Genomic DNA, 113,287 nt, shown 5'->3' with positions numbered 1-113,287 from the left:
AGTGGGAGTCGTGGTACTCCCAGCAGGGGATCGAACCGCTCGCGGGATTCGAAGAGTGGAAACTCGGGCTCTATCGGTCCTATCTCCCGCCGGTCGGTGGGCTCCTCGATTGCGAACCCCGCGAGTTCGATCTGCAGGGGATCCGATGGGGCAACTGCGACCGCTCCTTCCTCGCGGCGCTCAACGCGCCGTCGTTCGTTCCGGGCGACGCCGTCGACGCGGGCGAGGACGGAGTGTCCGCGGAGGCCGACAAGTCGGCGGCCATCGACAGCGCCGCTCCCGAGCGTTACCTGCAGGACGACCACGTCGTGTTCGGCTTCGAGATCGAGGGAACGGCCTACGCAGTACCGCGGTGGATCCTGTTCCCGCACGAACTGCTGAACGCCGAACTCGACGGCGTGCCGGTCAGTCTCACCTACTGTACGCTCTGTAACGCGCCAATTCTCTACGACCGACGGCTCGGCGACGGCGACAGCGACGTCCGTACCTTCGGCAGCACCGGGATGCTCGCCTCGGGGAACAAGGTGATGTACGACGAGGAGACCGAGACGCTGTGGGACCAACACGCCGGCACGCCGATCGGTGGCCCCACCCTGGCCGAGTCGCCGGAGCTCTTCTTGGACCAGTTCGCGGTCACGCAGACGGAGTGGGGTGACTGGAAGGCCGAGTATCCCGCGACGCTCGCGCTCGACATCGACACCGGGTACGGCTACGACTACTCGCATTACGACGGCAACATCGACTTCTTCGAGCACTACTGGAACCGCGAGGAGATCGTCCAACCGGGCGTCAGACGCGCCGAGGGCAAACTCCCCGAGAAGGCGTCGGTGTACGGGATCACCGGGAGCGACCCCGAAGCGGTGTGGGTCGTCCCGGTCGACGATCTCGGCGAAGAAGAGGTCTTCGTCGGCGAAATCGACGGTCGAGAGGTAATTGCGCTGCTGGATGCGACCGGCGACGTCGCCGTCTACGAGTCGCCGTCAACGCCAGTCGAACGCGTCGACGACACAGAGGGGATCGCGGTCGTCGGAGACGATGGGACCCGCTGGCGAGTGACGCGCAACGAACTCCGGGCCGACTCGGATGCGCGCGAGCGGATCCCGGGCCGTCACGGCCTCTGGTTCGCGTTCCGGACTCACTACGAGACTGCACACGTGCTGGCCTAACACTCGTCGATACGACGATTTCCGGGGCTTGTCTGTTTCCTGCCACAGTACCGTGGGTTCAGCACCACACAGTGGCCCCTGCCTTTGTCCGTGGGGCTCGCGCTGGTGCTCGTGGTGACACTCGCAGCGCTGCCGCCGAGCGGAGGGTGGACCGACGCCCACGAGGAACTTTTCGACGGTTCCCCCCGGTGAACAGGAGCTAGTTTCTTTCTTTTCTATATATCTTTAGAGAACCCATAGATAGTAATTTCCGGGAATTTAGATAAAAGTTTGAAACTGTGCGTTGGTTTTTCTTTCGTCAATCGCGGTCGGCCATATAGGACTCCAGGTCGTCGATCAGTTCCCGGTTCCCCACGTAGACGGGGGTCCGCGCGTGGAGTTCGTCCTTCTCGACGTCGAGCAGCGACTGGTGGCCGTCGGAGGATGCGCCGCCGGCAGTTTCGACGATGTAGCCGACGGGGTAGCCCTCGAACTGGACGCGGAGTTTTCCCTCCGGAGCGTTCCCAAGCGTCGGGTACCCGAAGATGCCGCCGTAGGTGAGCACCTGGTTCACGTCGCCGATCATCGCCCCGCCGTACCGGAGTTTCATCGACGGATCCGACTCGATGCTCTCGACAAACTCCCGGAACTCCTCGACCCAGTGGGGAACGCGGCCGCCGAATCCATAGACTGTCGGATCGTCGGGAAGCGAGAGCTCCTCGTGGACGACCTGGTAGTTGCCGTCGGGGTGGATGACGTACTCGGTGACGGTGTCCGTCTTTTCCCGGGCGGTGACCATCGTGGTCGTCGCGCCGTAGAGAACGTACGCCGCGGCGACGATGTCGCGGCCGGTCGCCGGCAGGTCGTCGTCGTAGATGGCGACGATGGTCCCCATCGCGGCGTTCGGCTTGAGGTTCGAGGAGCCATCGAGCGGGTCGACACAGACCGACAGGCCGTTGCCGACGTCGATGCCTTCCTCGCGTTCCTCGCTGGCGTAGACGCCGACGTTCTCGATTTCGCTGATCCGCTCACAGAGGAGTTCGTCGGCGAAGACGTCCGCGGCCATCTGGGTCTCCCCGGACGGGTTCTCCTCGCCGTGAGCGACCCTGCGGCCGGGGAGGCCTTCACGGATCTCCGGGGCACTGCGCGCGACGACGTCCAGGACGGCGTCGACGGTATCGCTCGTCTGTCCGGTCTCGTCCGGTGTCGGGTTTTCTCTGGTGACCATCGGATCACTCGTGTCAGGGACGACAGTGAGTTCGCTTCGAAATGCGATCACTCGGTAGATAAACTCTTTGTTGCCAGTTCATCCCGGAAATCCCGTCAAATTGCCGCAGAAGTACTACAGCAGTGCTTTTCGGTGGGTGCCACCCGGCCGGTGGGTCGGCTCGAACGCACGCCGGTGGCCAGTGACGTTCTCTCGTCCAGAGCTTAGCCAGTGACGTTCTCTCGTCCAGAGCTCACTACGAATCGTGCTCGCGCGCGAGGCGACACCACGCGGTGACGCGGTCGACGTCGACATCGAGGGCGTCGGCGACGCTCTCCGGACTCGCCGTCGCAAGCCGCCGGACTGATCCGATCCCGGCCTCCCTGAGAGCGGCGACGGTTTCCGTATCGAGGTTGTCGATGGCGGTCAGCGGCGTCGGTGCACTCCGTTGCCGCCACGCCGCCTCCGCGTCCGTCGCGGGAGCCTCCCCGGTATCGATTCCAGCGGACTCGTCGGAACCGCTCGCGTTCTCCTCTGCTCCTTCCGCAGTCCCACCCCTCGCGTGGGCAGTACGCTCGCGCCACGCTGCCTCCGCGTCCGCCGCGTCGCCGGAGCCGTCGGCCTCGGTTTCCCCGGATTCGGACCACCCCGACGAGTCGGCGATCCACGCCCGCTCGTCGTCGTCGAGGCCGCGCACCTGCGAGGAGCGACGGCCGAGGTCGGTCCCGCCCCCGTCGAGCGACCACGAAAGCGAGTGTTCGCGCCTGATCTTGGCCGCGACGCCGGGATTGACGCCTGCTTCCTTCAGATCTCGGTAGGCGACGCGTTTCTCCGTGAGGTCCTCGATCGTGAGCTCAGAGTCCCGGAGGACGGTGCCGGTCTTTGGCCCGACGAACCGCAGATCCTCGAAGGCATCCGGCGTCGCAGTCACGTCGGACTCTTCGCCGTCCCCATCCCGGTCTGATTGCTCGTCCGCGGCCTCCTCATCGTCGCTCTCGTTGGAGACTGTGTTCCACGGTAACGGGATGTCCAGATCGTCGGGGTCGGGGGCGGCCGCACGCGCCTCAGCATCGTCAGCGACCGCTTCGATCCCCCGTTCGACGGCCCCCTGGCTGTCGGTCGGTCGCTGGCGGCTGTCGTCCGAATCCCCCTCGTCAGTCACGCTTACCTCCGTCGGTTTGTACCTCCGCAGTCGGGAACTTGAGTATTTCCGTGCCTGTCATCTAGTTGTAAGGCGTCGGACGGGTGCACGACGCCGCCCTGCCGACGCCGCCGGCGGCCCGGCCGGAGATCTCTCAGACTGGGATTTTAGAGATCCGGCGGGACTCCGGACCGATATTCTAAAGATTCGGTGGAACTCCCGACGGCGGAGCCGTCGGGTTTATTTCGAGCGCCGCCGTCGCGCCGGTAATGGCGAAGATTCGCGTCGAGGGGCTTCGGAAGACCTACGGGGAGTTCCCCGCGGTCGTCGACAGCGACTTCGCCGTCGAACGGGGGGAGATCTTCGGTGTTGTGGGGCCGAACGGCGCGGGCAAGACGACGACGCTGAAGATGCTCGCTGGCCTGGTGGAGCCCACCGAGGGGGTCGCGCGGGTGGCCGGCTACGACGCCGGCGATCCGGAGATGCGCCGGAACCTGGGCTTTCTCCCCGAGGAGTCGCCGCTGTACGAGGATATGACGCCCCGCTCGTATCTCTCCTTTTTCGCCGACCTCTACGACGTCCCGCGCTCAGCCGCCCGGGAGCGGACCGAGAAGACGCTGGATCGGCTGGAACTCGAACATCGGGAGCGCCGCCTCGGCGATATGTCGAAGGGGATGAAGCGGAAGGTCGCGATCGCCCGCTCGCTGGTCAACGACCCCGACCTGCTCATCTACGACGAGCCCGCGTCCGGGCTGGATCCACTGACGACGAACTACGTCCTGGAGTTCACCCGGGAACTCGCCGACGAGGGCAAGACAGTCGTCTTCAGCGCGCACAACCTCTATCACGTCGAGAGCATCTGCGACCGGATCGTGATTATGAACCGCGGCGAGATCATCGCCCGCGGAACCGTCCCCGAGATCCGCGAGCAGTACGGCACGACTAGCTACCACGTCTTCACGACCGTCCCGGTGGAGGGCGCAGAGCGGGATCAGCGGTCCGAATCCGAGCGGTACCGGAGCGTGGTTGCCGATATGGACGCCGTCGAGCGGGTTCGCGAACGCGCGGTCGAGGCGGGCGGGGAAGTCGTCGATATCCGGACGAGAGAGCAGAGCCTGGAGGACATCTTCCTCGATCTCGCCGGAGAGACATCGCCCGCGACGACCGAAAGCGACGGGGGCGGCCGACAGTGAAACGGCCGCTCGGGGAGCATCTCGCGGCCATCCGGCGCATCGCCCGCTGGGAGATCGAGCGGTCCGTCGGGATCGTGGATCGTCGGACGGCGGTCCTCGGTGTCCTGGCGCTCCTCCTCGCCGGGACGATCCTCGGCGCCGGGGCGCTCGCCGGGAGCGTCGCGCTCGATCGCGACATCTACCGCGTCGGAGTCGCCGCCGACAGCCCCTACCGCGAACCGGTCGAACGGAGCGTCGCGCTCGATCCGCGGCCGCCCGAACCGGACGCGCTCGCCGACGGCGACGTCGAGGTCCTCATCCACAACGGCGAGTTCCGCGCCGCCGACACGCCGAAAGGTCGCGCGGCGCTCGCGGAACTCCGAACGTCGGTCCGCGAGTACAACACCGGGCGGATGCAGGCCGAGGAGAACGGTTCCGCGGCGTTCCCGGTCGTCGCCGTCCTGCAGTACGTCTCCCGCTCGGACGGCATCCCGGACAGCGCGCTTGCAGACGGCGACGGCGCCGGCGGCGGGACCAGCGCCGAGACCGACGGCGGTGGCGGCGGGGGCGGTGATGGCGGAACAGCCACCGCAGGGAGCGACGACAGCGGTAGTGACGGATCCGCAACGAACGGAGGTGGCGGACCCCTCGGCGTCCCCGCACTCGGCGGCATCAACCCGCTCGGCGGCGGATCGGGCGGCCCCGCCGATATTCAGCCGCCGTTCCCGTTCGGTTCGCTCGTCCTCGCCTTTGTCTTCTTGGTGCCGATGAACTTCGTCGTCCAGGCGTACGGGAGCACGATGCTCAACGAGCGGATCAACCGCCGCGGCGAACTCCTGCTTGTCGCGCCGGTCTCCCCGGGCGACATCGTGGCGGGGAAGACGCTGCCGTACCTCGGCGCGATGGTCGCTGTGACGGCGCTCATCGCCGTCGCCGTCGGCGGGAGCGTCGTCGCGGTCGCCGCAGTCCTCCCGATCGCGCTGGTCTTTCTCTCGGCGACGTTCGCCGGAGCGATGTTCGCCCGCTCGTTCAAGGAACTCACCTTCGTCACGGTCACCGTCTCGGTGTTCCTGACCGCGTACACGTTTGTGCCGGCGATCTTCACGAACGTGACGCCGATCGCGCTCATCTCGCCGCTGACGGTCGTGGTGCGTGACCTCCAGCCCTTCGCGTCGGTGACGCCCGGCGCATTCCTGTTTGCGACGGTTCCGTTCACCCTCTGTGCCGGCGTGTTGTTCCTGCTCGGGATCGGGATCTACCGGGAGGAGGATCTCTTCACCCAGCGGGCCGTCCCGCTGAAGTTCCTCGACGCCCTCGATGCGCGCGTCTCTCGGCCGCGCGACGTCGCCGTGCTCTCGGGGCTCTCGATCCCCTTCGTCTTCGTGGCGGAGTTGCTCGCGATCGCGATGCTGTTTGCGCTGCCGGTGTCGATCACCGTTCCCCTCCTCCTCTTTGTCGTCGCCGTCGTCGAGGAACTCGCGAAGAGCCTCCACGTCTTTGCGGCGTTCGAGAGCGGGACGTTCCCGCGAACCGGACGCGTCGCGCTCGTCCTCGGGGCGCTCTCGGGGCTGGGCTTTTTCGTGGGCGAGAAGTTCACCGCCGTCGCGCAGGTCGTAGGCCTTCCGGAGTTGGCGCTCGGCCAGGCCGCGTTCGCCCCCTCCGGGATCGGCATCTTCTCTGCCGCGGGGCTGCTTTTCGCACCGCTCGTCCTCCACACCGTCACTGCGGGACTGACCGCCCTCGGCGCGATGCGGGACCTGCGGTGGTACGCCGCTGCCTTCGTCGGCAGCGTCCTCGTGCACACGGCCTACAACCTCACGGTGGTGACCTACCTTGGCTGACCGCACGGACCCGCGGGTGACGATCGCCCGCCGCGAACTCGGGAGCCTGCGGAAGGAGAAGACGATCGTCCTCGCGCTGACGCTGCAGCTTTTCATCGCGGCGTTTTCGTCGTTTCTGGTCGTCGGCCTCGTCTCGCTGTACGATCCGGGACAGGTCGACGGCTACGACGTGGATGTCGCGGTAACCGGCGACGCAGCGGAGGACCTGATCCGCGCCTCGCGGGAGGTCCGCGGGGTCGATGCGGAGTTCTACCGCTCCGAGGAGACGGCAATGCGAGCGTTCCAGGAGTATCGCGCGACCGGAATCGACGCTGTGATCGTCGCCGAGACGCGCGACGAACGAGTGTTCGTCCGGGCCGTCGCGCCCGACTCGAACGTGCAGACGACGATCGTCGTCGTGCAGTTGCGCGACGTTGTCCGCTCCTTCGAGCGCGCAGAGCGGACCGACCGGGCGGCGTTCCTGTCGTCGACGCCGCTGGATCTGCCGCCGGAGGCATCGTCCAGCCCGTACTTCGGCTTCACCTACACGGTGTTGCTGCCGCTCCTGCTCTTTTTGCCGGTGTTCATCGCCGGGTCGGTCACCGTCGACTCCCTGACCGAGGAGATCGACCGCGGGACACTGGAGTTGCTCCGGGTCGCGCCCGTCTCGCTTTCGGACGTCGTCGACGGAAAGCTGCTCGCAGCGGCGGGACTCGCCCCGGCACAGGCCGCGCTGTGGGTGCTCCTGTTGGAACTCAACGGCACTGCCGTCGCAAACGTGTTCGCCTTGCTCGCCTTGGTCGCGGGACTCGCCCTCCTGATCTGCGGGCTCGGCGCTACGATCGCCCTGCTCACACCCGAACGGCGCGCCGCACAGTTCCTCTACTCCGTGGGGGTGTTGTTCGTCTTCGGGGGCACGACCCTGTTACCGCACGGCCCGGTCAACGCGGCCTCGCGGCTCGCCATCGACAGCGCCGGACGGGCGGAGTACGTCGCTGTCGCGGCCGTCGTCGTGGTCGCCGTCGCCATCTACGGCGGGCTTCGAAGGCTGATGGGTCGGATCGACGCAGACGATCTGTGACGGAACGACTGCGCGGACGCGACGGCGAGCGTCCCCTTTCGGTGACGACTGCCGCTCTTCTGCACCTGCGAGGCGGAACGCACTCAAACCCAGGGGTCGCAGTAGGAGTATGGGACTCGGAGGGACGGCAAAGAAGCTCCAGAAAGTGACGGATATGGCAGAGGACGTCTACACGCGATTGAACGACCTCCGCGATCAGGTCGTCGAGATGCGTGAGACGACCCAGGAGACCAGCGACCGCGTCGACCGCCTCGAAAAGGAGGCTGCGGAGATGCGTGCGCTTCTCGAAGCGCTCGCAGAGCGGGAAGACATCGACGTCGAGCGCGTCACTGCGGACGCACATATCTCCGAAGCCGAACGGTCGACCGCGGCCGACGCCCCAGGCGAGACCTCGGAGGCGGACGACGCATCCGAGTCGGACACGGTCGAAGAGACCGAGTCCGAGATCTGAACGGTAACGATCCTTCCGGACGTACTGCGTCCGCTCAGAAGCTGACGGATTGACAATTCCCCGTTGCTCGTCTCCTCCCCCCGAGCGCCGCCAGCGGCGGTGGCGCTCGGCGGTGAAAAGTGAGAGTAATCAGTGTCAGTCGACGAGCCGGGCGTGCTCCACTTTCATACATTTGTCCTGAACGAAGTCGAGCCCCGCGTCCGTGGCCCGCTGTCCAGCCTCGGCGTCGGTGATGTGCAACTGGAGCCACACGGCGTCGACGTCCCCGACCGATTCGTGGCGCTCGACGGCGGCATCGACGATGTCGCCCGCCTCCTCGCTGGGCCGGAACACGTCCACGACGTCAATCTCGATCGATTCGGGCACGTCCGCGATCGAATCGTAGGCCTGCTCGTCCAGCACCTCGTCGGCGAAGGGGTTGATCGGGACGACCCGGTATCCGTGTCGCTTGAGGTACGCGGGGATGTCGTGGGCAGCCTTCCCGGGAGTGGTCGAGCAGCCGACAACCGCAACTGTCTCCGAATCGAGAATCGATCGAAGTCCGTCGTCGCCGGTGACGTGCATACGATAATGGGCGTGTGCAGGCAGTAAAATACTGGCGCGTCGGTCAGGACAGGACGACTGGCGAGGGGTTGAGGGGACTGCTGCGATGCGATGTGCGGGGAGACGAATTACGGGAACAGCGTTTGGAACTCTTCGCTCACTCGATCGCACGACGTCGTACGATCCGATGAGCAATCAGTTGTAAACGTCACTACAAGAATGGCAACCGACTCGTCAGGTCCGACGACCCGCCAGCTATCCCGAATTGACGCCCACAGACTTAATTCACGAACAGTAAAATCCGAGACTATGAATTCGGGAGATCGACGACAAAAACTGACGCTTCTATTCATCGGCCTATTCGTTCTGTTTGCGCCCCTCCTCATTCTCGTGGCCACCATCGAAGCTTTGTTGTTATTCGGCGATATCGACTTCGCCGATCTGACTCCCGTAGAACTGCTGGAACTGTATCTCCTCGATCTCGTTTTACTCGGTCTGTTCGCACTCGTCGTGTATCGCCTGCTGCGCTATTTTCTCGATAAGCAACTTCCCGAGGTCATTGAGGCACTCGAGGCGGAAGACGACGACCAGGAGAATGAGTGATACGAGAAACGAGAGACGCACCGTGTATCCACCACGTGCGGGACCGCCAGTTCCGTAACTCGGGGAAATCGACTGCGAGAGAGGACGGGTGAAGTCGACGAAGAGTGGTCGTTCGGTTCCCTTTTATACCGACTGTCGTGAGTGATTGATCAGTCGTTCGCGAGCCGGACCGACGGCGGCCCGTCCTCTTGGGTCGTGATGATGCCGTCGAACAGCTGTTTCAGCGTGTTCATCGTCTGATCGTCGTGGGCGCTCGCGTCGATGGCGAAGACGCCCAGCCCGTCGACGCTCTGGATGCGACCGGTGAAGACGTGGAGAAAGCGGAACACCGTCTGCAGATCGGCGTACATCAGAAGTGTCGAAAGCGAGTGGAGCATCACGCGGTTTCGCTCGATGCCGCGATCCTGGTAGAACGACTGGAGGAACTCCGAGATTTTGATCCCGATTCCCGTCATATCGACCGGCGAGGAGGTGTACTTGATCCGGTCGTCGTCGCGGATCTCCACGACTCCCTGTTGCCGGGTGACGCAGTCGACGATCGCGACCGGCCGGTCTTCGAGAGAGACACGCGATCCAAAATCGTCCAGCACACGGTCTGCGCCGTCTTTGGTAGTGACGATGATCGCACCTTCACCTTGCTCCGTCCCGGATGCCAGGATGTCCAGACAGAGCGACCGCTTTCCGGAAAGCGGCGGGCCGCTCACTAGGACATTCGTTCCGGGTGGGACCTCTGCATCGAGGTCCGTGCCGAGGTCATACATCTGAACTCCTCGGCGCCGAACCGCCGGCTAAAGGGGAAATACTGATCGTCCGATGGATCGACTCGCCGGGAGTCATTAGACGAATAGACGATAGCGGGTACAGATAATATTCTTTTTGATTACTCCTAACGAAATGTGGCACGATCAGTCGACGGATCGGCGGTCCGCCAGTCGAATGTCGTAGTGTCTGCTGTACGTCTGCGAAGAATGTCGCGGCTCTCTTGCAATAGTTACAGCCGACAGTATCAGTATCCCGGGACTCCGCCGACAACTTCGACCGCCCGACCGACGACGAACGCCGCCGTCGCGAGAAACATCCCGCGTTTGAGTCGCTGCTGGGCGAGCGAGGCGTCAGAGAAGGAGCGTACGACCGCCGAGAGCATCACCCCGTCGGCAGGCACGACGAGCGCCAGATAGAGAACGCCGAAGGTTCCCATCAGATACGGAGTGACACTCGCCACGACGGCGACGGCCAGGATAGCGCCGGCGATCCGGAGGGCCGTCGATTCGCCGACGACGAGCGGGAGCGTCCGAAGCCCTTCTTCGCGGTCGCCCGCGAGATCCTCGACGTCTTTGACGATCTCTCGTGTCACCGTCGCCAATCCCGCAAGCGCGAACAGCACGAGCACGGCCGGCTGATCCAGTTGGCCGACTGCGGCAGCCCCGAACAGGAACGTCGAACCGGTCAGATAGCCGACGACGACGTTGCCGACTGCTGGCAGGCCTTTAAATATCTCCGTGTACGCCACGAGCGCGAGGAGGTTGATTACGGCGATGGCGATCGCGAGGGTCGGGAGCACGACCGCGGCGGCCACGGCACCGAAGAAGAGTGCAACGCTGAAACCGAGTGCTTCGCGTGCAGTAACGGCACCACGCGGTATCGGACGTTCCGGGCGATTGAGGCGGTCGATCTCGCGGTCGAAGTAGTCGTTTACCGCGTTCCCCGCCGCCGTCGCGAAGACGGTGGCGAGGACGGCGGCAACGACAGCGAGCGGTCCCGACGCCAGTCCCGCGGCTACGAACGCGCCGGTGAAGGTGAGTACGCCGGCGGCGATGGCGTTCCCCGGCCGTGTGAGTCCGAGGAGACCCCGGGCAGTTTCTGTCCCGATCGTTCCGCCGCTTTTCATAGGTCGTCCGTTCCGCGGCTTCGAGATAAAGGACGCGGACTCGTCCGGGGCGAATCCGTGGGTTTAAATTACCGTATCCCGGTATCTGCGAGCGAGGGCGCTTAGCTCAGTTTGGACAGAGTGCTTGGCTTCGGACCAAGTTGTCGCGGGTTCAAATCCTGCAGCGCCCATCATTCTGCGTAACGGGCCACATTTGGCAGACGGCGGTACGTCGCTCATAAAGGAACCCCTCTTCGGCCGTTTGGATTTCATCACGCTGCGGAACGGGGGTCGCCGGTGTTATGCGATTCGTTCGCATTTGAGTGACCCTGTGGGGACATAATACTTGGGTAGAGAGTGTAATCGGCGGCGCGCGCGAGAAACTTTGGTCGTCTTCCCGCCACTCAACTCAGCGATTCAGAGGGCCTGTCCGAACTGAAGTAAGCCAGAATCCCCTCCGGAATTAACTATCTGATGTTGATTGTCCGTCGTATATACTTCCCTACGATTGGTGTTGAGGTACTCAGGACGGCGTGAGTAGGTCGTCGATGTCCGCTACAGTAAACAAGGACCACGAGTCATCGAGTTGTGCTTCGAGACCGGCGACGAACCCGTTTTTCGAGAACAGGGCGAACTGCTCGTCTCGATCCGACGGTCCCCATCGGACGTTCTCCGCCTTTGCTCGTAGACTCTCGACGAGGTCTTCCCCAGCCGGATCCGTCGTCCACTTACATTCGGCGAGGAGGACTCGGTCGTCGTTCGGTGCCAGCCCGACGATATCGATTTCCTCTTCTCCGTACCACCAGCGACCGACTTCCGAGTACGGTTCGAATGCGCCGCGTCGAATCCCTTCCCAGACGGCTTCTTGGCATACGTCCTCGAACGTGGTTGCGACGTGCGTTGGGAGGTCCGGTTCAATCGTCCCGTCGTACACGATCTCCGGTGCTTCCTCGATACTGGACCGATGCGGCTCGACATACCGAAACCAGAACCGAAGGAACTCGTCCGCAACCCGGTACCGTGACCGCTTCGATTTCTTCCCCGAGGCCGTGACTGGCACATCTCGTTCGATGAGGCGGAGTCGGCGAAGTGTCTGTAGGTACTTCGAGAGCGGTCCCGGATCGATCCCCGTTGCGCCGGAGATCTCGTTCGGTGTCGTATGGCCCAGTGCGACTGCTTCGAGGATGCTCATGTACCGGGCTGGGTTTCGGAGCTCGGTGCGCAGGAGGAACTCGGGTTCGTTATACAGTACCGCAGACGGTGATAGGACGTGTGATCGAATGTTCGCCGCGAGCGACTGGTCGTAGTCGAACAGCGTGAGGTACATCGGGGTACCACCTGTGACGGCATACGAGCGAACCGCGTCCGTGATATTGTATGAGATGACCTCTCGTGCCTGTTGAAACGAGAACGGCGTTACGTCGAGTTGGGCCGTTCGTCGCCCGTACAGTGGGCTCTCGTGACTCAAGATCTCTGACTCCATCGTGCTCACGCTCGACCCACAGAGCACCAGCATCGAGTCCGTTCCATCGAGCTCCTGGTCAACGAATGCTTGCATGTACGATGGGAGTGAGTCGTTCTCTTCGACGAGGTACGGGAACTCGTCGATGACGACGACAAGGTCCTCCCGCTGGAGGTTTTCCCCGAGGTATTCGAACGCTTCGTCCCAACTGTCGATTCGAGGGACGCGCTCGTCGAAGTAGTCCGCAACTTGGTCGAGGAACTTCTCGCGCTGTCGATGCTCGGCTTCCTGCGCGGCAAGGAAGTAAATGTGGGGACGGTCAGCACAGAATTCTTTGAGGAGTTCCGTTTTCCCGACCCGACGCCGGCCATAGACGACAACGAAGTCCGAACCGGGGGACTCCACCGCACCCGTGAGTGTATCGAGTTCTTCCTCCCGGTCGAAGAAGGTCATACTTAGGATAATGATTACTGCGATAATGACTTAAGAATTCGGGTGGAATCCCACCGGAGTGTTTCTCGCACTGCGACCAAGACACCGAATCTGACGAGGGATGCAGGCGAGGTGGGAACTGGATGTACGGGAAACTGTTTTCGCTTGGTGTCGACTATTCACTCCTCGAACCCGGAACCGACGGTAAACGAGGCCGGTGCGCAGGGAAGTTGGTTGTGCTGACACCACCGGCAGTGCTCACCCGAAGTGTACTGACTGAACGAGAACTCAGCAATATGGTTCATCGACGACGTCACGTCATCTCTGACTGCTTCCAGATCACCATCGCTGAACGTTCGGGATTCGACTTTCGGCCCGATGTCACCGACATAAGCGTATCCCGCGCGTGCGACAGGCTCATCGTACAGGTCACGGCACGCTAACAGGTAGATCGGGAGTTGCTTATCGTCCTCCAAGTCGCGGTGACGTTCGGTCGCTTTGTAGTCGATGACGACCAGTTCGTCGTCAGGCGTCCGGTAGACGGCGTCAATATAGCCGACGAGTTCGTGCCCATCGATACTGAGTTCGAATTCTCGCTCCGCGTCGATGATCTCGTAACTGGGGAGATCTAACTCGAAGTACCGGTCGATGCATTGTTTTGCCGCCGAGAGCGCGTCCTCAGCGCGGCGCTGACTGGCGAGTCGCTCGCAGATCTCGTACCACTCCTCACGACGTTCCACCCCTTGATTCGCGGCTTGCTCAGCGGTGTCGTGGAACAGCAATCCGATCTCACGTTGCGATGCACCTCCCTTCGCATCGCTCGTGGCCGCGGTCTCCTGATAGTCGGGGAACGCATTGACCACGTAGTCCAGATAGTGACTCCGCGGGCATTCCTCATAGGTCGCCAGCGACGTGTAGCTGTGGGAGAGCGATGGCGACGGTGTCGACGGGCCAGTCAGCGACGCAACTTGGAGGATTTCCCGCTCGGCTCTCGGTGAGAGACTTCCATCCAGAGTGGCCGTTGCCAGGTTTAGCACACGGTCGAGCGCAACCCCAACCGCGAGTTCTTCCCCATCGTGTCTGACAGTACCGCCGACACTTCCGACGGTCTCGCTGGCCAGCGTGTTCGTCCAGTCTACTGCGTCGTCCGGGAGACACTCTTGGACATCAGTCCAGAGCGGGAGCTGTCCACGCTTCGGCTGCCACGGGATTCGAGATGGGAGAATCTCGCCGACCACTTCCGAAACCGAATCCTCGTCCGCAGCATCGTCGCCTTCCTCGCTGCCACCCTGCAGGACGAGGATGTCCTCGGCTCGCGTGATCCCGACGTGGAACACACGGCGGGTCTCACGAGCATCACGCTCGACGAAGTCCTGCGCGAACGCTGCCTCTGGGCCATCCGAGAGGCTGGTTTCGAGCGCGTCGTACGTGCGTGAACTTGGTGCCCACTCGTCGGCGGTGACTTGTGGGATGAGGACGACCGGGAAGTCCAGGCCCTTGCTTTTGTGGATGGTCATCACGTTGACCGCGTCGTCGGCGACATCCGGCTGACTCGTGGGTGTGGTGCCACTCTCGTCGAACAGGGAGTCGTAGTGTTCGAGCGAGTCGATGAACTCCGGGGTCAGCGGAGGTTGGACGGCACTGTCTCCGTACTGTTCGATGACGTTTTTCAGTTGGGTGAGATCCCGGCGCTCCTGCTCGCTGAGATACCACTCGATGTTCGTGCGGTCCGTGAGTTCGCGGTACAGGTGGCTGAGCGACGCCGAATCACGAATGTCGAGTAGTTCCGTGGCGTGCTCGCGGGCTTCTGCGACGCGGTCGGGCTCCTCGAACTCTTCGAGCGGCGTCTCACGGAGGGTGTCCACGAGTGAATCGTCGCCCGCGTTGAGCGTACGGAGGTCCGCATCGCAGAGCCGGTATCGCATCAGGAGGACGCGGTTCCAGCTCACCTCGTCTTCGGGGCGTGCGAGTGCCTTCAGGTAGGCGGTCACGGTGCCGACGCCGACTGATTCCGTGGCCAGATCCCCAGCAACCTGGTATGGGATGCCAGCGTCTTCGAATTCCTCGATGACGGGTGTTGCGTGGGCGTTCTTCCGGACGAGTAACGCGATGTCGCCAGGGTCGTACGCCTCGTCGAGGTTGTCTGCCGCGCCGCTCACCAGATTCTGGACGACGGTGCGAAGCTGGGTCGCACCGTCCGCATCGTCCTCGTCCGGCAGTTCGACGGTTGCGACGGTGTCGCCGTCGTACGCAGGTTCGTCGACGCGTATCAGTGTCTTGTATCGTTCGCGGTGATCGAGTTTCTGAATCGCTTCGTTCGCCAGGTTGAGGATCGGCTGTCGGGAGCGGAAGTTCTCCTCCAGCGGTTCGTCCGTGAGCGTTGCGAATGCGCGGTCGAGTTCGTCGGTAATGTTGGCGACGTTCGCGCCGCGCCATTCGTAGATCGCCTGATCGTCGTCGCCGACGACGAACAGATTATCGTCGGTGACGAGTGACGTGACGAGGTCGAACTGGAGGCGGTCCGTGTCCTGGAACTCGTCGCAGAATACGTAGTCCCACCGCTCGGCGATTTCCTCACCAACCGGCGAGTCCATCAGCGCAGCCGTCTCGACCACCAGGCCGTCGAAGTCAAGGAGATTGCGCTCGTCCAGTTCTCGCTCGTACGCAGCGTACCCGGCGGTGAGATCTCGGGCAGCAAGACAGTCGGAAACGAACGAGTCGAGGTGGTCCGTGAGTTCAAGATCCAGATCGTCCGGGATCCCTTTCGGAGCACCGCTTGCGTATCCTCCGAACAGGTACTTCGGGAGTTTGTACGCGTTGTCTGGCAGGTCACGCTCGCCATCTTCGTGGGCCTCGAACGCGGTTTCAAGCGCATCACACAGATCGACGAGCCGGTCGAGGAAATCCCGAGCACTGGCTTCGATCCCGTCCGTTCCCAATGCATCGCGTTCCACGGCGAGCTCATCGCGCACATCGGGAAGTGAATCCAGCACGCTCGACACGGACCGGCCGCCGAGATGATCGCTGGCAATCGTTTCGATGCGCTCCGGGAGGTCGGCGAGATCGTAGACGCGGTCGGCGGGCCCGAGGAACGCGTCGATGTCGTCTGGCGAGATACCGCTGCGCTTCATCGACCCGATAAAACTGAGCAGCTTCGACGCAGCGCCGGACGCGTACCCGTCGCTGCCGTACACGTTGGGTTTGACCGACCGGTACTCGATGTCGTCGAGAACATCCAGCACGATAGCGTACTTCTCGGCGTCCGTGGCGACCTCGAAGTCCGGGTCGATTCCGGCTTCGTACGCGTAGTCAGTGAGGATCTCGTTACAGATCGAGTGGTACGTGTACGCGTCGATGTCGTACCCCGCTGTCCCAAGTTTCGCGTTAAGCTTCTCCCGCATCGAGTCCGCCGCGTTGTTCGTGAACGTCAACGCGAGAATCCGGTCTGGCGAGACGTCTTCCTCGTCGATGAGGTGCTCGATCTTCCGCACCATCGTGAACGTCTTCCCCGTGCCTGCGCCGGCGAGGACACGCATCGGGTACGCATCGGAGTTGATGATTGTCCGCTGTTGAGGCTCTGGGGACACGTCTTCTTCCGGCACCGGGAACCAGGACGGGTACTCGGACTCGCCGCTCATCGTTGCACCTCCGTGGACAGTCGGTCAGCACACATCTCTCGATAGTCGCAGTCCGGGCACGCCTCCTCAGTAATAAGGTCGAGCGGTTCCGGCTCGTACGTCTCACCCGTGATGCCGTCGTGTGCGGCACGGATGAGCGCCCAAATCGTGTCGTAGTGGTTCTCGTAGATTTCCGTGGTTTCCCGAGGCCAGCCACGCGCGGACACGTCGTATCCGCTCGGGGTGCTCTCGAACGACGTGCTGTTGAGGATCCCGTAGAAACTGAACCGAACCTCCATCCCGTCCTCGTAGAACGGTTCGTTCTTCACGCCTTCGACGTATGTCGCCGTCTGGAACGCGTTCCGGACCCGCTTCGGTTCGTGGGCCTCTCCGTCGAAATGGTCGCCAAGGTACTCGGCCGTCCCCGACGAAAGAACCCCGTCCGTGTTCCGCTTGTAGTCGAAAATGTGCAGCCCGTCATCAGTCCGGACGACGTTGTCAGCTTTCCCGTGGAGTTCTCGACCATCCACTTCGCACTCCACCCAACATTCCGTGGTGATCGAGTAGCGAGCGTGCTCGATCCCGTCACCGCCGTCCGGATCGAAGAATGACGCGATGGCAGCGCGATTCTCAGCTCGTTGGTACTCCTGATGCGCAGCGGATTCGTAGTCATCCGGGGTACTGTGTTTGTCCCACTTTGCATCGAAGACCTGCATCGCCCGGTTGTGTATCGTCTCCGGGTCGTCATCGCGGTCAGTCGCATCACACACGTCCTCGATAGTCTCGTGGTAGATCGTTCCTTGGTTGAGATACAGTTCTGTACGGTCCGGCGCGTTCACGTCTTGCGCGTAGCGGTAGTCGTACAGCCGCGGACACGTCGCGTAGTTCGCTAACCGCGACGGGGAGAGCGATGAACTCATCGCCGCACCTCCCCGTTAGCGAATTCGACACGTGCACGCAACGCTTCTCGGAGCTCGTCTCCTCGGGAGCCGCTTTGTTCGAGCAGGTCCTGAATCTCTCCGAGTTCCGCTTCGACCTCGTCAAGCGACACCGTCACGTCCTGACTGTTCGCGCGGCGCACCTCCGCGAGCGCGTCGTCAACCCGCGACAGCAGGTACTGCTCCGCTGCTTGCTCACTCGTAATGTGTGGCTCATCGGCCTCGGTCACCCACGGAAGATCCTCATACGCTGCTGTGAGGAACCGCGACGCCTGCGTACGCTCTTCGAGCGCCGTGTCTTCGTACTCGTAGAGACAACAGTAGAGCCGGTCTGTCGCCGCGCCAGCACCGACAGCCAACCGTCGCCGCGCGTGCTCCGTGTGGTACTGCGCGAACGGTCGTCCTGACGCTGTCGACGTCGTCGGGAACGTCGCATCCACATCCGCTCCATCGAGTTCCGTTACACCCGGATAGTCCGGCATCGACGCGACTCGCTCGCTCGGGAACAACCGTGTCAGGAACGGGTCACCTGGGTACTCACTGTCGACGAGATTTACGAGAAAGACCGCGCGAAAGGACTCGTTCTTGATCGCTTGCAAGTGATCGACGCGGACGCCGCCGTCGAGGTCCGTCGCGCTCGTCTGATTCTGCTGCGGTGCGTATTCGTGAGCGCGTTCGAGCATCTCCCTGAAGGACTCCCACGTCGCTTCCACGAACTCGGTCTCTTCGAGGAACTCGGCCATGCGGAACGCCCGTCGGACGTTCCCGAACTGCGCCCGTGCATCCAACGGGGCCGCCCGTTCCGCGATCCGCTGTTTCAACCCAGCGTCTGTCGCCCACCAGTGAATCGCATCTTCGACACTCTCCGTCTCGCTGACTCGGTCCAAGCGGTCCGTATCGAGCTCCGGACCGTGGTCGGGTCCATCATCTTCATCGTCGGCGAGATACCGAACGGCCGCGAGGAGTTCCCGAATCGCAGGGTCGTCACCGAACCCGGTGACGGTTGTCGATTCCGTCGGAATCCCGGTGCCTTCGAGCGCTTCGATAGCGTCCGTCACCGCACTACCGCTTTGCTTCGTGGCGACAGCGATGTCGTCGTACCCCCAGTCCGGCTGCGCGACGAGGTCTTCGATCTCGTTCGCAATCTCGGCGAGCTGTTCGTCACTGGAGTCTGTAGCGAGGACGGACACCGACCCAACTCCCGGATCTTCTGGGACCGTTTCGTCGGCGAAATAGGCTGCCGTCGCAGCTGGTCGCGCCGACGGCGTCCCCGATGCCCCACGTCGGGATTCGCTGAACGAAACATAGTCCGTGACTGGCCCTGTCTCAACCCACGTCCGGCGCACACTCGCGTGCTCTTCGGCGACACAGACGAGCTCGCAGTCTCCCGCGAGGGCGTCGAGATACGCGCGATCAAGCGGGAAGAACTCCTCAAACTCGACTGCGAGCACCGCGTTGAAATCAACGACGTCGCCGCGGGCATCCCCGGTGAGGACATCGAGCGCTTCCGAGATGAGTTGCCCGCGCTCCATGTGCCCGTGCTCGGCGAGCCACTCGTGGAACGCGTCAAGCGCAGCCGTGATGTCACGGAGTTCCGGAGTATCGTCAGGCCTGACCGTCTGCCAGGAGATCGTGCCCATCACGGCATCCACATCCTCTATGAACGACGGTTGCGCAGACGCCCGTTGGAGGTACTCCGTTTCCCACTCGTAGTCTGCGAGGAACCGATACAGGAGTTCCCGCCGCAGGGCGTCGGAGAGAATGACGCGGTCATCGGTCTGGTTGAGGACATCGGTCGCGTGCACCACCGGCGACGTCACGTACGGCGTCGCCGCGCCCGGCAGTTCCTCACCTAACGCTTCACGGAACGTGTCCGCGCTCGTCGGCGCACCGGTGATGACGAGCACATCCTCAGAATCGTGCTCGTCGAGAAGCATCCGGTATTCGTTTCGCGCTATCCGTTCGACGTTTTCACCCCCGAACGGTACCGTGACTAACGTCCCGTCGAACCGCCGGTGAGATGAGTGATCAGACATATCTGTTACCCTCGGACGAGCCGCGTGACCCGAGACAGCATACCGGTGTCGTCAGCGGCTGTCTCGGTATCGCGTCGTGCATCTTCAATGACACTGGGCTCATCAATCCAATTCTGGAACCTGTTCGCACTTTCAAACTGAACCGCCGGCCCGTAAATACCTGCCCGGATATGGGCTGGCGTGGCCTTTCTGGAACTCCCAGCATTGCTGCTGGTCCAGATGTGCCGAGAAATCAGCGACAATCCGCCCGTCATCCTTGAAATCAAGTTCACACAGTCCGTCGGACAGCGCACTGATCCGCTTCCGACGCCCCGGATCGTGCTCCTGCTCGGCGGGTGTCTCCAGTGGCACGTACTCCGGCGGTTCCTTCTCGGCATACGCGTACAGCTCCGCGAACACGTCCCGAGCATCCGCGAGCCGATCCGACTGGTCCGGAAGCGAAATATCCCGCTGCAAGAACAGGTGGCACGACACCGATCGAAACCGAACCGCGCAGGCTCTGCGACGGTATTCGACAACGAGAGTCCCGCAAAGTGAAGTCGAATACCCGGCTTCATCGCCCATTCCGGTGTCACCTCTCGTTCCACAAAATCTCACTCGAAACAGCCGGTACTTCGCTTGAGGCGGTCGATTTCTGGCATAGATCAACAGCAAATCGTACCGCCTCACTCTTCGTCCTTATCTGAACAGTGCCACTCGCTCTACGAGAGACTCACGCAGGACAGGCTTGTACTCAAGCCGTTGTACGCCGCTCAGCATCCGCAGTTGGAGAAGACTTGTGTTTCCGCCTACCCTGCTGGGGAGTATGATCGTGGAGCCCTCTCGAATGTTTATCACAACCGAATCCAGCTGTCAGTGACGAAACTTCGGACGTAGTCGGAACGTACGACGGCCACGCTAATTCGGTCTAAGTTCAAATATCGCATAATTGAGTCCCGATTCATCTGTTTGTGTGAGTTGTACCGAATTGGCCTCTCACTGCGATGTGATCCCCGTGAACCCTCGACTTGTCCAAATTCTTAACATACTATAATTAGATATGTTCGATTATAAAATGCGGTACTGTGAAGGGTCACACACTATAGTAGCGTTTGCAACTGATTACACATCCGATCGAAGGCAGTCGTGCGATCGTGTGAGTGAAGATTCACTTTGGAATATACGTGTGGTATCCTACATAGCCTCGGAAAACAACCAGAATACCGTTATTCTACAGAACAAGCGATCAACAGCGGATCAGCTCACACGTCGAATCCGTTGCGCCTGAGTGCCTCCGCCAGTTCACCGTCAGGGTCAGCCGCGAACTCAACCAACGATGACTCCGGTCTCGTTGTCGTGTACAGTTCAGAGTCAATGTTGTCCGGGATCTCGTTCGCGTGCGTCTTATCGACAACTGCAACGGATATTTTTGGTCTCGTTGCCGTGTCTTTTGACTCGCTCATTACCTATTAGTAGAGGAGAGAGACGTTTGGCCTTTGCCATTCGAATATACAATGCTCTTTACGACAAGAGCGTTCGTGGGAGTGACTACCGACCCACGAAGGGACACCAGAACAGGTCGTGGGTTCTCGCCATAGTAGCGTTTGCAAGTCTTTTTTCACAGGATCGCACGACAGCGTGCGATCGGATGTGTAATCAGTTGCAAACACCACTATAATCGAGCTGTGGCGGTGGTTTCAACCGTGCCCACGAGCGCGGAGCGGCGTGGTGTCCAGCGCCTCGAAGAACGGCTGATCGGGGAGAAGATGCTGATACTGTCGGACGTAAGTTCGTGAAACATTTCGGCACCTCGTGGTGCCGAGAATTTCCGGATAGTTACGTCCGACAGTATGAGGTCAAGAACGTCGGTGGGGGGCATTTGTTTCCCATTTTACAATCATTCCATCCGGGAGTCACGCATTATCCGTCAGGCATTCAGAACGCTCTACAACAGTATGGTAACCGTTATTCCGACACGAGATAACACTGCTAAGTGGAAACAAAATCGGTACCGGTTCCACAGCGTGGTGAACCGGTGGAGGAAATCACATGACAGCCAATTCGACAGCCGACGACGTGGACTGGAATTTCAAAGAGCGGGACATCAAGATCCTGCAGGAGATCTCGGAGGATCCCCAGATCTCTTCTCGGGAGCTCGCCGACGTCCTCGCCGAAAAATACGATATCGACGTCTCGCACGTAACGATCAGCGAAACCATCCGACGGATGCGGGAGTCGGGAGTGTTTCGCGAAGCCATCCTCCCCAACGAGCAGTTCTTCAACTTCGCGCTGTTCGAGTTCAAGTTCGACCCGGACAACTTCGAGGAGGAGTGGCGCGCGGCGATGGAGGACATCATCGACGACCGCCACACGCTGATGTACTTCATCTCGAACGGCGAGTACCAGTGGAAGACGATTATGATGTTCCGCGACCGGGAAAGCGAGTCGAAGTGGATCCACGATTTCTACAAGGCACACGGGTCTGTGGTCTCGAACGTCCGCAACTCCGTCGTCCACAACCTACTGAAGTTCCAGACCGACTCCGAAATCTTCGAGCTGCTTCACGACGACGAGTGATCAGTACGAATCGCTGTCGCGACCCGAAAACGGTCTGAACCCACGCTCCCCAAAAGAGGCGGAGAGCCCACCCTCAACGAGCGAGCGAATCCATAGACTCCGAGCGAAGTAGGGAGGGGTAGTTCACGCAGTCTTCAAGATCAGTTCCTTTCCGAGCAGGACGTCGAGCAAAAGCGGGATACCGACGGTGATGAACATAAGGACCGTCGCCATCGCGTTGATCTTCGGCGTCAGGCTGGTCCGGACCATCGTATAGATCTCGATCGGCGCGGTGATCGTCTCCGGTTGGACCCAAAACTGCGTGGCGGTGAACTCGCCGAAGCTGATGACGAACGCGAGCAACATCCCCGCGCCGAGGCCGGGCGCGATGACGGGAAGCGTCACCTCCACGAAGGTTTCCAGTTCGTTGGCCCCCAACGTCAGTGCGGCTTCCTCGATCGAGCGGTCGAAGCCGAACAGCTGGGCCCGGACGGTGATGAAGACGTACGGGAGAACGAGCGTCGAATGGCCGAGGATCAAAAACAGGTAGTTCTTCTGCATCCCGATGTCTGTCAGAAACGCCGTGAGCGCCACGCCGATGACCACCGGACTGATTAGCATCGGTAAAAAGAGCACGCTCGAGAGGACGCTCTTGTACTCGAAGTCGCGACGGACGAAGCCGAGAGCCGAAACCAGTCCGACGACGCCGGCGACGATCGCACTGCCGCTCGCGACGATGAAACTGCTCCACAGGGCGCCCAGGAGCCGGTCGCTTTCGACGAACTCGCGATACCACGTCAGGCTGAACCCATCGGGCGGGAACGAGGGGTACTGCGTGGGGTTGAACGAGACGAGCACGACGACCAAAAGCGGGAGTAAAAGGAACAGAAACAGCAGTCCGGTCGCGCCCCTGACGACGTCCCACCGCAGCCGCTCGCCGAGCAGTGTCATTGATCGAACACCTCCTCAAGGCCGACGAACCGGTTGAAGACTGTGATCAGAACGAACAGGACGACCAGGTAGACCATCGCCATCGCGCTGGCGAGCGGCCAATCGAAGCTCTCGCCGAACGTCCGGCTGATGAGGTTTGCGACCATCAGATCCGAGGGGCCGCCGAGCAGTGCCGGCGCCATAAAGCTCCCGACCGCGAGGATGAAGACCAGTATCGAACCGGCACTGATTCCGGGCAGAGACAGCGGAAGCGTCACTTCGTAGAACGCGCGCAGTGGGGTCGCGCCCATCGTCTTCGCGCTCTCGACGTACTCGTCGTCGATCTTCGAGACGCTGTTGAAGATCGGGAGAATCATAAACGGAAGCAGGACCTGGACGAGACCGGTGATGACGGCGAGATCAGTGTACAGAAACCCATCCGAGGCGAGGCCGATCCAGCCGAGTATCGTCGTGAGCATCCCCTGGTTGCCCAACACGAGAATCCACGCGTAGTAGCGGATGATGAGCGGCACCCAAAACGGGAGGACCACCAGAAGAAGTAAAAGCGAGCGGTAGCGACTCTCCGTCCGCCCGAGGAAGTAGCCGGGAACGTAGCCCAAGACGAGCGTGACGATCGTGGTCAGGAAGCCGAACTTGAGCGACTGCCAGAGGATCAGGAGATAGACGTTTTTGATCTGCCAGCCGAGGAGGTTGACGCTCTCCAAGAGGAGCGCTTCGTAGTTCGCCAGGGTGAACTCCTGGACGACGACGCCGCCTGCACCCCGCTGCCAGAAGGAGAGCGCCAGAATGTACAAAAGCGGTGCAAGCAGGAACGCCACCATCCACACGATTCCGAGTCCGGCCTGCGTCACCGTGAGCAGCCGTTCGCGACGCTTGAACGCCTGGATCACGCGCAAAACCGGCGTCGCGCGGAGCACCGCCGTCCACAGTCGGAACCGGACCCGCTCGATGCCGGTGCGCGGTGGCTCCCCGGCCTCGGTACTGTATCGTTCGCTCATACGACGGACTCGTCGACCGCAGGTTGTTCAGCAGCGACATCGGCGTGAGCCACGACCAGATCCGATGGCGGGATCTTCACGTAGACCGTGTCACCCTGGTCGTGCCGATCGAGCGCGGTGAATCCCTGTTCGGCGACGACGAGTTCGGTACCGTCGTCGAGGGTACAGAAGAACTGGGTCTTCTCGCCGAGGTAGTTCGTCGTCGTGATCGTCGCCGGGAACTCGTTGACCGCGCCGGTCGGTTCCGCCGAGAGCGAAAGCTTCTCCGCCCGGAGATAGACGGTCAGTCGATCGCCGGCGGGTGGCACCGGTTCGGGGAGCGTGAGGGTGACCCCCGCATCCGTTTCCAGGACGCGTTGGCCCTCACGGTCGACGACCGGGCCGGAGAGCTTCGTCGACTCGCCGATGAAGCTCGCGACGAACTCGGAGGTCGGGTTCTCGTAGACGTCGAGGGGCCGTCCCTGCTGGGAGAGGTGGCCGTCGTCGAGGACGGCCACGCGGTCGGACATCGCGAACGCTTCGGCCTGATCGTGTGTCACGTAGATCGTCGTGATGTCGAACTCCCGCTGAATGCGCTGGACCTCGACCCGCATCTGCTCGCGGAGCACCCGATCGAGCGCCGACAGCGGCTCGTCCATGAGGAGGACGTCCGGTTCGAACACCAGCGCCCGTGCGAGCGCCACGCGCTGTTGCTGCCCGCCGGAGAGTTCCTCCGGAGACCGGTCCATCACGTCCGGAAGCCGAACCCGATCGAGGACCTCGGCGACGCGCTCCCGGCGCCGTTCCGCCGGAACGCCGCGCATCTTCAGCGGGAACCCGACGTTTTCGCCGACTGTCTTGTGGGGAAACAGGGCGTAGTGCTGGAACACCATCCCGATCTCTCGTTCGTAGGCCGGCTGATCGGTGACGTCCTCGCCGCCGATCCGGATCGTCCCCTCGGTCGGCATCTCGAGGCCGGCGATCATCCGCAGCGTGGTGGTCTTGCCGCAGCCGCTCGGGCCGAGTAGCGAGACGAACTCCCCCTCCGCTGCGGTAAACGACACGTCGTCGACTGCGACGACGTCGTCGAACCGCTTCGTTACGTGTTCTACTTCGACGTGGCTCATACGTGGGTGCTGGTTGTCATCGAATCGGTTGACGAATTTAGTGGTAGTGATCCGGGGCTCATAATGAGTACTCTCACTTTTTACCGGTGCTCGCCACCCCCATTGGCGACGAGCACCGGGAAGAGACGAGAGTACTCATTATCAGTACTGGCCGAGCTTGATCTGCTCGAACGTGGAGTTCCAGTCTTCCTGGTGGGTCTCCTTGAACTGCTGGTCCTGGAAGACCAGCCTGTCGCCGCCCGTCGGGTCGAAGTCGGGGAGTGCCTCGATGTCGCTCGACGTCGCGTCGGTCGCCGGGGGGTACCCGAGGGCGGGCGACAGCGCCTCCTGAACCTCCGGCCGGTAGGCGAACTCAAGGAATTTCTCCGCCGTGTACCGCCGCTCGGAGCCTTTCGCGATCGCGAAGGTGTCAGACCAGCCGTAGGCGCCCTCCTCCGGGATAGTGTAGTTGAGGTTGTCGTAGCCGTCCTCCTGCAGCGAGAGGATCCGACCGGACCATCCGTCGCCGAGGGCCGCCGTGCCGTTGGAGTACAGCGTCGTCTGTTCCTGGCCGCTCGTCCAGTACTTGGTGACGTACTCGTGCTGCTCGGCCATCGCGTCGTACACCTGCTTGATACCCTCCTCGTAGGAGCCGGCGTCGCCTTCCATCACGTTCGGGTCCATCCCCAGACGCAGTGCCGTCGTGAACACCCGGACGAACGCGAACCCTTCCAGCGTCAGAGCGCCGGCGTACTGATCGTCCCAGGTCAGGTCCCAGGAGAACGGCGGCGAGCCCGAAACCTCATCGGCGTTGTAGACCATTCCGACCGTCCCGTAGTACAGCGGTGCGACGTACCGCTCGTCGGCCGAGGCCACCACGTTGAAGTCCTGGAACGACGGCAGGACGTTCGACCACGTCTCGATGTTATCGAGCCGGAGGGGTTCGACGAGATCCTGCTTGACGGCGTTGTACGACCCCGAAAGCGACGGCATAATCACGTCGTAGGAGCCCTCGGGACTGGATCGGACGTTCGCCAGCATCTTGTCCTGGCTGGAGAAACTCGACTGCTCGACGGTGACGCCGTACTCCTCCTCGAACGGCTCGATGAGGTGCTCGGTCAGCGCCTCCTGCGTGGAGCCACCCCACGAGTAGAAACTGAGCGTGTCGGCCAACTCGTCGCCCGACGAGGTCGTCGTTCCGCCGGAGGCGTCCGTGCTATCGCCCGAGGAGTCTTCCCCGCCGGACGTCTCGGTCGAACCCTCGGACGAACCGCCGAGACAGCCGGCGAGTCCCGCGATCGCAGCGCCGGACGCCGCGAGTACCGTGCGCCGACTCGGCCGCCCCCACTGGTTTCCGCCCGTCGCCCCGTTTTGATCTGCATCGGAGTTACCGCTTGCCACGTCACGGATATCCATCATGTCTACTGGTGTCTTACCCCGCAAGTATAATAAGCTTTGGTAACAGTGGTTCCACATATCCTCAAAAACTCAAGCATTGGTAAAGGAACCTAATATAGTACAGTTTATGGTAGAGTAAAAGCCAAGTGAGAATAACGTTGTAAATAGAGTATGTCAATGAGCAAGCGAACCCGTCGCACGAACACGGGATCGATGAGAGACCGACGATGACCGGATCGGAATCGATCGATCCGGACGTCCGGCAGCGAGTACGCGAGGCCGCGGCCGCGGTTACGCCGGACGCAGCGGAGTTCACCGCGGCGCTCGTCCGGGAACGGAGTGTCCAGGGAGCCGAGACCGCCGCCCAAGAGCGCGTCCGCGAAGAGATGAGAGCCCTCGGACTCGACGTCGAGACTCTGACAGCGGCCGACGTCCCGGGAATCGAGGACCATCCGGAGTTCGCCGACACCGGGCAGTCGTACGAGGATCGGCCGAACCTGATCGCGACGCGGCAGGGAGACGGCGACGGCCGATCGCTCCTGTTCAACGGCCACATCGACGTCGTCCCGGAAGGGGACGAAGACCAGTGGGCGTTCGACCCGTTCGGCGGCGAGGTCGTCGACGGGGAGATCCGCGGGCGCGGCGCGTCCGATATGAAGGGTGGCCTCGCGGCGATGGTGTACGCCGTCGAGGTACTACAGCGCGCGGGGGTCACGCTCCGCGGTGATCTCTTACTCCAGTCCGTGATCGAAGAGGAGTCGGGCGGATTCGGGGGGTCGCTCGCGACGGCGCTGGCAGGTCCCGAAGCCGACGCCGTCGTCATCCCCGAGCCGACCGATTTCGACTGCTGGATCGCCAACGACGGCGTGTCGTACTTCCGTGTCACAGTCGAGGGACGCGGCGCACACGCCGCCAACACCGACAGCGGCGTCAACGCCGCGGCCAAACTGGTCCCGATCTTCGAGGCGCTGACCGACCTTCACGACGAGCGGAAGACCGCCGTCCACGACGAACTGTTCGAGCGAACCGCCGAAAACACCGTCTCGCTGAACGTCGGGACCGTCCGCGCCGGGGAGTGGCCCTCGAGCGTCCCCGACGAGGCCGTCCTCGAGGGACGGGTGTCGCACGCGCCCGCGGAAACCAGGGCGGACCTCCGCGAACAGGTCGAGACCACGGTCCGGGACGCGGCCGCGGGGGACCCCTGGCTCGAAGCCCACCCGCCGGAGATCGAGTGGTTCGGGTGGCGCGGGAGTTCCGCCCGGATCGACCCAACGGAGCCGATCGTCGAGACCGTTCAGTCGGTAGCACCGTCGGTCGTCGATCACGAGCCACAGGCGATCGGCTTCCCGGGCGGCATCGACACCCGCTTTTTCGTCAACTACGCGGACACGCCCGCGCTCTGTTTCGGCCCAGGTGCCCACGCGATCCACGGGACCGACGAATTCCTCCCGGTCCAGGAACTCGAACGGACGATCGCGGCGCTCGCACTGATCGCGATGGACTGGTGCGGCTACGACATCGCGGCGGACGCGACTGCGGCCAGAGAGGGGGCGTCGTCGTGAACAACCTCGACCACGAGGACCCCGTACGGGGCGATATGGGCGACGGCGTGAGACAGGCCACCCCGCCGTCGGGGACGGTCACCGGCGCACGGAGCCGACGCGACAAGACGACCGATCTCGCGACGGCGATCGACGAATACGTCGCCGACGGCGCGAGTGTCGCCTTCGGCGGGATGGGCGGCCGCGATCCGGAAGCCGCCGCGCGGGAGATCGTCCGCCAGGAGAAGACGGGGCTCACCGTCCTCGACGACGCGCGGACGACGCTTTTCGACATTATGGTCGGGGCGGGATGCGTCGACCGCTACACCGGGTCCTGGGTCGGCACGAGTCTCATCTCCCAGGGGTTCAACGTCCGCCGGGCCGTCGAGGAGGCGGTACCACACCACCTGGAGATGCGCGACCTCTCGAATTTCGGCTCCTCGCTGATGTTCCTTGCGGGGGCGATGGACGTCCCGTTCGTGCCGACGCGGTCGATGGTCGGGACCGACATCCCCAATCACAATCCCGACGTCGAAGTCGTAGCGGATCCGCTGGGTTCGGGCGACGACCTGGCGCTCGTACCGGCGGCACAGCCCGACGTGGCGATCATCCACGTCCAGCGTGCAGACCCGCTGGGGAACGCCCAGATCTGGGGCAACGTCGTCAACGACCACCTCAAGGCCCGCGCCGCAGACCACGTCGTGATCACCTGCGAGGAGGTCGTCCCGACGGAGACGATCCGGCGCCATCCCGAGGCGACGCGGATCCCGTGCTATGCGGTCGACGCCGTCGTCGAGGTGCCCTTCGGCTCGCATCCGTGGCACTGCTACGGGTACTACTACGCCGATCTACCGTTCTACCGCGAATACGGGCTCAAGTCGCAGGAACGGGAGGGATTCCTCGAGTGGACGGACGAATGGGTCGTTCCACACGAGGAGTATCTGGAGAAACTCGGCGCCGACCGACTCGCCACGCTCGAAGAGATGGAAGGAGAGCTCAACGACGTGCCGCCGGTCGTCGGCCGCGATGAGGGTGAACAGGAGGCGACAGAATGAGCCTCGACGAGCAGTCGGCGACGCTGACCGGCGACGACGTCTCCTACCCCGTCGACGTCGAGCGTCCCCACGAGACGAGCGAGGACTACTCGCTGACGGAACTGTTGGCGGTGACGGCCGCCCACGAGATCGAAAACGGCGAACTCGCGTTCATCGGCGTCGGAATGTCGCTCATCTCCGGCGTGCTCGCGAAGCACACGCGCGCACCCGAGTGCCAACTGGTCACCGAATCGGGCTACGTCGGCTCGCGTCCGCCCGGTGTGGTGCAGTCGATCTCCGACACCGTGCTGGGAGTGGACGCACTCGTCGCGACGAACCAGCTGCAGATCTTCACCGACAACCAGCGCGGGCTGTTCGACGTGGGCATCATCGGCGCCGGACAGATCGATCGGCACGGCAACACCAACTCGACGGTCGTGACCGGTGACGGGACGACGTACAGTCGACCGAAGGTCAGACTGCCCGGATCGGGCGGAAGCAACGACATTATGACGTCCTGCGGCCGCTCGATCGTGATGATGCGACAACAGGAGCGGGCGTTCACGACAGATATCGACTACGTCACGGCACCGGGGCATCTGGGCGGCGGGTCGGACCGTGACGACGCCGGATTCCGCGGCGACGGCCCCGACGCGGTCATCACCGATATGGCCGTGTTCCGGTTCGACGACGACGGGGAGATGGTCCTCACGTCGACCCACCCTGGAGTCGACGTGGCCGAGGTGCGCGACGAGGTTCAGTGGGATCTCCAGGTCGCAGAGGACGTGGTCACGACACCGGAGCCGACGCGGGGCGAGATCGCCGTCCTTCGGACGATCGATCCCACCGACACGGTGCTTCGCGGCAGCGACTACGTCTACGAAGTGGGGTTCGATGAGTGGAGCGAGCGGGTAATGGAACACTGGAAGGAGCTGGACGACAGATGACCGACCGAGAGATGTCACACGACGACGATACACCGGAGCGGACGACCATCCCGGGGACCGAACTGGGCGGGATGTTCCCGCGTGCGTTCCAGAAAGAGTACGTCACGATCACCCGCGGCGAGGGCCACTACGTCTGGGACGCCGACGGCACCCGCTACCTCGACGCCATCGCGGGCAACCAGAACGTCAACATCGGCCACGGTCGCAGTGAGGTGGCCGCGGCCGCCCGCGAGCAACTGGAGCGACTGGAGTACACCTCCAGTATGCTCTTTGCGAACGAACCGGCGATGACCTACACGGAGACGATCGCCGAATTCACGCCGCCGGAGTTCGAGACCGCCTGGCTCGTCTCCAGCGGCTCCGAGGCCAACGAGAGCGCCGTCAAGATGGCCCGTCAGTACCACTACGAGCGTGGGGACACGGAGAAGTACAAGGTGATCGCCCGGGAGCCGAGCTACCACGGCAACACCGGGATCGCGATGGCGCTCTCCGGCTTCCCGGCGCGGAAGACCAAGATGCAGCCGCTGTTCGACGATTGGCCGAAGATCAGCGCGGGAACCCCCTACCGGTGTGCGCACTGCGACGGGGACGGCGGCCGGGCCTGTGGGGTTCGCTGCGCTGAGGAACTCGAAGCGGCCATCCTCGAAGCGGGACCGGAGACGGTCGCGGCCTTCATCGCCGAACCCGTCACTGGTGCGGCCAACGCCGCGGCCGCGCCGCACGACGGGTATTTCGATCGGATCCGGGAGATCTGCGACGAGTACAATGTGCTATTTATCGTCGACGAGGTGATGGCGGGGTTCGGTCGCACCGGGGAGAACTTCGCCATCGAGCACTGGGACGTCACGCCGGACATCATCACCAGCGCGAAGGGGATGAGCGGCGGGTACTCGCCCATCGGCGGGACGATGCCCCACCGTCGGATCGCCGAGGTCTTCGAGGACGTCGAGGACGGATTCCAGCACGGCCACACCTACTGTTTCAACCCCGCCTCCGCCGCAATCGGGACGGCCGTCCTCGACTATATGCGCGACCGGGACCTCGTCGCGAACGCACGCGAGGTCGGAGAGTACCTCCGCGAGCGCTGCGAGGAGTTCTACGAGTACGACTTCGTCGGCGACGTCCGCGGCAAGGGGCTGATGCTCGGCGTCGAGTTCGTCGGCGACCGCGAGACGAAGGAACCGCTCGCATCGACCGGGAGCGAGTTCCAGTCGCTGCTCTTCGAGGCCGGCCTCGATGCGGGCGTGCTCACCTACCCGAGCGGCGGGCACGTGGCGGGCGACCGCGGCGACCACACCCTCATCACGCCGCCGCTCACTATCGATCGCGACGCCGCAGACGAGATTGTCGAGCGAATGCACACGACGTTCCAGCGCGTCGAATCCGAGATGTGAGACGCCGCCCGGGAAGGCCCGCGGCTAGCCGATCGACCGATCCTCGTCCGTCCAGTACCGCTCTCGAACCGCAGCCCGGTCGATCTTTCCGAGGGCCGTCTCCGGAAGCTCATCCACGACCGAGACCGATTTGGGTTTCTTGTAGCTGGCGAGTCGCTCGCCGACGAACTCCCTGATCTCCGCCGTGTCGACCGAATCGTCGGCGACGACTACTGCGTGGACTGCCTCGCCCCACTCCTCGTGCGGGACGCCGACGACGACCGCTTCTTCGACGGCCGGATGCTCCAGCACGACGCGTTCGACGGCTTTACTGTAGACGTTCATACCACCGGTGACGATGACGTCGCTCTCGCGATCGAGCAGCGTCAGGTAGCCGTCCTCGTCGACGACGCCGATGTCGCCGGTGTACACCCACCCGTCCCGGAGCGTCTCGCTCGTCGCCTCCGGGTCGTCGTGATAGCCGTCGAACGTGTACGGTGCTGTGACGACGATTTCCCCGACCTCTCCCGCCGGTAACTCCTCGTCAGTTTCCCGGTCGCGCACCGACACGGTTGTCCGCAGACACGGCGTCCCTGCGGACGCCAGGCGATCGACGTCGTCGGCTGTGAGCGCGTGTTGGTGTTCCTGCGGCGGGAACGACGTGATCAGGTTGGGGACCTCCGTCTGCCCGTAGAACTGATGGAAGATCGGGCCGAACAGCTCGATAGCTTCCTCGAGCCGGGCAGTCCGGATGGGCGCGGCCCCGTAGATGATTCGCTCCAGCGAGGCGAGGTCTACGGGTGCCGGCTCCGCATCGAGCAGCCGGTAGATCATCGTCGGGACGAGGAACGTCCAGGTCACCTCCCGGCGCGCGACCGCATCGACGAGTGCCGCCGGATCGAAGCCGTTCCTGAGGTGGACTTCCCCGCCCGCCAATAGCGCACCGTAGCAGAACGTCCCCGCAGAGTGCGACAGCGGTGGCGCCAAGAGTCCGACGTCGGTTCCGGAAAAGCCGAACTCCGTGACGACAGCCTGGAAGTTCTCGACGAGACACCGATGGGTGTAGTGGACGCCCTTCGGCCGCCCCGTCGTGCCGCCGGTGTAGAAGTGGCCGGCAACCCGTTCCGGCTCCGGGCGCGGGAAACGCGAGGGAGTCCCGTCGGGAGCGAGAAACTCGTCGTATCTGTACCACTCGACGTCGGCCGGTCGCGACCCCGGGAGGCCCCCGGCGACGACGACGGACACGTCCGGTTCCGGGAGAGCCTTCAACGCGTCCACGACGGCATCGACAGTATCGTCGGCACAGACCAGAAGCTCCGCGTCGGCGTCGTCGAGTAGATACGCGAGTTCGTCTCCCGTGTGCTGGGGGTTGAGCGGGAGACGCGTCGCTCCCGCCCTGAGGATGCCCAGATCGACCGCTGCGAAGCGAATCCCGTTGGGGAGTAACACGCCGACTCGATCCTCGATGCCGATTTCGGCGTTTCCCAGGGCCGTCGCAAAGCGCGCCGAACGATCGGCCAGTTCACCGAACGTCACTGATCGCTCCCGGTCGACCAGCGCCACCCGGTCTGCATACTTGGCGAACACCCGCTCGAAGAGCGCCGGCAGCGTCATCGGATACCGGGAGGGCATACGTGTCGTTCTCGCCGTCCAGACTATAAGATCTGGGACTGCGTCAGCGGGCTGTGTCTCAATCCGTTCGACAATCCCGACGGCAGCCACGTCACAGCGGTGACAGCATCCGAGAGACGATAGCTCGAAATGTTGATTATTTATATATCCTGGACATCGGGGCGCGCCTACCAATATATGACTCGATATACCCACAATTCTTGCAATTTACAGCAGCATTATTGTCCGGATACTGTATGCGGGTATCGTGACGATACGATGGTAGCAACACAGATTACGATCGGGGTAATGGTTGTAACACTCGCGGTATTCGTCGTGATCGGATACGTATACAGTGCCGATCGAATGGCCTCAGTCGAGGACTTCTTGTCTGCACGGCAGACAACGACCATTCCGCTTGGTCTTGCGACCTTCATCGCATACGCAGCAGGGTCGGGGATGCTTTTCAGTCCGCCCGAGTCGGGATTTCTCTTCGGTATGCCCGCAATCATCGGATACAGCGTCGCCTTGGCCGTGCCGTTCCTCCTGTATACCACCGTCGCGCCGACAATTCAAAAGCGGATGCCGACTGGCCACTCCGTCGTCGAGTACGCCCGCTTTCGGTACGGCGAGTTGATGTACTTTCTCGTGCTCGTCGTTGCCCTGTTTTATATGTTCATCCTGATGACCGCGAATCTCACCGGAATCGCACTCGCTTTGGAGGCGATTTCCGGCGTTCCACTCTGGGTCACCCTGGGGCTCGTCACCGGTGCCGTGATGATCTACACAGTACAGGGTGGCTTGGTTGCGAGCATCTTTACCGATCTCATCCAGACAGTACTGTTGATCCCCCTTTTGGTCATCACGGCAGCGGTCGCCGTTGTCAAGATTGGGGGCTTCGGTCCGCTTTTCACGCAGCTTCAAACCGGCGCACCCGAGCTAATGTCGCTTTCAAATCCGAGCGGGGTCCGGTTCGGCGTGTATATCGTGATCGCGTTGATCGGAGCGGAGATGCTGAATCAGTCCCTGTGGCAGCGTGCGCACGCGGGACGCGACAAACGGACGCTTCAGATCTCGCTCGTCGGTGCTATCGCGGCTGTCGTCCCGATGACGATCTTGGCCGGGAGTTACGGCGTCCTCGCGCAGGGGCTGGCTGGCGTCGAGGCGGCGAGTCCGTCAGCGGCCCTGCCCGCGGTGGTGCAGGCCGTATTCGGTCCGGTGATGCAGCTCGTGTTCGTCGTTCTCGCGCTTTTGGTCATCGCAAGCACACTGGATAACGCGCTCTCGGCGATCGTCAGCATCCTGTCCGTCGATATCGTCCCGCGGCTGGATCCGAACCGAACTGGCGACGAACTCCTTCGGACAGCGCGCCTCATCACTGTCGGTATCGCGGTCGTCGGCGTCGCAATCGCGTTATCCCGGCCGAGCGTCCTCTTCTTGTTGCTTCGTGCGGACTTGCTCGCGGCCGCGACGGTCGTCCCCGTGCTGTTGGGCCTCTACACTACGCGTCTGAGCGGGACTGCCGCCTTCACTGGTGCCGTCCTCGGAATCCTCGGCGGCGTCCCGTATTTCCTCCAGGAGAATTACCTCTTTTCGTTCAGTACTGCGCTCGTGGTGAGCACGATCGTCTGTCTCGTCTGGATGAGTATCAGACCGGCCGAATACGACTTCGCGGATCTCAAAGAAATTGAGAGTCTCGACCACTAACTGAGGTGTTCAAAATGAATCAACTGACGTTCACAGTACTCATCGGCGGTTCGATGGTTGTGACGATGATCGTGTGGATATATCTGGTTGCGATCACGATCCGCCAGTACAGACACGGGACCACAGAGAGCCCGCCGGCCACATAATCCGATCGAAAGAGAATCAAACAGAATTACACATATGAGCCGATATGACTGACCACGACGACGGAATCCGAAATGACGCCCGCGAACGCGTCTGGAAGGATCTGAGGGACGTTGCGTTGCCGGACTCGCGGTTCGGCTGGGACTTTTCGTCGTTTATTGCTGACTACGAGGGAAGTGATGCATGTGCGACCAAGATTCGCACCCGAGCTGCGCGTCGCGGCTACGACAGCTGGTTCGTAACGCCCGATAACAACCTCAACATCCTCCGTGAACAGCTCATAGAGGAACCGACCGAGTTCGTGATGCCAACCTACGGGATCCGCCGCGGCTTCCTCCGGTTGGTCCCGGAGGACGTCCCGGATGGACAGGCGGCCTTCGCATCGACGCTGGACGGGATGACTCGGTTCGCCTCACGGATCGAACTGGGAGCAATGGAACGTGAGCTACCGAAACTGGACTGTATGCTGACCGGTGCGAGCTTCGTAACCCACGACGGGTTACGAATGGGGAAGGGACACGGCTTTTTCGACCTGGAGTGGGCGATGATGCGCGAAGTCGGTCTGGCAGACGAGGAGACCGATATTGTCGCTGTCGTCCACGATGTACAGGTCGTTGACGAGCCCGCTGGACAGGAGTTAGCGGCGTCCCACGACACGATCGTTGACGCGATCGTGACGCCCGACCGGGTGATCGAGATCGACGACGCGCCACCGAAACCGGAAGGGATCCGGTGGCCGCTCCTCGAACGGGACGAAATTGACCAGATACCGCCGCTTCGGGAGCTCTGGGAACGCGCCGGGAGGCCGGCGCTCGGGGGCGAAAGCGACTATAGTAGCGTTTGCAACTGATTGCTCATCCGATCGCAGGCAGTCGTGCGATCGTGTGAGTGAAGACTTGCAAACGCTACTATAGCCGATCCAGTGTGTATCCGCGGCGGACGAATCTCTAATCGGGACCGTGACAAACTCGAAAATCCCCTGAGGCGGATCCCTTGAGTCGCGATTCTCCGGGAGCACGCGACAGAGGCCCTGATAGTCTCTCCCTCAGACGTCGGCGAGTTGGATACCACGAGCGATGACGTACATCAGCACGATCCCGGCACCGACAGCGAGGATGAACTGGCCGACGACGGTCAAGAACGCTCCGATAACGAAGCTTCCCCCGGCGAGGAACCCGAGGACGAACGGGAGGAGTGCCAGCGCGCCGAACAGTACGATGAGACCGGCGAGCGGGAACGCTTCCGCGCGGATCTGGCTGGTATCCAGTTCGCCAGTCACTGGATCGATGAACGGAGGTTCGGACGGCATAGGGAGATAATCACGATATGCGCTTGTCAATCATTCGATCGGAACTCGGCGCAGTCCTCCCTCGACCACGTCGATCTGCGGGATCGAGGGGCAGGATCCGTCTCCTGCGGTGACCGGTCGCAGTCGCTTTGAGCCCGGGTGAGTCTCCGGAAAGTATTTGATCCGGATTCTGCCATACACACACGGATGAACAGTCGAACTATCGACGTGGTGACCGATTGGGAGACGGTCCCCACGCCTGACGGATACGAGGGGCTCCACCAGCTCGCGGACACGGAGTTCAGCGGAGCCGTCTCCGCCGGGATGACGTGGGCGTTCTTCCTGAACGGCCGCGTCGTCGGCGTCTTCGAGGGCGACATCGACGCGTTCGAGGACGCCGAGCTGACCGCCTACCGTGCGGCGGATTCGAGCCTGCCGCTCCTGTTTGCGATGCAGGAACGGGACGGCGAAACGCAAGCGAGGTACTACACAAACGACACGTCGCTGTCGGACGCCGACCGGACGCTCTCGGAGGGGGGATTCACGGGCTACATCGAACTCTCGGAGAACGTCCTCTCGGGGGATTACTACGTCGTCTACCACGGCGGGAAGTCGATGAGCGCCGCCTTCGTCGGCAGCTCCGAGCGGCTCATCACCGGCGAGGAGGCCTTCGAGACGGCCGCCGACGAGGTCGGGATCTACGAAGTGATCGACGTCGACGTCGACATCGTGGATATCCCCGAACTGGAAACCCCCGACACCGAAACCGGGACGGACGCGTCCGCCGGAGCAGCGGCGGAGCAATCGACCGACCCCGAGGGGGAAGCCGATGCGCCCGCCGATACGGCGGTGTACGACGAGGCGTCACCGGAGAACGAGCAAGCGGACGAGGAAGAAACAGTCGACGACGAAACACCCGACGCCGCCGACGAGGCGGAGTCACCGAACCCAGAGCACGCGACCGATGCGGAGCCCGACCGCGGTCAGGCCCCGAACGAGCCACAGGAGGCGCACTCGGACGATCACGAGAGCGTCGACGACGAGGCCGCTGACCCGGCGGCCGAAGCGGAAGCCGCCGAAACCGCAGCCACTGAAGCTGCGCCACCGGCAGCGGCCACCTCCGAATCAAGCGACGACGACGCCGACGCCGACAGGTCGGATGCCGTCGGGGCCGACCCGGCAGCGGCCACCGAGGCGACTGTCTCCGCCGCGGACGAGACGGCCGCGACGGACGAAACGGCCACAACGGACGCGACGGACGATGAATCGGCCGCCGACGTCTTTTCAGACGAGGAGCGCTGGCGGGAGGCCCAGACCATCCCGTCTTTGGATCCCGACCGATCCACTGACGACGGGACGGCCGACGGCGACAACGGACGGACCGATCGGCAGTCGGCCCGCGAGCGAGTCGCCCAGATGCAACGACAGCGAACGGCGCGACGGGAGGCAGGGAAGCGATCCGCTCGGAACGCTGGCCCGTCACCGGAGCAGGAGCCCGACGAACCGAACACCGGCGGTGAGCGCCCGGAAGTGACACGGTTGAAACAGCGCCTCGCGCGGACGCAGGAGCGTATCGAGGCGCTGCAGTCCGAACGCGACGAACTGCAGTCCGAACACGAGGAGTTGCAGGCGGAACTCGAATCGCTCCGCACGGAACGCTCGGAGCACCGCGATCGGATCGCGGAACTGGAAGCCGAGCGGGACGAACTACAGGCGGAGGTCGAACGGCTGGAGGCAGAACTGACAGAGGTCGCCGGCTCAGCCGATCCCGATACTGCCGGGGAGTCGATGTCGCCGGAGCGCGCGCTGTCGGGGACGAATCTCTTCGTCCGCTACGATCGGAAGGGGGAGGCGACGCTGGAACACGCCCACGACGGCGAGGCGTCGCGGGAAGACGTCAGATCGAACCTCCGGCTGGAACATCACACGACCTTCGAGACCGACGGACTGGCCGTCGACGGACAACCGTACGACGAGTTCCTCCGTGCGAGCACCGAGTACTCGTTTGCGGACTGGGTCGTGACGGATCTCCTCTATGAGATCGGCGAAACGGGCAACCGCACGGGCCTCGGTGGCGTTTTCGATGCAATCCCGGAGATCGACCGCATCGAGCTGTACGGAACCGTCACGACGGCGGTCGAGGACGGCAGCGAGGAGCGTGACTTCGACGTGATCTTCAGAGATCAGATGGGTAATCCGCTGTTCGTCGCGGACCTCAACGATTCCCGCAACGCGACGACCGAAGCGATGGTCGGGTCACTCGTGGGGAACACCGGGACGGTCGCGACAGAAGCTGACTCTCTGGCGGCCGGCTTCTACGTCACCGAGTCGTTCTACGAGCCAGGTGCCTTAGAGACAGTCGCCGAGGAAACCGGCGGCGGGCTGTTGACACGCTCGAAGAAGCTCTCGTACGTGAAACTCTCCCGAAAGCGCGGCTATCACCTGTGTCTCGTCGAGGCGCGAGACGGCGAGTTCCACCTCAACGTCCCGGATCTGTAGCGCGGCAAACTCTCGACACCCTCGATCTAAAGGCGGAGAAATCTCGACGTCTTGAATTTGGAGAGCGGAGAAACGGCAGGAAAGGTAGGCGTGACAGCGCTCCGACGGGCCGCAGCGTCGACGATTTTGTTCGGGAGTCCGGACTCAGCCTTCGATCTCGACGGTCTCTTCGATCTTCATCTCGTCGAGTTTCGCGACGATCTCGTTGAGTTTCTCGTCGAGTTCGTCGACGAACTCCTCGGTCCGTTCAGTCGTGCGAGCACCCTGGCTCGACGGTTCGATGAGGTTCTCCTCTTCGAGGACGCGCAGGGAGTAGCGAACCTTGTGATGTGGGTAGCCGGTCTCGTTCGACATCTTCACGATCCCGATCGGTTCGCTGTCGATGACCATTCTCAGGACCTGTAAGTGGCGTTCGAGCATATCCACTTCCTTTTCGAGTCGGTCTATCATGTCATCTGTTAACTCGTCTGGGCAGGGTTTAAATGTTGCCCTCCGAACCGGCGGACCACAAGACAGCGGCTACCACGGTCTACGATGTGCTCCTAATTAACGATTCGGATCGGGGAGTCGGACGCTACCGTAATGGGTTTCACGAGGCGCGGAGTAGCGGCGTGTATGACCGTCACGATCGTCGGCTCCCAGCTGGGTGACGAGGGCAAGGGTGCACTTGTCGACCTGTGGGGAGGCGACGCCGACGTCGTTGCCCGGTATCAGGGCGGCGACAACGCAGGTCACACCGTCGTCGAGGACGGCGACGAGTACAAACTCTCTTTGGTGCCGAGCGGCGCCGTCCGCGGTAAGGTCGGCGTGCTCGGCAACGGCTGCGTCGTCAACCCGAAGACGCTGTTTTCGGAGATCGACGAACTCCGCGAGCGCGACCTCGATCCGGACGTCCGGGTGGCGCGGCGCGCCCACGTGATTCTGCCGTATCACCGCCGACTCGACGGGATCGAAGAGGAGGTCAAATCCGACTCCGATCTCGACGCGGGGACCACCGGCCGCGGGATCGGCCCGACGTACGAGGACAAGGCGGGCCGGCGCGGGATCCGGATCGGCGATCTGCTGGAGCCGGAGGTACTCCGCGATCGACTCGAGTACGTCGTCCCGCAGAAGCGGGCGCTGGCTGAAGACGTTTACGGCGTCGATACCGGGGAGGCGTTCGACGTAGAGGCGCTCTTCGAGGAGTACCGCGCGATCGGCGAGCGACTGGCCGAGGAGTCGATGACCGTGAACGCCGGGGAGTTCCTGGGATCGTACCTCGACGACGGCGCGGACGTCCTCTTCGAGGGCGCCCAGGGGACCTCGATCGACATCGACCACGGGATCTACCCGTACGTCACCTCCTCGAACCCGACCGCCGGCGGCGCCGCCACCGGCACGGGAATCGGCCCGACGGTGGTCGGCCGCGGGGAGGTCGTCGGCATCGTGAAGGCGTATCTCTCCCGCGTCGGTACCGGGCCGTTGCCCACCGAACTCACCGGAGACGACGAGGACCTCGCCGACTACATCCGCGAGAAGGGCGGCGAGTTCGGGACTGTCACTGGCCGGCCGCGACGGATCGGTTGGCTCGACGTCCCGATGCTCCGGCACGCTGCCCGGGCGAACGGCCTCACCGGCATCGCAGTGAACCACGTCGACGTCCTCGCGGGCCTCGAGGAGGTGAAGGTGGGGCACTCCTACGACCTCGACGGGGAAGAGCTGTTCACGATGCCGGCGACGACCGAACGCTGGGGGCGGTGTGAACCGAACCTCCGCGAGTTCGAGCCGTGGCCGGAGGTCGACTGGACGGCCGTCGCCGAGGAGGGCTACGACGCCATCCCGGAGAACGCACAGACGTACCTTGAGTACGTCTCCGCAGAAGTCGATGCGCCGATCTACGCCATCGGCGTCGGCCCCGACCGCGCGGAGACGATCGAGTTAGTGAATCCCTTCGACGAAGACGCGTAAATCGCGTTCCCCGCGGGCGTTTCAGAGACGTCCGGCTTCACCGACGACGGTTCGACTCTGCTCGCGCAGAAACTGCGGGAGATACCAGTAGCCGCCCGCAAATTTGCTCGTCGTTCCCGAGGACTTCCACCCGCCGAACGGCTGGGCCCCCACGAGCGCCCCCGTCGTCGCGCTCTGTTCTCGATTGACGTAACACATCCCCGATTCGATTCGCTCGAACCAGGTGTCGATCTCCTCGTCGTCCTCGGAGAAGAGGCCCGCACATAACCCGTATTCGCTGTCGTTTGCCTTCGTGATCGCCTCGTCGAGATCCGAGACCGGATGGATCGTCACGAAGGGGACGAAATGCTCCTCGCGGGCCAGTTCGTGGTCGTGTGGAATTCCCGTCGCGACGGTCGGCTCCACGAACCGCCCATCTTCGAGTTCGGCGCCCGAGGCGACGGCGCCTCCCGTCTCTATCTCGCCTTCCTCCCGGGCGGCGTCGCAAACGCGCCGGTACCGGTCGAGGGCGTCGTCGTCGATGAGCGGCGAGACGAACGCCGCTCTGTCTCGCGGATCGCGGACGGCGAGCTCCTCGGTCGCGGCCGTCAGTCGCTCGGTGAACGGATCGATCACGTCCCGGTGGACGTAGACGCGGGACGTCGCCGAACATTTCTGCCCGGCGTACCCGAACGCGCCGTTCCTGACGCCCGAGACGGCCTTCTCCAGGTCGGCCTTGGCCGTCACGATAACCGGGTTCTTGCCACCGAGTTCGGCGATCACCGGCCCCCGCTTGCCGAGTTCGACGAACCGTTTTTCGATACTGCGGCCGACGTCCCTGGAACCGGTGAAGACGACCCCGTCGACGTCTTCGTGCTCGACGAGCGGTCGGCCGACCGCGCTGCCGCTGCCGGTGACCAAGTTGACGACGCCGTCCGGCACACCGGCCGCAGAGAGCACCTCGACGACCTTGTGCGCGACGAGCGGCGTCGCGCTCGCGGGCTTTGCGACGACTGCGTTGCCGGTAATCGACGCCCCGGCTACCATCCCGGTGAAGATGGCCAGCGGGAAGTTGAACGGGCCGATCACGGCGAAGACGCCGAACGGTTCGAGCGCGTTCCGACAGTGCTGCCCCGGCGTCGGTTCGCCGGTGTCGAACTCGTAGCCCTCCGCGCGTTCGAGTTCCCGGCTGTAGAAACGGAGAAAGTCGATCGCCTCGTCGACGTCGGCCATCGCTTCGCTCCGGGTTTTTCCGTTCTCGAAGCTCAGTACCGCTGCGAACTCGAACTTCCGGTCGCGCAGTCGCCCGGCCGCCTGCCTGAATATTTCGACGCGGTCGCTCCACGGAGTCCGCCGCCAATCGCCGAACGCGCTCTCGGCGGCTTCGACGGCCCGGTCGACCGCGTCCGTGCCCGCCTCGGCGAACCGCCCGACTGTCCGCTCGCGGTCTCCGGGGCTCGTGACCTCGAAGTACGCTTCGGTCTCGTACTCCCGCCCGTCGATCCACAGCGGATGGGAGCCGCCCAACTCGGTTTCGACGGACGCGACCGCCTCCTCGAACGAGCGGTGGAACTCCTCGAGCGTGTCGTTTCGTCGGTGCGCGAGTTCTGTCAGCTCGTTGTCGAACGGTTCTGCTTGCATAGAGTCTAGAGGTTCGTTGTGTATTCGCATAAATTTGACCACATCCAGGGGGCGTTCTGCGGACACCGAAACAGAACGTGGTCACCACCCGATTCGACAGTGATACGCCGACCGGCGGCACGGCGCGCGACGGAATCGGCGGCTGTCCGTAGAGGCGTAGCCGTGGGTCCCATCCTCGCAAACCCGTAGCCTTTTCACTGCCGCTTGCCTCCCCTCACGTGATGAAAGAGTCACTGATGGACATCCTCTGTGACCCCCTCGACAAGAGCGACCTCGAACTCGAAGTCGACGAGCGCGACGGCGAGGAGATCATCGAGGGACGCCTGATCGGCACCGTCACGGGCGAGGTGTACCCAATCGAGGACGGGATCCCGAACCTGCTGCCGCCGGATATGCGCGACGACGACTGAGACTGGTTCCTCTCACTTTTTCCCGCCGAGCGCCGGCAACGAGGGTAGCACTCGGCGGGAAGCGACGAGAGTAATCAGTGTGAGCCTGTCGGGTACTCGCCTCTGCGTCGGGTCGGTATCTCCAATCAGCGACGCTCGCAACCCACCGAGGACGTACGAACCGGCGGAACAGCCAGCAACTACGACACAGGGGCGAAACGGTCGATTACCGTCGGATCGACGTGGGCAACCCACCTGAACGCTTTTACACGTTCGCTCCGTCGTCATCGACGTGTCAGAGTCGCTCCAGGTGGAACTGAACGACGGGGCGGTACACGCTATCGACGCGCCCGAGGAGTTCACCGCTCACGGCCCGTTTCACGTCGAACTCCGGAACGCGGGCGGCCCGGTGCACGTCCACCTTCGCCTCGCCGACGGGCTCTCGGAAGTGGCCCGTCTAGAGGGCGTCAACCACTACGTCGGGGACGAAACCACGAACGCGGTCCCGGTCGGCGTCGTTCCCGGGCGCGAGCCGGTCAGCGGCCGCATCGAGATCGTCTCGGGTTACGGCGCAGAAACTGCCAAAGTGGATGTGACTGTCGTTCCCGATACCGAGAGCGGGTCGAATCGGAGCGACGCCAGCGTCGAGCAGCCGCCGGAGCCGCCGAGGGGCAGCGGCGCGAGCGCCGAAACCGCCGAAACGAGGGCAGCCGACGCGGAGGGTGGCGGCGACACCCGAAGCGCCCGCGTCACCACGAAATCCTCCCGGCAGGCAGGAGTGACGAGCGGCCTCGGTTCCGGAACGCAGTCTCGGACCCGGCGCGCCGGTCGCAGTCACTCCGATCTCCGCTCGCGGCTCCTGTCGCTGATAGAGACTGCGTCCCCGGAGGAACTGGCGTTTCTGGGGCTGGCGGTCGTCGCGCTCGTGGTCGGGAGCGCCGTGATCCTCGCCGTCGGCGAACTCTTCTTGGGCCTCGTCGTCGCGGGAATCGTCGCCGCTGCCGTTGCGACGGCCGGGTGGCTCCTGCTTCAGTGAACGGGACCCGCGGTCACTGGAGGTACGAGGGCTCCTCCGCGTCACAGTGCTCCTCGTGGGCGTGTGCGTCGTCCTCGTCGTCCAACAACAGCCCGCACTCCTCACACTCGTACCACGTCTGTCCGTCGCGCGTGACGGTCGACACCATACCGTGAGAGACGGTACTATACGCTAAAACGCTTCCCCCCGAACAGTAGCGAGGGGCGGCCGCGGAAACGGCCGGCGATTGGGCCCACGACGGCGGTTCGCGACCGGGGAAGACAAAAGGCCCGTCGGAGCAAAGCGAGGGTATGAACGCGGACGAGGGCCTCGAACTCACCGTTCGCGGGGCCGAAAAGCGAGACGCCGGGCGGGGGATCGCCAGACTCCCGGAACCGGCACGGCGACGACTCGGGGTACTTAGCGGCGACACCGTCGTCGTTGCAGGTGGACAGGAGACCGTCGCGAAGGTGTGGCCGGCCGGCGGCGACGTGCCCGCCGATACGGTCCTGATCGACGCCGATACGCGAGCGAACGCCGGCGCGAAGATCGGCGAGACCGTCCGCGTGCGGCAGGTCGACGTCGAGGACGCACGGTCGGTGACGCTATCGATGCCCGACGGGGTCGCCTTCGAAGACGACGAGCGCGCGGTCGAACTCATCAAGCGGGCGATCCGCGATCGGCCGATCCAGCCCGGCGGGCAGATCCACTTCGAGTCACTCAGTGCCGAACCGTTCGTCGTCGCCGAGACGAGCCCGGACGGGATGGTCCGCGTGACGGACGACACGAAACTTAAGCTCTCCCGGGAGGGGCGGGTGAGCCGGGTGGTCTCCTCGATCGCCGGAAGCGGTGATTCCGGCGCCAGCGACGGCAGAGGCGGTGGTGGCGGCGGCCCCGGGGCGGACGCTGCCGGCACGGGTCCGATGGTCACGTACGAGGACATCGGGGGTCTCGACGAGGAACTCGACCTCGTCCGGGAGATGATCGAACTGCCGCTGTCGGAACCCGAGGTCTTCGCCCACCTTGGGATCGACCCGCCGAAGGGCGTACTCCTCCACGGCCCGCCCGGCACGGGCAAGACCCTCATCGCGAAAGCGGTCGCAAACGAGGTCGACGCGACGTTCATCACCGTCTCCGGGCCCGAGATTATGTCGAAGTACAAGGGCGAATCCGAGGAGAAACTCCGCGAGAAGTTCGCCGAGGCCCGGGAGAACGCCCCCGCGATCGTCTTCTTCGACGAGATCGACTCGATCGCGGGCAAGCGCGACGACGGCGGCGACGTCGAGAACCGCGTTGTCGGGCAGTTGCTCTCGCTGATGGACGGCCTCGATGCCCGCGGCGACGTCGTCGTCATCGGCGCGACGAACCGCGTCGACACGCTCGATCCCGCGCTTCGCCGCGGCGGCCGCTTCGACCGCGAGATCGAGATCGGCGTCCCGAACGAGCGGGGCCGACGCGAGATCCTCGACGTCCACACCCGGCGGATGCCGCTCGCCGACGACGTCGATCTCGATCGGCTCGCGGCCCGGACGCACGGCTTCGTCGGCGCCGACCTCGAAACGCTGACAACCGAGGCGGCGATGACCGCGCTCCGCCGCGGTCGTCGTGACGACGCCGACGCACCGATCACGAACCTGGCGGTCACGCGGGCGGACGTCGAAGCGGCGATGGCGGCGGTCGAACCGTCGGCGATGCGGGAGTACGTCGCGGAATCGCCGACGACGACGTTCGCGGACGTCGGCGGCCTCTCGGAAGCCAAGCGGACGCTGGAACGCGCCGTGACCTGGCCGCTGACGTACGGCCCGCTGTTTGACGCCGCCGGCACCGACCCGCCGACGGGCGTGCTGTTACACGGACCTCCCGGGACCGGCAAGACGATGCTCGCCCGCGCGATCGCAGGGGAGAGCGGCGTCAACTTCGTGCAGGTGGCCGGCCCGGAGCTTCTGGACCGCTACGTCGGCGAGTCCGAGAAGGCGGTCCGCGAGGTGTTCGAGCGTGCGCGGCAGGCCGCCCCGGCGATCGTCTTCTTCGACGAGATCGACGCCGTCGCGACCGACCGCGACGCTGCTGGGGGCGACTCCGGCGTCGGGGAGCGCGTCGTCTCCCAGCTTTTGACCGAACTCGACCGGATCGCAGACCACCCAAACCTCCTCGTTCTCGCGGCGACGAACCGGAAGACCGCGCTCGATCCCGCGCTGCTCCGTCCGGGACGGCTGGAGACACACGTCCTCGTTCCCTCGCCCGACGAGGCCGGCCGCCGGGAGATTTTCGACGTCCACCTCGACGGCAAACCACTCGGCGACGAGGTCGACCGCGACGAACTCGCGGCGGCGACGGAGGGGTACTCCGGCGCGGACATCGCGGCCGTGGTCCGCGAAGCGTCGATGCGGGCGATCGAAGCCGTGGCCGCCGCCTACGAGGGCGAGGCAGCGAACGACCACGCTGACGAGATCGTCATCGGTGCTGAGGATTTCGATGCGGCGCTAGAAGCGGTCGGGCCCTCGGAGTGAGAGCTATCGGAAAAGACGGGATCGCTCAGTCCCAGAAGGACTGCGTTCGGGCGTACTGCCGCTCCTGTTCGAGGATGTCGCGGTAGAAGTCGGCCTCGTCTTCTCGGAGTTTACCGATGATCCGCGCGGCCGTTTGCGGGCCGACGCCGCGCGCCGCCAGCGCGATCACGGCCTGCTTGCCGTGGCTCTGGACGAGGCTCGCCGAGCGGTAGGCGCGCTTCACCAGCCGCTCGGCCTCGTCGTCGCGGTCGTTCCCGTCGGACCGGACCGCGGCGGGGGTCTCCTCGTCCCAGGGGTTCAGGCAGGCGATCCGGGTCGCCCCGCAGTCGGGACACTCCGGCGGGTCGCGGACGCGGCGGACCTTCGTGGTGTGTTCCCACTCCCGGCAGTGCAGACAGAGGAGCCGGACTCGGTCGTTGCGGATCCGCTCTTTGACCGCCTCGATCACGCTGGCGTCGGCGTTCTCGGGGACCAGCAGTTCGCGCCCGCTGGATCGGCCGCCGGTCCCGATGGGCGTCCGCTCGCGGGCGGTGGCGAGTTCGAGGTCGTCCTCGGCGTGTAGCCGGGCGAGCAGATCCGCGGTCGCCTCGACCGCCAGGTCGACGTGAAACACCTCCCGGACGGCCTCGTCGTAGACGGGCGTGTCCTCTAGGGCCGCGAGCAACCGGTCCGCGCCGAAACGCTCTCGGCCCTGATACCGCTTGAGTGCCCCGAACTTCGCGGCGACCTGTGCGAGCGTGAACTTCAGCGCGTCTGAATTCTTCAGCGCGAGTTCGAGGACCGCTTCGACGTGGTCGGGTTCGGTCGTCTCCAGTACCTCGGTCACGTCGCGGATCGACGCCCGGGACGGGATTTCGAGTTCGATCCGGTAGGGACTGATCTCCATCCCGACTGACGAGCCCGTCCGCTGGCCGACCAGAGCAGCGAGCAGCCGACCGATCGTCTCGTTGACGCGGTGGCCATAACAGCTGTTCAGGACGACCGTTCGGGCCTGCCCCTCGACGACGAGTCGGTCGGCGGTCGGGACTGGGAGCCCGCTCTCGACCTGGCGTTCGATCGGATCCAGCGCCGCCGCGAGCGTGTCGGCGTCGGTCGGGTACCGCCGGCGGAGGTCCCGCGCGACGGCCTCGCGGGTCGCCCCGCGCTCGAACTGCTCGGCGGCGACCGCACGGATCTCGCCCACTTCGTTGGCGACGCGGGCGGGCACGGGGATCTCCGAGCCGGTCCAGGAGGGCACCTCGCCGCTGGGATCCTCGATCGGCGTGACGTTCACCCGCGCCTCGTCGTCGTCGATGTCGTTGATGCGCCACATCTCCCCGCGCTGGACGAACGCGGCGCCGGGTTCGGCGAAGTTGACGACGAACCGCTCGTCGAGCGTGCCGATCTGCCCGCGCGAGGAGATGTCGTGCACTTCGTAGGTCTCCTCGTCGGGGATCATCGAGAGGTTGGCGTAGAAGTACTGCCAGGTCCCGCTCGATTTCTCCAGCCGGTCGGCGTCTTCCTCCAGCCACAGCAGTCGGTTCTTCGAAAGCTCTCTGACCACCTCGCGGAACGTCGCCTCGTCGAGGTCGGCGAAGGGATACGCCGCGGTCACGAGCTCGTAGGCCCGCCGCGCCGACACCTCGCCCTCGTCCATCACGATGCCGACGATCTGGTTCGCGACGGTGTCGAGGCTGGCGTGGTGGATCCGCGCGGGTTCGACCTCCCCTGCCTCCGCGCGCCGGGCGATCGCGAGCGCTTCGAGCGTGTCGTCCGGCGAGGCGGTGACGAGCGTCCCCTTCGAGACCTGATTCCGGCGGTGGCCGGCGCGGCCGACGCGCTGGAGGAGCCGCGAGACCTCCCGCGGGCTGCCGTACTGGACGACGTGATCGACGCGGCCGACGTCGATCCCGAGTTCCATCGAGGAGGTACAGACGAGGGCGTCGAGGTCGCCGGACTTGAACCGGTCTTCGACGTCGATCCGGACGTCCTTCGAGAGCGACCCGTGGTGGACCTCGATCGGTTCGCCGAGCGCCTTGAACCGCGAGCCGAGCGCCTCCGCAGTCTGTCGCGTGTTCACGAACACCAGCGTCGACTCGTGGTCGCGAACGATATCCCGGACGACCCGGACGTGACTCGCGATCTCGGCGTCGGTGGCGAGTTGGCCCGCCAACTGCTCGTCTTCGGGCGTCACCTCGGGGTGCGTGACCGAAAAGGAGACGTCGCTCCCGACGTCGACCTCGACGATCTCGAAGTCGCGGTCGCCGGTCAGAAACCGGCCGACCTCCGCGGGCGACCCCACCGTCGCCGAGAGGCCGATCCGCTGGTAGGAGCCCGCAAGCGCCTGCAGTCGTTCCAGCGCAATCGTCAACTGCGCGCCGCGCTTCGCGGAGGCGAGTTCGTGGACCTCGTCGACGACGACGTGGCGGACGTCCGAGAGCGCCCGCCGGAGTTTTTTCCCGGTCAGCATCGCCTGCAGCGTCTCGGGCGTCGTCACCAGCACGTCCGGGGGATCGTCGGCCTGTTTCCCCCGCTGGTACTGCGTCGTGTCGCCGTGCCGGACGTCGATCTCGACGTCCAGCGTCTGCCCCCACCACTCCAGTCGCTCGCGCATATCCCGGTTCAGCGCCCGCAGCGGAGTGATGTAGAGCGCCGAAAGCCCCTCGCATTTCTCGGGGTCGGAACGGACGATCGCATCAAAGACCGGCAGCATCGCCGTCTCGGTCTTGCCGGTCCCGGTCGGCGCGAGGACGAGGGCGTTCTTCCCGGCGGCGAGCGGCGGGATCGCCCGGCGCTGTGGCTCCGTGGGCGTCTCGAAGCCGCGGTCGGACAGCGCCGCCCGCACCGGCTCCCCGAGCGCCGTGAAGGCGTCCATCCCCCGGGGAGACGTCGCGTCAGCCATCGCCATCTCTACCGGCGCGAGCGGATTAAGGGCAGCGTTCGCCCCTTGTCCTCCCGAAGCGACGACGACCACCCGCCCTACACCGATCGGAAGCGACGACCACCCGCCCTACACCGACCGGAACGGCCCGAGACGGGTGCCGTCGAGCAGGTACGCCTCGGTCTCGGCTTCGACGAGCGCGTCCGGCAGGAACGGGGACAGGAAGCCCTGGCCGTCGACGTTCACCCACGTGCCGCCCGATCGGCCGTTGAACGCCGGGAAGACGACAATCTCCGGCTTCCGCCAGTCGAGGTCGGCGACGTCGACGCCGAGGTGTGCCGCGAATGGCGCCGGCTGGAGCGGCCCGCGGAGCCACGCGCGCTCTTTCCGCCCGCCGCCGACGCTGTCGGCCAAGCGGACGGCTGGATGCTCGTGGCCGACGCAGATCACGTCGCTCTCGACGACCGCCCGGGACGGCCACGTGTGGCCGTGGACGAAGCCGACGCGTCCCAGCCTGACGCCGTCTGTCGGTTCCACTGTCACGCGTTCGTCGTCCTCGAAGCGGGCCGCCAGCCCTCCGTCGTGGTTGCCGGCGACGAGCGTGATCGGGACGCGCGGAAGCGAGGCGAGCAAGTCGTCGAGTTCCTCGGCCTCCGCGCCGTCGGGTTCGCCGATCCGGTGGATCAGATCGCCGAGGACGACGAGACGGTCGGGACCGACGCGGTCGAGGAGCCCCTGGAGTCGGGTCCGACGGACGGCCGCGTTGCTGTCGAGTTCGACGCCGCGCTCGTACCGGAGCCCGATTTCGATGCCCGCGTGGTAGTCGGCGACGACGAGCGCCGTCTCGCTGTCCAGTCGGGCGACTGCGGCGGGCGATCCCGGGACCGGCTCGACGAGCGAGTCGGACGTCACCGGTCCATCGCCGTCGGAAAACGACACAGTTAGATCGCCTTCAGCATTCCCTCGGCCGGCTCGTAGCACTTCCCGCCCATCAACGCCTCCTGGATAGCGTCTTCGACGTCGTCGGGATCCGCGCCGTACTCCTCGACGACGGCCGCGACGACGGCCTCGCGGTCGGCGCCGTCGCCGTCGTCGAGGTCCGCCATCACGGAGACCGCGGCGTCTTCGAGGTCGACGTCCTCCGCTGAGGTGCCTTCGGCTGCCGAGTCGCTGCTGTCGGCCGAGTCGTCCGCTCCGGCCGCCAGGGCGGCGTCGTCCTCGCCGGCCGTGTCGGTGCCAGCGGCAGATTCGGGAGTCGCGTCCGGTTGCGAGCCTTTCGCATCCGCCGCTTCCGGTTCGCCTGACTCGGGAGTCGCCTCCGGAGTCGTGCTGGTATCCGCCGGCTCGGCCGCGCCCGCGGTCTCTTCGGCCATCGATTCGAGTTCGTCGGGATCCGGGACGTCGATGTCCGCCTCGCCCGGTTCGTCGACCTCGTTGCCGGTCGAGAACTCGGTCCCGTACTCGGATTCGATCTCCTCGCGCTCCTCCTCGTCGAGTTCGTACATCCCTTCCTCGTCGAGCGGGGCGTCGAGCCCGTCGTCGGCAGTCTCGGTGGCTCCGTCGTCGACCTCCGCAGATCCGTCGTCGGACCCAGCCGAGGGTTCCGTCCCGAAGTCTCCGAGGTCGTCGGTGGCGGTGTCCGATTCCGGCGCGGAGGCGTCGATCTCGCCTTCGGCGTCGCCGGCCGCTCCGAGATCGGCGTCCGCACTGGTATCGGCGGATTCCGACTCGGGTTCTGCCTCCGGTTCCGTTTCGGGCGCTTCCGCACCGTCGTCGGCCACGGCTGCATCCGTCGGTTCCGCCGAAGCAGTGGCGTCCGACGGTGCGGGTGACGTGTCGGCGTCCGCTGTGGTCACATCGTCCGCGGACGGCGCTTCCTCACCTGACGACGACAGCGCCTCCTCACCTGACGACGACGCCGTCTCCTCACCCGCCCCCGCTACGTCAGTTTCGGGGGTCGATTCCGGCGACGGAGCGGTATCCGCCGATGGGGAGGGTTCTGATTCCGCCGGTGTCGGCGCCTCGGCGGTCGCAGCCGACGACGACGCCGGCACGGCTGGCAGCGGCCCGAGTTCGTCCGCTCCCGGCTCGTTCGGCCCGACGCTCGGCGCAGTGACGGCGTCGCGCTCGTCGGCGACGAGTTCCAGCGCCTCGACCGCCATCCGCCTGACAGCTTCGAGGTAGTGTTCGGTCGGCTCGTAGTGATCGACGGCGAGCGCAACCCCCGCTGCGAGCGCGCTATCGACGCCGCGGGATTCGAGCGTCGCACGGAGGTCCTCGCCGCGGACGTCCAGTTCCAGCGCCACAGCGGTCGTGGCGACCCGATGCAGCGTCGCCTCCGCCGCGGCGACGACCCAGCGGTCCCGGGTGTCGGCGTCGACCTCGTTGAGGCTTTCGGGGCGTACGGAGGTGAAGATCCGATCGGAGTCGTCCGGCTGATACGTCCGTGCCTTGCCGGTGAGCGAGACGAAACACGGTGGCGCGGCCCGTTCGAGGAACGCGGCCGCGTCCGGCTGGTACTGCCCCGCGTACGTGACGAACGCGCCGGTCGGATCGACGACCCGCCCCCGGAGGACGTCCTCGCTGACGGACTCGACCTCGGTGAGGGCGCCGACGGCGAAAAGCCGGTTCGTCCGCGCGCCCGTCGGCGTGACCACGTAGTTGGGTGCGCGTTCCTCCTCGCCCTCCGAGTACGAGAGCGTCGCGTCCTCGAATTCGGCTGCGAAGAGCCGGCGAGCCACCTCCCGACCCTGGGGAGCGTCGCTCACGAGCGCACCTCCCCGAGCAGTGCCGCGGCACGGGTCGCCGGATCGTCCGTCGAGCGCTCGAACTCGCTGGCTTCGACGTTCGCGCCGTAGTCGTCGACCGAGAGGTTCCCGCGGACGCGGTACTCGCGGCCGACGACCGCCTCGCGGATCTCGTCGGCGACGACCTCCTTGTTCATCGCCTCGCGGGCGGCAGCCATCGCTTCCTCCATCGTGCCCCCGTACAGTTCCTCCGTCAGGTCGCGGTCGAGGACGACCGTCACCGTCCCGGTCCCGTCGTCGAGGATCGCCTTCACGCGCATATCGTCCTCGCCGTCGACGTCGCCGTGGACGCGGCACTGGCCGTTCTGGAGGACGCGGCCGCAGTCGGGGCAGCGCTCGATGAGCCCGGAGCCATCGCGGACTTCGAGGACGTTCCCGACGAGTTCGACGTCGAAGAGGCCGCCGGAGCCGATCGCTTCGGCGACATCCATCCGCGGCGCCTCGTCGTCGACCTCGACGTCGCGGGCGAGCGGCGTGACGGTCGTGTACTCCGAGAGGTTCACCTGCGGGACGCCCCGGAACTCCCGGACGTACACCTCCTCGAAGCGGAAGTCGTGGCCCTCGCGGAGTTCCGAGCGCGCCTCCCAGTCGGTGAAGGGGAGCCGCCCGGTCTCGTCGGCGACGATCCCCGACCGGATCGTCGTCTCGCCGTCGCGGCCGTCGATGACGCGCTCTTCGGATTCGAGTACCTGGACCTCCACGTTCCGTCCCCGGTCGCCCGACCGGAGGTCGACGAGGTCTGTGTCGCCGCCGACCTCGTGGGGGACCTCCACGGGCGTCGTCTCGATGGCGACCGTCGAGGACTGGCCGATGTTCAGTTCTGGTTCGCCGTCCCACTCGCGGACGCCGGCGTTGCCGACGGTGATCGAGTCGCCGGGCTCGAAGCCGAAGTCCTCCCAGGCGGTGTAGGAGATCCGGCCCGTCTCGTCGGCGAACTCGCCCTCGTGGATCGTCTGCTCGTCGCCCTGATACCGGATCGAGCGCCGGCCGACGGTGAGCACTCGGACCGTCACGGTGACGTTCCCGTCTTCGGTAGTGACGTCCGCGACGTCTTTCGTCGTCGGGGTCGCGTCGCCGCCGCCGTCACCTCCGTACTTGCGGCGGATGCTCTGCTTTGCCTCGTCGATCGGGACGCTGTACGAGAGCAGGTTCTCAAGGTCCGATTCGACCTCCGATTTATCTACACCGAGGGTGGAGGCGAGCTCCTCGGCGTGGTCGTCTACGTCCATCGTCGGTGTGTCTACAGCCGCCTGGAATAAAAAGGGTCGCCGGCGGTGCCGCTCATAATGATTACTCTCACTGTTTCCCGCCGAGTCCCACCCCCGTCAGCGGCGCTCGGCGGTAAGAGACGAGAGTAATCATTATCACTCGTCGATGTTCCGCGAGACGTAGCTCACGAGCGCGAGCGGAATCCCGAGCACGAGCGCGATGGTCAGTCCCCCGTAGGCGGCGAAGCCCAGCGGCGACGCCGGGAAGGGAATCAGAAACAGAAACCGCGGCGACCGAAGCCCGTCGACGAACGTCCCGGTCAGCAGGCCCGCGGCGGTCGCGACGCCCACGAGCGCGACGTACAGGAAGAGCACGAACCGCTGCCCGCTGCGGCCCTCTGTCTCTCCTGCGACGTCGGAGTCAGACTCTCTCGTCCTCTCGCGTCCGTTCACGGATCGATTTCGGTGGTGCAGTCGGTTAAGCGACCCGCTTGCCAGCTGATTCCTTCGACCGCCGGGACCGACGCACCTTTGCTTGTCGGTTCCGAAGAACGGTTATGAGCGATAGAGACCTCCTCGGCGTCGTCCTCGGAACGGTCGCAACGCTGATGTTTCTCACCGGGATCGCCCTCGCTATCTGACGAAGTGGGCAGGACAGTCGTCGACAGAACAGCCGTCGAAAGAATAGCAGCGAAAATCCGGCCGCGACTCCCCTACTCCTCGTCGGGGGTGCCGCCATCGGGCAGGACGGCCTCCTCTTCCTCGCCGCCGTCCGTGATCGCCGTCTCGATTTTTCGTTCGTACCAGTCCCACTCACCCGTGTACAGGCCCGACTCCCGGAGGTCCCACGGATCGCCGTCGGTGACTTCCGGCCCCTCGAGCCACGAAGCGACGAAGTTCCAGACGAAGATGATCTGGCCGGCGAGCAGGATGACCGCGCCGACGGTCGCGAGCTGGTGGAGCGTCGCGAACTGCGGCAGGTACGTGGCGTACCGACGCGGCATCCCGCCGTAGCCCAGCAGGATCATCGCGAAGAAGGTCACGTTCGTCCCGACCATCGTGAGCCAGAAGTGGGCCTTGCCGAGGGTGCGCTGGTACATCCGGCCGGTGTATAGCGGGTACCAGTAGTACAGCCCCGAGAACACGGCGAAGCCGATCGCCCCCATAATCACGTAGTGGAAGTGCCCGACGACGTAGTAGGTGTCGTGGAGGATCAGGTCCACCGGGATGCTCGCGAGGAACACGCCCGTGACGCCGCCGATGATGAAGTTCGCGACGAAGCCGATACTGAAAAGCATCGGCGTGGTCAACCGGACCCGGCCGTTCCACATCGTCGTGATCCAGTTGAACGTCTTCACCGCGCTCGGGATCGCGATGGCGAGCGAGACGGCCATAAACGAGGCGCTGAGCCGGGGGTCCATCCCGGTCGCGAACATATGGTGCGCCCAGACGCCGAAGGAGAGCACGCCGATCGCGAGCGTGGAGTAGACGACGAACTTGAAGCCGAAGAGCCGCCGGCCCGAGAACCGCGGGATGACGTAGCTCACGATGCCCATCGGCGGCAACACCAGGATGTAGACCTCGGGATGCCCGAAGAACCAGAACAGATGCTGCCACAGCATCGCCCCGCCCTCCCCGGCGAAGAAGGTCGTACCGAAGTTCCGGTCGAAGAGCAACATCACGAGCGCGCTGCCCAGAAGCGGGAACGCAAAGAGGATCAGCCCCGACTGGGTGAGAATCGTCCACGAGAAGATGTCGAGGTTGGCCCAGGAGGTCTTCTCGTCGCGTTCGGTGAAGATGGTGGCGATGAAGTTGATCGATCCCATCGTCGCCGACACACCCGTGAGGTGGAGCCCGAGCAGCATCAGATCGACACCGGCGTTCGCCTGGTTACCGACGCCCCCACCCGCCGAAAGCGGCGTGTACATCGTCCAGGCCGTCTGTGCCGGGATGAGATCCGGAATCGGGAAGAAGCCCGCCCAGATGAGGAGCGCGCCCGGCGGCAAAAGCCAGAAGGCGATGGCGTTGATCCGCGGGAACGCCATATCGTCCGCGCCGATCAGAAGCGGCACGAGATAGTTCGCGAAGGCCGCGATGATCGGCGTCCCGAAGAGGAACAGCATCGTGATACCGTGGCTCGTCAGCAACGAGTTGTAGAACGTGTTCGAAAGCAGCGTCATCTCCGGGAAGAGCAACTCGATCCGCATCGCGACGACCATCAGGCCGCCGACGACGAACGCCGTGAGCGCGTACGCGCCGTAGAGGATCCCGATATCCTTGTGGTCGACTGTCGTCAGCCAGCGGATGATGCCGGATGGTTTCTCGGAGACGTAGCTTTCCCCCTGCCCGTAACCGCCGCCACCCGCAATCGGGGTGTACGACCGCCAGTTTTCCACCCGCGCGAGCCACGCGGCGACGGCCACGAGGAAGAGCCCCATAAGGACCGTCAGTGCTAACTGCCCGTTGACCTGCATATCCGTCCTTGAGGAACGGAAGGTAATGAATGGTTCGGGATGCCTCAACCGGCTCGCCACGAACCGGTAGACTGCCTCGTCACCAGCAGTGATCTGCCCGGTTGCGACCGCGAGGGAGTGGCGGGAAAATCAGGAGTCGGTCTCGTCGTCGCTGTCGGCGTCCGCACTGTCTCCGTCGTCGCCCTCACCGTCGTCCGCTGAACCCGCATCCGCCTCCGCGTCGGCTTCGTCTGCCCCGTCGAGTTCGGCGTCGCTTCCGTCGTCTTCGAGTTCGGCGTCGCCGCCCTCGTCGTCGACTGCGGCGTCGGTCTCGCCGTGTTCCTCCTCGATGGGCGTTGCCCCCTCGACGCTGGCCTGTCCCGGCAGGTAGACGTCTCCGGACTTCTCGCTGCCGGCGACCGCCCGCCCGGCGAAGTACGTCAGGACCGCGAGCAGGACGAAGGGAACCGCCAGCAGTCCGAACTGGACCGACGAGGTGAGCGGATCGATCCCGAACGGCGAGAACACGGCGAAGGCGACGACGAAGAAACCCATAATAAAAAGCGGGACCACGTTGACCGTGAGATCCAGCAGGGTATCCCGGTCGAAGATCTTGTTGGCCATAGGTGACCCTTCCGGTGGAGAATCAAATAGGTTGTTGATTCGTCTTCGACGACGCAGGTGACGTCGCCGCCGCTGTGCCGGGACTCATACTGATTACTCTCATCGATTCCTGCCGATCACCGTCAACGGGGGTGCCGCTCGGCGGGAAACAGTGAGAGTAACCAGTATCAGTACGCCGGCTCGCCGTCCGGTGTGAACAACGTTCCCGCGAGGCCCGCAGCCACGAGAATCACGCCCGCAGCGACGATCGCGAGTCCCCGGTCCGGGAGGTCGATGGCGGTGTACATAAACGCGGCCCCGAGGGCGAAAAGCGGCACCGACACCGCGAACAGGGCGCGCCAGGGCGTCCGCGCGTAGCTCGATTCGGTCACCAGGCCGGCGACGCTGCCGCCGAACAGGAGGAGGCCACCGACGGCCAGCGGGAACAGGCCGAAGAGGATTCCGAGTTCCGAGATCGGAATGCCGAGCGCGACGAAAAGCGGCCACGGACTCGCCGTGCGATACTGCTCCGAGAGCCCCGGTTCTGCATCCATTGTTCCCCAGTACGCGCCGGAGCGTACAAAGCGCTTCGATTCTGCCAACTGCGCCCCGGACGCGGACGGAAAGAACACCTTTTTCGACGCAGATGGTTGACTCATACCCGATGGGACTGGAGGAAGAGATCGAAGACCTCCGCGAGGAGATCGCGAACACGCCGTACAACAAGGCCACCGAACAGCACATCGGTCGGCTGAAGGCGAAACTCGCGGAGAAAAAAGAGAAACTCGAGAACCAGTCCGGCAGTGGCGGCGGCCACGGCTACGCGGTCGAGAAGACCGGCGACGCCACCGTCGCACTCGTGGGCTTTCCGAGCGTCGGCAAGTCGACGCTGATCAACGCCCTCACCAACGCCGACAGCGAGGTCGGCGAATACGAGTTCACGACGCTCGACGTCAACCCGGGAATGTTGAAGTACAACGGCGCGAACATCCAGATTCTCGACGTCCCGGGGCTCATCGAGGGCGCCGCCGGCGGCCGCGGCGACGGGAAGGCGGTCCTGTCGGTCGTCCGCACGGCGGATCTGGTGGTCTTTCTCCTCTCGGTCTTCGAGATCGAACGCTACGAGCGGCTCAAGCGGGAACTCTACAAGAACAAGATCCGCATCGACACGTCGCCGCCGAACATCACCATCTCGAAGCGTGGCAAGGGAGGCCTCCAGGTAACGACCTCCGACGACGTCTCCCTCGACGAGGACACCATCGCGAGCGTCCTCCGGGAACACGGCTACGTCAACGCCGACGTGACCGTCCGCGGCGACATCACGATCGACGAACTCATCGACGGGATCATGGACAACCGCGTCTACCTCCCCTCGATCGTCGCCGTCAACAAGGCCGACCTGATCGACCGCGAGTACCTGCCGACGGTCGAGGAGAACCTCCGGGAGGTCGGCGTCGACCCCGAGGAAGCGACGTTCATCAGCGCCGAGGCCGAGAAGGGCCTCGACGCGCTGAAAGAGCGGCTCTGGGAGAACCTCGGGCTCATCCGGATCTATATGGACAAACCGGGGCGCGGCGTCGACTACGAGGAGCCGCTGATTCTGATGGAGGGCGAAAACACCGTCGACGACGCGCTCCGAAAGCTCGGCGGCACCCTCGAAGAGCGGTTCCGCTTTGCCCGCGTCACCGGGCCGAGCGCGAAACACGACGAACAGCAGGTCGGCCGCGACCACGAACTGCAGGACGAGGATATCCTCCGGGTCGTCGCCCGGAAGTGACACGGGGCCGAAGACTGTGCCTTCCGCCCACGATAGTCCCGAAACGTCCTCCACCAGGCGGACCCTGCTGGCGCTGCTCTCGCTTCTGTTCCTCCCGTGGTCCCTGCAAGTGTTTGCCGCGGGCGACGCGACGTTCCTGTTCGCGTGGGGACTCGTCAACACGAACCCGCTCTCGGTGACCACGCTCTTCGACTTTCTCTTCGTGTACACGCGCGGCCTCCCGGAGTACATCCTGGCGTGGCCGCTTTCGGTCGCATTCTACGCCGCCGCGGTCGCAAGCGCCGTCGTCGGCTGGCGAGTCGACCGCGAGGATCCGCGGGTCACCGGCGGCCTTCTCGTCCTCGCCGGAATCGCCCAGCTCCGGCTCGCGTGGGGCTTTTCGCTCCAGCCCGGCCGGATCGCGTGGCCAATGGGGACCGTTGCGTTGCTGGCGGTGGCGTGGTGGTACTACTGGCCGCGTGTTCGCACGATGCGGCGATCATAGCGGGTCGGTCTCTCCCGACGACTGGGCCGTCCCTCGGTCAGCACCCTTTTTGATCGCGGCGCTCGTTCGGTCGCCTATGTCCGGAGTACTCGACCACGTGATGATGCGCGTCGAAGATCTCGATGCGTCGCTCGATTGGTACACGACCCACCTGAACTACGAGGAGAAGGGCCGCTGGGAGGCCGACACCTTCACCAACGTCTACCTCGGCCCCGCGGAGATGCACGAGGAGGGGGCGATGCTCGAACTGACGTACAACCACGACGACCGGACGTACGAGATGGGCGACGCGTGGGGACACATCGCCGTTCGCGTCCCCGAGGGCGAACTCGAAGCCCACTACGAGCAACTGATGGACGAGGGCGTCGAGGACTACCGCGACCCCGAATCCTGTGGCGGCCGCTACGCGTTCGTGAAAGACCCCGACGGCCACGAGGTCGAGATCGTCCAGCGGGATCCCGATCTGCCGACGTGGAGCCTGGATCACACGATGATCCGCGTCGAGGACGCCGACGAGGCACTCGGCTTCTGGACCCGAAAGTTCGAGTACGAACACACCCGCCGCTGGGAGTCGGACACCTTCGCGAACTACTTTATGAAGCCGGCGGGCGCCTCAGACGCCGCGATGACCGTCGAACTCACGTACAACTACGACGGCCGCTCGTACACGATGGGCGACGCGTGGGGCCATCTCTGCGTCCGTGCCGACGACCTCCACGACTACTGGGCGACGCTGATGGAACGGGAGGCCGAGGACTACCGCGACCCCGAATCCTGCGACAACCGGTACGCGTTCACGAAAGACCAGGACGGACACGAGATCGAGATTCTGGAGTCCTGAACGGCCGCAGCGACTGGGCCACCCGAATCGACGCCGACCGCGCTACTGGGTAGTGACTCGGAGCACCGCCGAACAGTGCGGACACCGCTCCTCGTGGTATTCTTTGCCGTCCATCCCGTCTGCGAAGCCCGAGAGAATCTGACTCGCCGCGCTTTCCTCGGTGACGGAGTCCTTCAGGGTGACGTCGACGATGGTTCCGGATACGAACACCTCGACGTCATCGCCGCAGGAAGGACACTGCACACGCTCTCTCATACGACGAGGGACAGAGTTCTGCGGGGTAAAAGTTGTGACAGGATCGACCCCGTCCGGCGTCCAAACGGAGGTTCAGTCCCGACCACGGTTCCGCGTTCCCGACACACGGAACGACAAGGGATTTATCCGTCAATCTCGTTCGGTCGGATATGCCAGGTGTCCTCTCCGATGCGCTCGCGTGGGCCGTGATCCTCACGTTCGTCGTCGGAGTGTTCTCGCTCCGCCGGAACGAGCGGGCCGCGCGGTATCTCACGGTCGCCGCGTGGGTCGGCTTCGCCGTCTTCTGGCTCCAGTTGGTCCCGCACTTCGCGTTTGTCCACAAGAGCTACGTCGAGGGGATCCTCGCCGTGGTCGCGGTGCCGGCGTCGCTGTACGTCGGCTATCTGCTCTTCGACGGCCGCGACTCCCTGTTCGTGCTCTCGCGGGCGGTCGCGGCGATGGGCGTGATCTACCTCCCCTTCGAGACGATTCCGGCGTTCACGCTTTTGGGCATCGCGGTCCCGGCCCCCCGCGGCGTCCTGATGGAGACCGTCGCCGCCCAGACCGGGTTTCTCGTGAACGCGTTCGGCTACCACCCGGAACTCATCGTCGGCGACCAGGGCTATCTCAACACGTTCCTCTTCTTCGACGGCGACCACCGGCTGACCGTCGAGGTCGTCCTCGCGTGTACGGGCCTCGGCAGCATCGCCATCTTCGCCGGCCTCATCAGCGCAGTGAAGGCTCCGCTCCGCCGCAAGCTCCGCGCGATGGCGATCGCGGTCCCGATCATCTACGCTTTGAACCTCCTGCGAACGACGTTCATCACCATCGCCTTCGGCAAGCAGTATATGCAGTGGTTCGTCGACGAGATCCTCTTTCTGTTCGGCGCCTCCGACCCGTATATGGTCTCGTTTTTCATCTCCGATCGGATCATCAGCCAGCTGCTCGCGGTCGTGGTCCTCGTCGGGATCACCTACCTCGTCGTCCGGGAGTTGCCCGAACTGCTGACGATCATCGAGGACGTCCTCTTCGTGGTGACCGGCGACGAGTACGACCTCGAATCCGAACTCGGGCTGAATCGACCGGGCGTGTGAGAGGGGAGACCGTCCACGGCGACACGCGGACTGCCGACACCTGATCGCCGAAGTGTTCATATCGACTGCCAGCGTCTACGCAGGGGATGATGAGAGGGCGGATCCGTCAGGCGCGCCGGCGGATTCGGGAAGAACTGGAGTCCGCGTTCATCGAGGACTACACGTCACAGGAGGTCGCGATCAGCTTCAGCATCGGACTCTTTATTACTGCCTTACCCACGCTCGGGACCGGCCTGCTGATGTTTGCTGTGCTGGTGTATCTATTTAAGCAGTTGAGCGAACTCGCGATGCTGGCCTCCGTTCTCGTGTTGAACCCGTTCGTGAAGTGGGGCGTGTACGCGAGCAGCTACTGGCTCGGCCAGCGGCTGCTCGGCCCGGTCCCGCTCGCCTTCGACGGCAACATCCTCGCGGCCGGCCCCGACGTGCTGATCCGACTGTGGGTCGGCAACCTCATCCTCGCGGTGGTGTTTGCAACTGCGGGATATCTCCTCGCACTGCGGTCGGTCGTCGAGTTCCGGCAGCGGAGAGAGTTCCTGTAGGGACGAAACTCGGAACCCGAACAGCGGCAGGATCCCGTCCACTTACCGCTCGTTCTCGGCCAGTAGCTCCGCGGAAGCCTCGCCGAGTGTCGCGAGTGCGTCGGACTCGATGTGGTGAAGGTCGCCGGGGACGACGAGCAGGTGCAGCGGGTCACCGAAGTCGCGCCCGGCGAGCGCAGAGAGCCGGTCGGCCGCGACGGTAGGCTCCGGACTTCCGGCCCGGGCGACGGCGACTGCGAGGACGTCCGCCCAGTCGTCGGCGAGCATCCCCGCGGCGGCGTCGGCGGTCATATACTCCCCGCGTTCGGCCTTGATGTCGAGGTAGACTACGGTGTGGAGACCCCGCTCGCGGTTCGCCTCGATGGATTCGATAACGCTCGCCGGGACGCCGTCGGCACCGTGCGCGTACGGGAACGGGAGCGTGACGGCCTTCCCGAACCGGTAGTTCTGCAGGCCGGTGAGCCCGCTGGCGGCGGTCTGGGCGGTCACGCCGTGGATCACGCGCGTGTCGATCCCGCGCTCGATCGCGCGGAGTCGCAGATCCACGTGGGTCGTCGAGATCATCGTGTCCCCGGCCGTGAGGAAGGCCACGTGCTCGTCCTCGGCGGCGTCGAGGATGTCGTCTGGATGCTGTTCGACGCCCGCGCGGTCCCGAACGTCGATGTCGATGTCGTGATATGTGGACAGTTTCTCGACGGAGGTTCCGATCAGGTGGCTCGTGTAGAACTCGGCGACGGCTCGGTCGGCGTCGGCGAGTGCCTCTCGGCCCTCGACGGTGATCGAGCGCTCGTCGTAGAGACCGAGCCCGATGAACGTGAGCATACGCGGGATGGACTGGCAGCGACTATAAAACGCGTGAAACGTGGTCCGTCGGGAGCGACGGGGTCCGACCGTTTCAATCCTCAGCCGTCGTCTTCGGCGTCGTAGAGCCCGAGATCATCCGCGACGGCGTCCGCCAGCGCGTCGGCTATGGCGGGGTCGACCTGGGCGATCTCCTCGCCGTCGTGTCGGTGTTCGTTGTGCGTCTCGAGCGTCTCCCGGAGCTCCGAGAGCGGTACCCGCGTGTCCGTCCCGCAGGCCTCACAGACGATCGGCACCGTCGGCTCGTCGGTCTCCTCGTCGGCCATACCCGACAGTCTCGCGACGAGTGTGAAAACTGGTCCGGTTTTCCGGAGTCGATCGGATGCCGGTCAGGTCGAAACCGGTGGGGCAAAAAAGAGGACCCAGCCGGCAAACAGGGCGACGCCACCCAGTTCCGGGAGCGCGAGTCCCGGTCCCGGACGGATCCCAACACCCCACAGGACCCAGCCGAGGAGGTGGACCGCGGCACCGGCGATCGCGAGTCGGCCGACGAGCACCGTCCGTCGCTGCCACCCGTCGAGGGCGACCGTCGCCGTCGAAAAGAGAAAGAAGGCGACAGCGACCGGAAAGTGCGGCGCCGTCCCGGACGGAAACACGCCGACGAAAATCATCGCGGCTATCGAGAGCGCGTACCCGACCGCGACCGATATGGACTGCCGGCGGAGGGCGGCCGCATAGCCGAGCGCGATCACGCCGCCGGCGACGAGGCCCCCGTTGAACAGAAGCGCGGTCTCGGCGGCGGTGCCGAGATCCGAGAGCGCGCTGGTCGTCCAGGAGAACGTCGGCGAACGAACGATCGCTGCAGCGACGCCGCCCAGAGCGACCGCGGCACCCGCCGGGCCGGCAAGTCGGTCAGGACGCATCGACTCGAACTGTGGAAAACAGGTTCCCGACGACGCCGATCAGGCGCCGACTTCCGCGCCGACGTAGAGCACGACGACGAGGAAGATCCAGACGACGTCGACGAAGTGCCAGTACATCGAGGCGGTGCTGACCGAGACGTGCCGCTCGGCGGAGTACTGGCCGAGCAGTCCGCGGACGAAGACGATACCGAGGAGGACTGCGCCGAGACTGACGTGGAGGCCGTGCAGGCCCGTCAGCCCGAAGAAGGCCGACGCGAAGACGCCGGAAGAGAGGGTGAAGCCCTCGTGGATGATGAACTCGTAGTACTCGTAGACCTGCCCGCCGATGAAGATCACGCCGAGCAGTAGCGTCACCGCGAGCCATCGGAGGAACTTCCGCCTGTCGTCGTCACGAATGGCGACGTGGCCGAAGTGAAGCGTGATCGAGGAGAGGACCAGAATCGCCGTGTTGATGATGACGAGCGAGCCCGTCAGCTTCGGAATACCGACGAAGATCGACTCCCAGTCACCCGCGCGGACGTAGAAGTAGTAGCCGAACAGGCCGCCGAACGTCGCCAGTTCCGATCCGAGGAACGCGAGCATCCCCCACCGGAGCTTGTTCGCGCTCTGGTGGTCCACATCCCGGGACCAGAACGTACTCACGAAGGCGTGATACACCCAGCCGTACAGCCCGACGAGGAAGATGCCGACCGTGGCGACGAGCGCCGCGGGGCCGGCTATCGGTGAGATGATCGCGCTGTCGCCCCGACCCAGAATGTACAGTGCAGCGGCGACGTACACGCCCGCCGCCCCGATTGCGGTGACGAACGGCCACCAGCTTGCCTCGCCGAACCCACGCGGCCAGTCCTCGACCGCCGGGAGGTGGTGTCCGTGGTCGTCGTGTGCTTCTTCGGTTCCCATACCAGCCCGTTTCGATCCGACGAGTAAAAACCCTCCCAAAACGAGCGGTGCCACAGCACCGACGCCGCTGGAGCCAACCGATCAGTTCGTCTGCGAAACAGTCCGGTGGTACGGCTCCGCGGCAATCTCACGGCGGAGTTCGCCGAGCGAATCCCGGTCTGCGCCCCCGCTCATCTCCGAGACGACGGCGAGCACCTCCTTTCGGGAGATCTTCACGCCCGTCGACGAGAGCGCGTCCTCGGGCCGTGAGAGCAGTTCCCTGAGCGTCCCGACCGCAAGCACAAAGGGGATCGCCCAGGCTTCGAGGGTGTTGCCGTCGTGGAGGGGAACTGCTTCGAGGTACGTCTGTGCGTCGTCGATAAAGGAGCCGGCGAACTCGGCGGTGCGGCGGACGACCGACGCCGCCTTCGCCTCGTGTTCGTCGGCGACGACTTCCTCCTGTGGGACGCCGGCGTCCTCGAGCCACTCCGCCGGGAGGTAGACGTTGTCCTCGGCGGTGTAGTCGTCGTAGACGTCCTTGGAGATGTTCACGAGTTGCAGCAGCAGGCCGAACTGCTCTGCGGTCTCGTACAGCCGGCGGCGGCGGTCTGCAGCGACGTCGTGCCGGGTCACGAGGTTCGTGATGAGGTTGCCGACAGTACCGGCAGCGTAGTAGCAGTACTCCTCCAGTTCGTTTCGCGTCTGGATCCGGAGACCGCCGTCGTCGCTGTACCGTTCGACGAATTCGGCCATCCCCTGGACCAGTTCCCGTGCCGGCGGGACGACCGCTCGCTGGACGTCGGCAGGGAGGCTGTCGAACGTCCGGAGCACGCGGGGGGAGTCGCGGACGACCGCCCAGTCGTCGGTCATCGACTCGTCGGCGGGGAGGTATGGTTCTACGGCGGTTGCAAACTCCTCGGCGTCGGTGTCGTCCTCGGGGTCGAGGACGGCGTCGTAGGTCCGGAGGAGCGCCGCTTGGTCGGCGGGAGGGATGTGCGAGGCGTCTTCGACAGTGTCTGCGATCCGGCAGACGAGATACCCGAGACAGATGTACGACGACATCGGTTCATCGAGCACGTCCACCGTGAGCGCAAAGGTACGAGAAACCCCCTGGACCGACTCGTGGCACCACTGGAGGTCGGCCCGGTCGACTCGGGGGCGGTCATCCTGCTGAGACATTCGGAATGTGAGTCACTACGATGGGCGGCATAAAAAGCTTCGTGGCACGAGGCGGCCGATGGTGGAGGAGCACGGCCGGTTGCTGCATAGCGTATCGGAATAGCGTTTCGTGGGATAGTCCCGCCGGGCATCCCACCTAACACCTGCGAGTCGCTCGGAACTGCACTTTACCCGGCGTCTACCCTCGCAGCCGACGGCGGTATGGTTCAAACTAACGTCGGGTCGAATCGTCCCCGCCCGTCTCGGATCCCCCGTCGGCTCCACCGTGTAAACGCTCCGCGAGCCACTGGTGGTACGCTTCGACGGCAGCGACGCCTTCATCGGTAAGGTGATAGACGTCGTGGATCCCCTCGGTATCACGGGCGACGAGGCCGCGGTCGACGAGCGCGTCGACGCTACCGGCGAACGATTGCGGCTCGATCCGCGTCTCGTAGTGGCGTTCGAGTGCCGTCTTGAGTTGCTGTCTCCGGAGCGACCCCGCCTCGTAGAGCAGCGCACACAGATCCCGCCGCCGACCGCTCTGAAGCCATCGCATCGTCGGGTCGTCGGGCGGGGGGCCTACGTCGGTTTCGCTTCCCGCGCCGAACCGGTAGGTTCGACTTTCCCAAGTTCCAACGAGGGGTATGGCTAACCGCGAGGCGACCGCAACCGGGATCACGGCGCGCTATCGAGAGACCGACACCGAGCGGCTGTTGACGTTCGAGGCTGACGGGCAAACGGCCGCGATCGCACAGAACACCGAGGGCTATGCGATGCTGAAAGTCCGCCCGAGTGCCGACGGCGACGAACTCGAACGCTACTACGGGTTCGATATGGCACTCGATCACGTCGCCGAACTGCTCGGCGTCTCGCCGAACGACCTCCCGGTTCCCGAGGCCGCCGCTGATATGGGGATGTAGGTCGACGTCAGCCACGGTGTCCGATCGCGAGGCCGCTCAGTCCCGCCGCCAGTAGAACCGCGGGCCGAAAAAGAGGTACGCGAGCGACAGAAACAGCAGGCCGAAGGCGAAACCCTCGCCGATCGCGCCGACGAGCCGCCGCCCCATCCGACCAGCGAGGAGGATCGCTGCGGCCTGCACGATACCCATCACAACCGCGTCCTGCGCGTGGAGGTCGGGGTAGGTGATCGGCGCGAGCATCAGCCCGGCGAGCAGGAATACCAGCGGGACGAGTACGATCGGACTCGTGAACCCTGCGAGGACGGCGGCGGCGAGGATCGTCGCCGCGAGCGTGGTCTGGACCCCCTCCGTCTCGGCGGCGTCGCTGTCGTAGGCGGTGTAGAGCCCGAGTCGCGTCACTGCCGCGGCGACGAACAGCGCACAGCCGGCGAGCGCAACGAGGCCGCGCGTGCCGCCGAGTCCCCACGCGTCGGCGACGGCCATCGCGACAAGGAGCGCTGGCGTCACCCCGAACGAAGCCACGTCGGCCAGCGAGTCGAGGTACGGGCCGACCGTTGTCCCGCCACGCCGACGCGCCACGACGCCGTCGAGCGCGTCAGCAATCGCCGCAAGCAGGAGGATCCGCGCCGCGAGTTCGACGTCGACGGTCGTGGCGACGGCAGCGACGAATCCGAGGGCGGCGTTCGAAATCGTCACCGCGTCGGCGAGGCCGAGTCGACCGACGAACCGCGGCTTCATACCACGGCCGACTCGGAGGATCGGTTTACCTCTTTACATCCCGGCCGGGCGCTCTCCGTCCGGACCGGGCCCTCGCTCCACTGGGACCGGGCCACATTTATCGCTCCCGTCCCGAGGTCGACGTATGGAATCAGAGCGGAGCGCGGCCACCCGGCGCCTCTCCCGTCGTCGCGTGCTCGTCGGCCTCGGCACGACGGCCGCCGCGGGGCTTGCGGGGTGTGCCGGCGTGGGCGCGGAAGACGACTACGACGTCGGGATGACCGCAGTGGCGTTCGATCCACCCACGGTGACCATCTCGGTCGGTGAGACGGTCGTCTGGAAGAACACGAGTTCGCGCGGCCACACCGTCACCGCCTACGACGATGCGATCCCCGAGGATGCGGCCTTCTTCGCCAGCGGCGGCTACGACTCCACGGAGGCCGCTCGGGAGGGATTCCGCTCGGAGTTCGGCGGCGCCATCGACAGCGGGGAGACGTGGTCGCACACGTTCGAGGTGCCCGGCGAGTACGGGTACTTCTGTATTCCCCACGAGCAGGCGGGGATGGTCGGGACGGTCGTCGTCGAAGAGTGAGGGCTGGTTTCAGTTTTTCACGTCTGTGGTACTGTACCAACCCTGCCGCTGTTGTGTCAGTAGCGGCGGCTCGACCGAGTCCGAAAGAAACGAGCAACTGAAAGTCGCGAAGATTCGAATCAGGCGTCCTCGACCGCGAAGATCCGAATCAGGCGTCGTCGACCGCGACGTCGCCTTCGTCGACGTCGACGGCGGCCTCTTCCTCGGCGGCGACCTCTTCGGGTCGCGCTTCGAGGGTGAGCTTCTGGACCTCGACCCGCCGGAGCGGGTAGATGGTCTTCGCCTCGCCGTAGATCGCCGAGGAGAGCCGTCCCTCGATGACGCTGTCGACGAGTTCGTCGAAGGTCCGCTCGGCGGCGGCGTCCTCGACGAGGTCGATCATCACGCGCCGGATCGCCTTCTCCTGGCTGCGGTCGGCCTTCTTGGTCGTGAAGGCCACGGGCTGCAGCTGGACGCGGTAATCGTCGGTCGTCCGCACCGTGATCGCGACGTCGACCTTCGAGGCGCCACGTCGGACGAGGCTGCGGACGTAGTCCCGCGCGAGTTCGTGTTTGATGAACTCGGTGTAGGCGGCGTCGCTGCCGACGTCTCGCACCTTGAAGGTGAGCTTCGTGTTGTTTTCACCCTGGTCGCCGGTGATGTCGCCGAGGGTGACCTCGACGGTTCGACCCTCGACCTTCTCGGGCTCGTCCGCGAAGGTCGAGCCGAGTTCGGTCCGGTCGAACTGCTCCGGCGCGATGAGGGTGTACCATCGCTTCCCGCTCTTCTGCTTCGAAACTGATCGTTCACTCATAGCTGTGTGTTCGTGTCGTGTCGACGATGGCGTCTGCCACCGTCAGGTTGACCACGGTGTCGTCCACCGTGGACTGCAGCCCGCCCGTCGTCGCGCGGGAGACCGTCGTCACGAGGGTGTTGCCCTCGACAACTGTCTCCATCGCGTCGGTGTTGTCCGGACGGAGCGCCGCCGCCACCGTCTCGGCGTCGGCGTGCTGCGTCCGCAGGCGGGCCGTTCGCGACGCGTCACGCGCCGCGTCCGTCTGTCGTTCGTCTACTGTCCTGTCGGTCGTCATTTCGGTACCTCCCTGCCGGAGTCGTCCGTGCTGTCTTGGAGCGCCTCCCTCACCGCGGCGATGACGTCGGCGTCGGCGGTTTCGGCGTCGAATCGAGCGAGCGCTGCCGTCGGACCGGCCGTCCAGGTCGCAGTCGTCGAATCGTCCGCGACGAACTCCGATGCGAGCGCCGATGCGGCGTCGGCGGCGCCACCGTCGACTGCCGCGAGCGCAGCAACCCCGTCTTCGAGCGCGAGGACGACAGGCTCGGGCGAGCGGAAGTCACGAACGAGTCGCGCGACGGTGGCCAGCCGACCCGGGACTACGGGGTCTTTGGCCCGTCCACTGGTGTCCGCATCGCGAACGTTCGGGCGGACGACGAACACGCCGTCGTAGCGCCCGGTGTGCGCCGATCGAACTGCGCGATGAACCGCTCGTCCGTGTGTCCGCCAGGCGTCCACCGCGGCGCCGTGGCCGCCGTGACCGAGCGCGACTGCGACGCCCGTTCCGGGTCGTTCCCGAGCGGTGGCGTTCAGCACATCGGCGAAGCCGCCCAGCGTCTCGAGCGGCGCTTGAGGCGTCGTATAGGGGCGCAATGCCCGCTCGACGGCGGTCGCCGCTCGGGGCGTCGCCTCCTCGTCGGCCGCGACGCTGAGCGCGAGATGCGACGCGATCGACCGCCGCCCGTCTGCGTCGCGCTCGTCGGAATCGGTGTCGGTGAACCCTGCGAGTTCTGTGGCCGCGGCATCTGTGTCGCCCGAGAAGGGCGCGTGGACGAGCGTCGAGTGGGCCAACCCGTCGACGACGTCGTCGACCGGGATCGCCACGCCGGGGCGGCGCTCGATCGATCCAGCGGCTTCTGCAGCCTCGAGGAGCGATCCGGCGGCCGAACCGGGGTGTGCGCCCGCGGCGACGACCCCGGCGAGCGCCAACACCGGATCGGGAGCCGCACCCCCGTGCCGCGCTGCGAGCGCCTCTGCGATCTCGTACGCGCGGAGACTCGACGGCGCTCCCGCGGCGGCGAGACTCACGTCTGCACCTGACGGCGCTACCCCGACCGCGACGGCGAGGCCGTCCTCAACCGGCGACACGTCGGCACCGAACGGAGCCACGCGCACCTGAAACGCGACGCCGACGTCCCGAAGTGCTCTGGCAATAAGTCCGCCAGCAGCGAGCGCGTCGCCGTCGGCGCAGGGGACGATCCGAACGAACCCGGCCGACGCGAGCGCGGCGGCGACGCTCTCGGAGGGGGCGTCCGCGTCCGCGCCGGCGTCGGATCGGGAGGCCATCGGGTGTTACTTGTCGAGGAGTTTGACCGCGAGGTCGTGGGTGTAGGTGAAGTCCTCGTCGAGTTCGTCGCCGCGGTAGTAGTTGACGAGGCGCCGGATCTTCGACTCGGTGTTCTGCAGCGCGCGCTTGTTCTGCATATCCTGCTGGTTCTCGTTGACGTGACGGCGGAGACGCACGGCGCGCTCCATCAGGTTCTTGAGGTCCTCCGGGAGTTCGGGCGCGGCGTCGTGCTCCTCGAGGATCGTGGTGACCTTCTTGCCCGTCGCGGCTTTGACGTCAGGGACCGGAACGCCCTTGACGCCCTCGTCGCGCAGTTTCAGGCCGATCTGGCTGGGCTCGTGGCCCTGTTCTGCCAGTTCGACGACGCGCTCTTCGATCTCGTCTGCGTCGACGTCGCTCCACTCCGGGGGGTCGTCTGCCACCGGCTTGTCCGAACCGGACGAGCCACGGCGGCGGGTGTGCATTCGTGCCATTGTTATCGATTGGAACGGCACAGACCGCAGAAGATGCGATATGACGAGTCCGACGGGTGTCGGCTCGTCGCACTTCCGCAATCCCAAGCCGCGCGAGGCGGCGAGTCGGACTTGCGGCCGTGCTGTTCCCATCTATCTCCACCAGCGACGGCGACAAAAGGATTGCGACCCGCAGCTGTCGTTTGCCAAGTCGAAGCCCTTAAGAGCGAAAACGGAATACGGAGGGATGCCGACGCGGGCTCGTAGATCAGAGGTAGATCACTCCCTTGGCATGGGAGAGGCCCCGGGTTCAAATCCCGGCGAGTCCATCAGTATTCTTCCGTCGTGATCAGGGTTTCAGACCGCAAGGTAGGAACCTTGAGGCGGACGTATTCGCCATTTTGGGCTGAGAAATACTCCCTCAGCTGAGAGAGTTCAACAGTATTTCGAACGCGGGTCGACGCAGTCACGCGATTGGACTCAGGGAAGGAGGTGGGTACAGTGATTCCTCATTTCGAGGGGTCAGATGCCACTACTCCCATCTGTGAGTTCTGTGGCTGCGAGATCGAGTACCCCGGACAGCGCTGCGCGGCGCCCACGGAGGGAAGATGTCGACCATAGCGCGAAACCGGACCGCGAGGGTCTTTCACTGTTCCAAGGCTCTGACCCTCAGCGGCGAGTGCTTCCGTGTCTACGGAGTCCAACAACCGACTTCCCAATCATTACGGGAAGTGGTTGGACGCCAACCGACTTCCCATTCAACAAAGGAGGTGGTTGGGCGTGTCTAACGTCTCGCCGCTGCGTTTGAGCGTTACGCTGACGCGAGACGGAACAGGGGTCGGTGGTTGCGATGACCGACCCGGACGATTTCTTTGACCATCTCGACGACGCCGAAGCCGTCACTGCTGATGACAGGGATTCGGTTCAATCGTCGGTCGAGCAATCAGAAGCCGACCGCGTCCGGGCGGAGAACGGAACTACCACCCAGACACCTACGCGTTCCCAGCGGCGTAGGCACCAACAGACTCGGAATCGATTCCGTGTCACTCAATCTCTAAAAGTGAACCGAGAATTGTCAATATATGATAGATTTTTGTACGGTGCGAAGATGATTCTATGTAATGCGTTACCAGGTTGGCTGTAGCTTCTGTGATACGATAACGGAGTCGGCAGAGCCACATCTGTACGATCTTCCGATAGATCATCCGAAGCGAAGGTGGGCGAATTTGGCTACCTGCATAGAGTGCAGCAACGCCTATGGTCCGCCAGCGTTCCTCGAGGAATGGGACACGGTACGACTCGACAGAACTTCTTGTCACTTCTGCAACACCGGGAATGTTATGTGGGTTGGTACAGCTGAGTGGGCGAATCCGAAAGTGTTGCTACAGCGCTGCGATGAATTGATGAACGAGTCCGACGAAGCAGTCAACTTCCCAGCCGACTTGCTCAAACAGGTCACTAGAGTGACGTCAGTCTGCCGAAAGTGCGCTCAGTCCAAGTCCGAGACGGAACTGTACCAAGTAATCGAACAGGAAGCAGAACAGGCCACACTGGAGTAGCCCTATGTCTGCATAGCCTCTCCGATACGTGCCTCGGTCGGCTCTGCCAGGTAGGGCTCGATAGCAGAGTAGTCGGACCACCCTCCGATACTCATCACCGTCCGGACGTCGACCTGGCGCTCAACGAGGTGATACGTCGCCCAAGACCGGCGGAGATCGTGAGATGATACGGAGTCCCACCGTGAAGTCTCTGAGTCCGTAGCAATCCTGTCAGCGGCTTCTTTCACCCACCGACGGACAGAGGGTGTACTCGCGTCGACCCACGAATCTGACGGGGCGAGATCACGCTCCCGACTGAATTTGTGGATGTCATCGGCGACGTCGTCAGACATCCACGCGTCACGGATTTTCTTCGAGCCCCCTTTCGTATTCTTCCCGCGGATCTCGAAGAGCCACACGTCTGCTTCATAATCGGGTCATCTCATAACTCGATTATAGTGCTCTGTTGAATAGGGGTGATTGAGTACGGAGGCAGAAATTGAATCGGGACGTGAGTGGGTATGGGTCGTGATCTCAAAACTGGTCTCGGTTCGTTTCGGCTCGGAGGTCGCTATTCACCTATGGAAACGCTGCTACCCGGACAAACCACCGCTGGCGACAAAATGGTTACGCCGTATTGGAATCTGCTATTCCCACAGCCGACAGGCGGTCCTGCTCGTGATGCGGTGCGGTCGCTGTCTAGCGATAGCTGACGCTACGGAGGGCCTCGGCCGGCCACTGAGGGCCGCCCACTTGGCGGCCCTCAGTTCCCTCGTCTATGCGCTCACACCAGGTGGATCGTATACGTCTCCCCGATCAAGCATATGGTAGATCGACACCAGCATCTTCCGAGCTGCCGCTACGATTGCTTTCTGTGAGTTCTTCCGGCTTGCTAACCGGTCATAGAACCGACTCAGATACTCGTCGTTACACGTATGGACTGCAGTATTAGCTGCTTGGACGAGCAGCCATCTTACACGACCTGATCCACGTTTCGAGATGCTCCCTTCGATCCGCGAGTCGCCTGACTCGCGGATCACCGGATTCAATCCGACGTAACTAACCACCTCCTTGTCTCCGTCAAACCGGTCGATGTCGCCTAACTCCGCATAGATCGTCAACGCCGTATAGTAACTCACGCCAGGAATCGTCATCAGCAGCTGGGTCTCCTTCAGAGACCCAGCGCGTTCTTCAATCGTCTTCTCGAGCTTCTGAATCTCGTCGGTGAGCGACTCGATCAGGTCGAGATACGACTCAAGCAACGCGTCGAACGGCGTCGGGAGCGAGAGTTCCCGCAGGAACTCTCGTCCCCTCGCAGTCAGTGGTTTCACGTCTTCAGTGATACCGTGATCGGAGAGGAGTCCGTGGACTTTGTTGGCGTACTTGGTACGATTTTCGACCAACGTTTGTCGCCCGCGCACGAGTGCGCGGGCTTCCCTCACTTCCTCGGTCGGAACATAGCTCTCAGGCACCGAATTCAGCCGCAACATTCGCGCGAGTTCTTTGGCGTCGACGCGGTCAGTTTTCTTGTCGGTGTCTGCGATCTGGTTGATTTTTTTGGGATGAGCAACGGTCACATCCAAGTGCTCCGACAGCGTATCGTGGATGTGGTAGTAGTTGGAGGTCGCCTCAAGCACAGCTTGTGCGCCGGCGTACCGCTGGGCGAGGTCGTCGAGGTTCGCGTTCTTGACGCGAACCTCTTCGACAATCTTCCCAGCCTCATCCATCACTGCCACCTGTGCGTACCGTTTGTGGACATCAATTCCGAGGTACATAGTCTGTTCACCCGGGACGCCAGTGCGTGAAGCAGAGATTCACCTATTCGGGCTTTCCCGGATGCCGCGCCGCGCGGCATCCGGGCTGTCACGCCCATGACTCGGCTTCTTTCGCACACGGACCAGTCAACACGACGTGCTCTGTAGCACGGAATAGCGGTCGGTCTCTTGCGCCCCATATCTTGTTTCACGCTCTCCTAGGGTAGCAGCGTTTCCATCAAGTCAACAGAGGACAAATGAGCTAATTGAGGAGGTCCTCCACAAAACGAAATCCATCCACGTACGTAACTGACTCGTAGCCTTCGCTAGCCAGAATCTTCTCAGCTCCCTGTCCAGCAAGCACATCAGTCGTGTAAATATAAGCTTGATCTGCGGTTCCATCGACAAATGACTGTGCTGCGATACCAGCGAGTGCCGGATCAGCACGTTCGATATCATCAGCAGGGCGATTGTCGGCATTCGCGATGTACCGTTGCACCCCATCCATCGTTCGCGATACCAACGGTTCCGAGTGATCTATAGTAGCGTTTGCAACTGATTGCACATCCGATCGCACGACGCGTGCGATCGTGTGAGTGAAGACTTGCAAACGCTACTATAGCGTCTCTGCAATTCGCACCCATCCCTCCTCAATCGCACTGTCAACGGGAATTGCTTCTACCTCCGACGCCGCGTCTGTTAGCTCGTCATAGACCTGCTCCGGGACTACAAACGTGATCCCGTTTTGACGGGCGTGTCGGCGGACAGCACGATATCGGTCCTTCGATGGCTGTCCCATCGCGACGAACAGTCCGGTATCCGCGATATGGACTGCAGTCACGTGTCGATGCTCTCACTACCTTCGGTGAGATCGGCAAGCGAGGCCCCGGAATCGTCAATATCGAAGTGTTCATAGACGACAGGTCGAAGCGCTTGCAGGATGATCTCGGCGGCAAGCGGTGAGATGTCGAGATCGTCAGCCATCATTCGATGCGTCACTTCGCCCTGTTCCCGAGAAACTGCGTATGTGAGTGCTGCCGCGAGTCCGGCAATTCCGTGCCGGTCGATGAAAATATCAATATCTTCGTCTGTCGTACGGCGGGCGACAGCGTCGATCAGTGCAGGCGTGATGGTATACTCCCCCTCGCCTCCGGTGACCGTGAGGTCGATATCACGAGCGACGTATGAATGCGGTTGCTTGCCCGTCTTTGCCTCCAACACACCCGCATCGACCAGCCGGTTCACGTACGTGTATGCGGTCCCCTGTGGGAGGTCAAGAGCCTCCATCAGCTCCTGGACAGTCGCCTCTCCTTCTCGGGCGAGGTGTGCGTACAACCGAGCAAGCTGTGGTTCTTCGAGTAAATCTGCGACCGAAAGGAGATCCCGGACAACATCGCCCCCGGCCTGGTGTGACGTGCGTGACATCGGATGTGTTGTAATTACAGTTTACAGCGAATCAATAAAGAATTTGGGATCGGGATGGACTCTCACAACCTGATGCTATTCAGGGAGAAAACACGGGGAGACAAAGGGACCGTCAGAAAGATTCTACAGATAAACAAGGCGAGTGCCTCGGGGCTTGACCCCGAGGCGGTTCACGCCCTCCCGCCGGAGGCAGATCAGGTATTTGCCGAGGCTGAAGCGGGAGAGACAGTGATTCATAATGATTACTCTCACTTTTTACCGCCGAGCGCCGCCACCGGGAGTGGCGCTCAGCGGTAAGAGACGAGAGTAATCATTATCAGGCACCGAGTACAGCACTCGCTGAGGTTCTGTATTCGGTTTCCCGCGACAAGGACGTCCGGGGTGTTTCCCTCACTGGCACGCCCGAGGATGCGCGTCAGGCGCTCGTTGGGAACGGGCCAATCTCTGTCGCACCGGCGGATGATGCCGAGCTGGTCGAGTACGCACAGGTGGCCGAGGAGTTCAGTATTCAAAGCGCCCTGATTGTTGCCAGTCACACGGCGCAGACTACAGAGGCAATCATCACTACTGACGGCGAGATGGGTGACGCGGACTACCAGACCGTCTGAGAGTAGAGTATATTGAAACTACCCCGCCGCCGGGGAGACTATCCCGGACCCGATCCGATCCGGACTGGTAGTGTGTCCCCCTGATAGGTCCTCGATCGAGACTTTCACGACCATATTCTGTTGCCAGCGTTCGCAACCGCCGAAGCTACCGATTTCTAACTTCGTCCTAGTGCAGCAGATTCTCCCGTATTTCGGGCTCTGCTTATCAAACCTGATACGCAGAGGCGATATTTTATATAATAGTATATGGGAACGTCGGAGTAGGCTACCAGCGCCACTAGGGGGGACCCAGAGGTTGGGCTGGTGTCGCATCCAAAACTATGCAACTACGAGAACTCTTCACAGACGATTCGGCAGTGTCACCGGTCATCGGCGTGATACTGATGGTCGCAATAACCGTTATTCTGGCCGCTGTCATCGGTTCCTTCGTGCTGAACCTCGGTGGCAGTCTGCAGAATACGGCGCCACAGGCGACGATTGACTTCAATTACAACGAGAGCGCTCCATCAGCCGGCGACGGAAACGTGACGCTCGTTCACGCCTCGGGCGACCAGCTCGAAAACAGTTCAATTAGGGTCACTACCTCAGACTCCGCGTCCAGTTTCAGTGGGGCAAATTACAGTGACGAGAACTCTCCGTACACTGCCGGCGACCAGATCGCAAAGGGACCGTACGACGCGGGCGAGACAGTCCGCCTGGTCTGGCAGGACCCCGAGGGTGGATCCTCGTCGACGATCGCTGAAAGCAGCGCGCCGAACTGAATAGCGGATTCCTTCTATTTTTTCAGATCGATAGCGACGGGTGTCGGTATCGACGAACGAGGGATCGAACGAGGCCCACCGGCGAAGACAGGCGCCTCGCAGACAACGTAGAAATGCGCTGTCGGTGCCGCCGAGACTTCGCTGACCCGAAGTCTCTTAAGAAGTCCCACCTTACGAACAGTGATGACTGATACTGTGGACGACGTCGAACTCCCGTACGACGAGTCGGCGTCGCAGCAGGAGAAGATCCGGGCGCTCAGAGAGCGTCTGGACGTTCTCGAGTCCCAAAACGAAGAGATGCGGGACAAGCTGCTGGACGCGAACGCGGAGAACAACAAGTACCAGCAGAAGCTCGAACGGCTGACCCACGAAAACAAGAAGCTCAAGCAGTCGCCGCTGTTCGTCGCGACCGTCCAGGAGATCGGCGAGGACGGCGTCGTGATCAAACAGCACGGCAACAACCAGGAGGCGCTCACCGAGGTCACCGAGGAGATGCGCGAGGACCTCGAACCGGACGCGCGCGTGGCCGTCAACAACTCCCTGTCGATCGTCAAGCGCCTCGACAACGAGACCGACGTCCGCGCCCGGGTGATGCAGGTCGACCACAGCCCCGACGTCACCTACGAGGATATCGGCGGGCTCGAAGACCAGATGCAGGAGGTTCGGGAGACCGTCGAGATGCCGCTGGAGTCACCTGAGATGTTCGAGAAGGTCGGCATCCAGCCCCCCTCGGGCGTGCTCCTGTACGGGCCGCCCGGGACGGGGAAGACGATGCTCGCGAAGGCCGTCGCGAACCAGACCGACGCCACCTTCATCAAGATGGCCGGGTCGGAACTGGTCCACAAGTTCATCGGCGAGGGCGCGAAGCTGGTTCGCGACCTCTTCGAGGTCGCCCGCGAGAACGAGCCGGCGGTGCTGTTCATCGACGAGATCGACGCCATCGCCTCGAAGCGGACGGACTCGAAGACCTCCGGCGACGCGGAGGTCCAGCGGACGATGATGCAGCTGCTCTCGGAGATGGACGGCTTCGACGAGCGCGGCGAGGTGCGCATCATCGCCGCGACGAACCGCTTCGATATGCTCGACGAGGCGATCCTCCGCCCCGGCCGCTTCGACCGCCTCATCGAGGTGCCGAAGCCCGGCCGAGAGGGGCGTGCGATCATCTTCAAGATCCACACCCGGGATATGAACGTCGCCGACGACGTCGACTTCGAGCACCTCGCTGACCTGGCCGACGACGCCTCTGGCGCGGACATCAAAGCGATGTGCACGGAGGCAGGGATGTTCGCCATCCGCGAGGACCGGACGGAGATCACGATGGCAGACTTCCTCTCGGCGTGGGAGAAGATCCGGGCGGACGCTGCGACGGACGGCGAAGCCAGCAGGGCGTTCGCCTGAAAAAGACCGTCGCCTCGTTTCGGCCGGCCTGGCTAACGGCACCGCCCCGTTTCGGTCGACCGCTTGTCGGCTGTTTTCGGCCTACTCGCTTTCCCTGAGCGACGCCACCGCGCGTCGTGTCACGTCGGTGGCGTCGTAGCCGCGCTCGCCGTGGACGGTCGCCTCGGCGAGGAGCCCCGCAGCGCGAAACTCCGCGAGGAGGCCCTGAAGGTCGGACTCACAGAGGTCGTAGGCGTCGAGCAGTTCGACGACCGAAAGCGGTCCACGGTCGGCAAGTTCCACGAGCAGCCCCAGCGAGCGGTCGTCGTGGGCAGCGCTCACGACGCGGCGCACGGGCTCTGAGACCGCCATCGCGGCGACCGAAAGCGGCGCCTCGTCGTTATCATCGAATGTCAACTCCGCGTTCGGCAGATACTGCTCATCGCCGGTCCTCGGGTCACGTACCCGGCTCGATTCCCCCGAGCGTTTGACCAGGAGATATCGGTCGCCGGACGCGTCGTGAACGGTCCGCATAGTCGCCAGGAGGACCGGCGGTTGCATAGGGATTGCGCCGGCGGACCCACAGTCGGGGAGAAACTGCGCCCGCGGACCCATACTCATACTGGCGGACAAGTTCGTGGAACATTTCAGTACCTCGGGGTGCCGAGAATTTCCGGATAGTTACGTCCGACAGTATCAGGGAGTGCTCGTACCAACAGGTCCAGCGGACGTCTCACTCTTCGGCGTCTTCGCCGCTAGTCTCCGCCTCGGGGCTCCCGTCGGACGCGGCTGCGTCGTTCTCGTCGGCGGCGACTTCTCGCTGGTACGTCCGATAGAGATCGTACGTGCGGTAGAGTGCAAACATCCCGACGGCGATGGCGCCACCGCCCCAGGCCCACTGCTCCCGGAAACCGACGAGTAGCAGCCCGATGCTGATCCCGGCGATGGCGACGTTGGCGTAGACGACGGTCGCCCAGAAGAACTTCGCCAGGTCGCCGTCGATCTCGACGCCGAGGTCCTCGGCCTCGTCGCCGTCGCCGGGAATCTCGACCGACGGGACCGAGACGAGATCCTCCTCGGGCGCGTCCCAGCGTCCCTCGGGATCGGGTTCGTCAGGTTCGTCGGGCCACTTGTCGAAATCCGACGGCACACGTCTGTGGAGGGCCGGCGTTCGCAAAAGCAGTTCGTTCTCGGGCGGTCGCGACGAGAGAGGATGAGCTGTCGACGAGCAGTCCGCCGCGCGGTCAGGAATGAGCCGTCGACGAACAGTCTATCGCCGATCAGCAGTGCTCGGTGAGCATCACCGTCTCCGACGTTTCGACCCACGCGAGCGGGTTCTGCGGGTCGTAGAAGACGATCCCGCCGTCGACCTCGTAGGATTCCACGTCCTCGAGAGCGCTCGCTTCACCCAGCCGCGTCGGCGCGGCTGACGACCGATTCGTCCGCTCTGTGTCAGCTCGGTCGGTCATCGTGAGATTTGGTAAGAAGTAACACACTATAGGTCTTGCGTCCGTCCCAACGTTCGCCTCGTCGGTGGCAAACAGTTTTCCTCAGCGGCTGCGGCACTTCGGCCACACCGGTCCACCGGAATGCCGAACCTTTTACTCGGGACCGCCGAACGCGTTGCTATGAAACAGGCAGGGCTCACAGACGATTGGGGTGGCGGTGGGGACAACACCGCCGCTGATGCCCGGCCCGACGCGGAGGCGATCGCGGTGGCGGGCAACGGTAGCCAGCACGTCTCGGAGGTCGTCGACGCCGAGGACATCCGCTTTCCCGACGCCGACGGCACGGTCGAACTGATGGTCACGCAGGTGAACTACACCATCGAGGGCAGCGGCCGCCGGGAGTACCCCGTCCTCCACGTCTTCGGACGGACCGCCGACAACGAGACCGAACACGTCCGCGTCCTCGGGTTCGAGCCGTACTTCTACGCGCCGACCGACTCCCTGGACGACGAGAAACTCGACAAGGACGTCATCACGCGCACCGACGAGGGGTATCAGAGCATCCGCGGGGACGAACTGACGAAGATCTGTACCCGCACGCCCCGCGACGTGGGACAGATCCGCGACGAGTTCGACCACTACGAGGCGGATATCCTCTTCCCGAACCGGCTGCTCATCGACAAGGACATCAAGAGCGGCATTCGCGTGCCCGCCCGGCGGCTCGGGAACGGCGAGGATGACGAGGTCGACGGGGAAGCAAACGACACGATCCAGATCCCCCACGACGAGATCGAACCGGTCGAGGTCGAGGCCGACCTCCGCGTGAACACCTTCGACATCGAGGTCGACGACCGCTCGGGCTTCCCCGAGGACGGCGAGGAACCGATCGTCTGCCTCACGAGTCACGACTCCTACCGCGACGAGTACGTCGCGTGGCTCTACGACGCCCCCGAGGCCGGCGACGGCGTCGACAGCCCCGACGCGCTCGACGACTACGAGACGCTTCGCGAGGACACCGAGATCGACGTCCGCACCTTCGCGGAGGAGGGTGAGATGCTCGATGCGTTCGTGTCGTACATCGAAAAAACCGACGCAGATCTCCTGACGGGCTGGAATTTCGAGGACTTCGATATGCCGTATCTCCTCGACCGGATGGACGTCCTGGATCCTACTTCCGACTACGACCTCGATCCGGAGCGGCTCTCCCGCATCGGCGAGGTCTGGCGCAGCGGGTGGGGCGGCCCGAACGTGAAGGGTCGCGTCGTCTTCGACCTGCTCTACGCGTACAAGCGCACGCAGTTCACCGAACTGGAGTCCTACCGCCTCGACGCCGTCGGCGAACTCGAACTCGACGTCGGCAAGGAGCGCTACGCCGGCGACATCGGCGACCTCTGGGAGCAGGATCCCGAGCGCCTGCTCGAATACAACGTCCGCGACGTGGAACTCTGCGTCGAGATCGACCGCAAGCAGGACGTGATCGCCTTCTGGGACGAAGTGCGGACGTTCGTCGGGTGCAAACTCGAAGACGCGACCACGCCGGGCGACACCGTCGACCTCTACATCCTCCACGAAGCCCACGGCCGCTTTGCGCTCCCGTCGAAGGGCCAGGCCGACGCCGAGGACTACGAGGGCGGGGCCGTCTTCGATCCGATCACGGGGGTGAAAGAAAACGTCACCGTACTGGACTTAAAATCGCTCTACCCGATGTGTATGGTAACGATCAACGCATCCCCGGAGACGAAGGTCGATCCCGACGAGTACGACGACGACACCTTCCGGGCGCCGAACGGGACGCACTTCCGCCGGGACCCAGACGGTATCATCCGCGAGATGATCGACGACCTCCTCGCGGAGCGCGAGGAGAAGAAATCTTTGCGGAACGACCACCAACCCGACACCGCCACCTACGAGCAGTACGACCGACAGCAGGCAGCTGTCAAGGTCATAATGAACTGTTTCACGCCGGACACCGACGTGCTCACGCCCGACGGCGTCCGGAACATCCGCGATCTCGACGTCGGCGACGAGGTCTACTCCTTAGATCCGGACACGAATCAGATGGAGGTAAAGCCCGTCGAGGAGACCCACGAGTACCCCGACTATCGCGGGGAACTCGTCGACATCCAGACCAGCAAGACCGACTTCCGGGTGACCCCGAACCACCGAATGCTGGTCCGGAAGAACGCGACAAACGGCGCGACGTGGGAGGATTTTCGGTTCGTCGAAGCCGGCGATCTGGACGACTACTCCCACTACGAACTGCCGCACGACTGGTCGGTCGAGGAGGGTGAAGAGATCGACGAGGTCGACCTGACGGAGCTGATCGACGGCGACTACGAGGTGTGGGTTCGACCCGCGGTCCACGGCCACACCTTCACCGCCGAACTCGGCTGGACGCCGCGGCGCGTCCCGAAGGCAGACGTCGGGGAGACCGGATACGTCTTCACCGCCGAGGAGTTCGAAGCGCACCGCGAGTACATCGAATCGGTCTGCGAGCGGAGTTTCGTCCACCGCGAGTCGGGCCGAAAGTGGATCCCGCGAACGTACGACGCCGACGACTTCCTCGAACTTCTCGCGTGGTACATCACTGAGGGGAACGTCTACACCTCCGAGGATCGGGAGTTCGGCGAAAACTTCCGCGGATCTGCAACGAAGATACAGATCGCACAGGACGCCGTCACAGACGGAGGGACGTCAACGCGGACGGATTCACACACCCGCATCGGGGAGCTGCTTGACGACCTCGACGTGGATTACTACGTCGACGACCGGTCCTATCAGTTCACCTCGAAGCTTCTCGGAGACCTGCTCGGCCGTCTCTGCGGCGACGGCAGTTTCGAGAAACGGATTCCCGACCTCGTCTTCGAGGCCACGGAAGAACAGAAACGTCAGTTCCTCGATACGCTCGTCGCGGGCGACGGCGACCGACAGCCGAACTCCTGGCGGTACACGACGTCGAGTGAGCAGCTCCGCGACGACGTGCTCCGACTCTGCGCACACCTCGGTAAGACGGCGAGTTACAACCGCGATAGCGGGTCGTGGCGGATCTACTGCACCGAGGACGCGAAGAACTCGATTCGGATGCATCGCAGTGGCAGCCGGAGTACGGCCGACGACGGCGTCTACTGCGTGACGGTCGCTGACAATCACACGCTCCTCGCTGGTCGGAACGGAAATTACCAGTGGACTGGGAACTCGTTGTACGGCGTTCTTGGCTGGGATCGCTTCCGCCTGTACGACAAGGAAATGGGCGCTGCCGTCACTGCAACGGGACGTGAGGTGATCGAACACACGGCCGAGGCCGCGAACGAACTTGGCAACGAAGTGATATATGGTGACACGGACAGCGTCATGTTGGAACTCGGACAGGATGTGTCCAAAGAGGAGGCCATCGAGCAGTCCTTCGAGTTAGAGGAGTACATCAACGACTCCTACGACGAGTTCGCGCTCCGGGAACTGGACGCCGCCCACCACCGCTTCCAGATCGAGTTCGAGAAGCTCTACCGCCGGTTCTTCCAGGCGGGCAAAAAGAAGCGCTACGCGGGCCACATCGTCTGGAAGGAGGGCAAAGACGTCGACGACATCGACATCACGGGCTTCGAGTACAAGCGCTCGGACATCGCGCCGATCACGAAGGAGGTTCAAAAGCGCGTGATCGAGATGATCGTCCACGGCGAGGCGACAGACGAGATCAAAGAGTACCTCCACGAGGTCATCTCCGACTTCGAGTCCGGCGAGGTCCCCGTCGAGGACATCGGCATTCCCGGCGGGATCGGCAAGCGACTCGACGCCTACGACACCGACACCGCGCAGGTCCGCGGCGCGAAGTACGCAAACGAGTTCCTCGGGACGAACTTCGGCCGCGGGTCGAAACCGAAGCGCCTCTACCTCCGGAAGGTCCACCCCTCGTGGTTCCGCCGGATGGAAAGCGAGGAGGGCTTCGATCCGCAGCGCGATCAGCTGTACGGCGAGTTCAAGCGCGACCCGGACGTGATCTGCATCGAGTACGACGACCAGCTCCCGGAGGCGTTCGAGGTCGACTGGGAGAAGATGCTCGAAAAGACACTGAAGGGACCGATCGCACGGATCATCGAGGCGCTGGGGATGTCCTGGGAGGAAGTGAAATCCGGACAGGAACAGACGGGGCTCGGAAGCTTCACATAGGCCGCTTCGACCGGCGTCGGGTCCGGCGGGGTTTTGCGAAACGAAAATAAATTTTCCATACAATAAAGCGTCTACTGGTAAATGCGTAACCATTATGGGTGTCACGGCCTACTTGGCAGGTACGAGGCAACGAAACAGATGGCTACACTTGAAATCAACAACCTTCACGCGAGCGTGGCAGAAGACGGTGGCGAACAGATCCTTCGTGGCGTCGATCTAGAGGTCAACTCCGGCGAAATTCACGCCCTGATGGGTCCGAACGGGTCAGGGAAATCGACGACGGCGAAGATCATCGCTGGACACCCGGCCTACGAAGTAACTGAGGGCGAGGTACTGCTCCACCTCGAGGAAGGGGAGTTCGGCGACGAAATCGACATCCCGGCCGACAAGCGCACCTGGGACCTCCTCGATCTGGAACCGAACGAGCGAGCGGCGCTCGGTATCTTCCTCGGTTTCCAGTATCCGGCCGAGATCGAGGGCGTCACGATGACGAACTTCCTCCGAACGGCGCTGAACGCCAAACTCGAAGAGCGCGAGGAACTCTTCGAGGACGAGGAGGCTGAGACCGACGAGGACGACGATGACGACGCGGGCTACGAGACCTCCCCGATGGAGGGGCCGGCCGACGACGACGAGATCGGCGTCGCGGAGTTCCAGTCGCTCCTCAAAGAGAAGATGGATCTCCTGGATATGGACGAGAAGTTTATGCAGCGGTACCTCAACGCGGGCTTCTCCGGCGGCGAGAAGAAGCAAAACGAGGTGCTGCAGGCAGCCATCCTCGAACCGTCGATCGCCGTCCTCGACGAGATAGACTCCGGGCTGGACATCGACCGACTGCAGGACGTCGCTGACGGCATCAACGCCCTCCGCGACGAACAGGGAACGGGCGTTCTCCAGATTACGCACTACCAGCGGATCCTCGATTACGTCGAACCCGATCACGTCCACGTGATGCTCGACGGCAAGATCGCAAAGAGCGGCGACGCATCGCTCGCCGAAGCGCTCGAGGACGAGGGATACGACTGGGTCCGAGAGGAAGCCTACGAGACGGCGTAACTATGTTTAGTTACGCACAGACTGATAAGCAACGAATCGTAAATACACACTACACACTATGAGTTCAGAACAAGATCACCTCAAAGACACGGACACCGAAGCGCGCTTCGACTTCAAGAAGGAGGAAGCCTCGGCGTTCCAGACCGAAAAGGGCCTGACGGAGGAGACCGTCCGGGTCATCTCCGAGGACAAAGACGAGCCCGAGTGGATGCTGAACCGCCGTCTCCGGGCTCTCGAACAGTTCCAGGCGATGCCGATGCCGACCGACTGGCCCGGCCAGCCCGACCTCTCGGAGGTCGACATCGCCGAGATCGTCCCGTACATCCGGCCCGACGTCGACGTCCGCGCGGGCGTCGACGACTGGACGGAACTCCCCGACGAGATCAAAGACACCTTCGACAAACTGGGTATCCCCGAAGCCGAGAAGAACGCCCTCTCGGGCGTCGGCGCCCAGTACGAGTCGGAGGTCGTCTACCAGAATATGCAGGAACGCTGGGAGGAGAAGGGAGTCATCTTCTGCAACATGGACAAGGCCGTCCAGGAGCACGGAGAGATCGTCAAAGAGCACTTCATGACGAAGTGCGTCCCCCCGAGCGACAACAAGTTCGCCGCCCTGCACGGTGCCGTCTGGTCCGGCGGCTCGTTCGTCTACGTCCCCGAGGACGTCACCGTCGAGATGCCCGTCCAAGCGTACTTCCGGATGAACTCCGAAGGGATGGGCCAGTTCGAGCACACGCTCATCGTCGCCGAGGAGGGTTCGGAGGTCCACTACATCGAGGGCTGTTCGGCCCCGAAGTACTCCGCCTTCAACCTCCACTCCGGCGGTGTCGAAGTGTTCGTCGGCGAAGACGCTCACGTCCAGTACTCCACGGTGCAGAACTGGTCGAAGAACACCTACAACCTCAACACCAAGCGCGCCTTGGTCGAAGCGGGCGGCCGGATGGAGTGGATCTCCGGCTCGATGGGGTCGAAGGCGACGATGCTGTACCCCTCGACGGTCCTGAAGGGTCGCGGCGCCTCCGACAACCACATCACCATCGCCTTCGCGGGCGAGGGGCAGAACATCGACACCGGCGCGAAGGTCTACCACAACGCCCCCGACACGAAATCGACGATCGAGTCGAAGTCGATCTCGAAGGACGGCGGCCGCACCAACTACCGGGGACTGGTCCACATCGCCGACGGCGCCGAGAACTCCTCGACGTCCGTCGAGTGTGACGCGCTGATGTTCGACAACGAGTCGACGTCGGACACGATGCCGTATATGGAGATCAACGAGTCGAAGGTCGACGTCGCCCACGAGGCGACGGTGGGGAAGATCGGCGACGAGGACGTCTTCTACCTCCAGTCGCGCGGCCTCGACGACGACGACGCAAAGCAGATGATCGTCTCGGGCTTCATCGAGCCGATCACGGAAGAACTGCCCATCGAGTACGCGGTCGAACTCAACCGCCTCGTCGAACTCGAGATGGAGGGAAGCCTCGGATAGTATGAGCGGCACACAACTACCCGCGAACCTCTCTCCGGAGACGGTCGAGGAGATCTCCGAGCGGCGAGAGGAACCCGAGTGGCTCCGCGAGGCCCGCCTCGACGCCCTGGAGGCGCTCGAGACGCTCGATCTGCCGGACGTCATCCAGACGCCCGGCCGTCGGTGGACGAACCTGGAAGCGCTCGACTTCGAGGCGCTGGTCGATCCGCTCGACCAGGCCGACGAGACCGAGCGGACGTCCGACGAGGGCATCGAGGTGCTCACGTTCACCGAAGCGCTGGAGGAACATCCGGATCTCGTCGAATCCGCCTTCGGGTCGACGATCGACCCCCAGGAGAACTACCTCACCGCGCTGTCGGCGGCGCTTTTCACCACCGGCACAGTCGTCTACGTCCCCGAGGGCGTCGACGCCGAGGACGTGACGATCCGCGCGGAGATGAACTCCCGCTCGCTGTTCAGCCACACGCTCGTCGTCACCGAAAAGTCCTCGTCGGTCACGATCTTAGAGAGCATCGAGTCCGGGGAGGGGGAGGCGCGAAGCGCCTCCGAATCGTCGAGCGGGCAGAGCCCGCGAGACGCCGTCGACGCCGAATCGCGGTACTTCTCGAACCTCGTCGAGATCGACGCGGGCGAGAACTCCTACGTCCAGTACGGCTCGCTGCAGGACCTCGACGAGGACACCTACAGCTACACGCTCAAGCGTGCGGACATCGACACCTACGGAACGGTCAACTGGATCGAGGGCAACCTCGGCTCGCGGCTGACCAGAAGCGACGTCGAGTCGGAACTCAACGGCGACTCCGCGGAGACGAAGATCGTCGGCGCGTTCTTCGGCCACGGCGGCCAGCACTTCGACGTCAACGCCCGCGTCTGGCACCAGGCCGAGAACACGACCGCGGATCTGGTCACCCGCGGCGTCCTCGACGACCAGGCCCGGTCGGTCTACGAGGGCGTCCAGGACGTCGGCCGCGACGCCTGGAACACCAGTTCCTACCAGCGTGAGAACACGCTGATGCTCTCAGACGAGAGCGAGGCCGACGCCTCGCCGAAGCTGATCATCAACAACCACGACACCGAGGCCTCCCACTCCGCGACGGTCGGCCAGGTCGACCAGGAGGACCTCTTCTATATGACCTCCCGGTCGGTTCCGCCGGAGCAGGCCCGGAATATGCTCGTCGAGGGCTTCTTCGTGCCCGTCCTCGAGGAGATCGAGGTCGAGGAGTTCCGCGACGACCTCGAAGGCCTCATCGCCGATCGACTGCGGTAGCAGCGCTTTCTCCTCCGCTTCCTTCTCGGCTTTTCCTTTTCTCACTCCCGCGAACAGCGTCCAGTCGGCGTGACGCACCGTGGTCCGGGCTCGGGATCGCGCCAGGCCACCGACCGCTCGTCGACGTTGCCGTCTCTGTCGCCGACGCCGAGTCCGCCGGCGGGAACGGCCACGACCGCGACCGTCCGGACGCGGAAATCGATTCGCTCGTTTCGTCCAAGCAGCTCCGCGCTCCCGTCGTCGTCGACATCGAGCGAGACCGCCGTGCCGTCGCGAACGTACGTCGTCTCGCCGGCCGCCGTCGTCACCGCAAAGCGGCCGTAGGCGCCTCGTGACTCGATTATCCAGACGTTCGTGGTCGCGATCCAGGGGCTGAGCGTCGGCGAGATCGGTAACCCGGCCGGGATACCGCCGACGCGGCCGTCGGTCGCGCGGTCGATCCCTTTCTCAGTCGCGCGCTTTGCTGTCTCCTCTGCTTGCTTCTCGGCGGCTTTGCGGGTCGCGGACACAGCTTCCTCGACCGCCGCCTGCGAGACACGAACCGACTCGGAGGTCGCTACACGCCGGAGATCGACACGAAGCGCCGTTCGGATGCGATCCTCGGCGACCGAGTCGTCCGTTCGACCACTCGCTGCCGACTCGGCGACGGCGAGCGACGCCGTCGTCCGCGCCAGCGACCCGTTCGCGGCCGCGACCGCCTGCGGTCCGGGGCCGCCCCATCGCGCCAACGCCCGCTCGACGACCGACTTGCGTTCGGCCCGCGAAAGCGACGTTTCAGTTGCCAGGGTTCGCTTCGCTCGCCGTCGAACCGGGCCAAGCGAGTCGGCGACTTTCGTTTGCAGGTGATTTCTGCGGGCCCGGAGCGTCGCGTTCGACGACGACGCAAGCGCTCGACCGGCGGCGATGAGCGACTGGCCAGCGGCGCGCAGCGAGACCCGTCCCGGATCTCCCAGGAGCGTCCGGGTGACGATGTCGGCGGTGTCGCCGTAGGGAACGGCGAAGAGGTTCACGTTCCGGACCGCAAGCCCGACGTACTGCTCGTCGTCCGCGATGCCATCGACGAGCGCGCCGTCGACCGGTTCAGATGAGAGGTACGCAGGATCGCCGTCCGGGACCAGCGTGGTCTCCCCGCGCACGCCCGATCGACTGCCGAACTCTTTTTCCGGTGATGGCGGATCGGGCGTGAGATCCGCGAGCTTATTTGCACGCGAGGCGGCGATCCCCTTCGCGTCGAACGCGCGACCGATGCCGGCGTTCTGCTCGCGGGTCTGTTCCGCACGGGCGTCGAGACGAGCGATGACCCGATCGAGATACGCCGCCCGGGCAGCCACGCGGGTCCGATCGGCCACGCCGTCGTACCGGGATGGCGCATCGATCAGTTCCGCACGCCGCTCGCGAACGAGCGCGGCGAGCCGGGCTGCACCGTTGACGCGACCGGTAGCGGCGTCGCTGGCGGGCACCTCGACGGAGAGTTCTCTGACGCGGTCGCGGAGATCTGTGAGGTCCTCGTAGACCCACGGCTTGAGATCCCGCGGTCGATCCCCAGTGACTGTCGTCGACGCACTCGTTCGCCCACCGGTCACTGCCCGCCGGGCGATGGCGTCGGCACCGCCGAGGTCCGACACCAGACGGCGACTCGCTGCATCCCCCTCTCTGAGGTTGGGGCCGGAAAGCGGACCGGCAGACTCGAAAACCGGGCGGACAGGTTCAGACGGGCCCGGAACGTCACTGAGGCGACCCTGGACAGTCACCCGGACGCGGGAGATGTCGCGCCAGGATGCAGTCGTCGTCCGCGGCGTCTCGTTGACCTTCACCCACGTCCGTTCGATGGTGTGACGCTCGACGACCCGTCGGGTTGCGGTGTAAAGGCGTCTCTCTCCGAGCCCAGCCCGGACGACGTCGGTTCGGCGCCCGCTACCCTCGACCGAGACGTCAATCGAGGTGTGAGAGTAGACGAGCGTCCAGTTCTCGCCGGGTGCGCGCGGCGACGGTGGGTGGTCGTTTCGGACGGTCGAAACGTCGGCGCCGACGGAGACAGTCGCGGTGTAGCCGTCGCGCTTGATCGATTCGAGGCTCTGGTCTCCGTTCTCACCGCGGAGCAGTCCCAGAAACGCCTGGTCAGCGGTCCCGTTGACGCCCACCGAAATCGTCCGCGTCGCCGGGAGCGCTCCGCTGTCTGCGTCGTCGCGCCGCTCGGGCGCGTTCGGATCGGGCAGTTGTCCCGTCGCTGCGGACACGACCTGGGAGTTCGTCCGCGGGTCGAACACGTCCGTGACGCCCGTCTGAAGCGTCGCCCTGCGCACGCCGGCCGCCGCGTCGGGGTCGCTTCGGCCGAACGCGGCCCGCTGGGCGTCGAGGAGTCCCGCGTTCGTCGAGAGCGCGACGTGTCGGTTGGCGAGGACGTTCTCGATCGGAAGCCCGCCGTACTGTCCGAGTCCTCGCGCCTGTGCGATTGCGGTCACGCCGACCGTCAGTCGACGCGCGAGCCCGGGCGACTCGATCGGATCGGCGTCGAGCCGGGACTGGAACCGCTGGGTGCGGTCGTGCAGCGCCAGCACGGGCACACCGACGGTGACGGTCCGATTCACGCGTTCTCTGTCGACCACCCGGCCATTCTCCTCGATTGTCATCGTCAGATTGCGGATCGTCACGCGGAGCGCCGTCCCGTCGTCGACGCCCGATATCGAAACGTGACGGAGCGCCTCCGGGACGGTGTCGACGGATTCCCCGAGGGAGACGCGCGCCCGGGCCGTCCCGCGCCGGTGTTCGACGGTCGCCATCGCGTCCCGCGCGGCGAGGAAAATTCGGAGCCGGAGATATCGACGAAAGGTGTTTGCTCCCGCCAACGCCCCTCCCGCCTCACTTTCCGCGGCGGCAGTGACCGGTTCGCGGGCGGCGGCTCGGGCAGCGTCACGGACTGCCGTTCTGAGTGCCGCCGTCGCCTCGGCGTCCACGCGATCGGCCGTGACGTCGGCCGATCGATCGACCGGAGCGGGGCCTGTCGTCGCAAGCGAGGCTGCGAAGGTCGAACTGCCGACCAGGAGCAACACGCCGATCAGCGCGAACGGGACCCGCGCGCGGTCGTCGTCAGCGAGACGCATCAGCGGGCCTCCTCACCGGCGTCCCACGTTTGGACGACGATCCGGACCGACGAGACGGAGACGTTCTCGGCCGCCGCCGTTGGGCCGTCGTACCGATTCCGAAGGTCCGCGGCCATCCGCGGCGCAAGCGCGTCTGCGAGCCGAGCGTTCGCCGCGTCCGTGTCTTCAGTCGCAAGCGGCGTCGAGAGCGAGGTGTTCGTCACGGCTGCAAGTCGGTCGTATCGATGTCGAACCAGGGCAGCGGTCGGGTCGTCACCACGGAGCGTGATCCGCGCGGGACCGGGCGGCACGAGGACGGCAACGGTCCGGTTTGCGACCGCGGCCCCGAGCGCATCGAAATCGGTCGTCGCCGACTCGGAGACCGGATCGGCGCGAGTGGGAACCGTGAGCGTCGCGGCGTCCACCCCGGTGGACGGGGGCTCGGGGCCGACGGTGGCTCTGCCGCCGATCGGGGCTCCAGGATACGGTCGCCAGATCGCATCGATGCGGATCCGCGCGCCGGTTCGGGCTCGTACCGCGTCGCGAACAGCGCGACGGAAGTCGATCCGGGTTCGCGTGAGTGGCGTCCGTTCCGACACAGCGGACGTTCCGTTCGCATCTGTGATCCCACTCCCGGCGAGACCGCTGTTTGCGGTCGCGGCGCGCGCGAGGAGTCCGCCGAGGCTACCGTGTGCCGTCCGATCGAGTTCGGGCGAATCAGCCGCACCGGTCCGTGAGCCACTCCTCGCTGCGCTGCTCCGGTTGCCCGGTGTCCTCTCGGAGTCCCGTGCGGCTTCGAGTCCGGGCGCGAGTGAGTAGTTGACCTGCGCAGTCGTGGTCGCAAGCGTCGCCGCGACGGCGTCGGCCCGTCCGGGGTCTTCCGTCGACGGGCTGTCGACCCCGACGAGTCCGACGACGGCCGCCGAGATGAGTAGCAGGCACAGCACCGCATCGATCGCCGCGTTCATCGCCACACGTAAACGCGGAGCCGACCCCAGACGACGCTGCCGTCGCCGAGCGCGACACTCACCGGGCGATCGGCGGTATCGACAGCCGTCTCGGGAGAACCTGCTCCTGCGGGAGACATCCGTCCGTTCGTCCAGCGACCATCGGGCGTCGTGACCACGACTGCGAGATGATGCCCATCGGGCGCGACGGTCTCGGCACGAGAGAGGCCGACCGGCGAGACCACCCCGCCCTCACTCACAGCATCGTACACGCGATCGAGCGTCGGCTCGGCGAGCGCGTTGTCGGTCCCCGTGGGCACCACAGCCCCGAGTGAGGTAGCATACAGCGAGACGCCGGTACAGACCGCAAGGAGAGCGATCAGTGCCACGACCGGCGTCGTCTGTGCTCGGGAGCGGGTGGAGAATGCGCGAGAGGACCTGCAGGGTTCCCGCGGAGATGCCTCACGCATCGACGAGGACGACATCCACTCCCTCCCAGGTGACGCGTCGGACGATCAGCGTTCGATCGACCTCTCGCCAGGTGGCGTCCTGACCATCGGCCCGCGCCCCGACGATCGCTTCCCGGAACGCCTGTGGCGAATCAAAGACCCGGCTCGGGGACGTGCCATACAGGACGTCTCGGAGCGGCGAGTCGCCGACGGGGACGGGCGTGACGGGGCCGAACGCCAGCGTCGCGTGCGCCGTGCCAGCGTCCGAGCGGAGCCCGATTCGACGGACCCCGAGCCGAATCTCGTCGGCTTCGAGCGGATGCTCCCCGGTCGCGGTGTACTCGGCGGCCGCGACGCGGTCGACCGTCCCGGCGACGGCTTCGGCGTCCGGCGGCGGTGCTGTCGGGAGCCCGGCTGCCGCGCCGACGAGCGCGACGCCCGCCAGTGACAGCCCGATCCAGCCGTACCACGCTTCGAGCGGCAGGTCGAACATAGGGCGGTTGGCCGCGTCCCCGTATATAAACGCTCGGACGATACTGGCGCCGGAGTGAGAGCTCAGTCATACTATTACTCTCACTTTTCCCCGCCGAGCTCCATCCCCGTTGGCGGCGCTCGGCGGTCAGAGATGAGAGTAATCAGTATCAGAACAGCATCGACGCACCCAGGAAAGCCACGAGATACGCCGCCGTCGCCGAACACATCGCCAGCCCGATGCGATACCCGACGAGCGAGCGATCGAGACCGCGATCGAGGCCCGTCGCCACCGCGGTGAGGATCACCGCGAGCGCGAGCACGTAGACGCCGACGGCAATCCCGAGCGTCGACGGCGCGAGCGTTGCGGCTCCCGGTGCAGCAGTGCCACCCAGCGAGGCGCTCTCGACGGCTGTCGGTTCCGTCGCGGCCATCTGAGTCGCCATCGCGACGGTCGCACCGCCGACGAGCGGCCCGAACAGCGCCGCCGTATGGGCGAGTGTACCAGTAATCGCCGCAAGCTCCCGGCGTGCATCGGCCTGGACTCGCCGGAGCTCTGTCAGGTGATCCGCCAGCGTAACGAGTGTCGGCCCGGACGGACGGCCCTCCCTGGCAGCGACAGAAAAGAGTTCGGCGGTCGCACGGGCCCTGGGGCTCGGTACCTCGCTGAGCGCGCCGTGATCGCCGAGGAACGCCCGGGAGATGGGGACACGCAGCCGACGCTGGACGCCAGCCGCGGATTCGAAGAGTTCCGCAGTCCGTCCCGTCGTGGCCTCGGCGGCTGCTCCGATGGCCGTCTCGACTGATTCTCCGGCGCCCACGCGGCGACCGACCACCGCCGTCGAGTCAGCGAGTCCGGATTCGATCTCCCGGACTTCCCGACGTACCGCCCGCATCGGACGGTAATGAACCGCGAGCGCGGCGCCAGTCCCAAGGCCCGCAGCGGCGACCGGCGTGGCCCAAGTCGCGACCAGCGAGCCAGCTATGGCCCCGACGCCGAGCCCACAGATCCCGGCGCCGATGCCGCGCGCCACTCCCGATGGAACGTCGGGATGCGCCCTCGTCACCCGCGGCGGGGGCACGGCAATCGGACGGCGCAGGAGGAGCCACACGCCAGCAACCACGAGTGCGACCGGCAGGACGACGTCGTAGAGTACGATGAACACTGTCGCAGGGACGACCACGCCAGCGGCACGGGCCGCGGGCAACACGCCGACGAGCGCGAGGGGCAGGAGAACCCCGAACGCATAGATCCCACTCGCCGGTCCGCGGACGTTGCCGGCGAAGTCGGCCATCTCGCTCCGGGCGCCGTCGAGGATCGTCTCCAGTGCGCGATCGAGTGCGCTCTCCCGCTCGCCGGTCGGCGCCTCGACGGCGGCAGAAAGCAGCGAAACCGAGCGTTCGAGCGCGGGGAACCACGGCTGCCACTCGTCGGCGAAGGCCTCGAACCCGGCTGCCGGGCCGAGGCGAGTTCGATCCGCGTGCGCTGCGAGGCTGCGGGCAAGCGGGCCGTCGCCGGTCCTGGCGGCGAATATCGCTGCGCGCTCGGGGGTCGCATCGAGTCTGAGCCGGAGCGCAGCGCGGGCGACGAGTCCGGGGGCGTCACCGAGCGCCCGGGTCCGCCGGAGTGTCGCAGCCGCGACCGGAAGTCGGTGCAGGGCGTGCGTCGTCCCGAGGCCGATTCCGGCGGCTGCCGGGAGCGTGGCCGCGAGCGGAAGCGAGGGGACGGCGACCGACAGGGCGCAGATAACCAGTAGCGCGCTCGGGAGGGCGGCTACGTAGCCCGCGCGGACGACAGTCTCCGCTCGGAGGTCGCTTTCGAGAAAGGAAAGCGAGCGGCGAAGCTCCGTCGTCGGCTCGACTGATCTCGGATACCACTTCGCCAGCCCGCGTGCGAGCCTGTGGATGCGGGCGTGCGATCCAGTCATCGGCTCTCGCTGTGCGAGCGATCGAGATCCCCGGGAGCGGTCAGCCCGACGCTCGCGAGCCGCTCGAAACGCCTTCGTTGCCCTTCCAGTAGCGAGAGGAGGTCGCCGTATGATTCCCCGCTCGCACGGAGCCGTTCCAGGACCGCGCTGTCTCCGCGAGCCACGACGCCTGTCGGGTGTAGCTTCGCGTTCTCGCGTTCGTACAGCGGGACGAAGGTCGTCCCGTCGTCGGTCGAACGGACCTCCTCGATTGCAGCGACGTGGCGGGAGTCCCCGTCGTGGGCGCAGGTGACGACGATGTCCGTCGCAGCGAAGGAGGCTGGCGGCACGCCGAGATCCGAGACGACCCGCTCCCGGACCGCGGCCGCGGAGTCGCCGTGGATTGTCCCGAGGACGGCGTGGCCGTGGGCACCGATCCGCATCGCCTCGTAGAGGGCGGCGGCCTCTTCGCCCCTGACTTCGCCGATTGCGAGCGCGCCGTCTCCGAGTCTGAGTGCTGTCCGGAGGGCATCGGTCGGCGAAAACGCACGCCCGTCTCCGGCCGCGCTGTCAGCCGCTTCGATTCCCTCCCCGACATCAGTATGAAGCGCCTGAACGTCACGCCCGTGCTCGCGGAGTGCCTCGATCGGGAGTTCCGGCGTGTCCTCGATGCTCACCAGGCGCGTCGACTCGGGGAGTTCCCAGAGGAGCGCTCCCAGGAGGGTCGTCTTGCCGGCGCCGCGCGTGCCGGCGACGATCGTCGCCGCACCGCGCTGGACGACGAGAGAGAGGAACCCCGCCGCCGCGGGCGATAGCGACCCGACAGCCACGAGTCTCGCGAGCGTGAAGGCCGTCTCGTCGCGGACGCGAAACGCGAATCCGACACCGTCACTGGCTGGCGCCGTCACGCTCGCGACGCGGATCTGTCGACCGGTCTCGGCGACGACCGCGGCATCGAGCGTCGGGGAACTGCGGGAGAAGGCGCGGCCGCTCTCCCGTCGAAAGCGCGAGGCGAGGGACGCGGCGCCGTCGGGCGTCAGCCGGACGTTCGTCGGAACGCGGTCGCCGTCGATAACGACTCTGACTGGCGAGTCCGTTACCGGCGCCGAGACCACGACCTCAGAGACGCGTGCATCGGCGAAGAGGTGCTCGAGGACGCCCAACCCGCGGGTGTGCCGTTCGAGGACCGCAGTTAGCGTCTCCATCGGATCATCCGTGTCAGCAACGCGCCTGATCGCCCGTCCCGCGGCCCGGTCACCGCCGCCGACGGAGCCGTTCGCGAGGACATCGTAGGCGGCCGCGAGTGTCGCCGTCGCGTCGGCGTCGAGCTCGTGGGCGACGGGAGCAAGGTGATATCGGGGCCCATCCGTCGCTTCGACGATCCGGACCGTCGCGCCGGTTTCGAGATCGCGGGTCTCACGGATCGGGGCGTCCGGTGGCCGGCGGGATACCCGACATCGGGATAGCGTCGGTCCGACGTAGGCGCGCAGGACATCGTCGTAATCGACGGAGGCGTCGCTGTCCTTCGACGACAGGTGGCTGACGGAGGCGTCTTCGTTTCTCGGCGACGGGCGGCCGACCGAGGCGTCTTCGTTTCCCGGCGGCAGGTGGTCGACGGAGGCGTCGCCGCCGGTCGGCGTAGAGTCGGTCTTCCCGGTCGCCGTCGCCTCTCCGACGACGCGGGCGGCACCCTCCGTGAGGCCGGTTTCGGCCGCGATGCGAGCGACTGCTCCTGCTCGCCCGGTTGCTCTGTGCGCTGCGGCGACGGGATCTCGGCGCGCCCGCTCGGCCAGCGAGTCGTCGTGAAACCCGACACGCTCGACGAAGCGACCCGCGGCGAGGAGGAGCCCCATCGACTCCTCGGCGTACGTCCGCTCCCGGCCGTCGCTCCGCGTCCGAACGACGTCCGCGTCACGGTCTGCGAGCGCCGATATCACGGTCGATCGACAGGCGGGGGCGGCTGCGAGGTCGCCGTCGCCTGGGCAAGCAGTCGCGTCGACAACGAGTTCCCGGCGATCCGTGATCCCGGTTCCCTGCGGCCGCTCGATGGAGGACTGACACTTACAGGCGTCGGCCGGGACGCCGCCGTCCGGGGATGGATTCCCTGCTTTCCGGTCCGGACTGCCAAACACGGAGTCGACGCCCGCGAGCGACGATGTGACGGCTGCCAGAGCGCCCCGTACATCCGAAATTTTCGCCGTTCCCTCGTCGTTCGAAGGACCATCGCTGTTCGGAAGCATACCGCGGCTGGCCGCGTACTCGTATATAAACCTCCGGCGGGTTCGGCCCCCTGCGATCCGTGCCGACCCCACGGAGCTACGGTGATTCCGAACGCGAGACGACGAGCGTCGGGCGACCCGCCTCGGCGACGAGCGCGATCGAGACCGAATAGCGTCCGTCGTCCCGGAAGACCACGGGCCCGTCCGGGGTCCGGATCGGCACCGGAAACGAGAGCGTCCGGCGGCGCGTCGGCGATGACTCCAGAGCGTAGGCGACGACTGAGCGGTTCCCCGGTCCTCCGGGTCGGCCCCCGACAGCGAGAAAGGCCGGTCTCGCGGCCGTCAGCGACTCCGAGGGGTATCGAACGCTGACGCGCCGGACCGCAGCCCGTCGCCGGGTCGGTATCGCGTCCGAGCCGGCGGCGAGACGCGCTCCCGCCCGTTCGAGCCGATCGACAGTCCCCTCGATCATCGTATCGGTGCGAGTGGCCCGCGCGTGATCGACTGCCGGTGTCGCGGCAGCGACCGTCGCCAGCGTCAGGACCGCGGCGATAACCAGCCGGATCACTGGAAGGCGCTGCGCAGCCGCGACGCGAGGGAGTCGCTCTCGCTATCTTCCTGTAGTTGGGAATCGGATCCCCCACCGACCGACGCTCCGCTGCTGTGACTGGTACTGTCTCTCACCCGAGGATATCCGCCCGCAGACACTCCTCGGCCGCGATCCGCACCTGCGGCGTGTTCCTCATCAGTATCCGGTGCTGGCTGTCGCCCGCCGGAATCCGGCGGTCGTGTGTCCTCCCGCTCTGTCCGGCGTGTTTGCTCACTCGGGGCGGATCCGTCGCGTTGGGTGGCTGCAGTTGCGGATCGCGGGTCGCCTTTTCGCCCGTCGTCGAACGCCCGTTCGAGCGTCTCGACCTTCGCAAGAGCGACCGACGCTCGCCGCTCGACGGCTTCGTCGATGGCGTTGACGCCGTCCAGCATCCCGCGCACTGATTCGAGTTCGGCTTCGATGGCGGTCACGCGACGTTCGAGTTCCGAGAGCCGCTCCTCGTGAGCCCTGGTGTCGTCTTTGGTTTGGTCTGTCTGGGCGTCGTCCATCTGGGAGTCAGCAGCCGACGCCTGCTGGCTCGAGTTCATCTGATCACCAGCAGTCGACAGCTGTTGCCCCGAGTTCATCTGATCACCGGCAGTCGACTGCTGGGCTGTCTCGGTCGGCGACGACGGCTCCCTCTCGGGAGTCCGGGCGTCGTCGACTGCGCGTTCGACCGGATCGAGACTGGCTGCGAATGCGTCCGTGCCCGTGGGATCGGTCGGCATACCGGCCGTGGCCGCGGCTTTAGTTATAAACCTCCGGCGGCACCAACGTTGAAGGTGCGTCTCGTTCTCTCACAAGATATGAAGTCCGTCCTGATCGGCGTCGGCCAGGCCGGCGGGAAACTCGCCCGCGAACTGGTCGAGTACGACGAGCGGATGGGATTCGACGCCGTCCGCGGCGCCGTCGCGGTCAACACCGCGAAAAACGACCTCCGTGAGCTGCCGTTCGAGACCGTCCTGATCGGACAGGACCGCGTAAAGGGCCAGGGCGTCGGCGGCGACAACGAACTCGGTGCCGAAGTGATGCAGTCCGACAGCCGCGAGGTGCTCTCAGCACTCGAGGGCGATATCACGGCCGGCACCGAATCGATCTTCGTGGTCGCCGGACTCGGCGGCGGCACCGGCAGCGGTGGCGCTCCCGTCCTCACGAAGGAACTGAAGCGGATCTACGACGTCCCAGTTTACGGCCTCGGGATCCTCCCCGGCCGCGACGAAGGCGCATTGTACCAGGTCAACGCGGGGCGGTCTTTGAAGACGTTCGCCCGCGAGGCCGACGCCCTCCTGCTTGTCGACAACGACGCGTTCCGCTCGACGGGCGAGAGTCTCACCGAGGGCTTCGACGCGATCAACGAGGAAATCGCCAAGCGAGTCGGCCTGCTGCTCGCAGCTGGCGAAGTCGTCGACGGCGTCGCCGAGAGCGTCGTCGACTCCTCGGAGATCATCAACACTCTCCGGGACGGCGGCATCGCGGCCATCGGCTACGCCTCCGCGGAAGCGGCTTCTGATCCGGAGGAGAACATCAACACCGTGATGAGCAACGCCAGACGTGCCCTCCTGACTGGATCGAGCCTGCCCGACGCCACCGATGCGGACGCGGCTCTGCTGATCGTGGCCGGCGACAACGACAGCATCCCGCGGAAGGGGGTCGAGCGGGCCAGACGCTGGGTCGAAGAGGAGACCGGGAGCCTCCAGGTCCGTGGCGGCGACTTTCCGCTGTCGAGCGATCGGCTGGCGACGCTGGTCCTGCTCGGCGGGGTCGAGCGCTCGGATCGACTGGAGACGTTTATGGAGCGTGCACAGGAGGCCCAAGCGGCTGAGACGGACCTCAGCGGCGACGACCCCGCCGACCAGTGGACCAACGACGACCTCGACAGTCTACTGTAGCGCTGTCGGCCTGTCGCCGAGGAGAAAAAGCGGTCTATCCTTTGAGAAGACTCGCGCCGTCGAACTCCGCACGGGAGTAGTCGACGTCCATCAGATCGAGGACCGTCGGCGCGATGTCGTAGAGGTCGGGCGTGACGCCCTCGATGTCGACGTCCGGATCGTCGACGTACAGCGAGGCGTTGTCGAAGCTGTGCATTCCGTTGCGCGGGCCGGAGCCGAACACGTCGTCGTGGCCCTTGAACCCGGATTTGAGGTCGAACCCGTGGTTCGGGACGACCACCAGATCCGGTGCGATGTCGTCGTGGTCGCCGCGGAACGCCTCCTCTTTCTCGACGACGCGGTCCGCCACCTTCCGACCCTCGGGACCTTCGAGCGCTTCGAGTTCGGCTTTGAGTTCCGCGCGCGTCTTTTCGTACTCATCCTGTGAGACGCTGCCGCGCGGCTCGCGCCCTTCGAGGTTGATGTAGAACCGCCCGGGAATCAGCGAGTACGCGCGGGTGTCGTCGGCGATGTCGCCGAGTTCATCGTGGTCGTCGTCCTCGTAGGAGAGCCACCCCTGCTCTTCGAGCCAGGCGTTGCAGTGGACCTCGTGATCCAAGGAGGTAAAGCCGTGGTCGGAGGCGACGACGAGCGTCACGTCCTCGGGAAGCGACTCGCGGAGTTTGCCGACGTACTCGTCGACCGCCTCGTAGAACTCGAAGAACGCCTCTCTGTTTTCACCGTCCTCCTCGTAGTCCTTGAACAGGAAGTGATTCACCCGGTCGGTGGTCATAAAGACGCCGAAAAAGAGGTCCCAGTCGTCGCGGCCGATCACGTCCGAGAAGGCCTCGTAGCGCCGGTCGAGCGTCTCGTGGGCGTTCTCGATGAACTCGCTTTTGTCGTCGTCGTGGCCGAGTTTGGCGTTGACGTCGATGCGGTAGTTCAGCGCCTTGAGTTCGTCCCGGAACTTCTCGGGGTGGGCCGCCTTCTTCACGCCCGGCGAGAGGAAGCCGGAGACCATCCGCTGGACGTTCCGCTGTGGCGGGAAGGTCACGGGGACGTTCAGCACGCTTGCCTTCCGGCCCGCGTCGGTCACGCGGTCCCACAGGCGGGTCGCCTGGACGTCCCGACCCATCGGCACGTACGTATCGTAGGAACCGTTTTCGCGGTCCTGGAAGCCGTAGACGCCGGTCTCCCCCGGGTTCACGCCGGTCGTCAGTGAAGGCCAGCACGCCGACGACTCCGGCGGGACGATGCTCTCGATCGGGCCCGCGCTGCCCTCCTCGGCGATGGCCGCGAAGTTAGGGAACCGGTCGGGGTGCTCGGCGAGGAGGCTGTAGGGGACGCCGTCGATACCGATGAAAGCGACGCGCGGCTGATCCGAGCCGCGCAGTCGGTCGAACAATCCCATACCGTCCGTTTCCGGGGCAGCGGCATAAGAAGTTTCGTCTCCGCGCCATCTGCCGGCGTCTCGGACGACTCGGCTCTTCGAGGCGGGGAGACGTCCTCGAGGGGAGAGAGCCCCCCGTTCGCTCCGGAACGCACGGCGAAGGAGCGAAGTAGGCGCCGGCCCAAGAAGTGACGAAGCCGTGAAGGAGTTCGAGAGAAAGCAGCTGCTGGAGCGCGTCAACCGCGAGGCCGCGACGGTCGGCGCGGAGATCCCCGACGCGATCGAGGTACAGGGCGAGGAGGTCGAACTCCGCGAGTTCGTCTTCGAGATCAAACGGCGCGACACCATCCCAGCGGGCGAACGCGACCGGGTCGACCGCGCGAAGAAGAACCTCCGCCGCGAGCGACTGGAGCGCCTCGGACGGATCGAGGACGGCGAGGTGTCCTACGAGGAGGGCGAACGCCTCGCCGAGAGTATCATCGGTATCGACCGCGCCCTGAACGCGCTCGAACAGCTCCGACCCGTCGATCTCGAACAGGAGTCAGCGGTGCAAGAGACTGCAGACCGCAAGCGCTGGATGAACTTCCTCCAGCAGGCGCTGGGCCACGAGGACGTCAACAGCACGGCGGGCGGAGGTCAGCTGTGAGCCGCAACGCCGAGGTCGCGCGGCAGCTCGAAGCGTTCGCGGATCTGCTGGAAGCCGACGGCGTCGAGTACAAGCCGAACGTCTACCGGCGGGCCGCCGAGAACGTCCGCGAGCATCCAGAACCGATCGAAGGCCTGGCCGCAGAGGGCGCCGAAGCAGTCGAGCGGATCGACGGCGTCGGCGACGCGATCTCCGGGAAGATCGTCGAGTACGTCGAAACCGGGGAGATCGAGGAACTGGAAGCGCTCCGCGAGGACCTGCCGGTCGATATGGCGGCGCTGACGCGCGTCGAGGGGGTCGGTCCGAAGACGGTCGGGAAACTCTACGACGCACTCGGAATCACGACCCTCGACGAACTGGCCGAGGCAGCCGAGAACGAGGAGATCCGCGAGGTCAGGGGCTTCGGCGCGAAGACGGAGGACAACATCCGAGAGAACGTCGAATTCGCTCGGGAAGCGGGGGAGCGGGAACGGCTGGGCGACGCACGGCCGCTCGCGGACGACCTCCTCGCGTACCTCCGAGACGTCGACGCCGTCGCGGAGGCGTCGGTTGCCGGCTCGATCCGTCGCTGGCGCGATACCATCGGCGACGTGGACGTCCTCGTGGCTTCCGAGGCCAGCGAGCGCGTCGTCGACGCCTTCGTCGAATGGCCGGCCGCGACAGACACCATCGAGGCCGGGGAGCACAAAGCGAGCGTCCGCGCCGACAGCATTCGCGTGGACCTCCGCGTGGTCGTGCCCGAGGAGTTCGGCGCGGCGCTGCAGTATTTCACCGGCAGCAAAGACCACAACGTGGAACTCCGAAACGTCGCGATCGAACGGGACCTCAAGATGAACGAGTACGGCGTCTTCGACGTGTCCGACGTCGATGATCCGGACGCCGGCCAGCGCGTCGGCGAACGAATCGCCGGCGAGACGGAGGCATCGATGTACGCGGCGCTCGATCTCCCGCTAATTCCGTCGGAACTCCGCGAGGGGAATGGCGAAATCGAGGCCGCCCGCGAGGGAACGCTTCCGGACCTGATCGAACCGGGCGGCCTCCGCGGCGACCTCCACACGCATACGGACTGGTCCGACGGCCGTGCCGAACTGGCCGAGATGGTCACCGCCGCCGAAGCGCGTGGGTACGACTACTACGCGGTGACAGACCACGCTACGGGCCCGGGGATGGTCGGCGACGTCGGTCTGGACGACGAGGACCTACGGGAGCAGATGGACGCGATCGACGAGGTTCGCCGGGAGGTCGACCCGGATCTGACGCTGCTGCACGGCGTCGAGACGAACATCGGCGCCGGGGGGGACCTCTCGACGGACGACGACCTCCTCGCGGAACTCGACGTCGTGGTCGCGTCGCCGCACGCCGCGCTGCGGCAGGACCGCGAAACAGCGACGAAGCGGCTGATTCGGGCCGCCGAACATCCGAGCGTCGACATTCTCGGCCACCCTACCGGCCGGCGGATCAACGAGCGCGAGGGAATGGAACTCGACATCGAGCGACTCGCTGCGGCCGCCGCGGACGCGGGAACCGCCCTGGAGATCAACGCCGATCCCGCGCGCCTGGACCTCCACGGGGACCCCGTCCGCGTCGCCACCGAGGCCGGCGCGGTGATCGCCGTCGACACCGACGCACACGCGCCAGATTCTCTCGATTACGCACGGTACGGTGTTCACACGGCCCGTCGCGGATGGTGCGAGGCCGACGACGTGCTGAACGCGTGGGACACCGAGGCGCTCCGCTCGTTCCTCCATTGACCCGTGTCCGACACCGATCGGCTCCTTCTCGATGCGATGCTCGGCAAACTGGCGACGTATCTCCGGATGTGCGGCTACGACGCGGCGTACGTCTTGGATGCACGGGAAGGGGGACGTGAGGAGGCGACTCCGCCGCCTCAAGACGACCCGAACGACGACGAAATCCTGCAGTGGGCGCGGGAATCCGGCCGAACGGTTTTCACCCGCGACGTCGACCTCGCGGGCCGCGCCGCAGACGCTGTCCTCCTGTCGTCACGCGACCTCCGCGAGCAACTCCGGGAGGTCCGCGAGGCCGGCTACGATCTCTCGCTGGCTGACCCGCCGGTCAGATGCGGCGCCTGCAACGGTGAACTCCGCGCAGTCGACCCCGAGGAGTCGCTGCCACAGTACGCGCCCGACCCGGCCGAGACCGACTGCTGGCGCTGTCGAGCGTGCGGACAGGTATTCTGGCAGGGGAGTCACTGGGACGACGTGGCGGCGACGCTCGCGGAGATTTAGGGTGAACCGACGATCAGCGACGATAACGGCGAAATGGGAGGGGACCAGCGGGAAGAGGAAACCGACGATCAGCGACGGTTCTTCCGCCGCGAAGCCCAGTCTTCGCAGGGATCCATATCGTCCATCAGTTCCTCGTGCGCACCACAGTACGGCTGGATTCCTGCGTCCGTGCGGACGTACTCGAAGTGTGCGCAGTTGCCGCAGTAGGTGTCGCCGGGAGAGGGTGCCCCCGCGGAGTCGCGGGCCCCGTCACCGGCCGCAGCGTGCGATTCGGAGGCGTCGGTGGTGGTCGAAGCGCTGGCCGACGAGCGCGAGGAACGGGGCGACCGCGTACCGCCGTTCGCTGTTGCCGGTGCGCCACCGTTCGCGGCAGTACTCGACCCGTCGAGCGGCGACGTGATGGATTCGGCGTCGGTGCCGCCGTCGGAGGCCCGACTGGACGCACCTGTTGGCTTCGAGCCACCGCCGGTCTGGGTTTCGACCTCGCCGTCCGGCGTCCCGCCGAAGAAGCCGATGCCGCCGAATCCGCCGCGGGAGCGCTCGACGGGGACGTACTTCGTCTCGTGTTTTCGCGTGACGTTCACTTTCGCGGTGCCGCCGGGGTCGTTTCGCGTTTTGAAGTTCGCAACCCCGACGAACAGCACCCAGAAGGTGAGCATCGCGCCGAGGAAGTAGATGCCGACGGTCAAAAGCGTCAGATCCGGCTTGCCGGCACCGCAGAGCGATCCCGACCAACGGCACGGGTACGCGTAGGTGAAGAGCGCGACGCCCATCACGGCGATGCCAGCGCCGACGACCCCAGCCGCCTTGGTGAGTCGCCCCGAGGGGAGGACGGCGAAGATGCCCAGGAATACCGCGGGGACGCCGACGCCAGCGAGGACGCCGCCGAGCTGTCGTTTGGCCGTCAGCGCCGCCAGTTCGCTCCCGTAGAGGACGTCGGTCGTGGCGACGACTATCCCGGCGACGACCAGTATCGCCCCGGCGAGAAACAGCGCCAACCCGAAGAGCAGTCGCCGGAGGCTCGGCCCCCTTTGTTTCCCCTCGTAGACCTCCGAGAGACTGGTCATACGGGCCCTTCGGACCCGCGACACAAAACGGTACGTCAGACAGATGCACGACGAATAGCCGCGTTTGCAACTGATTGGCCATCCGATCGCTTGCTTTCGTGCGATCGTGTGAACGAAGACGTGCAACCGCTACGATAGCCGGGTCGAAGGGATTATTGGCCGGGATTGCCAACCCGCGGGTATGACAGACGAGGAAGAAGCCGAGGGACCGGTCGTCGAACTCGGCGAGGAGACATCCGTCGAGGGACAACCGCTCGCGCGCGTCGCCGCTCGGCTGACCTGGCCCCACGAAGTGAGCCGGATCGAAGAACAGGAAGGCGACAGTGTGATCCGGACGCCGTCCGGCCCGCAGACGCTCGCGGACGTCCTCGACGAGATCGACGAGACGTACATCGACTCCCGGCAGTCGTTCGTCGATCTCCTCGAAGACGTCGTCGGCGACGGCCCCGTCAAGACGGAGTAAGGGGCCGCTGAGGACGGTGTCCGCCCACACCCGGATCCGCGACCTCGCAGTCGGTACGAGTTGGCTCCAGCGGTCGCTTATCGTCGGCCTCGTTCTCTCGGCGTTGTGGAGCACGTGGACGGTCCCGCCGACCGACCTCACTGCTCGTGTCGTCCGCGACGTAGTGCTGTTTCTGGTCGTTCCCGGTGGGCTCGCAGTCACGCACGGCCGTGATCTGGGCTTCCACGTCGATCGGGCGGCGCTCCGCGATACGCTCGTCCTCGCCGCGTTCGTCGTCCCCTTCTACCTTGTCGGGTCGTCGCTACCGAGCATCCGGGCGTACTATCCGATGTGGGAGACGTCGACGGCGCTGACCGCGTTTCTCCCGCATACGATCCAGCAACTTATCGTCGTGATCGCCGCCGAAACGTACTACCGGGGCCTCTTGTGTGTCGGTGTCAGCGAGGAACTCGGCTTCAAGAGCGTCTTCATCAGTCCGGCGGTCTACGCCCTCCACCACGTCGGGAAGCCGCCGATCGAACTGCTGCTTTCGTCCCCGACGGACGTGCTCTTCGGGGCCTTCGATTACCACAGCCAGTCGTTGCTGCCGTCGATCGTGGCCCACGGACTCGGCCTGACGCTGCTCGATTGGCTCGTCCTCCACGATCCGGTTGTGCCGCCGGAGCGGGTCCTCGCCGCGCTGCGCTGGCTGCCGGTTCCGCTCTGAGGTTCTCCTCTCCGTTCCTCTCTTTCCGGCCCCCGCGGGTTTTCATAGATGGAGAGCGAAGGGGGCCACGATGACACTACCCATCGATCCGGAGGCAGTTGCTGCGGGAGATATCGGCGAGGAGCGCGCGACGCTCGATATGGAGCACGAGGCGGCAGTCGAACACGTCCGCGAGGCGTTCACGGACGCCGGATTCGGCGTCGCGACCGAGTTTTCGGCGTCGGAGATGCTCAACGAGAAGGTCGACGCCGGCCGCGACCCGTACTACGTCCTCGGCGCGTGCAACCCCACGATGGCGGACCGCGCCCTCGACGCGAGCGAAAAGCGGATCGGCGCACTGTTCCCGTGTAACGTCGTGATCTGGCAGGAGGAGCCGGGCGTCCAGACCGTCTATCACGTGAGCATTATGCGCATCGCACGACTTGCCGGGATGGCGCCGGACGACGAGACGATGGCAGAAATTATCGCTGACACCGGCGAGTTAGTCGACCAGGCGTTCGGGAACCTCGACGCCGAGTAGGGGGGCGAGGCACCATCAACTCAGGCGGAATCGGCGGTTGATCCGGGGCGCCACGAACTGCACTGCCGCATCGCGGCATCCATCTGTGAGAACGTGGCGGTTTCCCTGTTATGGGATGACATAGCAATTTATCGGAGAGTGCTCCGATATAAATATCTTCTGTGGAAGGACGTCACGTTCCTAGGCCGAATTTCCTGCCTTTGGTCGTCTCAGTACTCATTATATGTGTATATATCCAGTCTTCGCACGAGAGATTCACGATCAGCGACCGGGGGAGACCCCTCGAATGACCGCTGCAGCCTTCTCCGGAACACTTAGTCCCCGGCCGGCCGCACCCGAACCTATGACGCAGAGCGACTGGAGCGACTGGCTGCCGCGTGCGGTCGAATCGGCGGATCCGGACACCGTGGCGATCTGGTATCTCGGCTGTAACGGATTCATCCTGAAGGGTCGCGACGGAACGACGGTTGCGATTGACCCCTACATCGGGACGGGCGATCCGCCGCGGACGGTCCGGATGATCCCGGTCCCATTTACCCCGGAAGACATCACGGAGATGGACGCCGTCTTCGCCACCCACGAGCACACCGACCACACCCACGGCCCGAGTCAGGCGCCGATTTTAGAGAACACCGGGGCGACCTTCTACGCCCCCGACGACTCCCTGTCCGTGGCGCTCGACGAGGAGGCGTGGATCGGCGAGTATGACGTCGACGAATCTCAGTTCCACGAGGTCGCCGAGGGCGAAACAGTCGATGTCGGGGAGTTCACCGTCCACGTCGAGATCTCGAACGACCCGGATTCGACGCATCCGGTCTCGTACGTTTTCGAGCACGACACGGGCACGTTCTTCCACGGCGGCGACACGAAGCCCCACGAGGAGTTCGACGCCGTCGGCGAGCGCTACGACATCGACCTGGGCGTGCTCGCATTCGGCGCAGTCGGCAACATCGACGACAAGGAGACGGGCGAACCGAAGCGAACCCGCTGGTATGCGACCGAGAACGAGGCGATCGAGATGGCGTCGGATCTGCAGTTCGATCGCTACCTCCCGAGCCACTGGGATATGTGGAAGGGGCTGACCGCCGATCCGAAGGTCCTGCACCACCACGCACGGAGCTACGCGTACCCGGAGACGCTCGAAATCGTCGAGATCGGCGACCGCGTGGATCTGTAGTCGGAACGGCCGTCGCTCAGGAGATGGACTGGCGTGAGAGAAAGCCCGCGAGCGGAGGGAGCGAGCAGTTGTCGGGGAAGTGAGCGGGGCGGACGACCGTCACGGAATTCGAACCACGGTCGGACGTGCTCGCTCCGCTGCGCGCGACCTCCCTGCTTCGAATCCCGCAGTGTCGTTTTCACGCCTCGCTGTCGCGCGGCGGAAAACGGACGTGACGGGATTCGAACCCGCGCTCTAGGGGTTAGGAACCCCTCGCCCTGATCCACTAGGCCACACGTCCCACCGTGGGGTAGCGAAGTCAGCGGTTAAACAGATACGGTTCCCGGAAAACCGCCGAGCAGGGGAAAACGAGGCGGGCGGGAGAACAGCTCAGTTGGATTCAGTCGACGTCGTGGTCTCGGTTTCGGCCTCGGTCTCGGTCTCCTCGGCTTCCTCGTCGTCCTCCAGTTCGCTGAGCTCCTCTTCGATCTCCTCGCGGCCGCGCTTGAACTCGCCCATCGCCTGACCTGTCGACCGGGCGAGTTTCGGGATCTTGTTTGCGCCGAACAGCAACACCAGTATGAGCAGCACGACGAGTACTTCCGGCCCGCCCGGCAGCCCCGGGAACAGTGGGGTGGTGGTTCCGAACATCACTACCAGCACCTAACTCAGTCGCAATTATAGGCTTTTTGCTCCGCACACTCGCGTGAAATTGGGCGTCGCAGACATATGGGGGACCAGAAACAACAACACTGAACCCGGATGCCCCCGAAGCGGGAGTATGGTTTCAGTCGGCGACGACGCACCTGATTTCACGGCACCGCTCGCAGACGGCTCAGTCGACTCGTTCACCCTCTCGGAACACCTCGACGAGGCACCGCTCGTGGTCGCGTTCTTCCCGGCGGCGTTCACCGGCACCTGCACGACGGAGATGTGCACCTTCCGCGACCGGATGACCAACTTCGAGGACGTCGGCGCGACAGTCTACGGCATCAGCATCGACACGCCGTTTACGCTCAACGAGTTCCGCGACCAGAACGACCTGAACTTCGGCCTGATCAGCGACACCAACCGCGAACTCGTCGACGCCTACGACGTTTCGATGGATTTCGCGGACCTCGGCGTCCGCAACGTCGCAAAGCGGGCGGTCTTCGTCGTCGACGGTGACGGCACGGTCACCTACGAATGGGTGAGCGACGACCCCGGCGTCGAACCCGACTACGGGGCCGTCGCCGAGGCGGCCGAAGACGCTCGGAAATAGACGCTATCTCTTCGCTCGTGTCGTGCGACGGGGAGTGAGGGCGGATCCCGGGGTTCGCGAAGCCGCCGGATCACGGCGGCACCCTCTTTGCCGTCGCCGGGGTAGCCGGGGGTATGACCGACGCAGACCAAACCGGCGGCCGGGAGTACGAGCCGGCGGCAGCGCACAACTTCCCGGACGAACGCCTCAACGCGATTCTCCCGGACCTTCTCTCGGATCCCGAGATCACGACCTACCTGGAGGCACAGAACGTCAACGCTGTCACCAGAAAGGGCTACAACGACCACGGCACGAAGCACGTCGAGATCGTCCGCAACCGCGCGCTGAACCTGTACGACCTGCTGAAAGGCGGCGAAGTCGGGTTCAACGGCGCGAGGGACCAGGATCTCGACGAGGCGGACGAACCGGTGATCATCGCACTGGCGGCGACGCTGCACGACATCGGCCACGTGGTTCACCGCGACGAGCACGTCTACTACTCGATTCCATTGGCAGCGGACCTGCTGGACCGGCTGCTCCCGGAGTTCGGGTTCTACGACGCGAGCGAGGCCGTCCGGATGAAGGCGGAGGTGCTTCACGCGATCCTCTGTCACCACACCGAGGAGGACCCGCTGACGACCGAGGCCGGCGTCATCCGGGTCGCCGACGCCCTCGATATGGAGCGGGGCCGTTCGCGCATCCCCTACGAGAAGGGTGGTCGCGGCATCAACACCCTGTCGAGTCAGGCGATCGAGAGCGTCTCACTCAGACCTGGCGACGGCAGCCCAGTCCTCGTCGAGATCGAGATGGTGAACGCCGCAGGCGTCTATCAGGTCGACAATCTGCTGAAGGCGAAACTCGACGGCTCCGGGCTCGAAAACCACATTCGAATCGTCGCGGTCAATACGAAGGCCGAGGATCGGCTGGTCGAGCGGATCGAACTCTGAGCCGCCCGGAGAGTACGGCCCGTCTCGCGACAGTCAGTATCAGTCGTCGTCGGGCGAAATCTCCTCGAACCCAGCGACGGTGAGTTCCCCCCCGAGCGTCCGGTTGGGGTACGGGATGTCGATCCCCTCCTCGTCGAACCGCTGTTTGACGTTTTGGACGTACTCCGCGCGCGTCTTCACGAAGTCAGACCGGTTGGGGTCCGCAATCCAGACGCGCGAGGTGAGCGTCACCGACGAGTCGCCCAGTTCGGTAAGCCGCACCGTCGGCGCGGGATCCTCCAAGATCTCTTCGTGGGCCTCTGCCTCCTCGACGATGATCTCCGTGGCCTTCTCGGTGTCGTCGTCGTAGCCGATCCCGAAGGGGACCTGCAGGCGGAGTTTGTCCTTCGCGACCGGGTTCTTGATCACGCCGTCGGTGAGCTGTGAGTTCGGGACTGTCAGCAGTTCGTTGTCGAAGGTCCGGACGCGCGTGACGCGGAAGCTGATGTCCTCGACGACGCCCGAGTTGCCGTCCCACTGGATCCAGTCGCCGATCTTGAACGGCTTGTCGGTGTAGATGAAGATGCCCGCGACGAAGTTCTGCAGGACGTCCTGCATCGCAAAGCCGATTGCCAGCGTCGCAGCGGCGGCGATCGTCGCCAAAGAGCGCAGGAAGTCGGGAAAGCCCGCCGCGCCGAAGGCAGCGGTGATCCCGACGAAGACGACGACGACAAGGAGGATCCGCCGGAGGGGTCGCCGGGCGTGCGCCTCCAGTCCCCGGGAGTTCATCATCCGATTCACGACCGGGATCAGTACGCTCCGGCCGACCACGTACACGACGATGAAGACGACGAGGAACGCCAGCACCTGGCCGAGCAACCCGGCGATCGTGTCGGGGATCCCGATACTGGTGAGGATGCGGGCGATCGATCCGCTCAGGCCGGTGCCGACCTGCAGAGTTGCGCCCCCGATCATCGGTAGAGAACCCCCGTGTTACCCCGTGTCTCGATCACGCTTGCGTCGGTGCGATCGGCCAGTTCGTCGGCCAGTTCCTCGACGGTCGTCCCCCCGCGGGCCGCCCGGAGGAACTTCACCTTGATCAGGTCGCGGTCGGCGAGTTGATCGGACGCCTCCTCGACGACCGGATCGATTCCCCCCTTGCCCACCCAGACGGTAACGTCCAGGTCGTGGGCCTGCTTCCGCAACTCCTCTTCGTCCATACGAACCCGCTACGGAGGCATACGGTTTGAAACTTAAGACTGCCGACGGATCGGAATCGGTCTCTTGCCTCGTCTTCGTTACGGAAAACCGAGGAGACAGCCCTGCGCTTCAGCGCGGGGAGCAAATCAAGCGTCGTAGGGGTACCGCTTCGTCGCGCCACACTCCAGACACCTGACGACGACGTGCCCGGACTGGAGACGGACGCGGGCGGTCGCTCCCGGCCTGAGGTACGCGTCGCAGTCGTCGCAGGCGAACCGGCGGAACCGACGCGGGAGGCCGGATCGGTTTCGCTCGGCGATCCGGCGCGCGAGGCGGACGTACTCCCGACCGCGGTCGACGTCGCCATCGGCCGTCGCGGCCCGAGCGAGTGCGTGCAGTCGCTCGATGCGTTCGGCCGGGATGTCCATACCGGGAGACCACCACGGGCGAGTAAAGACGTTCCGGATCTTTTGCTGTCTCATATTATTGGGATTACCGCACAATATTAAACTGTCGAGCACGAAGCGGACGTATGCGCGTTGTATTCGCCACTGACCTTTCGGACGCGAACGAGGCAGCAATCCGGTCGCGGACCTGTCTCGACTGTCTCGACAACATCGGCGTCACCAAGGTCCACCTGGTGACAGTCGTCCCGGACAACGTCTCCAGCGGTCTCCCGGGGATGGACACCGCGGCGGACGCTCGGACGGCGCTGAAACCACAGCGTGAGGTCTTCGAATCCGCCGGGTTCGCCGTCGAGACGCACGTCGCCCGCGGGACGCCACACCGACGGATCACCGGATTCGCCGACCGGCTTGACGCGGATATGGTGATCGTCGGCTCCCGCGGCGAGAGTGCACTCTCGAACCGACTCGTCGGCAGCACGACGCGGAACATCGCCCGAACAACGAGGCGGCCGCTGCTCGTCGAGCGCATCGCGCCGCCGGAGTCGGACAAGGCGGTCGTGAAAGAACACCTCTTCGAGCACGTGCTCGTGGCGACCGACTTCTCCGAGAACGCCCGACGGGCGTTCGAGTACCTGCCGCGGCTCGAAGGCGCCACGCAGGCTGTCGATCTCCTGTACGTCAAGTCCGGAAAGAGTCAGACGTCGGTGTCGGACGCCACGGCACAGCTCGAAGACCTCGCCGCCGAAGTCGAGTCGGAGATGGGCATCGAGGCGGGCATCAACGTCCGCGAGGGCGATCCCGCAGAGGAGATTCGCGCGGAGGAGACCCGGGTCGACGCGACGACGACGCTCCTGGGGACGCGCGGGCAGAGCCGCCTCCGGCGGCTCCTCCTGGGGAGCGTCTCGGAATCCGTCGTCGCCCGCGGCAACAACAACGTTCTCCTGATCCCGCCGGAATCCGCTCGGGGGCGCTAACGGCGGCATAACGTCCCCTGGGCCCATCTCTGGTTGGCCGCGCGTCGGGGATAGGCCGCAGACCTCCCGTCGCCGCGAAGGCAACGGTATATATAGGTTCACGCAGAACGCCCTACGACGTGTCTCTCCGCGTCCTCAACTACCTCGAACTCGAATCCCACCTCCAGCGAAGCGGCATCGGCACCGCTGCGGACCACCAGCGGGCCGCACTCGACGGGACCGACGTCGAGGTCGTCACCTCGCCGTGGCAGGGCGGTGCGCCGCTCTCGGCGCTCCGCTCGCTTTCGACCGGCGACGGCGTCTTCCGGGAGTACGACGTCGCCCACTGCAACCTCGTCGGGCCGGGGTCGCTCGCGGTCGCCAGGCACGCAAAGCGGAACGGGATCCCGCTCGTTCTCCACACGCACGTCACCCGAGAGGACTTCGCGGAGTCGTTCCGCGGGTCGACGACAGTCGCTCCCGCATTGGGCCGCTACCTTCGGTGGTTCTACTCGCAGGCGGATCTGGTGCTGTGTCCCTCCGAGTACACGAAAGACGTCCTCGAATCGTACCCTGTCGACGCGCCGATCCGCCCGATCACGAACGGCGTCGACGTCGACGCCCTCGCGGGGTTCGCGGACCTCCGCGAGGAGTATCGCGAGCGCTACGACCTCTCGGGAACGGTCGTGTTCCTCGTCGGCAACGTCTTCGAGCGGAAGGGACTGACGACGTTCTGTCGGGTCGCGGAGGCGACGCCGTACGACTTCGCGTGGTTCGGCCCCTACGACACCGGGCCGCACGCCTCGAAAGCCGTGCGCCGGTGGACCTCGGATCCGCCCGAGAACGTCACCTTCACCGGCTGGGTCGACGACATCCGCGGCGCCTACGGCGCCGGCGACGTCTACCTCTTCCCGACGAAGAACGAAAACCAGGGGATCGCCGTCCTCGAAGCGATGGCCTGCGGGAAGGCGGTCGTCCTCCGCGACATCCCGGTGTTCGAGGAGTTCTACACCGACGGTCACGACTGTCTCAAGTGCGACACGACCGCGGAGTTCCGCGAGGCAGTCGAACGCCTGGCCGAGGACGACGCCCTCCGGGAGCGGCTGGGTAATAACGCCCGAGAGACGGCGCTGGAGCACAGCCTCGACCGCGTCGGCGACCAGCTCGCCGCCCTGTACCGCGAGGTGCACGACGCCGTGCGGGCGGGTCGGTCGGTCGACCTCGACACCGTTTGTGACGGCCGGTAGACCTGACACTATGCAGGCCGGCCGGTAGACCTGACACTATGCAGGCCGGCCGGTAGACCCCGACACCATACGGGACGGCCGCACCGTCGACTCCGACGCCGGTTCCGCAACTGATTAACCCCGCGTCCGTGAATCGCCGCCGATGGCACCCGTCTCGGTCGCCGCGTTCACCGACACCTATCTCCCCACTGTCAACGGCGTGTCCTACACCGTCCAGACGTGGCGCGACCGCTGGGAGGACCGCGGCGGGACGATGCGAGTCGTCTACCCCGCGAGCGACGACTACGATCCCGACAGCGGGGAGTATCCCGTTCGGAGCCTCCCGTTTCCGATGTACGAGGGGTTCCGCCTCGGCACCCCCCATATTCCGTCTGCGGCGACGGACGTCGACCTCGTCCACGCGCACACGCCCTTCGCGGTCGGCCTCGGCGGCGTCCGGCTCGCCCGCAGGAAGGACCTGCCGCTCGTGACCTCCTATCACACCCCGACCGCCGAATACGCGGATTATCTCACCTCCCGCCCGCGCGTCGAGTATGGCATCGAACGGCTTGCCGAGCGGTACGAGCAGTGGTTCCTCTCCCGTGCCGATGCGGTCGTCTGTCCCAGCGAGGACACGAGAGCCCGGGTCGCCGACGAACTCGACCCCGACACGCCAGCGGTCGTCGTTCCGAACGGCGTCGATATCGACTTCTTCGGCCCGACGGATCCGGAACCGTTCCGGGATCGCCACAACCTCCCTGCGGGACCGCTGGTCGGCTATACCGGCCGGCACGGGTACGAGAAGAACCTCTCGGAGTTTCTGCGAGCCGCCGCCGGGATCGATGCCACGGTCGTCGTCGGCGGTGACGGCCCTGCGCGGGACGACCTCGAAGCGCTCGCGGCCGACCTCGACCTCGACGCACGCTTCCTCGG

Annotated in this window: 104 protein-coding genes, 3 tRNA genes and 2 pseudogenes (2 of these 109 running past the window's edge); 47 read left to right on the top strand and 62 right to left on the bottom strand. The window is 64.7% G+C overall.

All coding sequences use genetic code 11. From position 1 onward, the window contains the following. Positions 1-1,166: the 3' portion of a DUF3179 domain-containing (seleno)protein gene (locus tag RJT37_RS08910; RefSeq protein ID WP_313689611.1), read on the top strand. 319 nt of this gene lie to the left of the window's left edge; 1,166 of the gene's 1,485 nt are visible here — the last part of the coding sequence; the start codon falls outside the window, past its left edge; it ends in the stop codon at positions 1,164-1,166. Positions 1,167-1,464: 298 nt separating this feature from the next. Here RJT37_RS08910 and RJT37_RS08905 read toward each other — a convergent pair whose 3' ends face one another. Both RJT37_RS08905 and RJT37_RS08900 read right to left on the bottom strand, forming a co-directional pair. Then, complete coding sequence (locus tag RJT37_RS08905) at positions 1,465-2,373, bottom strand: class 1 fructose-bisphosphatase (protein ID WP_313689609.1); 909 nt, start codon at positions 2,371-2,373, stop codon at positions 1,465-1,467. Between the two features lie 235 nt (positions 2,374-2,608). Continuing rightward, positions 2,609-3,514 (bottom strand): DUF7409 domain-containing protein, encoded by a 906-nt coding sequence (locus tag RJT37_RS08900; RefSeq protein WP_313689607.1) that lies wholly within the window; start codon positions 3,512-3,514, stop codon positions 2,609-2,611. Positions 3,515-3,762: 248 nt separating this feature from the next. Between RJT37_RS08900 and RJT37_RS08895 the strand changes: the two genes are divergently transcribed. The 4 genes from RJT37_RS08895 (at position 3,763) to RJT37_RS08880 (ending at position 8,017) form a co-directional block, all read left to right on the top strand. Beyond that, complete coding sequence (locus tag RJT37_RS08895; protein WP_313689605.1) at positions 3,763-4,686, top strand: ABC transporter ATP-binding protein; 924 nt, start codon at positions 3,763-3,765, stop codon at positions 4,684-4,686. Continuing rightward, positions 4,683-6,506, top strand: coding sequence for an ABC transporter permease family protein (locus RJT37_RS08890; RefSeq protein WP_313689604.1), 1,824 nt, complete (start codon positions 4,683-4,685; stop codon positions 6,504-6,506). Before RJT37_RS08895 ends, RJT37_RS08890 begins: the two co-directional genes overlap by 4 nt. After that, complete coding sequence (locus RJT37_RS08885; RefSeq protein WP_313689602.1) at positions 6,499-7,566, top strand: ABC transporter permease; 1,068 nt, start codon at positions 6,499-6,501, stop codon at positions 7,564-7,566. Before RJT37_RS08890 ends, RJT37_RS08885 begins: the two co-directional genes overlap by 8 nt. Before the next feature lie 109 nt (positions 7,567-7,675). Beyond that, entirely contained in the window at positions 7,676-8,017 is a 342-nt protein-coding gene (locus RJT37_RS08880; protein ID WP_313689600.1) for a DUF5798 family protein, read from the top strand. Between the two features lie 135 nt (positions 8,018-8,152). Here the strand turns inward: RJT37_RS08880 and RJT37_RS08875 are convergent, their stop codons facing one another. Further along, positions 8,153-8,581, bottom strand: coding sequence for a CoA-binding protein (locus tag RJT37_RS08875; RefSeq protein WP_313689598.1), 429 nt, complete (start codon positions 8,579-8,581; stop codon positions 8,153-8,155). Between the two features lie 288 nt (positions 8,582-8,869). On the opposite strand from RJT37_RS08875, the gene RJT37_RS08870 reads away from it, so the two are divergent. Then, positions 8,870-9,163, top strand: a complete 294-nt coding sequence (locus RJT37_RS08870) for a hypothetical protein (protein ID WP_313689596.1) — start codon at positions 8,870-8,872, stop codon at positions 9,161-9,163. Between the two features lie 149 nt (positions 9,164-9,312). On the opposite strand, the gene RJT37_RS08865 is transcribed toward RJT37_RS08870, so the two are convergent. Then, positions 9,313-9,924: an RAD55 family ATPase gene (locus RJT37_RS08865; RefSeq protein ID WP_313689595.1), complete on the bottom strand. Its 612-nt coding sequence runs from the start codon at positions 9,922-9,924 to the stop codon at positions 9,313-9,315. Positions 9,925-10,169: 245 nt separating this feature from the next. Further along, entirely contained in the window at positions 10,170-11,051 is an 882-nt protein-coding gene (locus RJT37_RS08860; protein ID WP_313689594.1) for a geranylgeranylglycerol-phosphate geranylgeranyltransferase, read from the bottom strand. A 95-nt stretch (positions 11,052-11,146) separates the two neighbouring features. Here RJT37_RS08860 and RJT37_RS08855 point away from each other — a divergent pair. Beyond that, positions 11,147-11,221, top strand: a tRNA-Arg gene (locus tag RJT37_RS08855). A 332-nt stretch (positions 11,222-11,553) separates the two neighbouring features. On the opposite strand, the gene RJT37_RS08850 is transcribed toward RJT37_RS08855, so the two are convergent. The 6 genes and pseudogenes from RJT37_RS08850 to RJT37_RS08825 all read right to left on the bottom strand — a co-directional run bounded on the left by RJT37_RS08850 (position 11,554) and on the right by RJT37_RS08825 (position 20,957). Beyond that, a complete protein-coding gene (locus RJT37_RS08850) occupies positions 11,554-12,945 on the bottom strand; it encodes an ATP-binding protein (protein ID WP_313689593.1) in 1,392 nt (463 codons plus the stop codon). Positions 12,946-13,103: 158 nt separating this feature from the next. Then, positions 13,104-16,562 (bottom strand): ATP-dependent helicase, encoded by a 3,459-nt coding sequence (locus RJT37_RS08845; protein ID WP_313689591.1) that lies wholly within the window; start codon positions 16,560-16,562, stop codon positions 13,104-13,106. Further along, the gene (locus tag RJT37_RS08840; protein WP_313689589.1) at positions 16,559-17,461 is read right to left on the bottom strand and encodes a RecB family exonuclease; all 903 of its coding nucleotides are present in this window, start codon (positions 17,459-17,461) and stop codon (positions 16,559-16,561) included. Before RJT37_RS08840 ends, RJT37_RS08845 begins: the two co-directional genes overlap by 4 nt. Next, positions 17,458-19,515, bottom strand: coding sequence for a PD-(D/E)XK nuclease family protein (locus RJT37_RS08835; RefSeq protein ID WP_313689586.1), 2,058 nt, complete (start codon positions 19,513-19,515; stop codon positions 17,458-17,460). Before RJT37_RS08835 ends, RJT37_RS08840 begins: the two co-directional genes overlap by 4 nt. A gap of 461 nt (positions 19,516-19,976) precedes the next feature. Beyond that, positions 19,977-20,102: pseudogene (locus tag RJT37_RS08830) on the bottom strand (IS6 family transposase); the annotation flags it as partial. Positions 20,103-20,756: 654 nt separating this feature from the next. Continuing rightward, entirely contained in the window at positions 20,757-20,957 is a 201-nt protein-coding gene (locus RJT37_RS08825; protein WP_313689584.1) for a hypothetical protein, read from the bottom strand. A 586-nt stretch (positions 20,958-21,543) separates the two neighbouring features. Here RJT37_RS08825 and RJT37_RS08820 point away from each other — a divergent pair. Beyond that, on the top strand, positions 21,544-22,071 hold the full coding sequence (locus tag RJT37_RS08820; RefSeq protein WP_311170903.1) for an Lrp/AsnC family transcriptional regulator: 528 nt from the start codon (positions 21,544-21,546) through the stop codon (positions 22,069-22,071). Between the two features lie 123 nt (positions 22,072-22,194). Here RJT37_RS08820 and RJT37_RS08815 read toward each other — a convergent pair whose 3' ends face one another. From RJT37_RS08815 to RJT37_RS08800, 4 genes are all read right to left on the bottom strand, one after another. Further along, on the bottom strand, positions 22,195-23,001 hold the full coding sequence (locus RJT37_RS08815; protein ID WP_313689582.1) for an ABC transporter permease: 807 nt from the start codon (positions 22,999-23,001) through the stop codon (positions 22,195-22,197). Next, entirely contained in the window at positions 22,998-23,999 is a 1,002-nt protein-coding gene (locus tag RJT37_RS08810; protein WP_313689579.1) for an ABC transporter permease, read from the bottom strand. Before RJT37_RS08810 ends, RJT37_RS08815 begins: the two co-directional genes overlap by 4 nt. Further along, complete coding sequence (locus RJT37_RS08805) at positions 23,996-25,105, bottom strand: ABC transporter ATP-binding protein (protein WP_313689577.1); 1,110 nt, start codon at positions 25,103-25,105, stop codon at positions 23,996-23,998. Before RJT37_RS08805 ends, RJT37_RS08810 begins: the two co-directional genes overlap by 4 nt. 141 nt (positions 25,106-25,246) lie before the next feature. Then, positions 25,247-26,500 (bottom strand): ABC transporter substrate-binding protein, encoded by a 1,254-nt coding sequence (locus RJT37_RS08800; RefSeq protein WP_313689574.1) that lies wholly within the window; start codon positions 26,498-26,500, stop codon positions 25,247-25,249. Between the two features lie 209 nt (positions 26,501-26,709). On the opposite strand from RJT37_RS08800, the gene RJT37_RS08795 reads away from it, so the two are divergent. From RJT37_RS08795 to RJT37_RS08780, 4 genes are read left to right on the top strand one after another with little or no spacing between them, the layout of a single operon-like run. Beyond that, the gene (locus tag RJT37_RS08795; protein WP_313689571.1) at positions 26,710-28,044 is read left to right on the top strand and encodes an ArgE/DapE family deacylase; all 1,335 of its coding nucleotides are present in this window, start codon (positions 26,710-26,712) and stop codon (positions 28,042-28,044) included. Beyond that, positions 28,041-29,078: a CoA transferase subunit A gene (locus tag RJT37_RS08790; protein ID WP_313689569.1), complete on the top strand. Its 1,038-nt coding sequence runs from the start codon at positions 28,041-28,043 to the stop codon at positions 29,076-29,078. Before RJT37_RS08795 ends, RJT37_RS08790 begins: the two co-directional genes overlap by 4 nt. Next, complete coding sequence (locus RJT37_RS08785; protein WP_313689566.1) at positions 29,075-30,004, top strand: CoA-transferase subunit beta; 930 nt, start codon at positions 29,075-29,077, stop codon at positions 30,002-30,004. The genes RJT37_RS08790 and RJT37_RS08785 overlap by 4 nt, the downstream gene beginning before the upstream one ends. Beyond that, positions 30,001-31,398: an aminotransferase family protein gene (locus tag RJT37_RS08780; RefSeq protein WP_313689563.1), complete on the top strand. Its 1,398-nt coding sequence runs from the start codon at positions 30,001-30,003 to the stop codon at positions 31,396-31,398. Before RJT37_RS08785 ends, RJT37_RS08780 begins: the two co-directional genes overlap by 4 nt. A gap of 24 nt (positions 31,399-31,422) precedes the next feature. Here the strand turns inward: RJT37_RS08780 and RJT37_RS08775 are convergent, their stop codons facing one another. Beyond that, a complete protein-coding gene (locus RJT37_RS08775; RefSeq protein ID WP_313689560.1) occupies positions 31,423-33,009 on the bottom strand; it encodes a class I adenylate-forming enzyme family protein in 1,587 nt (528 codons plus the stop codon). Between the two features lie 129 nt (positions 33,010-33,138). Here RJT37_RS08775 and RJT37_RS08770 point away from each other — a divergent pair, with 129 nt between their 5' ends. Together RJT37_RS08770 and RJT37_RS08765 are read left to right on the top strand one after the other, a co-directional pair. Then, positions 33,139-34,695: a sodium:solute symporter family transporter gene (locus RJT37_RS08770; RefSeq protein WP_313689558.1), complete on the top strand. Its 1,557-nt coding sequence runs from the start codon at positions 33,139-33,141 to the stop codon at positions 34,693-34,695. A 190-nt stretch (positions 34,696-34,885) separates the two neighbouring features. Next, the gene (locus RJT37_RS08765) at positions 34,886-35,689 is read left to right on the top strand and encodes a 5-formyltetrahydrofolate cyclo-ligase (RefSeq protein WP_313689556.1); all 804 of its coding nucleotides are present in this window, start codon (positions 34,886-34,888) and stop codon (positions 35,687-35,689) included. 195 nt (positions 35,690-35,884) lie between these two features. Here RJT37_RS08765 and RJT37_RS08760 read toward each other — a convergent pair whose 3' ends face one another. Next, a complete protein-coding gene (locus RJT37_RS08760; protein ID WP_313689554.1) occupies positions 35,885-36,148 on the bottom strand; it encodes a hypothetical protein in 264 nt (87 codons plus the stop codon). A 186-nt stretch (positions 36,149-36,334) separates the two neighbouring features. Here RJT37_RS08760 and RJT37_RS08755 point away from each other — a divergent pair, with 186 nt between their 5' ends. Next, positions 36,335-38,626 carry a DUF7527 domain-containing protein gene (locus RJT37_RS08755; protein ID WP_313689552.1) on the top strand — a complete coding sequence of 764 codons (2,292 nt, stop codon included), beginning with the start codon at positions 36,335-36,337 and terminating at the stop codon, positions 38,624-38,626. A gap of 144 nt (positions 38,627-38,770) precedes the next feature. Here the strand turns inward: RJT37_RS08755 and RJT37_RS08750 are convergent, their stop codons facing one another. Then, positions 38,771-39,076 (bottom strand): hypothetical protein, encoded by a 306-nt coding sequence (locus RJT37_RS08750; RefSeq protein ID WP_311170915.1) that lies wholly within the window; start codon positions 39,074-39,076, stop codon positions 38,771-38,773. 165 nt (positions 39,077-39,241) lie between these two features. Between RJT37_RS08750 and RJT37_RS08745 the strand changes: the two genes are divergently transcribed. After that, positions 39,242-40,573: an adenylosuccinate synthase gene (locus RJT37_RS08745; RefSeq protein ID WP_313689551.1), complete on the top strand. Its 1,332-nt coding sequence runs from the start codon at positions 39,242-39,244 to the stop codon at positions 40,571-40,573. Between the two features lie 21 nt (positions 40,574-40,594). On the opposite strand, the gene RJT37_RS08740 is transcribed toward RJT37_RS08745, so the two are convergent. Continuing rightward, positions 40,595-42,193 carry an aldehyde dehydrogenase family protein gene (locus tag RJT37_RS08740; protein WP_313689549.1) on the bottom strand — a complete coding sequence of 533 codons (1,599 nt, stop codon included), beginning with the start codon at positions 42,191-42,193 and terminating at the stop codon, positions 40,595-40,597. A 221-nt stretch (positions 42,194-42,414) separates the two neighbouring features. Here RJT37_RS08740 and RJT37_RS08735 point away from each other — a divergent pair, with 221 nt between their 5' ends. Next, positions 42,415-42,603, top strand: coding sequence for a methytransferase partner Trm112 (locus RJT37_RS08735; RefSeq protein WP_313689546.1), 189 nt, complete (start codon positions 42,415-42,417; stop codon positions 42,601-42,603). A gap of 271 nt (positions 42,604-42,874) precedes the next feature. Continuing rightward, positions 42,875-43,618 carry a DUF7524 family protein gene (locus RJT37_RS08730; RefSeq protein WP_313689544.1) on the top strand — a complete coding sequence of 248 codons (744 nt, stop codon included), beginning with the start codon at positions 42,875-42,877 and terminating at the stop codon, positions 43,616-43,618. Positions 43,619-43,631: 13 nt separating this feature from the next. Here the strand turns inward: RJT37_RS08730 and RJT37_RS08725 are convergent, their stop codons facing one another. Beyond that, positions 43,632-43,766 carry a DUF7128 family protein gene (locus RJT37_RS08725; protein ID WP_311170923.1) on the bottom strand — a complete coding sequence of 45 codons (135 nt, stop codon included), beginning with the start codon at positions 43,764-43,766 and terminating at the stop codon, positions 43,632-43,634. Between the two features lie 142 nt (positions 43,767-43,908). On the opposite strand from RJT37_RS08725, the gene RJT37_RS08720 reads away from it, so the two are divergent. Then, entirely contained in the window at positions 43,909-46,107 is a 2,199-nt protein-coding gene (locus RJT37_RS08720) for an AAA family ATPase (protein ID WP_313689541.1), read from the top strand. Between the two features lie 25 nt (positions 46,108-46,132). Here the strand turns inward: RJT37_RS08720 and RJT37_RS08715 are convergent, their stop codons facing one another. The 8 genes from RJT37_RS08715 to RJT37_RS08680 all read right to left on the bottom strand — a co-directional run bounded on the left by RJT37_RS08715 (position 46,133) and on the right by RJT37_RS08680 (position 56,592). Further along, positions 46,133-48,988 (bottom strand): DEAD/DEAH box helicase, encoded by a 2,856-nt coding sequence (locus RJT37_RS08715; protein ID WP_313689539.1) that lies wholly within the window; start codon positions 48,986-48,988, stop codon positions 46,133-46,135. 108 nt (positions 48,989-49,096) lie between these two features. Next, a complete protein-coding gene (locus tag RJT37_RS08710) occupies positions 49,097-49,906 on the bottom strand; it encodes a metallophosphoesterase (protein ID WP_313689538.1) in 810 nt (269 codons plus the stop codon). Between the two features lie 2 nt (positions 49,907-49,908). Next, on the bottom strand, positions 49,909-51,735 hold the full coding sequence (locus tag RJT37_RS08705) for a hypothetical protein (protein ID WP_313689535.1): 1,827 nt from the start codon (positions 51,733-51,735) through the stop codon (positions 49,909-49,911). Beyond that, the gene (locus RJT37_RS08700; RefSeq protein WP_313689533.1) at positions 51,732-53,003 is read right to left on the bottom strand and encodes a Single-stranded DNA binding protein; all 1,272 of its coding nucleotides are present in this window, start codon (positions 53,001-53,003) and stop codon (positions 51,732-51,734) included. Before RJT37_RS08700 ends, RJT37_RS08705 begins: the two co-directional genes overlap by 4 nt. Before the next feature lie 135 nt (positions 53,004-53,138). Further along, complete coding sequence (locus RJT37_RS08695; RefSeq protein WP_311171338.1) at positions 53,139-53,357, bottom strand: DUF7520 family protein; 219 nt, start codon at positions 53,355-53,357, stop codon at positions 53,139-53,141. Positions 53,358-53,695: 338 nt separating this feature from the next. Then, positions 53,696-55,456, bottom strand: coding sequence for a cbb3-type cytochrome c oxidase subunit I (locus RJT37_RS08690; protein WP_313689530.1), 1,761 nt, complete (start codon positions 55,454-55,456; stop codon positions 53,696-53,698). A 129-nt stretch (positions 55,457-55,585) separates the two neighbouring features. Continuing rightward, positions 55,586-56,059: a DUF6684 family protein gene (locus RJT37_RS08685; RefSeq protein ID WP_313689527.1), complete on the bottom strand. Its 474-nt coding sequence runs from the start codon at positions 56,057-56,059 to the stop codon at positions 55,586-55,588. Positions 56,060-56,226: 167 nt separating this feature from the next. Next, positions 56,227-56,592, bottom strand: a complete 366-nt coding sequence (locus RJT37_RS08680) for a DUF7541 family protein (RefSeq protein ID WP_313689525.1) — start codon at positions 56,590-56,592, stop codon at positions 56,227-56,229. Between the two features lie 110 nt (positions 56,593-56,702). Between RJT37_RS08680 and RJT37_RS08675 the strand changes: the two genes are divergently transcribed. From RJT37_RS08675 to RJT37_RS08665, 3 genes are all read left to right on the top strand, one after another. Further along, positions 56,703-57,815, top strand: coding sequence for an OBG GTPase family GTP-binding protein (locus RJT37_RS08675; RefSeq protein ID WP_313689523.1), 1,113 nt, complete (start codon positions 56,703-56,705; stop codon positions 57,813-57,815). A 16-nt stretch (positions 57,816-57,831) separates the two neighbouring features. Beyond that, on the top strand, positions 57,832-58,299 hold the full coding sequence (locus RJT37_RS08670) for a TIGR04206 family protein (protein ID WP_313689521.1): 468 nt from the start codon (positions 57,832-57,834) through the stop codon (positions 58,297-58,299). Positions 58,300-58,375: 76 nt separating this feature from the next. Then, positions 58,376-59,140, top strand: a complete 765-nt coding sequence (locus RJT37_RS08665) for a VOC family protein (RefSeq protein ID WP_313689519.1) — start codon at positions 58,376-58,378, stop codon at positions 59,138-59,140. 42 nt (positions 59,141-59,182) lie between these two features. Here the strand turns inward: RJT37_RS08665 and RJT37_RS08660 are convergent, their stop codons facing one another. After that, positions 59,183-59,395: a CpXC domain-containing protein gene (locus tag RJT37_RS08660; protein ID WP_313689516.1), complete on the bottom strand. Its 213-nt coding sequence runs from the start codon at positions 59,393-59,395 to the stop codon at positions 59,183-59,185. 149 nt (positions 59,396-59,544) lie between these two features. On the opposite strand from RJT37_RS08660, the gene artA reads away from it, so the two are divergent. Beyond that, the gene (gene artA, locus RJT37_RS08655) at positions 59,545-60,468 is read left to right on the top strand and encodes an archaeosortase A (RefSeq protein WP_313689513.1); all 924 of its coding nucleotides are present in this window, start codon (positions 59,545-59,547) and stop codon (positions 60,466-60,468) included. A gap of 89 nt (positions 60,469-60,557) precedes the next feature. Then, the gene (locus RJT37_RS08650) at positions 60,558-61,007 is read left to right on the top strand and encodes a DUF2062 domain-containing protein (protein WP_313689510.1); all 450 of its coding nucleotides are present in this window, start codon (positions 60,558-60,560) and stop codon (positions 61,005-61,007) included. A 42-nt stretch (positions 61,008-61,049) separates the two neighbouring features. On the opposite strand, the gene dph5 is transcribed toward RJT37_RS08650, so the two are convergent. The 6 genes from dph5 to RJT37_RS08620 form a co-directional block, all read right to left on the bottom strand. Further along, entirely contained in the window at positions 61,050-61,829 is a 780-nt protein-coding gene (dph5, locus tag RJT37_RS08645) for a diphthine synthase (RefSeq protein ID WP_313689508.1), read from the bottom strand. Positions 61,830-61,909: 80 nt separating this feature from the next. Beyond that, the gene (locus RJT37_RS08640) at positions 61,910-62,134 is read right to left on the bottom strand and encodes a DUF8149 family protein (RefSeq protein ID WP_313689505.1); all 225 of its coding nucleotides are present in this window, start codon (positions 62,132-62,134) and stop codon (positions 61,910-61,912) included. A gap of 63 nt (positions 62,135-62,197) precedes the next feature. Next, entirely contained in the window at positions 62,198-62,731 is a 534-nt protein-coding gene (locus RJT37_RS08635) for a DUF998 domain-containing protein (RefSeq protein ID WP_313689502.1), read from the bottom strand. Between the two features lie 39 nt (positions 62,732-62,770). Continuing rightward, positions 62,771-63,631: a cytochrome c oxidase subunit 3 gene (locus tag RJT37_RS08630; protein ID WP_313689499.1), complete on the bottom strand. Its 861-nt coding sequence runs from the start codon at positions 63,629-63,631 to the stop codon at positions 62,771-62,773. Between the two features lie 81 nt (positions 63,632-63,712). Then, entirely contained in the window at positions 63,713-64,789 is a 1,077-nt protein-coding gene (locus RJT37_RS08625; protein ID WP_313689496.1) for a phytoene/squalene synthase family protein, read from the bottom strand. Between the two features lie 211 nt (positions 64,790-65,000). Next, the gene (locus RJT37_RS08620) at positions 65,001-65,324 is read right to left on the bottom strand and encodes a DNA-binding protein (protein WP_313689494.1); all 324 of its coding nucleotides are present in this window, start codon (positions 65,322-65,324) and stop codon (positions 65,001-65,003) included. An 88-nt stretch (positions 65,325-65,412) separates the two neighbouring features. Here RJT37_RS08620 and RJT37_RS08615 point away from each other — a divergent pair, with 88 nt between their 5' ends. Further along, on the top strand, positions 65,413-65,688 hold the full coding sequence (locus tag RJT37_RS08615; protein WP_313689492.1) for a DUF7111 family protein: 276 nt from the start codon (positions 65,413-65,415) through the stop codon (positions 65,686-65,688). Positions 65,689-65,724: 36 nt separating this feature from the next. Here RJT37_RS08615 and RJT37_RS08610 read toward each other — a convergent pair whose 3' ends face one another. Then, the gene (locus RJT37_RS08610; protein ID WP_313689490.1) at positions 65,725-66,426 is read right to left on the bottom strand and encodes a protein sorting system archaetidylserine synthase; all 702 of its coding nucleotides are present in this window, start codon (positions 66,424-66,426) and stop codon (positions 65,725-65,727) included. 124 nt (positions 66,427-66,550) lie between these two features. On the opposite strand from RJT37_RS08610, the gene RJT37_RS08605 reads away from it, so the two are divergent. After that, complete coding sequence (locus RJT37_RS08605; RefSeq protein WP_313689487.1) at positions 66,551-66,997, top strand: cupredoxin domain-containing protein; 447 nt, start codon at positions 66,551-66,553, stop codon at positions 66,995-66,997. A gap of 148 nt (positions 66,998-67,145) precedes the next feature. Here RJT37_RS08605 and RJT37_RS08600 read toward each other — a convergent pair whose 3' ends face one another. Genes RJT37_RS08600 through RJT37_RS08585 form a run of 4 tightly spaced genes read right to left on the bottom strand, consistent with a single transcriptional unit; the run spans position 67,146 to position 69,809 of the window. Next, the gene (locus RJT37_RS08600) at positions 67,146-67,790 is read right to left on the bottom strand and encodes a 30S ribosomal protein S3ae (RefSeq protein WP_313689484.1); all 645 of its coding nucleotides are present in this window, start codon (positions 67,788-67,790) and stop codon (positions 67,146-67,148) included. After that, positions 67,783-68,067, bottom strand: a complete 285-nt coding sequence (locus RJT37_RS08595; protein ID WP_313689483.1) for a KEOPS complex subunit Pcc1 — start codon at positions 68,065-68,067, stop codon at positions 67,783-67,785. Before RJT37_RS08595 ends, RJT37_RS08600 begins: the two co-directional genes overlap by 8 nt. Continuing rightward, positions 68,064-69,335: a hypothetical protein gene (locus tag RJT37_RS08590; RefSeq protein WP_313689480.1), complete on the bottom strand. Its 1,272-nt coding sequence runs from the start codon at positions 69,333-69,335 to the stop codon at positions 68,064-68,066. The genes RJT37_RS08595 and RJT37_RS08590 overlap by 4 nt, the downstream gene beginning before the upstream one ends. 6 nt (positions 69,336-69,341) lie before the next feature. Continuing rightward, entirely contained in the window at positions 69,342-69,809 is a 468-nt protein-coding gene (locus tag RJT37_RS08585) for a 30S ribosomal protein S15 (protein WP_313689477.1), read from the bottom strand. Between the two features lie 236 nt (positions 69,810-70,045). Between RJT37_RS08585 and RJT37_RS08580 the strand changes: the two genes are divergently transcribed. Then, positions 70,046-70,117 (top strand) — tRNA-Ala (locus RJT37_RS08580). A gap of 1,232 nt (positions 70,118-71,349) precedes the next feature. On the opposite strand, the gene RJT37_RS08575 is transcribed toward RJT37_RS08580, so the two are convergent. The 4 genes and pseudogenes from RJT37_RS08575 to RJT37_RS08560 all read right to left on the bottom strand — a co-directional run bounded on the left by RJT37_RS08575 (position 71,350) and on the right by RJT37_RS08560 (position 74,505). Continuing rightward, positions 71,350-71,745 carry a site-specific integrase gene (locus RJT37_RS08575; RefSeq protein ID WP_313689476.1) on the bottom strand — a complete coding sequence of 132 codons (396 nt, stop codon included), beginning with the start codon at positions 71,743-71,745 and terminating at the stop codon, positions 71,350-71,352. Positions 71,746-72,102: 357 nt separating this feature from the next. Continuing rightward, positions 72,103-73,101 (bottom strand): IS110 family RNA-guided transposase, encoded by a 999-nt coding sequence (locus RJT37_RS08570; protein WP_313687416.1) that lies wholly within the window; start codon positions 73,099-73,101, stop codon positions 72,103-72,105. A gap of 241 nt (positions 73,102-73,342) precedes the next feature. Continuing rightward, a pseudogene (locus RJT37_RS08565) lies at positions 73,343-73,921 on the bottom strand (PIN domain-containing protein). Further along, entirely contained in the window at positions 73,918-74,505 is a 588-nt protein-coding gene (locus tag RJT37_RS08560) for a DUF7437 domain-containing protein (RefSeq protein WP_313689473.1), read from the bottom strand. Before RJT37_RS08560 ends, RJT37_RS08565 begins: the two are co-directional and overlap by 4 nt. A 54-nt stretch (positions 74,506-74,559) precedes the next feature. Here RJT37_RS08560 and RJT37_RS08555 point away from each other — a divergent pair, with 54 nt between their 5' ends. From RJT37_RS08555 to pan1, 3 genes are all read left to right on the top strand, one after another. Next, complete coding sequence (locus RJT37_RS08555) at positions 74,560-74,802, top strand: hypothetical protein (protein WP_313689470.1); 243 nt, start codon at positions 74,560-74,562, stop codon at positions 74,800-74,802. Between the two features lie 631 nt (positions 74,803-75,433). Continuing rightward, positions 75,434-75,874, top strand: a complete 441-nt coding sequence (locus RJT37_RS08550) for a type IV pilin domain-containing protein (RefSeq protein ID WP_313689468.1) — start codon at positions 75,434-75,436, stop codon at positions 75,872-75,874. Positions 75,875-76,057: 183 nt separating this feature from the next. Continuing rightward, positions 76,058-77,272 carry a proteasome-activating nucleotidase Pan1 gene (gene pan1 / locus RJT37_RS08545; protein ID WP_311170952.1) on the top strand — a complete coding sequence of 405 codons (1,215 nt, stop codon included), beginning with the start codon at positions 76,058-76,060 and terminating at the stop codon, positions 77,270-77,272. A gap of 81 nt (positions 77,273-77,353) precedes the next feature. Here the strand turns inward: pan1 and RJT37_RS08540 are convergent, their stop codons facing one another. From RJT37_RS08540 to RJT37_RS08530, 3 genes are all read right to left on the bottom strand, one after another. Beyond that, the gene (locus RJT37_RS08540; protein WP_313689919.1) at positions 77,354-77,785 is read right to left on the bottom strand and encodes a DUF7346 family protein; all 432 of its coding nucleotides are present in this window, start codon (positions 77,783-77,785) and stop codon (positions 77,354-77,356) included. A gap of 199 nt (positions 77,786-77,984) precedes the next feature. Further along, positions 77,985-78,401 (bottom strand): DUF7322 domain-containing protein, encoded by a 417-nt coding sequence (locus RJT37_RS08535; protein ID WP_313689466.1) that lies wholly within the window; start codon positions 78,399-78,401, stop codon positions 77,985-77,987. Between the two features lie 130 nt (positions 78,402-78,531). Then, positions 78,532-78,720 (bottom strand): DUF7331 family protein, encoded by a 189-nt coding sequence (locus RJT37_RS08530; RefSeq protein WP_311170955.1) that lies wholly within the window; start codon positions 78,718-78,720, stop codon positions 78,532-78,534. Between the two features lie 159 nt (positions 78,721-78,879). Here RJT37_RS08530 and RJT37_RS08525 point away from each other — a divergent pair, with 159 nt between their 5' ends. From RJT37_RS08525 to sufD, 4 genes are all read left to right on the top strand, one after another. Next, the gene (locus RJT37_RS08525; protein ID WP_313689464.1) at positions 78,880-82,863 is read left to right on the top strand and encodes a DNA polymerase domain-containing protein; all 3,984 of its coding nucleotides are present in this window, start codon (positions 78,880-78,882) and stop codon (positions 82,861-82,863) included. A 138-nt stretch (positions 82,864-83,001) separates the two neighbouring features. Continuing rightward, entirely contained in the window at positions 83,002-83,919 is a 918-nt protein-coding gene (locus tag RJT37_RS08520) for an ABC transporter ATP-binding protein (protein ID WP_313689462.1), read from the top strand. Positions 83,920-83,977: 58 nt separating this feature from the next. Next, positions 83,978-85,408: a Fe-S cluster assembly protein SufB gene (gene sufB, locus RJT37_RS08515; RefSeq protein ID WP_311170958.1), complete on the top strand. Its 1,431-nt coding sequence runs from the start codon at positions 83,978-83,980 to the stop codon at positions 85,406-85,408. Position 85,409: 1 nt separating this feature from the next. Beyond that, positions 85,410-86,675 carry a Fe-S cluster assembly protein SufD gene (sufD, locus tag RJT37_RS08510; protein WP_313689459.1) on the top strand — a complete coding sequence of 422 codons (1,266 nt, stop codon included), beginning with the start codon at positions 85,410-85,412 and terminating at the stop codon, positions 86,673-86,675. Between the two features lie 41 nt (positions 86,676-86,716). Here sufD and RJT37_RS08505 read toward each other — a convergent pair whose 3' ends face one another. The 8 genes from RJT37_RS08505 to RJT37_RS08470 form a co-directional block, all read right to left on the bottom strand. Beyond that, positions 86,717-89,776 carry a DUF7286 family protein gene (locus RJT37_RS08505; RefSeq protein ID WP_313689457.1) on the bottom strand — a complete coding sequence of 1,020 codons (3,060 nt, stop codon included), beginning with the start codon at positions 89,774-89,776 and terminating at the stop codon, positions 86,717-86,719. Continuing rightward, positions 89,776-90,723, bottom strand: a complete 948-nt coding sequence (locus RJT37_RS08500) for a DUF7284 family protein (RefSeq protein ID WP_313689916.1) — start codon at positions 90,721-90,723, stop codon at positions 89,776-89,778. The genes RJT37_RS08505 and RJT37_RS08500 overlap by 1 nt, the downstream gene beginning before the upstream one ends. After that, the gene (locus RJT37_RS08495; protein ID WP_313689454.1) at positions 90,720-91,091 is read right to left on the bottom strand and encodes a DUF7285 family protein; all 372 of its coding nucleotides are present in this window, start codon (positions 91,089-91,091) and stop codon (positions 90,720-90,722) included. Before RJT37_RS08495 ends, RJT37_RS08500 begins: the two co-directional genes overlap by 4 nt. Before the next feature lie 73 nt (positions 91,092-91,164). Continuing rightward, positions 91,165-91,644, bottom strand: coding sequence for a DUF7283 family protein (locus RJT37_RS08490; protein ID WP_313689451.1), 480 nt, complete (start codon positions 91,642-91,644; stop codon positions 91,165-91,167). Between the two features lie 148 nt (positions 91,645-91,792). After that, on the bottom strand, positions 91,793-93,550 hold the full coding sequence (locus RJT37_RS08485; protein ID WP_313689448.1) for a type II secretion system protein: 1,758 nt from the start codon (positions 93,548-93,550) through the stop codon (positions 91,793-91,795). Then, entirely contained in the window at positions 93,547-95,769 is a 2,223-nt protein-coding gene (locus tag RJT37_RS08480; protein ID WP_313689446.1) for an ATPase, T2SS/T4P/T4SS family, read from the bottom strand. The genes RJT37_RS08485 and RJT37_RS08480 overlap by 4 nt, the downstream gene beginning before the upstream one ends. Positions 95,770-95,845: 76 nt before the next feature. Next, positions 95,846-96,316, bottom strand: a complete 471-nt coding sequence (locus tag RJT37_RS08475) for a DUF7311 family protein (RefSeq protein WP_313689444.1) — start codon at positions 96,314-96,316, stop codon at positions 95,846-95,848. Further along, on the bottom strand, positions 96,313-97,065 hold the full coding sequence (locus RJT37_RS08470) for a DUF7310 family coiled-coil domain-containing protein (protein WP_313689441.1): 753 nt from the start codon (positions 97,063-97,065) through the stop codon (positions 96,313-96,315). Before RJT37_RS08470 ends, RJT37_RS08475 begins: the two co-directional genes overlap by 4 nt. A 78-nt stretch (positions 97,066-97,143) precedes the next feature. Between RJT37_RS08470 and RJT37_RS08465 the strand changes: the two genes are divergently transcribed. Continuing rightward, positions 97,144-98,226 carry a tubulin/FtsZ family protein gene (locus RJT37_RS08465; protein ID WP_313689439.1) on the top strand — a complete coding sequence of 361 codons (1,083 nt, stop codon included), beginning with the start codon at positions 97,144-97,146 and terminating at the stop codon, positions 98,224-98,226. A gap of 34 nt (positions 98,227-98,260) precedes the next feature. Here RJT37_RS08465 and RJT37_RS08460 read toward each other — a convergent pair whose 3' ends face one another. Then, positions 98,261-99,616, bottom strand: a complete 1,356-nt coding sequence (locus RJT37_RS08460) for an alkaline phosphatase family protein (RefSeq protein ID WP_313689437.1) — start codon at positions 99,614-99,616, stop codon at positions 98,261-98,263. A gap of 178 nt (positions 99,617-99,794) precedes the next feature. Between RJT37_RS08460 and RJT37_RS08455 the strand changes: the two genes are divergently transcribed. Genes RJT37_RS08455 through RJT37_RS08445 form a run of 3 tightly spaced genes read left to right on the top strand, consistent with a single transcriptional unit; the run spans position 99,795 to position 102,490 of the window. Beyond that, positions 99,795-100,241, top strand: a complete 447-nt coding sequence (locus tag RJT37_RS08455; protein ID WP_313689435.1) for a DUF5788 family protein — start codon at positions 99,795-99,797, stop codon at positions 100,239-100,241. Further along, positions 100,238-101,992 (top strand): DNA polymerase/3'-5' exonuclease PolX, encoded by a 1,755-nt coding sequence (gene polX / locus RJT37_RS08450; protein ID WP_313689432.1) that lies wholly within the window; start codon positions 100,238-100,240, stop codon positions 101,990-101,992. The genes RJT37_RS08455 and polX overlap by 4 nt, the downstream gene beginning before the upstream one ends. 3 nt (positions 101,993-101,995) lie before the next feature. Then, complete coding sequence (locus RJT37_RS08445; protein WP_313689430.1) at positions 101,996-102,490, top strand: Mut7-C RNAse domain-containing protein; 495 nt, start codon at positions 101,996-101,998, stop codon at positions 102,488-102,490. A 68-nt stretch (positions 102,491-102,558) separates the two neighbouring features. Here the strand turns inward: RJT37_RS08445 and RJT37_RS08440 are convergent, their stop codons facing one another. After that, positions 102,559-103,557 carry a cell division protein CdpA domain-containing protein gene (locus tag RJT37_RS08440; RefSeq protein WP_313689427.1) on the bottom strand — a complete coding sequence of 333 codons (999 nt, stop codon included), beginning with the start codon at positions 103,555-103,557 and terminating at the stop codon, positions 102,559-102,561. Between the two features lie 181 nt (positions 103,558-103,738). On the opposite strand from RJT37_RS08440, the gene RJT37_RS08435 reads away from it, so the two are divergent. The 4 genes from RJT37_RS08435 (at position 103,739) to RJT37_RS08420 (ending at position 106,423) form a co-directional block, all read left to right on the top strand. After that, on the top strand, positions 103,739-104,020 hold the full coding sequence (locus RJT37_RS08435) for a DUF5789 family protein (protein WP_311170972.1): 282 nt from the start codon (positions 103,739-103,741) through the stop codon (positions 104,018-104,020). Between the two features lie 16 nt (positions 104,021-104,036). Then, positions 104,037-104,726 (top strand): CPBP family glutamic-type intramembrane protease, encoded by a 690-nt coding sequence (locus tag RJT37_RS08430; protein WP_313689424.1) that lies wholly within the window; start codon positions 104,037-104,039, stop codon positions 104,724-104,726. Between the two features lie 70 nt (positions 104,727-104,796). Then, the gene (locus RJT37_RS08425; protein ID WP_313689422.1) at positions 104,797-105,246 is read left to right on the top strand and encodes a DUF302 domain-containing protein; all 450 of its coding nucleotides are present in this window, start codon (positions 104,797-104,799) and stop codon (positions 105,244-105,246) included. A 343-nt stretch (positions 105,247-105,589) separates the two neighbouring features. Continuing rightward, positions 105,590-106,423 carry an MBL fold metallo-hydrolase gene (locus tag RJT37_RS08420; RefSeq protein ID WP_313689420.1) on the top strand — a complete coding sequence of 278 codons (834 nt, stop codon included), beginning with the start codon at positions 105,590-105,592 and terminating at the stop codon, positions 106,421-106,423. Between the two features lie 206 nt (positions 106,424-106,629). On the opposite strand, the gene RJT37_RS08415 is transcribed toward RJT37_RS08420, so the two are convergent. Both RJT37_RS08415 and RJT37_RS08410 read right to left on the bottom strand, forming a co-directional pair. Next, positions 106,630-106,703, bottom strand: a tRNA-Arg gene (locus tag RJT37_RS08415). An 89-nt stretch (positions 106,704-106,792) separates the two neighbouring features. Continuing rightward, positions 106,793-107,053, bottom strand: a complete 261-nt coding sequence (locus RJT37_RS08410) for a Sec-independent protein translocase subunit TatA/TatB (RefSeq protein ID WP_313689418.1) — start codon at positions 107,051-107,053, stop codon at positions 106,793-106,795. Positions 107,054-107,183: 130 nt separating this feature from the next. Here RJT37_RS08410 and RJT37_RS08405 point away from each other — a divergent pair, with 130 nt between their 5' ends. Then, positions 107,184-107,663: a redoxin domain-containing protein gene (locus tag RJT37_RS08405; RefSeq protein WP_313689417.1), complete on the top strand. Its 480-nt coding sequence runs from the start codon at positions 107,184-107,186 to the stop codon at positions 107,661-107,663. A gap of 113 nt (positions 107,664-107,776) precedes the next feature. After that, entirely contained in the window at positions 107,777-108,589 is an 813-nt protein-coding gene (locus tag RJT37_RS08400) for an HD domain-containing protein (protein WP_313689416.1), read from the top strand. A gap of 39 nt (positions 108,590-108,628) precedes the next feature. Here RJT37_RS08400 and RJT37_RS08395 read toward each other — a convergent pair whose 3' ends face one another. The 3 genes from RJT37_RS08395 to RJT37_RS08385 form a co-directional block, all read right to left on the bottom strand. Continuing rightward, on the bottom strand, positions 108,629-109,543 hold the full coding sequence (locus RJT37_RS08395; RefSeq protein WP_313689414.1) for a mechanosensitive ion channel family protein: 915 nt from the start codon (positions 109,541-109,543) through the stop codon (positions 108,629-108,631). After that, positions 109,540-109,788, bottom strand: a complete 249-nt coding sequence (locus RJT37_RS08390; RefSeq protein ID WP_311171084.1) for a YhbY family RNA-binding protein — start codon at positions 109,786-109,788, stop codon at positions 109,540-109,542. The genes RJT37_RS08395 and RJT37_RS08390 overlap by 4 nt, the downstream gene beginning before the upstream one ends. A 126-nt stretch (positions 109,789-109,914) precedes the next feature. Next, the gene (locus RJT37_RS08385) at positions 109,915-110,196 is read right to left on the bottom strand and encodes a ribonuclease P protein component 4 (protein WP_311171083.1); all 282 of its coding nucleotides are present in this window, start codon (positions 110,194-110,196) and stop codon (positions 109,915-109,917) included. A gap of 104 nt (positions 110,197-110,300) precedes the next feature. On the opposite strand from RJT37_RS08385, the gene RJT37_RS08380 reads away from it, so the two are divergent. The 3 genes from RJT37_RS08380 to RJT37_RS08370 form a co-directional block, all read left to right on the top strand. After that, positions 110,301-111,149 (top strand): universal stress protein, encoded by an 849-nt coding sequence (locus tag RJT37_RS08380; protein ID WP_313689409.1) that lies wholly within the window; start codon positions 110,301-110,303, stop codon positions 111,147-111,149. Positions 111,150-111,268: 119 nt separating this feature from the next. Beyond that, entirely contained in the window at positions 111,269-112,375 is a 1,107-nt protein-coding gene (locus RJT37_RS08375; protein ID WP_313689406.1) for a glycosyltransferase family 4 protein, read from the top strand. A gap of 142 nt (positions 112,376-112,517) precedes the next feature. After that, positions 112,518-113,287: the 5' portion of a glycosyltransferase gene (locus RJT37_RS08370; protein ID WP_313689403.1), read on the top strand. 367 nt of this gene lie beyond the right edge of the window; 770 of the gene's 1,137 nt are visible here — the first part of the coding sequence; it begins with the start codon at positions 112,518-112,520; its stop codon lies beyond the right edge, outside the window.

This window comes from Halobellus marinus (assembly GCF_032113415.1).
GTDB classification, from domain to species: domain Archaea; phylum Halobacteriota; class Halobacteria; order Halobacteriales; family Haloferacaceae; genus Haloquadratum; species Haloquadratum marinus.
The sequence above is the reverse complement of the archived record's forward strand: the minus strand, read 5'-3'. Positions and strand labels throughout refer to the sequence as shown.

Coding starts and splice junctions, on each gene's coding strand:
- artA (WP_313689513.1), top strand. CDS start 59,545: ATGCCAGGTGTCCTCTCCGATGCGCTCGCGTGGGCCGTGATCCTCACG.
- RJT37_RS08605 (WP_313689487.1), top strand. CDS start 66,551: ATGGAATCAGAGCGGAGCGCGGCCACCCGGCGCCTCTCCCGTCGTCGC.
- RJT37_RS08865 (WP_313689595.1), bottom strand. CDS start 9,924: ATGTATGACCTCGGCACGGACCTCGATGCAGAGGTCCCACCCGGAACG.
- RJT37_RS08620 (WP_313689494.1), bottom strand. CDS start 65,324: ATGCGATGGCTTCAGAGCGGTCGGCGGCGGGATCTGTGTGCGCTGCTC.
- dph5 (WP_313689508.1), bottom strand. CDS start 61,829: ATGCTCACGTTCATCGGGCTCGGTCTCTACGACGAGCGCTCGATCACC.
- RJT37_RS08740 (WP_313689549.1), bottom strand. CDS start 42,193: ATGCAAGCAGAACCGTTCGACAACGAGCTGACAGAACTCGCGCACCGA.
- RJT37_RS08750 (WP_311170915.1), bottom strand. CDS start 39,076: ATGATAGACCGACTCGAAAAGGAAGTGGATATGCTCGAACGCCACTTA.
- RJT37_RS08615 (WP_313689492.1), top strand. CDS start 65,413: ATGGCTAACCGCGAGGCGACCGCAACCGGGATCACGGCGCGCTATCGA.
- RJT37_RS08780 (WP_313689563.1), top strand. CDS start 30,001: ATGACCGACCGAGAGATGTCACACGACGACGATACACCGGAGCGGACG.
- RJT37_RS08585 (WP_313689477.1), bottom strand. CDS start 69,809: ATGGCACGAATGCACACCCGCCGCCGTGGCTCGTCCGGTTCGGACAAG.
- RJT37_RS08490 (WP_313689451.1), bottom strand. CDS start 91,644: ATGTTCGACCTGCCGCTCGAAGCGTGGTACGGCTGGATCGGGCTGTCA.
- RJT37_RS08555 (WP_313689470.1), top strand. CDS start 74,560: ATGGACTCTCACAACCTGATGCTATTCAGGGAGAAAACACGGGGAGAC.
- RJT37_RS08765 (WP_313689556.1), top strand. CDS start 34,886: ATGACTGACCACGACGACGGAATCCGAAATGACGCCCGCGAACGCGTC.
- RJT37_RS08600 (WP_313689484.1), bottom strand. CDS start 67,790: ATGAGTGAACGATCAGTTTCGAAGCAGAAGAGCGGGAAGCGATGGTAC.
- RJT37_RS08650 (WP_313689510.1), top strand. CDS start 60,558: ATGAGAGGGCGGATCCGTCAGGCGCGCCGGCGGATTCGGGAAGAACTG.
- RJT37_RS08540 (WP_313689919.1), bottom strand. CDS start 77,785: ATGCGGACCGTTCACGACGCGTCCGGCGACCGATATCTCCTGGTCAAA.
- RJT37_RS08735 (WP_313689546.1), top strand. CDS start 42,415: ATGAAAGAGTCACTGATGGACATCCTCTGTGACCCCCTCGACAAGAGC.
- RJT37_RS08860 (WP_313689594.1), bottom strand. CDS start 11,051: ATGAAAAGCGGCGGAACGATCGGGACAGAAACTGCCCGGGGTCTCCTC.
- RJT37_RS08905 (WP_313689609.1), bottom strand. CDS start 2,373: ATGGTCACCAGAGAAAACCCGACACCGGACGAGACCGGACAGACGAGC.
- RJT37_RS08460 (WP_313689437.1), bottom strand. CDS start 99,616: ATGGGATTGTTCGACCGACTGCGCGGCTCGGATCAGCCGCGCGTCGCT.
- RJT37_RS08725 (WP_311170923.1), bottom strand. CDS start 43,766: ATGGTGTCGACCGTCACGCGCGACGGACAGACGTGGTACGAGTGTGAG.
- RJT37_RS08395 (WP_313689414.1), bottom strand. CDS start 109,543: ATGATCGGGGGCGCAACTCTGCAGGTCGGCACCGGCCTGAGCGGATCG.
- RJT37_RS08665 (WP_313689519.1), top strand. CDS start 58,376: ATGTCCGGAGTACTCGACCACGTGATGATGCGCGTCGAAGATCTCGAT.
- RJT37_RS08810 (WP_313689579.1), bottom strand. CDS start 23,999: ATGAGCGAACGATACAGTACCGAGGCCGGGGAGCCACCGCGCACCGGC.
- RJT37_RS08385 (WP_311171083.1), bottom strand. CDS start 110,196: ATGGACATCCCGGCCGAACGCATCGAGCGACTGCACGCACTCGCTCGG.
- RJT37_RS08845 (WP_313689591.1), bottom strand. CDS start 16,562: ATGAGCGGCGAGTCCGAGTACCCGTCCTGGTTCCCGGTGCCGGAAGAA.
- RJT37_RS08595 (WP_313689483.1), bottom strand. CDS start 68,067: ATGACGACCGACAGGACAGTAGACGAACGACAGACGGACGCGGCGCGT.
- RJT37_RS08625 (WP_313689496.1), bottom strand. CDS start 64,789: ATGTCTCAGCAGGATGACCGCCCCCGAGTCGACCGGGCCGACCTCCAG.
- RJT37_RS08820 (WP_311170903.1), top strand. CDS start 21,544: ATGACAGCCAATTCGACAGCCGACGACGTGGACTGGAATTTCAAAGAG.
- RJT37_RS08425 (WP_313689422.1), top strand. CDS start 104,797: ATGACACTACCCATCGATCCGGAGGCAGTTGCTGCGGGAGATATCGGC.
- RJT37_RS08805 (WP_313689577.1), bottom strand. CDS start 25,105: ATGAGCCACGTCGAAGTAGAACACGTAACGAAGCGGTTCGACGACGTC.
- RJT37_RS08465 (WP_313689439.1), top strand. CDS start 97,144: ATGAAGTCCGTCCTGATCGGCGTCGGCCAGGCCGGCGGGAAACTCGCC.
- RJT37_RS08895 (WP_313689605.1), top strand. CDS start 3,763: ATGGCGAAGATTCGCGTCGAGGGGCTTCGGAAGACCTACGGGGAGTTC.
- RJT37_RS08875 (WP_313689598.1), bottom strand. CDS start 8,581: ATGCACGTCACCGGCGACGACGGACTTCGATCGATTCTCGATTCGGAG.
- RJT37_RS08795 (WP_313689571.1), top strand. CDS start 26,710: ATGACCGGATCGGAATCGATCGATCCGGACGTCCGGCAGCGAGTACGC.
- RJT37_RS08760 (WP_313689554.1), bottom strand. CDS start 36,148: ATGCCGTCCGAACCTCCGTTCATCGATCCAGTGACTGGCGAACTGGAT.
- sufD (WP_313689459.1), top strand. CDS start 85,410: ATGAGCGGCACACAACTACCCGCGAACCTCTCTCCGGAGACGGTCGAG.
- sufB (WP_311170958.1), top strand. CDS start 83,978: ATGAGTTCAGAACAAGATCACCTCAAAGACACGGACACCGAAGCGCGC.
- RJT37_RS08700 (WP_313689533.1), bottom strand. CDS start 53,003: ATGGACGTAGACGACCACGCCGAGGAGCTCGCCTCCACCCTCGGTGTA.
- RJT37_RS08835 (WP_313689586.1), bottom strand. CDS start 19,515: ATGTCTGATCACTCATCTCACCGGCGGTTCGACGGGACGTTAGTCACG.
- RJT37_RS08720 (WP_313689541.1), top strand. CDS start 43,909: ATGAACGCGGACGAGGGCCTCGAACTCACCGTTCGCGGGGCCGAAAAG.
- RJT37_RS08470 (WP_313689441.1), bottom strand. CDS start 97,065: ATGCCGACCGATCCCACGGGCACGGACGCATTCGCAGCCAGTCTCGAT.
- RJT37_RS08840 (WP_313689589.1), bottom strand. CDS start 17,461: ATGAGTTCATCGCTCTCCCCGTCGCGGTTAGCGAACTACGCGACGTGT.
- RJT37_RS08660 (WP_313689516.1), bottom strand. CDS start 59,395: ATGAGAGAGCGTGTGCAGTGTCCTTCCTGCGGCGATGACGTCGAGGTG.
- RJT37_RS08410 (WP_313689418.1), bottom strand. CDS start 107,053: ATGTTCGGAACCACCACCCCACTGTTCCCGGGGCTGCCGGGCGGGCCG.
- RJT37_RS08685 (WP_313689527.1), bottom strand. CDS start 56,059: ATGGCCAACAAGATCTTCGACCGGGATACCCTGCTGGATCTCACGGTC.
- RJT37_RS08850 (WP_313689593.1), bottom strand. CDS start 12,945: ATGACCTTCTTCGACCGGGAGGAAGAACTCGATACACTCACGGGTGCG.
- RJT37_RS08405 (WP_313689417.1), top strand. CDS start 107,184: ATGGTTTCAGTCGGCGACGACGCACCTGATTTCACGGCACCGCTCGCA.
- RJT37_RS08675 (WP_313689523.1), top strand. CDS start 56,703: ATGGGACTGGAGGAAGAGATCGAAGACCTCCGCGAGGAGATCGCGAAC.
- RJT37_RS08530 (WP_311170955.1), bottom strand. CDS start 78,720: ATGACCGACCGAGCTGACACAGAGCGGACGAATCGGTCGTCAGCCGCG.
- RJT37_RS08500 (WP_313689916.1), bottom strand. CDS start 90,723: ATGAACGCGGCGATCGATGCGGTGCTGTGCCTGCTACTCATCTCGGCG.
- RJT37_RS08400 (WP_313689416.1), top strand. CDS start 107,777: ATGACCGACGCAGACCAAACCGGCGGCCGGGAGTACGAGCCGGCGGCA.
- RJT37_RS08785 (WP_313689566.1), top strand. CDS start 29,075: ATGAGCCTCGACGAGCAGTCGGCGACGCTGACCGGCGACGACGTCTCC.
- RJT37_RS08775 (WP_313689560.1), bottom strand. CDS start 33,009: ATGCCCTCCCGGTATCCGATGACGCTGCCGGCGCTCTTCGAGCGGGTG.
- pan1 (WP_311170952.1), top strand. CDS start 76,058: ATGACTGATACTGTGGACGACGTCGAACTCCCGTACGACGAGTCGGCG.
- RJT37_RS08745 (WP_313689551.1), top strand. CDS start 39,242: ATGACCGTCACGATCGTCGGCTCCCAGCTGGGTGACGAGGGCAAGGGT.
- RJT37_RS08870 (WP_313689596.1), top strand. CDS start 8,870: ATGAATTCGGGAGATCGACGACAAAAACTGACGCTTCTATTCATCGGC.
- RJT37_RS08635 (WP_313689502.1), bottom strand. CDS start 62,731: ATGCGTCCTGACCGACTTGCCGGCCCGGCGGGTGCCGCGGTCGCTCTG.
- RJT37_RS08610 (WP_313689490.1), bottom strand. CDS start 66,426: ATGAAGCCGCGGTTCGTCGGTCGACTCGGCCTCGCCGACGCGGTGACG.
- RJT37_RS08380 (WP_313689409.1), top strand. CDS start 110,301: ATGCGCGTTGTATTCGCCACTGACCTTTCGGACGCGAACGAGGCAGCA.
- RJT37_RS08505 (WP_313689457.1), bottom strand. CDS start 89,776: ATGCGTCTCGCTGACGACGACCGCGCGCGGGTCCCGTTCGCGCTGATC.
- RJT37_RS08590 (WP_313689480.1), bottom strand. CDS start 69,335: ATGGCCTCCCGATCCGACGCCGGCGCGGACGCGGACGCCCCCTCCGAG.
- RJT37_RS08570 (WP_313687416.1), bottom strand. CDS start 73,101: ATGTACCTCGGAATTGATGTCCACAAACGGTACGCACAGGTGGCAGTG.
- RJT37_RS08435 (WP_311170972.1), top strand. CDS start 103,739: ATGACAGACGAGGAAGAAGCCGAGGGACCGGTCGTCGAACTCGGCGAG.
- RJT37_RS08485 (WP_313689448.1), bottom strand. CDS start 93,550: ATGACTGGATCGCACGCCCGCATCCACAGGCTCGCACGCGGGCTGGCG.
- RJT37_RS08690 (WP_313689530.1), bottom strand. CDS start 55,456: ATGCAGGTCAACGGGCAGTTAGCACTGACGGTCCTTATGGGGCTCTTC.
- RJT37_RS08480 (WP_313689446.1), bottom strand. CDS start 95,769: ATGCTTCCGAACAGCGATGGTCCTTCGAACGACGAGGGAACGGCGAAA.
- RJT37_RS08440 (WP_313689427.1), bottom strand. CDS start 103,557: ATGACCAGTCTCTCGGAGGTCTACGAGGGGAAACAAAGGGGGCCGAGC.
- RJT37_RS08680 (WP_313689525.1), bottom strand. CDS start 56,592: ATGGATGCAGAACCGGGGCTCTCGGAGCAGTATCGCACGGCGAGTCCG.
- RJT37_RS08420 (WP_313689420.1), top strand. CDS start 105,590: ATGACGCAGAGCGACTGGAGCGACTGGCTGCCGCGTGCGGTCGAATCG.
- RJT37_RS08815 (WP_313689582.1), bottom strand. CDS start 23,001: ATGACACTGCTCGGCGAGCGGCTGCGGTGGGACGTCGTCAGGGGCGCG.
- RJT37_RS08550 (WP_313689468.1), top strand. CDS start 75,434: ATGCAACTACGAGAACTCTTCACAGACGATTCGGCAGTGTCACCGGTC.
- RJT37_RS08880 (WP_313689600.1), top strand. CDS start 7,676: ATGGGACTCGGAGGGACGGCAAAGAAGCTCCAGAAAGTGACGGATATG.
- RJT37_RS08390 (WP_311171084.1), bottom strand. CDS start 109,788: ATGGACGAAGAGGAGTTGCGGAAGCAGGCCCACGACCTGGACGTTACC.
- RJT37_RS08715 (WP_313689539.1), bottom strand. CDS start 48,988: ATGGCTGACGCGACGTCTCCCCGGGGGATGGACGCCTTCACGGCGCTC.
- RJT37_RS08560 (WP_313689473.1), bottom strand. CDS start 74,505: ATGTCACGCACGTCACACCAGGCCGGGGGCGATGTTGTCCGGGATCTC.
- RJT37_RS08630 (WP_313689499.1), bottom strand. CDS start 63,631: ATGGGAACCGAAGAAGCACACGACGACCACGGACACCACCTCCCGGCG.
- RJT37_RS08520 (WP_313689462.1), top strand. CDS start 83,002: ATGGCTACACTTGAAATCAACAACCTTCACGCGAGCGTGGCAGAAGAC.
- RJT37_RS08755 (WP_313689552.1), top strand. CDS start 36,335: ATGAACAGTCGAACTATCGACGTGGTGACCGATTGGGAGACGGTCCCC.
- RJT37_RS08525 (WP_313689464.1), top strand. CDS start 78,880: ATGAAACAGGCAGGGCTCACAGACGATTGGGGTGGCGGTGGGGACAAC.
- RJT37_RS08800 (WP_313689574.1), bottom strand. CDS start 26,500: ATGGATATCCGTGACGTGGCAAGCGGTAACTCCGATGCAGATCAAAAC.
- RJT37_RS08770 (WP_313689558.1), top strand. CDS start 33,139: ATGTTGATTATTTATATATCCTGGACATCGGGGCGCGCCTACCAATAT.
- RJT37_RS08640 (WP_313689505.1), bottom strand. CDS start 62,134: ATGGCCGACGAGGAGACCGACGAGCCGACGGTGCCGATCGTCTGTGAG.
- RJT37_RS08825 (WP_313689584.1), bottom strand. CDS start 20,957: ATGAGCGAGTCAAAAGACACGGCAACGAGACCAAAAATATCCGTTGCA.